The following is a 113,397-nucleotide window of genomic DNA, read 5'->3' as shown; positions in this document are numbered from 1 at the left end:
ACCCCGGATCGCCTGCACCCGGCGTTCCACGGGTCCTATGACTGGCACTCCAGCGCGCACATGCAATGGTCGCTGGTCCGACTGCTGGCACTGGCACCGGAAGACGTGGGTAGCCGGCCGATCGAGCTGCTGGATCGACGGCTGACCACCGAGGCGATCGCGACCGAAGCGGCGTACTTGCGGGAGCGTCCGTCGTACGAGCGTCCTTATGGCTGGGCCTGGGCGGCGATGCTGGTTGCGGCCACCCGCAAGTCGCAGTGGGCGGAGGCGACAGCGCCGCTCGGCGACACGATCGCCCAGCTCGTGCTCGACTGGTTGCCACGCCAGGCGTACCCGGTCCGGCACGGCGCCCACCTGAACTCGGCCTTCGCCTTGGCGCTGTTGCTGGAGGCGTACGACGACCTCGGCCGTCGCGATGTGGTCGACGCGATCCGGGCTCGCGCAGTCGATTGGTTCCACAACGACACGGCGTACGACACTCGCTTCGAACCGTCGGGGACGGACTTCCTGTCGCCCGCACTGTCCGAGGCAGAGCTGATGCGCCGGGTGCTGCCCGCTGCAGAGTTCACCGACTGGCTGAAGGCCTTCCTGCCAGGGCTAGGCGTGGACGCGCATCAGCATCTGCTGGAGGTGCCCGTCACCGATGACTCCGGCGACGGGCAACTCGCGCATCTGTCAGGTCTGGCGCTGTCTCGGGCGTGGCAGCTCCGCAAGATCGCCGCCACTCTCCCGGAGGTCGCAGGTGTCCTCCGGGCGGGTGCCGACCGTCAGATCGAAGCAGTGCTGCCCACTGTCACCGACGGGGACTTCATGTCGACGCACTGGCTGGTCTCGTTCGCCCTGCTTGCGAACCAGGCTGACTAGTTGCGGTAGCGGTAGAGGATCCGCCCGCGGGTCAGGTCGTACGGACTGAGCTCCACGAGGACCCGGTCCTCGGGGATGATCTTGATGTAGTTCTTGCGGATCTTCCCGCTGATGTGCGCGAGCACCACGTGCCCGTTCGGCAGCTCCACCTTGAAGGTGGCGTCGCGGAGGGCCTCCACGACGATGCCCTCGAACTCGATCGCGCCTGCTTTGCGTGCCATCTGTCTCACCTCTCGGGAGTGCGTCGGTGGCGCTCCCGGCGAGACCTGTGTCAGTCGCCAGACCGTGAAGGCAGGGGAGGGAGCACCCTTGATACTGCGTTCATGGGGTCTCACCTCCAAGCGGGATGGCACGGTCGGCACCCAAGGTACCAACTGCCTATGGTGGTGCGCATGGACTTTTCTCTGTGGCCCAGTGCCGCCCGGACCTGGCAAGAAATTCTCGACGGCGCGGAGTACGCCGAGCGGACCGGCTGGTACGGCGTCTGGATGGCCGACCACTTCATGGTGAACAACGGCGACCTGTCGCTGCCGATGAACGAGTGTCTCGCCCTGCTCGGCGGACTCGCCGTCCGGACCGAGCGGGTGCGGCTCGGCTCGATGGTGCTCGGCAACACGTACCGGCATCCCGCGGTGGTCGCGAACGCGGCGGCCACTCTCGACCAGATGTCCGGCGGCCGGTTCGTGCTCGGCATCGGCGCCGGCTGGCAGGTGAACGAGCACGAGGTCTACGGGATCGACCTGCCGCCGGTGAAGGAGCTGCTGGCCAGATTCGAGGAGGCCTGTCAGGTCTTCACCGGCCTGCTCACCCAGGAGCGGACTACCTTCGACGGCAAGTACTACCAGCTGACCGGTGCTCCGCTGGAGCCGAAGCCGGCCAAGCTTCCGCTGCTGATCGGAGCCTCCGGTGAAAAGGTTGCCTTGGGCATCGTTGCGAAGTACGCGGACGAGTGGAACCACTGGGGCCTGCCGGATGTCGCTGAGCACAAGGGCAAAGTGTTCCGCGAGCACTGTGAGAAGATCGGCCGCGACCCGTCGACGGTCCGCCGCTCGACCCAGGCAATGATCGAGATCGTCGCCGCCGGGGACACCGAGGCCGAAGAGCGGCGCGACCGGCTGACCGCCGCCGGCCGACCGACGATCATGGGCTCGGCCGACTACGTGCTGGACATCGTCTCCCGCTACCCAGCCGCCGGTATCGACGAGTTCCTGGTCCCCGATGGCCTGCTGGGCCAGGGATCCCGCCGCTTCGACGCGCTGGAGCAATTACGCGAAGAGGTCTTCAACAAGCTCTAACGTCGCGACTACCGGCCAGTGGTCGCTGGGAAGGCGACCGGCTGGCCGGTAGTGCGAGACGCGTGCGTCGACAACTCGCCAGGAGCTGTCGGTGAGGATGTGGTCGATCCGGTCGCCATCGGTAGCGCCGGTGAAGTCGCCATGCTCGCTTCCGCCTTCAGCCGCTGGTACGGCGTCCAGCAACCCGGCTGCTGTGAGTGCCTTCAACGGTGCCGAGTCCGGCGTCGCATTCAGGTCGCCCATCAGGATCCAGTGCACCGACGGCTCGGCCGCGATCCATTGGGCCAGCAGGCGCGACGACTCGACCCGGGCGATCTCCCCTGCGTGGTCGTAGTGGGTGTTCGCCACCCCGACCCTGGTGCCGTCGGTATGCCGCAGCCGCACGAGCGTGGCGATCCGGGTCAGGTGTGCGTCCCAGCCGACCGAGCCAGGAGTCGACGGCTCGGCGGACAACCACCGGGTCTCGTCCGACTCCACCAGCCAGTCGCCCGGCCGGATCAGGACGACGGAGTGCTCACCTGCGCGCACACCGTCGTCCCGGCCTGCGCCGACGACGCCCCACTCGGCGAACCGGTCGCGCAGGTAATCCAGCTGGTCCGGGAGCACCTCCTGGAGCCCGACCACGTCGGCATCCAGGGCCTCGATGGCCGCGATGGTGGCCTCCCGGCGTACGGGCCAGGCGTTGTCACCGTCGGGCGCGGAGGAGTTGCGGATGTTGAAGGTCGCCACGCGTAGCTGCTTCACCCCATAGATCCTGCCAAACCCATCGCGCGGACCGCCGCCTGGAGTCGGGGCCGGCTCGCCTCGATGGCCCGATCGCGTCCCTCGGCGAGCATCTCGTCGACCGCTCCGGGGTCGGTCGCGAGCCGCGCGTACTCCTTCTGCAGCGGCTCGATCACGGCCAGGACGGCGTCCGCCGTGTCGGTCTTCAGGGCCCCGTACGTCGGGTAGGCCTTCGCAAGCTCGACCGGGTCCCCCTCGGTGCAAGCGGCCAGGATCTCCAGCAGGTTGGTGATTCCGGGCTTGGCCGCCTCGTCGTGACGGACCTCCGACTCGGAATCGGTGACAGCCCGCATCACCTGGCGACGGATCACGTCCGGCGGGTCGAGCAGCCGGATCGTGCCGAGCGCGTTGTCCTCGTCGGACTTGCTCATCTTGGCGGTCGGGTTCTGCAGATCCTTGATCCGCATCGCCAGCGCGGCCTTCTGCAGTTGCGGTACGACGAACGTCTCGCCGTACTCGCGGTTGAACCGGATCGCCACGTCGCGGGCCAGCTCGACGTGTTGGTCCTGGTCGCCACCGACCGGGACGCGATCGGTGCCGTAGAGGAGGATGTCGGCCGCCATCAGGCATGGATAGGTGAACAGGGAGGCCCGGGTCATCGGTCTCCCGTTGCCCTTCTCCTTGTACTGGATCATCCGCGACAGCTCGCCGACGTACGAAGTGCATTCGAGCAGGTACGCGAGTTGCGCGTGGGCGGGGACGTCCGACTGGACGAACACCGTGCCCGGTGGAAGACCGGCGGCGAGCATCAGCGTCGCCATCTCGCGGGTCAGCGCGACGAGCCGGCGCGGATCGTGTTTCGTGGTCATCGCGTGCAGGTTCGCGACGAAGTAGAAGCCGTCCGGGTCGGTGAACCGGCGCAGCGCGCCGAGGTGGTTGCCGAGTGTGAGCCGGCCGGACGGGGTGATGCCGGAGAGCGAGGTCATGATGCCTTCTTTCGTGGTTGGCCTCGCTCGAGGGCATCAAAAAAGGCCGCCTCGGCGAGGCGGCCTCTGGATGCGCGTGAACGCTGGGGGTCCGCCAGTCAGGCGGCCCACCACAGCTGCACGGTCGTGTTCACGGCACCAAGAATAGCCCCGGAACGCCAACCCCGCGCAAGTCTTGGACAGGACCGGGTGGGGTTGGTGGCCTAAGGTCGGGGCATGAGTGGTGAGGCGATGCTGGTCTTCGACGAGGGGCTGACGGCGTACGACTTCGGGCACGGGCATCCGATGAGCCCGATCCGGGTCGACCTGACCGTGCGGCTGGCCCGGGCGCTCGGCGTACTGGATCTGCTGAAGGTGGTGCCCGCGCCGGTCGCGGACGACGCACTCTTGCGGACCGTCCACACGGCCGACTACATCGCCGCGGTGAAGCGGGCCGGTGAGCATCCCGACGAGCCGGATCTGAAGCACGGTCTGGGCACCGACGACACGTATTGCTTCCCGCAGATGCACGAGGCGTCCGCCCATGTGGTCGGTGCGTCGGTCGAGGCTGCCCGGGCTGTCTGGGAAGGCGATGTGCTGCATGCCGCGAACATCTCCGGCGGGCTGCACCACGCGATGCCGGCGATGGCCAGCGGGTTCTGCGTCTACAACGACCCGGCCGTGGCGATCCAGTGGCTGCTCGATCACGGCGCCGAGCGGGTCGCGTACGTTGATGTCGACGTGCACCACGGCGACGGAGTGCAGGCCGTGTTCTACGACGATCCTCGGGTGCTGACCATCAGCCTGCACGAGTCGCCGACGACGCTGTTTCCGGGCACCGGTACGTCGGGGGAGACCGGCGGGCCGGGTGCGGAAGGCAGCGCCGTGAACGTGCCGCTCCCGCCGGGGACCGGGGATGCCGGGTGGCTTCGGGCGTTCCATGCGGTCGTGCCGGATGTGGTGAAGGCGTTCCGGCCGTCGGTGCTCGTCACGCAGCACGGGTGCGACTCGCACGTGGAGGATCCGCTCGCGCATCTGACCCTGACGATCGACGGGCAGCGAGCGGCGTACCAGGCGTTGCATGACCTGGCCCATGAGGTCTGCGACGGCAAATGGATCGCGACGGGAGGTGGCGGTTACGCGATCATCGATGTGGTCCCGCGGGCCTGGACCCACCTGCTGGCGATCGTGGCCGGCCGGCCGATCGAGCCGTCTGCGGCGGTGCCGGAGGCCTGGCGCGAGGACGTCCGGATCCGGTACGGGCGGATCGCGCCGTCGCGGATGACCGACGGCCGCGACGCGGCGTACGCCGACTGGTCCACCGGCTACAACCCGGACACCTGGCTGGACCGCTCCATCAAAGCCACCCGCGACATCTCCTTCCCACTGTTAGGCCTGGATCCGTCCTACTAACGGTCGCCTTTCCAGTCACAGGAGTCCCCCTCTTTCCCATTCGCACCAACAGCCACTACGCTCGGTCCATGCACGGGCGGAAGTGCCGGAGGGGAAGCCGGCGCACGACCCGTGCTGGAAGTGCGGTGCGCAATGGCATCAAAGAAGTCCGGTGGTGAGTCGCCGCTCGCCGAGGTGAAGTTCCTGACCGTGGCAGAGGTTGCTACGGCCATGCGCGTCTCGAAGATGACTGTGTACCGCTTGGTGCACTCCGGAGAGCTGCCCGCGGTGCGGGTGGGTCGGTCGTTCCGGGTGTCTGAGGACGCCGTGCACGACTACCTCAAGGGCGCCTTCTTCCAGGCCGGATAACTACGAGAAGCGCAAGCGGCCGGACTCCTTCGGGAACCGGCCGCTTCGCCTTGCGCGACTAGGTCCGGATGCTGCTGCGGGTCGACGGGCGGCTGTGCACGAACAGCGCGCGCAACGCGACCGTGGCCGCCTCCAGTTGTTCGGCCGGCAGCCCGGACCACATCTGATCGTGCGCGCGGGCTGCCGCCGTCACGGCGTCCTCAGCCTTCTCGATGCCCTGCTCGGTCAGCCTGATCTGGGTGCCGCGGCCGTCCTCGGGATCGGCTTCGCGGACGACCAGGCCCCGGCCGGCTAGCTGATTCGTCACGTTGCTGGTGCCGCCGGACGACAGCAGCAGGCTGCGGCTCAGATCGGTCGGCTTCATCCGGTACGGCGCGCCGGCGCGGCGCAGCGAGGCCAGTACGTCGAACTCGGCGGTGGTCAGCCCTTGATCGCGGAGCACCCGCCGCGTCACCTGGCCGAGCTCGTCGGCGAGCACCATCACCCGCTTGGTCAGCTCCGTCGTAGCGAACAGCGACTCCGGCAGTTCGCGCTCCCAGGCCGAGACCAACTGCTCCACCTTGTCGTCGCTCATGGTTGACATTCTAAGTGCCTTTAGTGATAGCTTTCTATAAAGCTTTCTAGTGAGGAGATTTCAGAGATGAGCCAGCGTCTGCTGTTGCGTGCGGGCCTTGTGATCGACACCGAGCCCGCGCCGGTCGTGCACCGCGAGACCGATGTGCTGATCGAGGACGGCCGGATCGTCGCGGTCGGTCGCGACCTTCGGGTGACCGATGCCGAGGTGATCGACGCGTCCGACCGGATCGTGCTGCCCGGCTTCGTCGACACCCACCGGCACCTGTGGGAGGTGGCGCTGCGGGGGAGTGCCGTCGATGTGGACCTGATGGTCTACCTGCAGAAGGTCCTCGGTGAGCACGGGTCGCGCTACCGCCCCGAAGATGTTGCTTCGAGCAACCTTGTCGGCGCGTTGGAGTGCCTGGACGGCGGCGTCACCACGGTGCAGGACTACTCGCATGCCCAGCAGGGGATCGAGTACGTCGATGCCGCGCTGGATGCGTTGGAGGCCAGCGGTATCCGGGCTGTCTACGGATACGGTCCTTCGCCGCTGCTAGGCGCGCCAGTCGACCCGGCTGGCCTGCGGCATGCGGTGGAGCGCGCCTCCGGTCGGATCACCCCCGCGCTGGCCGCCATCGGACCGGCGTACGCACCGTTCGACGTCGTCCGGGCGGACTGGGAGTTGGCGGCTTCGCTCGGTCTCCGGATCGTCGTGCACATCGGCAGCGGGCCGGTCGCCGACGAACCGTTGGCGCTGTTGCGGGACGAAGGGCTGCTGCGCTCCGAGGTGCTCTACGTACACGGCAACACGCTGCCCGACTCCGAGCTGAAGCTGATCGCCGAATCCGGCGCCGGCATGTCGATCACGCCCGTGATCGAGGATCGGATGGAGATGGGTGGCCCGATGGCCGGCCGGTTGCGGGCTGCCGGGGTGACGACCGGGCTCGGGATCGACGCGGTGACCACCGGGGCCGGCGACATGTTCACCACGATGAGGTCGGTCCTTGCCCTCGGCTACAAATCGTTCACTGCCGCCGACGTCCTCCGGATGGCAACCCTGGAAGGCGCCCGGGCCCTCGGCATGGATGATCAGATCGGCTCCCTGCGCCCGGGCAAACAGGCCGACCTGATGCTGCTCCGCGCCTCCGACCTCAACTTGATCGGCGGTTCGCAGGACCCGATCGGCACGGTCGTCAGCAACGCGCATCCGGGCAACATCGACACGGTCCTGGTCGCCGGTCAGGTGGTGAAGCGCGACGGCCGGTTGCTGACTCCCAGCCTTGGTGCCGCGCTGGAAGGCGTACGTCGTACCGTCGAATACTTGGCCAACTAGGGCCGTTGCGGGCGGGGGCAGGTCAGGGCCAGGCGGAGCCAGCGGGAGACCGGGCCGTCGGTGGGGAGGTCGTCGGTGCGGACCCAGCGGGCGTCGGAGAGTTCGGAGGAGAGCTCGAAGTGTTCCGAGGTCGGCATCGCCTCGACGATCGTGAGGTTGTCGACCTTGCCCTCCCGCCTCGTCGTCAGCACCTGCAGCACGACCGGCTGCTGCGTGATGGGCAACGAGAGCTCCTCGGAGACCTCGCGCACAGCCGCCTCTTCAGCGGTCTCCCGCTTGGGGTTGTAGCCGCCGCCCGGCAACGCCCACCATTCCTGATCAACGTAGGAATGCCGTACGACGAGGCAGCGGGCCGGATCGTCCGGATGGATCAGTAGCGCCTTGACCCCGAAGGTCGTCGGCTTCCGCACCTTCCACCAGGCCCGCCGCGCCCGATGACCCAGCTGCATGACAACGGACGGAACCGGCACAGGGCTCTCCACCTACGAAGACAACACGGGCCCCCGGATCGTATGCCTCCCGGGGGCCCTGGTCCGTCAGCGACGTACTCGCCGGCGACCTCCAGCCCGGATGGGCTCCCCGGTCGCCAGCAGTCCGTTTCCCTCGTCGTCAACTGATTGCGGCGCTCATCAAGGGCTGGGAGAGTCGGTCGGGCAAGGCCTGTGAGCTTTGGGGCAGGGATGGACGGCACCGGGGGTGATCGGGGTGCGTCCATGCCTAGGCTCGGACCAATAACTGTGGAGGGGAAGCACCATGCGTAGTGAACTGTTCGCCGCGACGAACCAGGAGCAAGAGTCTGCTCAGGCGGGGTTGCGGTTGCAGAACTCGAAGTTGCTGAAGATCGAGCTGCGCGGCGAGGTGTTCGCCCGCCAGGGGGCGATGGTCGCCTATCAGGGCAATATCCAGTTCGAGGCGCAGGGCTCGGGCGGGATCGGCAAGTTCATCAAGCAGAAGCTCACCGGCGAGGGCATCCCGCTGATGAAGATGCACGGCCAGGGCGACGTCTTCCTCGCCGACCGGGCCGCGGACATCTACCTGATAGACCTCGAGGGTCCGCACGACGGGCTGAGCATCAACGGCGCCAACGTGCTCGCCTTCGAGCCGACGCTGAGCTGGGACATCAAGATGGTCCAGGGCGCCGGGATGTTGTCGAACTCCGGTCTGTTCAACTGCAACTTCACCGGCCAGGGCCGGATCGCGATCACCACCAAGGGCACACCGGTCGTCCTGAACGTGGACCAGCCGACGTACGCGGACCCGCAGGCGGCGGTCTGCTGGTCGACCAGCCTGCAGACGGGCTACACCCGGGCCGACTCGATCGGTCTCGGCACGCTGCTCGGCCGGAGCACCGGCGAGGCGTTCACGATGAGCTTCAACGGCCAGGGCTTCGTCGTCGTCCAGCCGTCCGAGGAGCCGTCCGGCGGCTTCGTCGGCGGTGCCGGCGGCGGCCAGCAGGCGGGCCAGGGCGGTGGCGCCGCTGGAATGCTGGGCGGCCTCCTCGGCGGCCGCTGACTCTCTGACGCGGCGTACGGATTCTGTCCGTACGCCGCGCTAGTGTCTTTACCGACGATCTACTTCCGGAATGTCAGGGGAGTCTCGGTGAAGGACGACCTGAGCCCTACCTCGCGGGCGTTGCTGCTGCTCGAGCTGATCCAGAACAGCCCGGGGATCGGCGCCGCCCGGCTGTCCGAGCGGCTCGGGGTCTCCGAGCGCGCGATCGGCCGGTACGTCGGGATCGTGCGCGAGGCCGGCGTGCCGATCGAGTCCACCCGTGGCCCGTACGGCGGGTACCGGGTCGGCCGCGGCGCCCGGGTGCCGCCGCTGATGTTCACCACCACCGAGGCGCTCGCGCTGGTGATGGCGGCGCTCGACGGTCACCACAACGCCGCCGATCCGGCCGACCCGGTCGGCAGCGCGCTGGGCAAGATCATGCGGGTGCTGCCCGAGTCGGTCGCCAGCCCGGTCGACGCCGTACGACGTATTCCGGCCGGCCGCGGTCAGGATCCGCCCACCCCGGAGCCCGAGACCACCGCGATCCTGGTGCAGGCCTGCAGCTCCCGCAACCCGGTGCGGCTGGCGTATCGGCTGCAGCCCGACGTCGAGCGCGAGATGGACGTCGACCCCTGGGCGGTCGTCGTACGGCACGGCCGTTGGTATCTGCTGTGCTGGTCGCACGCCAAAGAAGCGCGGCGGGCGTTGCGGATCGACCGGATCCGGAAGGCTGAGGTCCTCGACGGCACCTTCACCCCGCCGGAGGACCTCAACCCGAAGGAGGCGCTCGTCGAGCAACTCTCGGAGGGCTGGAAGTATCCGGTCGAGGTGATCTTCGAAGGATCCTTCGACGAGGTCGCGCCGTGTCTTCCGCGCACACTCGGCAAGCTGGAAGCGATCTCGCCGACCACATCCCGCCTGGTCGGCAGCACGGAGAACGCCGGCTGGTACGTCGCGCAGATGGCCGAGATCCATGTCCCGTTCCGGATCGTGAAGTCGCCGGAGCTGCAAGCCGCCGCCGAAGCGCTCGGCCGGCGCATGCTGCAAGCGGCTCAGCCGGTCACCGACTGACCAGACTCCGAAGGATCGCTGCGATCTCGGCCGGGGCTTCTTCGGCCATGAAGTGGCCGTAGTCGACCGTCAGGTGCTCCAGCTTCGGCGCCCACGCCTGCCACAGCGCGACAGCGTTGAAGCCCAGCTGGGCGCCCCAGTCCTGTTGCAGCACGGTCACCGGCATCTGCAACTGGTTGCCTGCTGCAAGATCTTCCTGGTCGTGCTCGATGTCGATCCCCGCGGACGCGCGGTAGTCCGCGACGATCGACGGCACCGCCTTCCGGCAGGCCTCGAGATACGCCGCGCGGATGTCGGAAGGGAACGGGCTCTTCGCCCAGAGATCCAGGAAGTAGCCGAAGAATGCATCAGGGTTGCCCGCGATCAGCTCTTCGGGCAGGCCCGGCGGCAACGCCATCAGATAGAGGTGAAACGCCACTGCAGCGTTCACGCCGTGGAGCGAGTTCCACATGTCCAGGGTCGGCAGGACGTCCAGGCTGGCGAGGTGTGTCACCGTCCCGGGATGATCAAGTCCGCCGCGGAACGCCACCAGCGCACCACGATCGTGGCCGGCCAGTGCGAACTGCTCGTGGCCCAGAGCCTTGGCGACCGCGACGACGTCAGCTGCCATCAACCGCTTCGAGTAGCCCTCGGTCGGCTTGTCGCTGTCGCCGTACCCGCGCAGATCCGGGCAGATCACCGTGTGGTCGGCAGCAAGGTCCCGGGCCACGTCACGCCACATCAGGTGCGTCTGCGGGAAGCCGTGCAGCAGCACGATCGGACTACCCGAGCCCCCAACTGCCACGTTGAGCATGGTTCCCTCAGCACCCTCCAGACACTGGTAGTCGAACCCACTGATCTTCATGCGACCCTGCTCTCTGCTCTGTGAAGGAATCGGTACGCCGAACTCTCCCCGGTGCGGATGAGCATCCGATGAGCACGCGTTACCGTGGGCCGGTGCAGTTCGGAGTACTGGGGCCGGTAGTGGCATGGGACGAGACTGGCGAGCCGGTCGCTCTCAAAGGCCCGCGGCATCGCGCAGTACTCGCCCGGTTGATCGTTGCTCGCGGCCGCGTCGTCCCTGTCGAGCTACTGGTCGATGACCTCTGGCCGGAGCCACCAGCGGGAGCAGTGAGTGCCGTACGCACCTTCGTAGCAGCACTGCGTCGAGCAGTGGAGCCTGACAGAACACCTCGTACGCCGCCGCGTCTACTGGTCACCGTCGGCCCTGGCTACGCCTTCCGTGCTGATCCAGAGGCTGTCGATGCGTGGCGCTTCGAGCAGGTCGTCTCCCAGCCAGGGCAGACACTGGAGAAGTTGGACGAAGCGCTGGGCTGGTGGCGCGGACCGGCGTACGCGGACTTTGCTGATGCGCACTGGGCCACAGCAGAGCGATCAAGGTTGGCAGAGCTGAGACTGCAGGCAGTGGAGCAACAGGCGGAAGCACGGCTCGCACTGGGTCTTGCAGGGAAGGCGATCGCAGACCTGGATGCCCACGTGACCGAGCACCCGTGGCGCGAAGACGCCTGGCGCCTGCTCGCTCTCGCGCTCTACCAAGCCGACCGCCAGGGCGATGCTTTAGCCGTACTACGGCGCGCCCGGGCCCTCCTGGTCGAGCAACTCGCTGTCGACCCCGGCCCTGCATTGCGTCGCCTGGAGACGGACATCCTCAACCAGGCCGAGCATCTGCACCAGCCCAGTGCCGGCGCCAGGAAGGTCTGGGAGGAGGCGGCCGCTGCCTACGAGTCGGTGGGAGCTCGTGCGCGACTGGAGTCGACGGTGGGACTGCTGCGGAACCTTGCGGTCACCGGCGGAGGCGGGCTGGAGGCAGCGCGGCGCCATCGGCTCGCTGCGATCGCCGCTGCCGAGGAGATGGGCGACGTGGAGCTGACAGCGAGGGTGATCGGCGCGTACGACGTACCGGCGATCTGGACGCGGTCGGACGACGAGGAGCACGCGCGGCAAGTCGTCGCCGCAGCGGAGCGAGCGTTGGCTGCCCTCCCCGATGATCGTGCGGCCGCCAGAGCTCGGTTGCTGGCCACGATTGCTCTGGAGTCACGCGGTACAAGGGAGTCGCGCGGACCCGAAGCGGCTGCCGAAGCGGAGGAGATCGCCCGCAGGCTTGACGATCCAGCGCTGCTGGCCTTTGCGCTGAACGGTGTCTTCATGCAGAGCTTCCAGCGCGCGGGGCTGGCGCCGAGACGGGATGACCTCGGCGCCGAACTCATCAGCCTCGGTGCAGCCCACGACCTGGTCACCTATGAGGTCCTCGGGCATCTCATCCGGATCCAGTCCCTCAGCGCGCTCGGCGACTTCGCCCAGGCCGACCAGCACGCCACGGCGGTCGACCTACTCGCCGTACGCCGGGAGCTGCCCCTGGTCGGCGTCTTCACCCAGTGGTATCGCGTACTGCGCTTCGCGGCTCAAGGCCGGACGTCTGCCGCCGACCTTGAAGCGGCCTACCGCGAGGCCGCCAAGTCGCTGGACGGCGCAGGCATGCCCGGCCTGCAGAACGGACTTCTTTCCCTCGCCCTTCTCTCAGTGCACGGGCAGCCTCGCCGTGACGAGGACTGGGGACCGTACGAACCCTGGGTTCGCCCGCTCGTCCTGCTAGCCGAAGACCGTCGCGAGGAAGCTGTAACCGCCTTGGTTGCCGTGCCCGATCCGCCCCGCGACCTGATGTACGAGGCCATGTGGGTGCTGGTACTGCGCGCCGCAGTTGCCCTCGGCAACCAATCTGTGATCGCCCGAGCCAGGGACGAACTCGCGCCCGCAGCAGGCGAACTGGCCGGCGCGGGCTCCGGACTGATCACCTTCGGGCCGGTGCCGGACCTGCTTGGCTGATCCGATAACTCTTGGCAAGCCTGCTGGCCCATGTTGGAGACTGGGTGCATGACGTACAAATCTGGGCTTCGGCTGGTGGGGGACGGGCTGGTACTGCGGGAGTGGGAGCGGGGTGACCTGGCGGCCATGGTGAAGCTGTTCGACGATCCTGAGGTCGCCCACTGGACGCCGCTCGTGACGCCGTTCGACCTGGACGCGGCGAAGGCCTATCTGGACAAGGCGCACAGCGACAACGGCGTGTACCAGCTCGCCATCACTGTCGACGGCGGGGAGCCGATGGGCGAGGTGCTGCTGATGACGAAGACCTCGATGCTCGGCTACTCGGTCGGCTCTGCTTTTCGCGGCCAGCGGCTCGCAGTACGGGCTCTCAAGTTGCTCACGGCGTACGCGCATGAGCAGGCTGGGCTGGCTCGGGTGATGCTGGAGATCGAGCCGGACAATGCCGCGAGCTCAGGAGTGGCTCGCAGCGCCGGCTACCGGCTGACCGACCGCCCGCCGACCGTCGTCACCGACAAGGGGCGGGAGGTCAGCCTGCTGACCTGGGAGCACGTCGGCTAGATCTTGCGGGCTCTGACCGCGAGTGCGTGCGGGATCGGGATGCCCTCGGGCTCTTCGAAGTGTTCCAGCGCCAAGCCCGTCCGAAGGAAGGCATTGAGGTAGTCGGCGAGGGGGATGTGGCGCATGCCGATCCGGCGACGGATGCCCTCGTCGGCCCACCAGGGGGCCGGCTCGTGCCAGCCCGCCTGCCGGTAGGTGGGGTGGACCAGCCTGGTGTTGTCGTCCTCGTTGTAGACGACATGTGGGCCGTTGAAGCAGGGGTGGACGCCGTAACTGACGAGGATGCCGCCAGGTTTCAGAATTCTGGCGGCCTCCAGCAGCGCTGTTGCGAAGTCGTCCAGATCGGTGGAGGTCCACATCGCGATCGCGGTGTCGAAAGAGGCGTCCGCGAACGGGAGGTTGGCGGCGTCGGCCTCGATCAGGGGCCCGTCGGTTCTGGTCCGGGCCAGCCGGAGCTGGTCGGAGGAGAAGTCCACCCCGACGACCTCGCGGCCGCTCTCGCGGATGGTGTAGAAGTTCCGGCCGGTACCGCAGCCGATGTCCAGACAGGGTCCGCTGCCGGAGCCGAGCAGCTCCAGGAGACCTGGTTGATGGGAGTTGGGATCCTGGACGAAGCGTTCGTCGTACCAGTCGGCGAGTCCGTTGTAACGAGCGGTCGATGCAGCCAAAACAGCCTCCAGATGCGCCTGAAAGACCATCCTAGGTGGGGCCTCCGGCCAACCCCAGGTTGCTGCAGGAAGCCCTCACTTAGGTTCGGCAGGCGACTTACGGGTAGTCTTTGCCGACGCTCTCTTTAAGTTTGGAAGGTCCACTGTGGGTTCTGTAATCAAGAAGCGCCGTAAGCGGATGGCGAAGAAGAAGCACCGCAAGCTGTTGAAGAAGACGCGGGTGCAGCGCCGCAAGCTCGGCAAGTAGCAGTTCCCGCCGCTCTGGGTTGAACCAGGGCGGCGTCGACGGAGTTGCTGTCTGGCTGGGGGTTCTCGTGGCACAGGTAGTGATGGTTACCGGCGTCTCCCGGGACGCCGGTGCTCGTTGTGCCCGCCGGCTGGCAGCGGATCCCGCGATCGGGACCGTGATCGGTATCGACGTGGTTCCGCCGCGCGCGGAACTGGGCCGGGTCCGGTTCGTCCGCGCGGACATCCGCAACCCCGTCATCGCGAAGGTGATCGCCGGTGAGGACGTCGACACGGTCGTCCACACGGGCGTCGTGGCGACCCCTGGCAGCGCCGGCGGCCGGTCGTCGATGAAAGAGATCAACGTGATCGGCACAATGCAGCTGCTCGCCGCGTGCCAGAAGGCGCCCGGCGTCCGCAAGCTGGTGGTGAAGTCCTCCACCACCGTGTACGGCGCGGGTCCCCGCGACCCCGCGATGTTCACCGAGGAGATGGCGCCCCGCGCGATCCATCAGACCGGTTTGAGCAAGGACGCCGTCGAGGTCGAGGGCTACGTCCGCGGGTTCGCCCGGCGCCGCCCCGATGTCGCCGTCACCACGCTGCGGATGGCCAACTGGATCGGCCCGCAGACCGACTCACCGATCACCCGGTACTTCGCGATGCCGGTGGTACCCACCGTCCTCGGGTACGACGCCCGGCTGCAGTTCCTGCACGAGAGCGACGGCGTCGAGGCGATCCACCGCGCGACCGTGCACGACCTGCCCGGCACCTTCAACCTGGCCGGCGACGGCGTGATCGTGCTGTCCCAGGCGATCCGGCGACTCGGCCGGCCCGCGCTCCGGTTGCCCTCGTTCACCGCGGCCGGCACCGCTGCCGTCGTACGCCGGGCGCGGCTCGCCGACTTCTCGCCGGACCAGATCACCTTCCTGACCTACGGCCGGGCGGTCGACACCACGCGGATGCGGGCCGAGTTCGGCTTCGAACCGGAGTACACGACCGCTGCTGCCTTCGACGACTTCCGTCGGTCGCTCCGGCCGGGCGCGGTGACCTCGGCCTCGCAGTTGCTGAGCGCCGGACTGGGAGCCCTCCGTGGCTGACGCCGAGGTGATCCCGATCGGCTCCGGCGGACGCCCGGGCCGCGGCAGCAACCGCCGTACGACGCCATCCTCCGCCGCCCGAGCCCTCGCCGGCCCCGGAGCTGCCGGAAAGAAGCCCTCGCCGCCGAAGAACCCGCCGGCATCGGCAGCCGAGCCCGCCGCGCGGAAGCGGCCGGATGCGTCGCGGAAGAACGGCGACTCGTCGCGGAAACGGCTGGAAGCGGAGCTCGCCGCCGAGGAAGCGGAGCTTGCTGCTGAGGAAGCTCGTAGTGAGGGTGTTGGGCCGGATCTGTCTCTTGCTCCTGAGGTTGAGGGTGAGAGCTTGGCGGCGGGTGCGGGGCAGTTTGCTCAGTTCGAGAAGCTGATTCGCGACACGCTCGGCCGCGACGGGGAGCGGAAGGTGGCCGAGTTCCTGGCCTTTCTGCGCCGTCGGCTGACCGGGGACTACGAGGTCGACGAGTTCGGCTACGACGAGGACCTGACCGACCAGGTGCTGCTGCCGTTCCTGCGCCCGCTCGCGGAGAAGTGGTTCCGGGTCGAAGTACGCGGGATCGAGAACATCCCCGAGACCGGCAGCGCGCTGATCGTCGCGAACCACTCCGGCACGATGCCGCTGGACGGGCTGATCACCCAGCTGGTGGTGGCGGACAACGCGAACCGCCCGCTCCGGACGCTGGCCGCGGATCTCGTGTTCAAGACGCCGTTCGTCGGTGAGCTGTCCCGCAAGGGCGGTGCGACGCTGGCCAACAACGACGACGCCGAGCGGCTGCTCCGGCAGGGCAATCTGGTCGGGGTCTGGCCGGAGGGCTTCAAGGGCCTCGGCAAACCATTCAGCGAGCGGTACAAGTTGCAGCGGTTCGGCCGGGGCGGCTTCGTGAGCGCGGCCATGCGGACCGGCGTACCGATCGTTCCCTGCTCGATCGTCGGTGCCGAGGAGATCTATCCGCTGGTCGGCAACATGGCGTCGCTCGCGCGGCTGGTCGGTGTTCCTTATATCCCGGTCACCCCGTTCTTCCCGCTGCTCGGGCCGCTCGGGATGGTCCCGCTGCCGTCGAAGTGGCTGATCGAGTTCGGCGAGCCGATCCGCACCGACGAGTTCCCCGACGGCGCCGCGGACGACCCGATGCTGGTCTTCAACGTCACCGACCAGGTCCGCGAAACCATCCAGCAGACCCTCTACGCCCTCCTCATGCAACGCCGCAGCGTCTTCTTCTAAGCTGCCCCGCTTCGGGGAACGGGTACACCGGGCAGGCAGGTGCCGCGACTCCCATCGAGATCCGGGGTGTGCCGACGGACATGAGGTGTCGGCCCCCTAGGCCCGACCGCCACGCTCGACTGAGTCCGCCCGGCGCCGCTTCCGCTGACACCTCATGTCCGTCGGCACACCCGGCCCACTCGAGCACTCCGGCCCACCAAAGCACTCCCGGGCACGCCGGCACCCGCGTGCACCCCGGCACCCGAGCGGCTGGGGACGCCAAAGGGCCCCCGGGCCGAGGTGGTCGGGCGGGGGCCGTTCGGTGCTTGGTGCTTACTTCCAGGGTGGCAGCAAGGAGTTGATGACGCCTGGGAGGTTGATCGTCGGCAGCGGGAGGCTCAGGCTGGGAAACGGCCAGGGCCAGCTCGGGGTCGGCGTGTTGGGAAGGGTCGGCAGACTCGGACCCGACGGGGTCGTGGTCGGCTTCCCCGATCCCGGTGGGGTCTTCAGGTCGGTCGGTCGCTTCGTCGGGTCCTCGACGATGGTCGTGTTCGGCACCTGGGGCGGTGACGTCGACGGCTTCGCGGAGGTCTTGCCCGGTGCGCTCGGTCCCGCGGTGGGAGCCACGTTCGGATCGCCGGGGTTGTTCACCGTCGGCCGGCCGTTCTGGGCCGGCTTGGGCTTCTCGCACTTGGGGCAGGCGACGTTCGTGTGCTGGGCGAGTTGCTCGATGGTCGCGAGCGCCTCGACAGCGGACTTCAGGGATTCGGGCGGCAGCTTCGGGGCGAGCTCACCGATGGCCTGGCGGGCGCCGGTGATGAAGGTCGTGATCGCCGTGATCGAAGTGGTGTCGCCGTCCTGCTGGTACGAAGCGACCAGCCGGGACACGCCCTTGCGGGCCTGCGCCGAGAACTGGTCCAGCGTCTTGTCGATGGTGGCCGGATCGGCTCCGTGGTTGACAAGACCCTTGACCTCGGACAGCCGGGTCATCGCGTGCTCGAGATCACGCCGGCCCCGGGAGTCGTCCCCGACGCTGACGTTGGTCGAGACGTTCTCGATGCTGCGCTTCATCCCGTACAGCGCGTCGCCGGGCATCGCCTGCTGGGCGGCGGCGGCAGAACCGATGCCACCACCGAGCAGCACGAGCGCGGCAGTACTGGCCACTAGCCGGATACGCCGGCCGTGACGATGGCGGATATCTGTCACGGACGCGTCGTCGTCCTCGCGGGGCAGCGGGTCGTCAGGGCTGTCCGGAGTGCTGCGCACCACGGTCGGAGTCGTCGCGGCTCGTGCCGCGGCCTGCTCGAGGAGGCGGTGCCTCAGCTCGGCAGTGAACTCCGGTCGCGGTGCCACTGCGCCGGCGGTCCTCAGCCGTCCGACCAGCTCCACAGCGTCCATCAGCTCAGGGTCATCGCTCAGTCGCGAAGAGTGACGGGGCCCGTGATCGACGGCGTGCGCGAATGACTCCGCGCGCGCTCGAGCCCTGTGTAGGTCACTCATGATTGCTCGTTCTCCTCAATGGCCAGTCGGGGTCACCGACAGGTCCTCACCAGGCAAACGAGGAAACTCCCTGACGGGTTACGAAAGACATGCGTGGTCATTCGCCTTACCTCAAGTCCTTGGGGATAACCTTCGCCAAGTGCCGGACGGCCCTCAGTTGCAGTTGCTTGACGGCGCCCTCTGACTTCTCGAGCGCCTTGGCCGTTTCCGCGATCGACAAGCCGGCGAAGAACCGCATCGTCAGGCAGTCGCGCTGCTCGTCGGGCAGGGCCGCGACCGCCTCCCGGAGCACCTCGGCGGTGGCCGCGGCCAGTACGTCGACCTCCGGCCCCTCGGTCTGCCGGTCGTGGGTCTCGATCTCGTCGGTGACCACCTCGAGCCGGACCCGGCCGGACTTGTAGTGGTCGGTGATCAGGTTCCTGGCGATGGTGACCAGCCAGGCCCCGAAATCGCGGCCCTGCCAGCGGAACGAGTCGAGCGCCCGCAGCGCCCGGACGAACGTCTCGCTGGTCAGGTCCTCGGCGAGTGCCGATGACGACACCCGGGCGTAGATGTAGCGATACACGGTCAGCGAGTACTCGTCGTACAGCTCGCCGAACGCACCGACGTCCCCTGCCTGGGCGCGATCGACGAGCTCTGCGCGTCTCATCCCGTCCGGGCTTGGCTCCGGCGTCGTCAAGTTCTCTCCCCGTTCAACTGACACGTCTACGACTGGTCCATCCGCGAATGGCCACAGCGGCTGAGACAGCACCGAGCGTTACGCCTGAAACACCCGCTGTCAACAGTGGGCGGCGTGCCGCCGGCTCGGATTGGTGGAAATCACCCCTGTGAAGATCGCCCCCGGGTTCACCTGTATAGCCCTCCTCGGGCGCGTGTGCAATCGTTCCCACCTCACCTGCGGCATGGACGGGCCACAGTGGATGATCGGGCGTGAGGGCTCGAGTCATGAGGAGCACCCTAATGGGCTCGTGACAGACTCGCATGGTGAACTTCAACTTTGCGGACATTCTTCGTGACACAGCGCAACGTCACGGCGAACGTCCGGCCCTGGTCGACGGCGACCGGCGGCTGACCTGGAACGAGCTCGAAACCGCGGTCGACGCGGCCGCCCGGTCGTTCGCCGCGGCCGGCCTCGTGCCGGGGTACCGGGTGGTCGTGCTGATGGCGAACAGTGTCGAGTTCGTCGTGTCCTACCTGGGGATTCTCCGCGCCGGGCTGGTCGCGGTGCCGCTGAACACGGGCCTGACGAAGAGTGAGATCAGTACCGTGATCGCGCATTCCGGAGCCCGCCTCGCGGTCGCCGACGGAGACCTCGCGGACAAGATCGAGGGCCTCCGGACGGTCCGGGCCGGCGAGCTCACCGGTCACGCTCCGCTTACGCCACAGACCGACCCGGAGACACTCGCGGTCCTCCTCTACACGTCCGGGACCAGCGGTGATCCGCGGGCCGCGATGCTCACCCACCGGGCGCTCGCGGCGAACGTGAAGAACCTCGTGGACCTCGGCGAGGACCGGATGGGCCCCGAGGACGTGGTGCTCGGCGTGCTGCCGATGTTCCATGCCTTCGGCCTGAACGCCGTGCTCGGCTGGGTCGTCGCGACCGGAGCGCAGCTGATCGTCGACCGGCGGTTCGACTCGACCCACACGATCGAGCAGATCCGCTCGTACGGCGTGACGCGGCTGCCCCTGGCGCCGCCCGCGCTCAATGCCCTGCTGGCCCGGGACGACCTGAAGGACGCGCTCCGGACGGTCAAGGTCGTCCTCACCGGCGCCTCCACCCTGGACCGCGGGCTGGCCGACCGGTTCGAGCGCGCCACCGGGTTGTTCGTGCACCAGGGCTACGGGCTGACCGAGGCCTCGCCGGGCGTCACCACCACGCTGGGCGAGGAGGAGCCGAAGCCGGGCTCGGTGGGCCGCCCATTGCCGAACGTCGAGCTGCGGATCGCCGACGAGCAGGGTGAGGACGTCGAGGGCGACGACCCGGGCGAGATCCTGATCCGCGGCGCCAACCTGTTCTCCGGCTACTGGCCGGACGGCGTGGACGGCCCGGACGACGAGGGCTGGTACCGCACCGGCGACGTCGGTTTCCTCGACCAGGACGGCGAACTGTTCCTGGTCGACCGATTACGAGAACTAATCATCGTGTCCGGATTCAACGTCTTCCCGAGCGAGGTCGAAGAAGTTCTGGTACAAGCTCCGGGCGTCCGGGAGGCGGCCGTGATCGGCGTACCGTCCGATGACACCGGCGAGGCGGTGAAGGCGTTCGTCGTACGGGAGGCCGGTGCGGTGGTCGATCCGGCCGAGATCAGGCAGTACGCCGAGACCCGGCTGGCCCGGTTCAAGTGCCCGGTCGAGATCGAGGTCGTCGACCACCTGCCGCACTCGGTCACCGGCAAGGTGGCCAAGGGCCGGTTGCGGGCGGACCGATGAGGGTCACGCTGTACGGGAAACCGGGCTGTCATCTCTGCGACGACGCCCGGGTGATCGTCGAGCAGGTCTGCGCCGAGCTGGGCGTCGGCTGGTCGGAGGTGGACATCACCACCGATCCGAAGCTGTTCGAGGAGTACGGCGAGCAGATCCCGGTCACCTTCGTCGACGGCAAGCAGCACGACTTCTGGCGGGTCGACCCGGTCAGGCTCAAGAAGGCCCTGGCGAGTTAGTCAGTTAACCCTTGACAAGAGAGTGCTGTCTGTCACGGACGGCGTTCCCGATTTTGTTCTCACGTTCACAAGCTCCTAGAGTGGGGTAGTCGCCAGCCGTGAGGCGGTGACTCGAGAACCACCATTTCCAGGAGAATTGTGACGCCTGCCCGCAGCCGTCGCCCCGGCGCGCCGACGAGAACCGAACGCGGCATTCCCGAGGCCACTGTCGCGCGCTTGCCGGTGTACCTGCGGGCCCTGACCGCGCTGTCGGACAGTGGCATCGCCACCGCGTCGAGCGAGGATCTGGCGACCGCCGCGGGCGTCAACTCGGCCAAGCTCCGCAAGGACCTCTCCTACCTGGGCTCCTACGGCACCCGCGGCGTCGGGTACGACGTGGAGTACCTGCGCTACCAGATCGCCCGCGAGATCGGCGTCACCCAGGACTGGGCCGTGGTCATCGTCGGGATCGGAAACCTCGGTCACGCGCTGGCGAACTACTCCGGCTTCGGCACCCGCGGCTTCCGGATCGTGGCCCTGCTGGACGCCGCGCCGGAGCTGGTCGGCGAGCGGATCGGCGACATGGTCGTCCGCGACTTCGCCGAGCTGGAGGAGATCGTCGCCGCCGACCGGGTCTCGATCGGGGTCATCACCACCCCCGCCGGTCCGGCCCAGGAGGTCTGCGACCGGCTGGTCGCGGCCGGGGTGACCAGCATCCTGAACTTCGCGCCGGTGGTGCTGTCCGTGCCCGCCGGCGTCGACATCCGCAAGGTGGACCTCTCGATCGAGTTGCAGATCCTGGCGTACCACGAACAACGCAAGTCCGGAGAGGCGGCGCTCCCCGAGGTGCCCGAACTACCAGCGATGAACGGTGTCGTCACTGATCTGCCCAGCGTCGGTGGGGGTGTCGGCGCATGAGTTACCTGGTCGTCGGTATTTCGCATCGTTCCGCTGACATCAACGTGCTGGAGCGGGTCGCCCTCGATCCGGACGCGGCGACCAAGCTGGCCCTCGCGGTCCAGCAGACGCCGGCCGTCTCCGAGTCGGCCGTCCTCGCGACCTGCAACCGCACCGAGGTCTACGCGAACGTCGACCGCTTCCACGCGGGCATGGACGAGGTCACCGCGATCCTCGCCGACATCACCGGCGTACCGCTGCTGGATCTGGCCGAGCACCTCTACGTGCACTTCGAGGAAGGTGCCGTCGCGCACCTCTTCCAGGTCGCGGTAGGCCTCGACTCGATGATCGTCGGCGAGAGCCAGATCCTCGGCCAGGTGAAGGAGACGCTGCGCGTCGGCCAGGACCTGGAGACCGTCTCCACCGACCTGAATGCCCTGCTGCAGCACGCTTTGCGGGTCGGCAAGCGGGCCCGCGCCGAGACCGGCATCGACTCGGCCGGCCGCTCGGTGGTCTCCGCCGGACTCGACGCCGTCGGTGGCTACCAGGGCCGTCGCGCGCTGGTCGTCGGGGCCGGCTCGATGGCCTCGCTGGCGGCCCAGACCCTGCTCGCCGGTGGCGCGACGAGCGTCACGATCGCGAACCGGAACTTCGATCGCGCGGTGGCCCTGGCCGACCGCATCGGGGGTACGGCGATCCCGTTGGCCGACGTGCCGCAGGCGATGACCGAGGCCGACCTGGTGGTGTCCTGCACCGGCGCACGCGGGGTCGTGCTGACCGAGGAAATGGTGCGCAACGCCGCGGACGGCCGGCCTTTCGGCGTACTGGATGTGGCTCTTCCGCGCGATGTGGATCCGGCGGCGGCGCGGCTGCCCGGCGTCACGCTGGTCACCCTGGCCGACCTCGCCGGTACGGCGGGCGGTAGCGCTCACGACATCGACGAGGTACGCCGGATCGTCGGCGAGGAGACCGGTGCCTTCGAGGCGACCCGGCGGGCCGCGTCGGTCACGCCGACCGTGGTGGCGCTGCGCGCGATGGCCGCCGAACTGGTCGATGCCGAGCTGAGCCGGCTCGACCGGCGGCTGCCCGGGCTGGACGCGACGCAACGCGCCGAGGTGGCCAGGACCGTCCGCCGGGTGGTCGACAAGGTGCTGCACCAGCCGACCGTCCGGGTGAAGGAATTGGCCGCGGACCCCGGCGGCCCGACGTACGCCGACGCGCTGCGCGAGCTGTTCGCGCTCGACCCCGCGACCGTCGACGCGGTCACCGCACCCAAGACCACGACCACGACCACCGGAGGTGAATCGGCATGATCAGGCTCGGCACCCGCCGGTCGGCACTCGCGACCGCCCAGGCCAATCTCGTCGCCGACTCACTGCGCGCCCATGGGCACGAGGTCGAGCTGGTGCTGATCACCACCACCGGTGACGTCAACCGCGCACCGCTGGCCCAGATCGGCGGCACCGGCATCTTCGTCAGCGCTCTGCGCGACGCCTTGCTGGCGAACCAGATCGACATCGCCGTGCACTCGCTGAAGGATCTCCCGACCGCACCGATGCCGGGCCTGACCATCGGCGCGATCCCGGTCCGGGAGGACCCGCGCGACGTCCTGATCGCCCGCGACGGCCTGACGCTGGGCGAGCTGCCGGTCGGCTCGCTGGTCGGCACCGGCGCGGCCCGCCGCCAGGCACAGCTCGAGCAACTCGGTCTCGGCCTGGAACTGACCGACATCCGGGGCAACGTGGACACCAGGATCGCGATGGTCGCCGATGGCAAATTGGACGCGGTGGTACTTGCGAGGGCAGGGTTGTCCAGGTTGGGCCGACTGGCCGAGGTGACCGAGACCCTGGATCCGATCCAGGTCCTGCCGTCGCCCGGACAAGGTGCCCTGGGCATCGAATGCCGCGCCGACGACGTCGCGGTGCTGGAGGCTCTGGCGCCGCTGGAGGACCCGGCTACCCGGGCCGCGGTGACGGCGGAACGGCAGCTGCTGGCGACTCTCGAGGCGGGATGTACGGCTCCGGTCGGCGCCCTGGCCGAGGTGGTCGAAGGTGAGGACGGCCCCGAGCTGTGGCTGCGGGGAGCGTTCGGGCAGGACGGCGGCGTCCGGCGGTTGTCGGCCAACGGTCCGGTGGACGACCCGGTATCGCTGGGCCGGGCGCTGGCGAAGGAGTTGCTGGAGGAATGACAGCCGCACGGGGAACGACGAGTACGAAGACGAGCAGCAAGACAAGGGCAAAGGCGACAGCAGACGTGAGCAGCGCGAAGACAGCAGCGGCCACCAAGGCGCCCCAGAACGTGCCCGCCAAGGCCGCGGCCAGCACGGGCACGGCCGTGGCACGGCAACCCAAACCGCTCGGCCACGTCACATTCGTCGGCGTCGGCCCGGGAGACCCCTCTTTGCTGACCCTGGCGGGTCGCGACGTGCTGGCCAACGCCGACGCCGTCGTGGTCGAGGGTCCTGAGCACGACGCCTTCCTGGCGTACTGCAAGCAGGGCGTCGAGGTGATCGACGGCTCCGGTGCCGAGGGCAGCCGGGCGCTGCGGATCGCGGCCCGGGCCCGGCTGGTGGTGAAGACGGCGAAGACCTCGGCGAACGTGGTCCGCCTGCTCACCGGCGACCCGTTCACCTTCTCCAGTGGGGCCGAGGAGGCCGCCGCCTGCCGCAAGGCCGGCATCGGCTTCAACGTGATCCCCGGTGTCAGCGAGGTCAGCGCCGTCCCGACGTACGCGGGCATCCCCCTGACCGTCAAGGGCGAGCGCGAGGTGACCGTGCTCGACCTGGCCGAGGCCAAGCTCGACTTCGGCAAGGTCAACCCGAAGCAGACCCTGGTGCTGCTGAACGCGAGCGAGGTCCTCAAGGACGCCGTCGCCGCGCTGCTGGAGGCCGGCTTCGACGCCGGTACGCCGGTCGCCGCGACCGTCGGCGGTACGACGACCGCCCAGGCCAGCGTGGTCGGCACCGTCGGCACGATCGTGGCCGACCTGCGGGCCGCCAAGCTGACCGGCGAGGCCGTGATCGTGATCGGCGCCGTGGTCGAGCAGCGTGAGGCACTCAGCTGGTTCGAGACCAAGCCGCTGTTCGGCTGGCGGATCCTGGTGCCGCGCACCAAGGACCAGGCCGGCCCGCTGATGGATCGGCTCCGCCGGTACGGCGCGATGCCGGAAGAGGTCCCGACGATCTCGGTCGAGCCGCCGCGCAACCCGCAGCAGATGGACAAGGCCATTCGCGGCCTGGTCGAAGGCCGCTACGAATGGGTCGCCTTCACCTCGGTGAACGCGGTCAAGGCGGTCCGGGAGAAGTTCGACGAGTACGGCCTGGACGCGCGGGCCTTCTCCGGGCTGAAGATCGCCGCCGTCGGTGAGAAGACCGCCGAGGCGATCGCCGCCTGGGGCATCCGGCCGGACCTGCTGCCCTCGGGTGAGCAGTCGGCCGCCGGGCTGGTCGAGGACTGGCCGCCGTTCGACGAGCTGCTCGACCCGATCAACCGGGTCTTCCTGCCGCGCGCGGACATCGCCACCGAGACGCTGGTCGCCGGTCTGACCGATCTGGGCTGGGAGGTCGACGACGTCACGGCGTACCGGACCGTGCGGGCCGCGCCGCCGCCGGCACCGACCCGCGAGGCGATCAAGTCGGGCAAGTTCGACGCGGTCGTCTTCACCTCGTCCTCGACCGTGCGCAACCTGGTCGGCATCGCCGGCAAGCCGCACGCGTCGACGGTGATCGCGGTGATCGGGCCGGCCACGCTGAAGACCGCCGAGGAGCACGGCCTGCGGGTCGACGCGATGGCCGAGTCGCCGTCCGCCGAGGAGCTGGCCGAGGCGCTCGCCCGGTTCGGTGCCAACCGGCGTGACACCATGGTGGAGGCCGGCGAAGTCGTCACCCGGCCGTCAGAGCGTCGTTCGGGTTCACGCAGGAAGAGCTGAGATGACTGGATTCCCGGGTGTGAGGCCCCGCCGGCTGCGATCGTCGGCGGCGATCCGCAAGCTGGTCTCCGAGACCACGCTTGAACCGCGGCAGCTGATCCTGCCGATGTTCGTCCGGGAAGACGCCACCGAGCCGATCCCGATCAGCTCGATGCCGGGCGTCTATCAGCACACGCGGGACACGGCGCGCAAGGCAGTCGCCGAGGCCGCACAGCTCGGGCTCGGCGGCGTCATGCTGTTCGGCGTACCGACGACGAAGGACGAGACCGGCTCCGGCGGCATCGACCCGGACGGCATCCTCAACGTCGCGATCCGGGACGCGATCAGCGAGGTCGGCGACGACCTGCTGGTGATGAGCGACCTGTGCCTGGACGAGTTCACCTCGCACGGGCACTGCGGCGTACTGGACTCCAAGGGCCGGGTCGACAACGACGCCACCCTGAAGCTCTACGCGGAGATGGGCGTCGCCCAGGCTTCCGCGGGAGCACACGTGGTCGGGCCGTCCGGGATGATGGACGGCCAGGTCGGAGTCGTTCGTACTGCGCTGGACGCGGCCGGGTTCCTCGACACGGTGATCCTCGCCTATTCGGTGAAGTACGCGTCGGCCTTCTTCGGGCCGTTCCGCGAAGCTGTGGGCTCTTCCCTGCAAGGCGATCGGAAGACGTACCAGCAGGACCCGGGGAACGCGCGCGAGGCCTTTCGCGAGGTTGATCTCGACCTCGCCGAAGGCGCCGACATCGTGATGGTGAAGCCGGCGCTGGCGTATCTCGACATCATCCGGCAGGCGCGCGACCACGTCGACGTACCCGTTGCCGCATACAACATCTCGGGTGAGTACGCGATGGTCGAGGCGGCTGCCGCGAACGGCTGGATCGACCGGGAGAAGGCGATCCTGGAGACGTTGACGTCGATCCGCCGTGCGGGCGCGGATCAGATTCTGACGTACTGGGCCGCTGAGGCCGTCGAGTTGCTCGTCCGGCGGTAGGACCCGATGATCCGGCGGGTGACGTCGGAGAATCTCGGCGGCTGGATCCTCAAGTGCAACCCCTCGCTGACCGACGTCGCGGACCTGGTTGCCAACGGCGTCGAAACCTGGTGCGTCCAGGACAACTACCGATCGGCACTCTTCGCTGCCCATCAGCCGGTCTTCCTCTGGATCACCGGTCCCACCGGCGCGACGCCTCCGCCGGGCATCCACGCCGTCGGCGAGATCCGCGGCCCGGCGTACTGGGCGGCACCTCCGACCACCCGGTCCGGCGGCACCGCCAAGTACGTCGTACCGCTGCGGCTGGACTTCCTCGACGTGCCCCTGTCGCGCACCGGGATCGCCACGGACGCAAGGCTGGCCACCCTCGAGGTGCTCCGCCAACCCCACATGAGCAATCCTTCGTACGTCACTGCTTCCCAGGCCGACGCCCTTCGCCGGCTCCTCTGGCTGACTACTTGAAGTCTCGCTGGATCATCTCGACCAGGGCGTCGAGGTCGGCGTCGACCATCGGGCGGCCGGTCATGCCCATCCGGTGGAGCAGGGTGCCGATGACGACGTCGATGAAGAAGAGCACGCGCTGCTCGGATTCGCCGAGGGCCTCTTGGAGCAGGATCCGGTAAGGGTCCTGGAGCTGGGTGGAGAGGATGTCCCGGAGTACGGGATCGCCGATGGCGTCGGTGAAGACGCCTGCGAAAGCCGCGGCGACGCCGGGTTCGCCGATCTTCGCTGCGCCGTACCGGATGGCTGACGCGATGTGGTCGGCGCGATCGGTGCCGGTCAGCGGGAGTGGGCCGAAGGTGTCCACCAGGCATGCGGTGATCAGCGCACCCTTGGTCGGCCAGCGCCGGTAGACCGTCGTCTTCGCGACGCCTGCTTCGGCCGCGATCCGGTCGACGGTCGCGTGCGTATAGCCGACCTCATGGACCGTCTTCAGTGTCGCCGCGAAGACTGCCGCGTCGACGCTTGCCCTGGGGCGTCCCGTTTGAGCCATGGTCCCAGCCTAGCGAGTTATGATACTTTTAGTATCGATACTAATAGTAGCGAAAGTGAGGTGCGGAGATGAGAACCGTTGAGCAGCCTTCGCTGGGGGTCCGAGTGCTGTACTCGTTGCGCGGGGAGCCGGAGTGGTCGAAGCTGTCGCGCGAGCAACTGATCGCCTTCCGGGAGACGCAGCACCGCCGGCTGAACTCGCCGCTGATCCGGGTGGCGACAGGCTTTCCGGATCGTGGCGCGTCGATTGCCTGGGAGCAGGTGACGCTGCCTGATCGGGTGCTGCGCGTCCGGGTCCATCGGCCGACCGGTCCGGCGGCGATTCTGCCGCTCGTGCTCCACGTCCACGGCGGTGGTTTCGTCGGTACGGCGGTGCAGTGCGACTGGATCAACAGCCACCTCGCCGCACAGCTGCCCGCGGTGGTGGTGTCGGTCGAGCATCGCCTGATCGACCAGGAGACGCCGCTCTCGGCCGCGGTCGACGACGGATGGGACGTACTGCGTACCGTCGTACAGAACACTGCTCGGTGGGGGATCGACCCGGCGCGGGTTGCTGTCTTCGGTGAGAGTTGCGGCTCGATGATCGCGGCCTTGTCGGCGCTCCGGGCTCGGGAATCTGATCTGCCACTGCGCGCCCAGGTGCTCGTCAATCCCTGCGTCGATCTGACCGAGACCGTCTACGACTACGTGTCGATGGCCGAGTACGCCGACACTCCGACCCTCACTGTCGAGCAGATGGAGTTCTTCCGCTCGCTCGCCGTCCCGCCAGGTTCCGACGCGCGCGCGGTGTCACCCCTGTACGCCGACGACCTCAGCGGCCTGCCCCCGGCGCTCGTCGTGGTCCCGGTCCTCGACCCGGTCGCCGACCACGGCCGCACCTACTACGACCACCTCCGCAAAGCCGGCACCTCCGCCGAGCTGGTCGAAATCCCCAAGGCCGGCCACGCCTTCCTCAGCATGCCCGGCCTCGTTCCCCAGGCGAAGCTCGCCCGCTCAGCCATCGCCACCTTCCTCCGGCGGCACCTGGCCTGATGCAACGGCGATGAAACGGCGGTGAGATTGGTCGGCCCCAAGCTGGGCGTGCGGGACACGCCGCTGAGTGGGGAGGGTCAGATGACCACGAAATCAGATCCGACGGCCTTCGACGCCGTGGACGGGGAGGATCCGGACTACTTCATCCGGTTCCTCGATGCGCGACTGACGATCGAAGGGGAGCTGCAGGTCAAGCGGCTGATCGCCGGGCTGCTCGACGCGCAGCCCGGCCACCTGGTGCTGGACGTCGGCGCGGGGACCGGGGCAGACACCGAGGAGCTCGCTGGGCGGGTCGGGCCGAACGGCCGGGTGATCGGGCTGGACATCAGTGCCTCGATGCTGGCCGAGGCGAAGCGGCGGACGGCCGGGACCGAGCTGCCGCTGGAGTTCGTCGAGGGGGATGCGGGCGCCCTGGATTTTGCCGACGCGAGCTTCGACCGCTGTCGTGGCGAGCGGATCCTGATGGCGATGGAGGATCCGGCCCGCGCCGTCCAGGAGCTGGTCCGGGTGACCAAGCCGGAAGGGTTGGTGGTGCTGTCCGAGCTGGACGCGAGCACGATCTTCCTGAACAGCTCGAACCAGCCGCTGGTGGACCGGCTGCTCGGCAGCTTCTCCAGCCAGTTGAAGAGCCCGTACGTCGGGCGTCGGCTGCACCGGTTGATGCTCGAAGCCGGCCTGGACGACGTGCGCTGTGCGCCGACCGTGATCCAGAACTCGGTGCGATTCATGCGGCTGGTGTTCACCGCGCAGCTGAAGCAGCTCGTCGATGAGGGGTCGGCGACGCGGGCCGAGGTCGACGCGTTCTGGGCCGAGCTGGAAGACGGGGAGCGGGCCGGCTGGCTCTGTTCCGGCGTCGTCTGCTTCACAGTGGTCGGCCAGAAGTCCTGAAACACAAGCGGTTTGCCGGCTGTCGCCGTCGGAGGGAAGCGGCGACGGTCGGCACTAGAGGTCTTAGTGGCGGTGAACGGTGTAGTCGGACTGGATGAAGCCGCCGTTCAGGGTGCGGGTGGCGTTGTGGGTGAGTTCGACGTCGTGGTCCAGCTTGCCGAACAGCGGCAGGCCCTCGCCGAGCAGGACCGGCACAGTGGTGATGGTCAGCTCGTTCAGCAGGCCGGCCCGCAAGAAGGTCTGGATCAGGCCGCCGCCGTCGGTGTAGACCCGCTTGGCGCCGCGGTCGTTCAGCGTCTGGACCAGCCCGTCCAGGGTCCGGTGCACGATGATCCGCTCGTCCGCATCGGCCGGCAGGGTGCTGCTGAGCACCTCGACCTGCTTGCCCTCGTACGGCCAGAAGCCGAAGTCGAGCACGGTCTGATACGTCTTCCGGCCGAGTACGACGGTGTCGATGACGGCCATGAACTCCTGGTACCCGGTGTCACCGGGCTTCTCGTCCCGGTCGGTCAGCCAGTCGATCGACCCGTCCGGGCGCGCGATGAATCCGTCCAGGCTGGTCGCAATGAAAACCGCGGCATGAAATGTCACTCTCCCTTTTTACAGCCTGGCAGGTCATCCTTTCAGCCCGGAGCTGGTGCGCAGGGTCAACGTGTAGCGCAGTGGCGATCGGCCGGTGACATAGACGCGGAGGCCATCGGGGGTCAGGTTGCCGTTGAGCTGCGTGTAGAGCTCGCCCGGATCCATCGTCACCCGGGTGTCCCCGTTGCCCGGGCCGAACACGATCCAGTCGCTGCCGACCGTGTACCGCCCGGTGCCGGCGCTGAGCTGATAGTTGCCAGCAGCATCGATCGGGTCGACGCCGGTCAGCGCTCCGCCCGGCCGGAAGCAGAGTTCGATCGCCAACGGAGCCTCGGATCCGGAGAGGTCGAAGGTCAGGTCGAACCCGCCGGAGACTTCGGTGACCGCGACCGAAGTTCGCAGTACGCGGTAGTGCTTGGGGCGATGCGGGAAGTCCATCGAGGCATAGAACCGGCCGTCCGGTGTGAGGTCGTAGGCGCCGTCCGTACGCCGGTACTCCCGCGGCAGCGGCAGGTGGTACGGCACCTTCACCTCGTCGGACAAGGCGAAGGTGTGCTCCCCGGTCCGCTGCAGCCCGTCGCTGCGGAAGTGGCCGGTGCCGAAGAACCGGGGGGACAGGCGGACGGAGTCGAGAATCGCGGCGCCCTGGCGGAGTTTGAAGAAGGTCGGGTTCGTCGACAGGCCGGAAGCGATCATCGCGATGTCATGGAAGTCGGTGCCGCCGAAGATCGTGGCCGTCCGGGTCCCACGCCGGATCCGGGCCAGTCCCTGCGCCGGATACTCCTGGACGAACTCCGACGGCACCGGTACGCCGGCCGGCAGTCGCGCGGCGAGACGCGGGCGTTCGAGCACCTCGGCCAGGAAGTCGCCCAGCTCGTCAGCGCTACGGCGTTGGATGTCCTGGGCAATCGTTGCGAACCGTCCGTCGGCGTCGAGGAGCGCCAGCTCGCGGAACTGGGTCAGATACCGCGCGACGTCCTTGCTCATGGTCTGGTCCTGGCGACGGGAGGCGACCGCCTCCACCTCGCCGTTCGGCTCCAGGTGGAACATCGTCGCGGTCAGGTTGCGCCGGACGTAGTCGATCAGCTCCGGCCGGTTCCGGAGCCGGGCGATCGTCAGCAGGCTCGGATTGGTGACCTCGGCGGCGTAGTTGGGGCTCCGCTCGCTGTAGATCCCGTCCGGGGTCGCGTCGACACCTTCGCCGAGCCAGTCGTCGATGCGCCGCGGGTAGCGGTCGTCGGGGAACAACTGGTGGGTGCGGGCCAATGCGGCCGAGACCTCCCAGCGGTGGTTGGGGGTGTGCAGACCGCCAGTGGCCAGGGCCGGGCCCGCCTTGCGGATGATCTGCTCGAGGATCGCGCGCTGTGGTGCGGTGGCCTTCTCGTCGTCGGCATCGAGCAGCGCCCAGATCAGGCAGAGATCCTGGAGCGCGAAGGCGGTGTCCGGCGGCGAGTGCAGGTTGCCGATGTCGTAGAGGCCGTCGTCGTGCTGCAGTGCGGCCAGTCGGTCGACGAGAACTTCGAGCGGGCCGGCCAAAGCCGGGTCGTGGAAATAGGCGGACCGGCTCCAGACGTACCCCGCGACGAGCCGGCGAGCCTTCCGCGCGATGGTCCGGGCGCCATCGGCGGCATTGTCCAGCTCGCCCGCGTCCGGCCCGCCGCTGTCCAGCTCGCTCAGAACCAGCTTGATCTGTGCGTCGCCGGCGCGCGTGAGCACCTCGAGGAAGTCCTCGTCCAACTGCATCAGGACCTCCAGGAGTCCTCGGAAAACGATTGCGGGCTGCGCAGTCCTGTCGCTGCGCAGCGTTGTCCCGGCAAGACTCCGCAGTGTCCGGAACCGGTCACTGAAACAGCCGGCGAGGTCTTGCCAGAGGTTGATGGTAGCGCTAACTTATGGGACTTCGGCAAACGCTTTCCCGCGGGTCTGAGCTTTCTGGAGGAAAGAAAGTATGGGCGTCGCCAAGGCTCACCGGCGGGACAATCTCGCCGCCTATCTTTTTCTCTCGCCGTGGCTGGTGGGGCTGTTCGTAATCACGATCGGGCCGATGCTGGCCTCGCTCTACTTGGCGTTCACCGACTACAACCTGATCCAGGCGCCCGAGTGGATCGGGTTCGAGAACTTCAGCCGGATGCTGTCCGACCAGCGGCTGCACAATTCGCTGCAGGTCACCTTCACCTACGTGTTCGTCTCGGTGCCCCTGCAACTCGCGGTGGCTCTCCTTCTGGCCGTGGTACTGGATCGTGGCGTTCGCGGAATGGCCTTCTACCGGTCGATCTTCTACCTGCCGTCGCTGCTCGGGTCGAGTGTCGCGATCGCGATCCTGTGGAAGCAGATCTTCGGCACCGAGGGCCTGCTGAACCAGGTGCTCGCCCCGCTCGGGTTCGACGGCAAGGGCTGGATCTCCGACCCGAGTACGGCGCTCGGCACGCTGGTGGTGCTGAACGTCTGGACTTTCGGCGCCCCGATGGTGATCTTCCTGGCCGGCCTGCGGCAGATCCCCGCCATGTACTACGAGGCCGCGTCCGTCGACGGTGCCAGTGCGTTCCGCCGCTTCCGCAGCATCACACTGCCGCTGCTCACCCCGATCATCTTCTTCAACCTGGTCCTGCAGATCATCCACGCGTTCCAGTCGTTCACTCAGGCCTTCGTGGTCTCCGGCGGAACGGGCGGACCATCGGACTCGACGATGTTCTACACGCTCTATCTCTACGACCGTGGCTTCGGGAATTTCGACATGGGCTACGCGTCCGCGATGGCGTGGTTCCTGCTCGTGATCATCGGGGTCTTCACCGCGATCAACTTCCTCGCCTCGAAGTACTGGGTGTTCTATGACGACTGAAACGCTGCGAACGGCCGTCGTACGCCGACGCGCCGCCACCTTCGGCTGGGCCCGGATCCGGCCCGTCCTCACCCACCTGGCGCTGGCCGCGGCCGCGCTGGTGATGCTCTACCCGGTGATCTGGATGGTCGTCAGTTCGCTGCGGCCGGGCAACGAGATCTTCCGCGAGCCGGGACTGCTGATCAAGGACCTGGAGATCAGCAACTACCGGGTCGGCTGGAACGCCCTCACCGAACCGTTCACCCGGTACCTGCTGAATTCGGCCGTGGTCGTGTTCGGGGCCGTGCTGGGCAACCTGGTGTCGTGCTCGATGGCGGCGTACGCGTTCGCCCGGCTGGACTTCGTCGGCAAGAAGTTCTGGTTCTCGATCATGCTGGTGACGATCATGTTGCCGATCCACGTGGTGATCGTGCCGCAGTACATCCTGTTCTCGCAGGCGGGCTGGATCAACACGTTCCTGCCGCTGGTCGTACCGAAGTTCCTGGCCACCGACGCGTTCTTCGTGTTCTTGATGGTGCAGTTCATCCGCGGCATCCCACGCGAACTCGACGAGGCCGCGCGGATCGACGGCTGCGGCCGGGCCGGGATCTTCCTGCGGGTGATCCTGCCGCTGATGGTGCCGGCCCTGGCGACCACCACGATCTTCACGTTCATCTGGACCTGGAACGACTTCTTCAGCCAGCTGATCTACCTGACCGATCCGAAGAAGTACACCGTCCCGGTCGCGCTGCGCTCGTTCGTCGACGCGACCGCGAGTACGAACTGGGGCTCGATGTTCGCGATGTCGGTCGTCTCGCTCGTCCCCGTCTTCCTTGCCTTCCTGCTGGGCCAGCGCTTCCTGGTCAAGGGGATCGCCACGACCGGAATCAAGTGAAAGGTGCCTTCCATGAGGCTGTTCTCCCGTCGGTGGTCGCGAGCTCTCGCGGCCGCTGCGATTGCCACCACCCTGCTGGGTGCCAGTGCCTGCGGTGGTTCCTCCGGCGGCTCGTCCGCGAACGGCGAGGTCACGCTGCGGTTCAACTGGTGGGGTTCGGACACCCGGCACAAGCTCACCCAGCAGGTGATCGACTCGTTCCAGAAGGAACACCCGACGATCAAGATCAAGGGCGAGTTCGGCGAATGGTCCGGCTACTGGGACAAGCTCGCCACCACCGTCGCCGCCAACGACGCCCCCGACATCATCCAGATGGACGAGAAGTACCTGCGCGAGTACGCCGACCGCGGCGCCCTGCTCGACCTGAAGAAGGCCGACGGGCTGGACACCAGCAAGTTCCAGCCGGACACCCTCGGCGCCGGTGAGTTCGACAACGGTCTCTACGGGCTGAACGCGGGAATCAACGCCTTCACCATCGTGGCGAACCCGGCAGTCTTCAAGGCGGCGGGAGTCGCACTGCCCGACGACAAGACGTGGACCTGGGACAAGTACAGCCAGATCGCCCAGCAGATCAGCACGAAGCTGAACGGCAAGGGATGGGGCACAGCGGCGTACGGGACCAACGACGCCAGCCTGAACATGTGGGCCCGGCAGCACGGCGAGTCGCTGTTCACCAAGGACGGCAAGCTCGGCGTTACCAAGGACGATGTCACCGGGTTCTACACCAACCTGCTCAAGATGCAGGACGCGAAGGCGATCCCGTCCGCGGCCTTCACCGCGCAGGACATGAACGCGCCGCTCGACCAGTCCGGGATGGCGACCGGGAAGCTGGCGATGGGCTATGCCTGGAGCAACCAGCTCAACGCGCTGAGCAAGGCTTCCGGTCAGCAGCTCAAGTTGCTGCGGCTGCCGAGTGTGACCGGCAAGGCGACCGAGAACGGCGCGTACTACAAGGGATCCATGTTCTGGTCGATCTCCTCGCGCTCCAAGCATCCGAAGGAGGCGGCCGAGTTCGTCAACTACCTGGCGAACAGCCCGGCCGCGGGCAACATCCTGCTCGCCGAGCGGGGCGTCCCGCCGAACACCGAGATCCGGGCCGCGGTGGCGTCGAAGCTGAAGCCGGCCGATGCCGCCTCGCAGACGTTCATCCAGACGATCAGCTCCGAACTCGGCGAGCCGTCGCCGCCTCCGCCGGTCGGTGGTGGTCAGGTGGAGAAGATCATCCAGCGCTACACCACCGAGGTGTTGTTCGGCCGGATGAAGCCCGACCAGGCAGCGCAGAAGTTCATCGACGAGGTCAACGGAGAGCTCCAGAAGTGATGTTGCTATCAGCAACTGGTTCGTGGTGACCGGGGTGGCGCCCACGCCGGTCACCGTGGCGGTGGCCGGCGTCCACGGCCACGGGGCGGGCCACGTACGGCACGTGGCTCGCCTGGCGGCCGAGGGGCGGGTGCGGTTCGTGGCGGTCGCCGATCCGACGCCGCCGGGCGACGAACTGCCGCCGGACGTGGCGGTGTATCCCGGCCTCGGCGAGCTGCTCGCCGCTGTCGAGGTTGATGTGGTGATCATCAGTACGCCGATTCAGACGCATGTGCCGCTCGCTGAGCTGGCGCTGCGATCGGGGGCCGACGTTCTGCTGGAGAAGCCGCCTGCTGCTTCGCTGGCCGAGTTCGAGCACCTGTTGTCGGTGATCGAGGACACCGGGCGTAGTTGCCAGGTCGGGTTCCAGGTTGCCGGGTCGCTGGCGGCGCGGACGCTGGCTTCCGTAGTGGCTGACGGGAGTCTGGGTGACGTCCGCGGGATCGGAGCGGTCGGCACCTGGGTGCGCACCGCGCAGTACTGGCAACGGGCCCGGTGGGCCGGACGGCGGACTCTCGACGGCGTCGATGTGGTCGACGGTGCGGTGACGAATCCCTTCGCCCACGCGACGGCGGCGGCGTTGATGATCGACGGTTCGGGTCGGGCAGAACAGGTGACGTCCGTCGAGACCGACCTGTACCGGGCCAATCCGATCGAGGCTGACGACACCTCCGCCGTTCGGGTCGTGACAAGTCGCGGTACGACGGTCGTCGCGGCGCTGACGTTGTGTGCCGAGGTCAACGATCGCGAGCCGATGGTGATCGTGCACGGATCACGCGGACGGGCCGTGCTGCGGTACACGTCGGACCAACTCGAGTTGACGGTCGACGGGCAGACGACGAATACGCAGTACGAGCGGGACGATCTGCTGGAGAACCTGCTCGACCATCGAGCGGACCCCACCGTGCCGTTGCTGGCGCCATTCGTCGAGACCGGCGGCTTCACCCGCGTCGTCGAAGCAGTGCGGCTCGCGCCACCCCCGCGCGAGATTCCCGCCGCGCTGATCCGCTGGGACGGCGAAGGCCTGGACCGCCGGCCGATCGTCGCCGACGTAGAGAAATGGGTAGCCCGAGCCGCCGAAGACCTATCCCTCTTCCGCGAACTCTCGGCGCCCTGGACCACTTAGAGAAGATCGGCGGCGGCTTGGCGGAGAGTTTTGAGCTCGTACTCCGCCCAGCCTTCGCCGACCGACTCGCTGCCGCGGATCAGAACCTTGTCGACGAGGTGGAAGCGAAGGTTGGCGATGCTGCCGACAACGGCGAGCCAGGGGATGGCCTCGAGGTCGGCGGCCGGGATCGGGCGCTTGGCGGTGTAGCCGGCCTGGAACGACTCCCAGTTCGGGGTCGAGGCGGCGCCGGTGAAGTCGGCCGCGCGATACCCCTCGGCCGACAGATCGAAGTCGTGAATCGTCAGGCCGTCCGGGCCGATCAGGATGTTGTCGAGGCTCACGTCGCCATGACACACCCCTCGACTCAGGTCGTCCGAGAGCTGGGTGATCTTCTTGCGTACGGCGTCCGCCAGGTCCCCGATCAGCTTCGCGTCGCCCGGCTCGAGAAGCGGAAGATTGCGCGAGCGGCTCGTCCAACTGATGCGGGAGATCCGCCGGCCGGCGTGCTGCCGAGGACGTGAAGCCGTCGGCGGCGTCGTGGAAGGCGGCCACCAATTCGCCGTACGAGCGAAAGAGTTCGCCGTCGAACGGTGGCTGTGGTTTCCGCCCGCCGACGGAGGTGAGCAGCATGAACTCCCGCTTGCCTTCGGCGGTCTCGAGCACGCCGACCCCGGAGCCGTCCTTCGTCGGCACCACCCGCGGAACCTCGAGTCCCACGTCGCTCAGATGCTCAGCGAACTCTGCTTCCCACCGGACCTCGGATCCGCGTTTGTAGAGCTTGAAGACTTTCGAACCGAACCCCGTAGACCTCGGACAAGTACTCCCGCAAACCCAACGGATCAACCAACGACCTCAGGGTCTTGAACAACGCGTCGCTTCGCTCTTGAGGAGTGAGCCGACCCAGGCGTCGACGCGGGTTTCGCGGTGGACGAGTCGTTGGCGGAGGGTGCCTTCCATCAGGAAGCCGACCTTCTCGGCGACTCGGCGGGAGGCGTCGTTGCCGACCTCCGCGCGCCACTCGATCAGGTCGAGGTCGAGTCGACGGAAGGCCCACGCGCACAAAGCCCGAGCAGCATCGGTGGCGACGCCGCGACCACGGGCCCGCGGATCCACCCAGTAGCCGATCTCGGCGGCACCGCGAGGCCCGATCCCCAAGCCGACCCGGCCGAGTCGCTCCCCGGTCGAGGCATCCTCGGCCAGCAACTCGTACCGCGTCCCGGCGTCCCACCCCGCGATCGCCAGCTGCTCGACGAAGAAGGCCGCGTGGTCCAACCGATAAGGAGAAGGGATGTCGATGAACCGATCCATCTCGGTGTCCACCGACACCCCGTAGACCCACGGAACATCGGCGGCAACAAAGGGCCGGAGCACCAACCACCCGGCATCAATCGTCTCGCGCTCCACACCTGAGATCGTTGCCTCCACCCCTCCACCCCGCAACCCATTTGCCACCGCTGGGTCCGCGTGGAGTACGGGAGGGGGTGGTTCCGTACTGCGGGGGGTTTTGGGATGCGGGGGTTTTCCTCCGTGATGGGGAGGGGTGGGGGAGCGTTGGAAGTGTGAAGCAGACGTTCGTTGGGGAGGTTCGGGGAGCAGTAGCAGATCGATTCCGGGATCGACTCCCCGGGACGGGCCCGGAACCGGTAATCTCGTCCAGCCACCTGGGGAGGCAATCGCATCACCATCGCCGACGAACTGCCGGAGAGCCCAAACCGGTCAGGAGACCACGTCTTGCAGGAGAACACCACCAGCACCAGTACTGGCGAGCTCGCCAACGTACCCCTCACGGGTGCTGACAAAGTTGCCTACGCTTTCTACGCCACCGCCGCCACCGCCGCTCTTGTCGGTCAGGTCTGGGCCGGCGTCACCCACATCCCGTGGCCGAAGGAAGGGTTCTCACCCCTTCTGAAGATCGCTCTCGTCACCCCGGCCGTCGCCGTCATCGAACTCGGCGGTGTGGCGACCGCGGCGCTCGCCGACCTGCGCCGCCGCAAGGGTGAGCAGGCCTACGCCTACCGCGCGATGTCGCTGTTCGCGGCGATCGTCGCGCTCGTCTTCAACGTGGTCGGCCACTGGCGCCCGGAGGAGCGGTTCCTCGCCTTCGGCTTCGGCGGCCTGTCCGCGTTCGCCTACGTACTCTGGCTGATCCACAGCTCGGCCCGCCGCCGCGACGCGTTGCGCAAGGCCGGCCAGATGGCCACCACCGGGCCCGTGTACGGCGTGGTCCAGTGGGCCCGCGAGCCGAAGGTCACCTGGCTGGCGCGCTCGATCGCGCTCGAACACGGCTACGGCCTGTACGAGAGCCTCCGTGCCGCCCGGCACCAGATCCGCAACAACGCGCGCCGCGACGCGATCGCCGGCACCGTCGCGGAGTACATCCGCTCCGAGCACCAGGACGAGCGGCTGGCGAAGATCGCCGAGACCACGTACGACGCGGACCGGCTGGCCGGGATGCTCGAAGAGCGGATCAACTACGAGGTCGTCACGAACAAGCTGACGCTGGCGATCTCCCCGCCGCCGGACCCGGAGCCCGAGCCGCCGAAGGACGAGCGGACCGACCTCCGCGCGGCCGTCTGGGTGGTCGAAGGAACGACGCCGCCGGTGCAGCAGTTGCCGGCCCAGCAGGTCCCCGCGCAGCAGCTCCGCCCTGGTGGCGTCCCGCTGCGCGACGACGACCAGTGGGGCGAGGCGATGACCGGCGAGCTGATGGCGGTGGAGTACCTGCCGTACGACCGGACCACGGAGGACGCGGACGAGGCCGAGGTCGTCGAGGAGTCGGCGAGCGCGCCGTACGTGAAGCCGATCCAGCAGCCGTCGCCGTTCGCGCCGGTCGTTCCGGACCCGATCGCACCGGCCGTCCCGCAAGCCGATCTGCCGGCAACCCACCAGCCGGCAACCCAGCAACCGGCCGCCCAGCAGTCGGCAACCCAGCAGCCGGGTGCCGAGCAGCCGGGCGCCCAGCAGTCGGGTGCCGAGCAGGAGCACGTCGTTCAGGCGACGCCGAAGCCGGCCGTGGTGAAGCCGCCGCTGCCGAAGCCCGCTGCGGCGCGCAAGCCGAAGACGGTGCGCAACAGCGTTCCGCAGACGGCAGCGCCGGTCCCGGCAGTCGAAGAACCGCAGCCCGTCGCACCGGCCGCGGTGGAAGAGCCGACTGTCATCGCTCGCGAGGTGACCGCCCGGACAACCCCGAGCCGTCCGGCCGCGCCGAAGCCGAAGAGCACCAGTGGTGGCGATCTCGACAAGAAGCGTCAGCGGGCCTGGGCGCTGCTCAGCGACTGGCCGTCGGACCGTCCGCGCACCCCGGAGGTGCTCGCCTCGGCGATTGCCTCCAGCAACGACGACGCGGCCGCGTTCATCGTCCAGTACGACGCCGAGAACAACCTCGCAACCGCCAACCAGAACTGAGCACGCTAACGTCCGAAGAAGCGGATGAGACGTCCCTCCGCTTCTTCGGACGTTAGCTTTGGTGGGCCTGGGTGAGGAGTTCGGTGAGGCGGGGGAAGCCGATACCCGTGGCTGCCGAGGCGATGTCGCCGGAGGCCAGCGACTTCGCCGCCTTCTCCAGCGACGCGATCGCGTGGCCGTAGAGGGACATGCCGAGGCTGATGCGTTTGACGCCGGCTGCCTGGAGCTCGGCGACGGTCAGGATCTTGTCCGCGGGCGAGACGACGACGTTGACCGGCTTCGGGGCGACTGCGGCGACGATGGCGCGGACCGAGGCGAGGTCGGGCGGGAAGGGCGCGTAGAGCACGTCCGCGCCGGCTTCGGCGAAGGCGGTCAGCCGGCGGATCGTGTCGTCGAGATCGGGGTTGCCGAGGAAGAAGTTGTCCGTCCGCCCGGTGATGACGATGCGCCGGTTGCCTGCGGCGACCGCGTGCCTGATCCGGAGTACGGCGTCGTCGAAGGCGCGAATGGGCTGCTCGGGATTGCCCGTCGTGTCCTCGATCCCGATCCCCGCCAGGCCTGCTGCGACAGCCGCCTCGACCGTCTCGGCAACGGCCGACGGAGTTTCGCCGTACCCGTCCTCGAAGTCGCCGTTGACCGGCAGCCCGGTGAGCCGGACGAGCAAGGAGGCGTGGTCGAGATGCTCCGGCAGGCTGACGGCGTGCCGCCCGTCGGGGCGGCCGAGGGTGGCGGCGAACGCAGCCGACGAGGTCGCGATCGCCTCGAAGCCCGCGTCGGCGAGCACCAGAGCGGACAGGCCGTCCCACGCGTTCGGCATCACCAGGCCGCCCTCGCGGGTGTGCAACGCCATGAACTTCTCGTAGAGCTCGGACATACCGGGCCCCTTCCCGTACTACGTGCGCTCGGCTGCGCCTCGTCGTACAGGCACTCTAAGCGCCATGCCCGGCCCTGACCCGTTCGTCGTCTCTGAGGGCTCCCGGTGGCGTGCCGTCGCCGAACGGCCGGCCACCCAGCGCCTCGCGGCCGTGCGGCGTGAGCCAGGTCGACAGGTCCGGGCCCTTCGGGATGATCTGCGTCGGGTTGATGCCGGTGTGCACGACGTAGTAGTGCTGCTTGATCTGCACGAAGTCGATCGTGTCGCCGAAGCCCGGCGTCTGGAACAGGTCGCGCGCGTACGCCCACAGCACCGGCATCTCGGCGAGCTTGTTGCGGTTGCACTTGAAGTGCCCGTGATAGACGGCGTCGAAGCGGGCGAGCGTGGTGAAGAGCCGCACATCGGCCTCGGTGATCGTGTCGCCCACCAGATACCGCTGCTCGCTGAGCCGCTCGGACAACCAGTCGAGGGCGGCGAACAGCCGGTCGTACGCCGCTTCGTAGGCCTCCTGCGAACTCGCGAAACCAGCCCGGTACACCCCGTTGTTGACCTCGGTATAGATGCGCTTGGCAACTTCATCGATCTCGGCGCGCAACGGCTCGGGGTACAGCTCCGGAGCGCCGGCCCGGTGGTACTTCGTCCACTCGGTCGACAGGTCGAGCGTCAACTGCGCGAAGTCGTTGGTGACAACGGCGCCGGTCGGTACGTCGACGATCGCCGGCACCGTGATGCCCTTCGGGTAGTTCGGGTCACGCTTGAAGTAGGCGTCCTGCAACCGCGGAATCTTCAGCACCGGGTCGACGCCATCGGGATCGAGATCGAACGTCCAGCTGCGCTCGTCATGGGTCGGACCGCAGAACCCGATCGAGAGCACATCCTCCAGCCCGAGCAACCGCCGTACGATGATCGCCCGGTTCGCCCAGGGACAGGCTCGCGCGACCACCAGCCGATAGCGGCACGGCTCTACCGGGAACCCGTCGCGCCCATCGGCGGTGATCCGGGTGCTGATGTAGTCGCTGTCGCGCTTGTACTCACCTTTGGTTTCGCCCACTCTTCCAGGGTGCCCATCGAAGCCAACTTCCGAACGTATCTGGCGCGCCTGTCGGACCCCAGATGAAACATGACGAGCCGAGGGATCCGCCCTCGGCCGGCATTTCCGGCTACGTTGGGTCGTAGCTGACAGCTGGGGGTTCTGGGATGGCAAAAGCTCAGGCATTTCACCGGGCGAACGTGATGCTCACGTCCGAGGCCGCGCTGGCGAGGCTGGCCGAGCTCGAGCAGCGCGACGACGGTCACGGCGTCGCAGTACTGAACGATCTGCTGGAATCCGATGGGCGCGGCCGCCCCCTGTACGCCGGTGAACCGCTGCCCTCAGGCCGCGTGATGCTGCCGGTCACCGGCTATGTGCCGGCCGTGGTGGACGCTGTTCGCGAGCGGTTCGGCGCCGACCTCGGCGACCTCCTGTCGGATTTCCAGGTCGATCCAGGATTCAGGGTCGCTACCTGGGACGACTACGCCTATTGGCGCCCCGCGCACACCAACGGCTGCCGTACCGGCCATGCCTGGGGCACCTGGGAGTACGTGGACTACACACCGCCGGCTCCGGTGTGGCGAAGCGACATCGACCCCGCTGACCGGCCGGTCGTCGCCTTGCTCGACAACGGTGTGCTCTCGCATCCCTGGCTGGACACGGATCCGGCCGATCCCTTCCTCCTGCAGGGATCGTGCTGGGAGCCGCCACCTGCCTGGGGACAGGGTGAGCCGGCCCGCTTCGGCACGCACCACGGGCACGGGACCTTCACCGCGGGGCTGATCCGGCAGTACGCGCCGGACGCGACGTTGCTCTCGATCAAGGTGATCGACGACAACGGCGAGGGCTACGAGGCTGACGTGATCCAGGCGCTGGAGTGGCTGGCGGGCAGGATCAGCGCCGGCCAGCGGATCGACGTGGTCTGCATGCCGTTCGGCCGGCTGCCGATGGACGACCTGGATGAAGCACCGCTGCTGGCCAAGGCGCTCAAGGCACTCCCGCCGCAGATCCAGCTGGTTGCCTCGGCCGGCAACGAGCCGGGCCGGGTGAGGTTCTTCCCGGCGGCGCTCCCCAGCGTGATCGCGGTCAAGGCCCTGGACGACGACGGCAATCTCGCGAGCTACAGCTCCGACGGGCCGTGGGTGACAGCGCAGGAGAAGGGAACCCAGGTCAGCACGATGCCGCTCGACGAGCAACCCGTCGTCCGGTCCCGCCGCTTCGCGCGCTGGTCCGGTACGTCGTTCGCCGCGGCCGTGCACGCCGCGACCCTCGCACAGGCTCGCCTCGGTCCGCAGGTGCCTTGACGCAGGAGGCTGAGCGACTTTATCAGGCCGGCCGGGCGGCGAGTGACGACGGCCGGCCGGGGGAGGCCGTACGCCGGTACCGCGCGGCTCTGCGGCTCGCTGCCGAGCCCGAGTTGCGCGGCCGGATCCTGATCAGCCTGGCCTGGGCGGAATCCGAACGCGGTCATCTGCGGCGCGGATTCCGGCTGCTCGACGAGGCCGAACCGCTGCTGCCCGCGCACCTGCGCGGCATCCTCTACGGTCAACGCGCCCTGCTCTGCCGTCGATCCGGCCGGTACGACGACGCGTTCGCGCAGTACGACGCCGCGGTGACCGAGTTGACCAACCTGGGCAGCCCGTTGGACCTCGTCAAGGTGCTGAGCAACCGCAGCCTGCTATATCTCGACGTCGGCCGGGTCGGGCCGGCCAGAGCTGATCTGACCCGCGCCGCCCGGATCGCCGAACGCAACGGCATCGTCCTGCAGTCGGCGATCATCACCTTGAACCTGGGTTGTCTCGACGTCCTGGCCGGTGACCTGCCGTCCGCCCTGCGCGCGTTCACGGTCGCGCGCCGCGCCTATGAGGTGGTCGCACCGGGCCGCCTGGCCAACCTGGCTTTCGAACGGGCCAAGGCCTTGCTCGCCGCAGGTCTCATCGACGAGGCCGATGCCGAACTGGCTACGGCCATCGACCGCGCGTCGGAGCAGCAACTGAGCAACACCGTAGTCGAGGCCCTCCTCAGCCGAGCCGAAGCGGCGCTGCTCCGAGACCGTCCGGAAGTCGCAGCGACCTGGGCTCGGCAAGCCAGATCTCTCTTGCTGGGCAGGGGAAACGCCCGTCGCGCCGCGTACGCGGCCCTCCTCCAACTCCGCGCAGAACAAGCAGCGGGTACTACGACCGTTACCGCCGCGTCGGCCAACGCACTCACCGAACGGCTGCAGCGACTAGGGCTTCCCGAAGATGCACGGGTCGCCTCGTTGCTCGCGACTCGGATCCTGATCAGCCGGAAGCAGCTCCAACGCGCCTCAGCGATCGTCGAGAAGGTCGGCCCTTCCAGGCAAGGCGATCGGCTGGACACCAGGCTGCTGCGCCGCATCACCCAGGCCGAGCTCGCGCTGGCCTCGGGACGCTCGGCCGAACGCTATCTGACGGCCGGGATGACAACTCTGCATCGTCATCGCAGCCAGTTCGGCAGCCTCGACCTGCAGACCGGCGCCAGTGCCCTTGGCGGCGAGCTGGTTCGAACCGGTCTGCGGCAAGCTCTGGCCGGCGGATCGGTCAGTGCGATCTATCGATGGTCCGAACGAGCCCGTGCGCAAGCACTTCTGTTGCCATCGGTGCGCCCGCCGGCCGATGCGCATGCTGCTGCCGCGCTGGAGGAGCTGCGGCAGCTCCGCTACAACCTGCGCCAGGCAGAGCTCGCAGGCAAGCCAGTAGTTGCCCTACGCAAGCACACGGTTGCGTTGGAACGCATCACTCGCGAGCACTCCTGGTCAGCGGCCGGTACTACGGTCAGCTCGGCGACACCGGTCGCGCTCGGTCGGGTGCGGTCCGAGCTACGCGACTCGGTGCTGCTGAGCTACTTGCGCGACGAAGATGCCCTGGTGGCGTTGGTGATCAGCGGCAGCTCGGCGGCCGTAGTACCGGTTGGTTCTTATCGTGCTGCGAGTGAGGCTGTCTTGCGGTTGCGGGCTGATCTGGATGCGAGCGCGGGGCGCATGTTGCCTTCACGGTTGGCGGCGAGTGTTGCTGCTTCGACTGGGCGGGATGCTGACGAGGTTGCGCGGTTGATCCTGGAACCGGTTCTGCGGTTGGTCGGTGATCGCGAGATCGTGGTGGTGCCTACCGGCGTACTGGTGACTGTTCCGTGGGCCGTGCTGGCTGAGTGCAAGCAGCGGGCGGTCACGGTGGCGCCTTCTGCGACGGCGTGGATCGCTGCCAGGGAACGGGTTCAGAAGGAGTCCGGTGTCTTGTTGGTGGCCGGGCCGGGTAATGATCGTGGTGAGCCGGAGGTGCGGTCGATCGCGGCCATGCTCGATCAGCCGATCGTGCTGACCGGCGAGGATGCCACTCCGGCTGCCACGCTTGCGGCGTTCGATCGGGTGACGACGGCGCACCTTGCCGTGCATGGGCGGCATCGGTCGGACAACGCGTTGTTCTCCTCGCTGGAACTCAGTGGTGGGCCGTTGCTGGGATACGACCTGCAGCAGGTCGAGCGGCCGCCGGCGACCGTGGTCCTGTCGGCCTGTGATCTCGGGCTGGCCGACGTCCGGCCGGGTGACGAGACGATCGGGATGGCCACCGCGTTGCTGAGTGCGGGGTCGGCGACCGTGATCGCGAGTGTGAGCCGGATCGCCGACGACGTGGCGATGGCGACGATGACCCGTTACCACCAGGCGATCGCGGCTGGTGCCGGACCAGCCGCGGCGCTGGCGTCCGCAGTACCGGCAGGTGAGGCCGTTGGCTTCGTCTGCCTCGGCAGCGGCTAGCCGAGGTTGACGGGCTGGCCGGGGGTGATGGATTAGCTGAGGTTGACGGGTTGGCCGAGGTTGACGGGGAGTTCGGCGAGGCCGCTGACCAGCACGCGGCGCCATGCGAGGGCTTCGGCGGGCTTGGCGAGGGAGAGGTTCGGGAAGCGGCGGAGCAGGGCGAGCAAGGATTCCTGGAGTTCGATCCGGGCCAGTTGGGCGCCCAGGCAGAAGTGCGGGCCGAAGCCGAACGAAAGGTGCTTGTTGTCCTTGCGATCAAGCTTCAGTTCATCCGGATCCTCGTACTGGCGCGGATCCCGGTTCGCCGAGTTCAGCGCGGCCATCACGCCTTCACCGGCCTTGATCTGTACGCCGTGCAGTTCGACGTCCTCGAGCGCGACGCGCAGCTGACCGACCTCGCTGAAGCGGTTGAAGCGCAGCAGTTCTTCGATCGCGGAATCGACCAAGGTGTGATCGGCGACCAGCTTCGCCCAGTTCTCCGGCCAGCGGAGCAGCGTGGCGACGACGCTGGAGATCTGGTTCGCGGAGGTCTCGTGACCGGCGACGAGCAGGTTGACGCCGAATGAAATCAGCTCCTCCTGGCTGAGCCGGTCACCCTCCTCGCGGGCCCGAACCAGTTCGTCGAGAAGGTCCTGGGCAGGCTTGTCACTGTTCGCCAGCTTCCGCTCGACCAGCTCTTCGATGTACGCCGTGAGGTCGGTCATCGCCTGCTCGACCAGGTCCTTCTCGGCCATCCGCATGCTGTAACCCAACTCGGTCCACTCACGGAACTGCTCGCGATCGGCGTACGGGACACCGAGGAGCTGGCAGATCACCTGGATCGGGAGCGGCAGGGCAACCAGTTCGCGGATGTCCGCGCCGTCGCCGGCTTCCGCTACATCATCGGCGAGCTTGGCGGAGAGCTCGGCGACCCAGGGCCGGGTCCGCTCGATCCGGCGATGCGCGAACGTCGACGAGACCAGCTTGCGCAGGCGCGTGTGCTCGGGCGGATCCGTCGTCGTCAGGCTGTTCGGCATCGGCTTCGCGAGCGCGACCCGAGGAGCTCCCTGCTTGACCACCGCCGCCCGCGAGAACCTCGGATCCGCGAGCACCATCCGCACGTCGTCGTACCGCGTCACCAGCCAGACCTCAGCCCCCGCCAACGTCCGCACCCGAGCCACCGGCCGGTTCTCCCGCAACTCGGCAAACGTAGGCGACGGATCAAACCGAAACGCATCCCCAAACGGAATCTCCAACACCGGCTCCGACATACCCCCGACCCTAAGCGCCTCCCCCAACCCTCCGCTCCCCACCTCAGCCTGTCGCGTGCCGACGGACATGAGGTGTCCGCCCGGCTTCTCCTACCTCCCGCTCACCAATTGACCAGGAAACCCTTCCCGGCGCATACCTCATGTCGGTCGGCACACCCGGACCGGTCTCGGCCGTGCCCGGCCAGCCAACTCGACGCGCAGCCCGCCGCTTGCTCGCGACCCAACAACCGGCCTGGGTTGGTGTGCCGATCGACAGGATCAACGCGCCGAACTGCCGCCCACCCCAGGCCAACTGAGCCTGAACCCCCGCGCCCGGCGCCAATTGATCCTGTCGATCGGGACACGCTGGCGCGCGCTGGAAAGGTTGCCGGTACGCCGGGACCGGTCTCAGGTGCGTTGGGTGATGAGGACGTTGAGGCCGTCGAGGATTCGGGCTATGCCGAAGTGGAGGGCGTTGTCGGCGCCGCCTTCGCGTTCTTCGGTGAAGGCGGTGACGGTGGCGGGGTAGGCGTCGCCTGCTGCGGTCAGGGTTTCGGCGAGTTGGGCGGTGTAGGCGGCGGTCGACTCGGTGGTGACGAGTTGCTGGGCGAGGCTGCGGACGTGTCCGTTGACCAGGACGATGGTGTCGAGGCGTTCGGACCCGGTCAGGCCGGTGTCGGTCAGGCTGACCAGGGCGGCTTCGATCCAGCCCAGTTCGTTCGGGCCGATCGGGCGTTGGCCGGTGGTGAGTTCGATCGCCCAGGGATGCGCGCTGTAGCGCTCGAAGATGGTCTCGGCCCAGTTCTTGAGCCCGGTACGCCAGTCCTTCGGTGAGTGGGCCGGCGGCGTACCCAAGGCTGTGTCCAGCATCAGGGCGGTGAGTTCGGCCCGGCCGGGGACGTACCGGTAGAGGGACATCTTGGTGAAGCCGAGGCGTTCGGCGAGCCGCTGCATGGAGAGGTTCGCCAGTCCTTCGGCGTCGGCCAGCGCGATCGCCTCGGCGACGATGCGTTCCAGCGACAGGGCGGGTTTCGGCCCGCGGCGGCCGCGCTGCTGGGTGCCCCAGAGCAGTTCGACGGCGGTGGGTGCCGGCATCTCAGATCCTCTCCGGAAGTGGCTTGACGTGAAACTGTGTCTACCATACTCTAATTCGTGTCCGGTAGACACAGTTTCTCAAGGAGTCATCATGCGCAACAGATCAGTCCTCATCTCCGGCGCCAGCATCGCGGGTCCCGCCCTCGCGTACTGGCTCGATCGCTACGGCTTCGACGTCACCGTCATCGAGAAGGCGCCGGCTCTCCGCCCCGGTGGTCAGGCGATCGACTTCAAGGGGCGCACCCACTTCGCCGTACTGGAACAGATGGGGATCCTCGACGAGATCAAGCAGCGGCAGACCGGCACCACCGACACTGTGCTGTTCGACCACGACGGCAAGCAAGTGGGTGTCATCTCCGGCGACTTCACCGGCGGCGACGTCGAGATCCTGCGCGGCGATCTGGCCGACATCCTTTACCAGCGGACCTCGGCACGCTGCTCGTACCTCTTCGGCGACTCCATCAGCCGGCTCACCGAAACGGCGGACGGGATCGAGGTCGAGTTCGAGCACGCCGACCCGCGGACCTTCGATCTGGTCTTCGGTGCCGACGGCATCCATTCCCGGGTGCGGAAGCTCGCGTTCGGTCCGGAGCGGGACTTCGTGAAGCACCTCGGCCATTACTACTGCGTCGCCGGCGCCAGCCCGTGGACCGGCAACGCGTCCAAGGAGCGCATCGTTGCCCACGGCCACAATGCGCCCGGCCGGTACGCCGTGTGTGGTGGGCCGAAAGCGCAGCAGTTCTACGTCTTCGCGTCACCCGCGCTCGACTACTCGCGCGACGACGATGCTGCCCAGCGTCGGATCGTCGAGGAGGCGTACGCCGAGGTGCGCTGGGAGGTGCCGCGGATGCTCGCGGAGCTGCCCGAGTTCGACGACTTCTACCTCGACTCGATCAGCCAGGTGCGGATGAACGGCCGCTACACCAAGGGACGAGTGGCGCTCATCGGCGACGCGGCGTACGGAAACACCCTGGGTGGGTTCGGCACCGGGCTGGCCGTGGTCGGAGCTTACGTCCTGGCCGGCGAGCTTGCCCTTGCCGATGGCGACTACACCGTTGCCTTCGCGCGCTACGACGAGACCATGAAGCGCTACACCAAGCTGGCCGGCAACAGCAACGCAGGCCGCTTCATGGCCCCGAAAACCGCCCGCGGCATCAAACTCCGCAACTGGTTCCTGGGATCCCGCCTCTTCACCCTGATGATGAAGTACGCCGACAAGGCCGCCAACAACATCGACCTCCGCGACTACCCGACCCTGGTCGCCTCCGCAGCAACAAGGTGAGCCGGAAGACCTTCTCGCGCTGTACAGTCGCCGCGACCACCGCCGTACGACCTCAAGGATCTGCCATGGGTGCCTCCGTCTGGGACTACCGCACGCCTTACACGCCGGATCTCGCCGAGGCGCTGGGAACCCTTCGCCAGCAGGTCTTCGCGGCGAACGACTACTACTGGTCAGGGGACGACGAGGAACGTCCGGGCAGCATCGACGAGCTGTGGGAGGACGAGGATGTGCAGGAGGAAGGCACCCACTCGATCCTCGACATCAACGCCGTGATCGGCGAGAACGATCGGGACGACTACGGCACCTTGCGGTTGCTGACGCCGACCGAGACGGCTGCGGTCTTCGGTACGCCGGAGCCGACCGCGGCCGACGTCGCAGGTCTGGAGAGCCCGTACGACGACAGGCCGCGCTGGAGCGGTCACGCCGCCATCCTGTACGCCGACGGGAAGCCGGCCGAGTACCTGATCTGGGGCCACTCGGGGGACTGAGGGTCAGGTCTCCCAGACGGGGACTGACGGGAGGCCGCGGGCTGCCCGTGCCTCGTCGGTGAGTTGCTGGACGAGGTCGGTCTTGGCGATGGTGTAGTCGAAGCCGGTGAGGCCGGCGTTGGACAGGCGGCGCTTGAGGTCGGCATACCGGCGTACGGCGTCGGGGGTTTCGCGCAGGTAGTCGCGGAGGATTCGCTGGTTGAGCCCGTCCCAGGCCTCGGCGGGGAAGACGTGCAGGTTGTGGGTGAGGATGCCGTCGGCGTGACGGGTGTACGTACGCCGACCAGGAGGACCCGCCGGCTCGTGGGCGAACCTGATCGCCGCGAGCTCAGAATCCTTGCCTGCAACGGCTTCCAAGGACTCGGCCCGCGCCCCGATGTCGATCACCGGCTTGGCCAGCAATCCCACCACCGCAGTGCTCCCGATGTGCTCGATCTCGGTCACCGCGTCGCCGAACACTTCCCGCAACTCCGCAGCCGCTTCGGCGTACTTGGCCGCCCATCCCTCGTCGTACTCCGCGAGCACAGTCACGACGCCATCCTCTCCCACCGACCGGCCAACGTTCCAGGGGCGATCCCACCTACCGGCCCGACTCGCCGCGCATGCTCGACTCCCCTCTCCGACTCGCTGTGCGCGCTCCACCTACCTTCTCGACTCGCCGAACTGCCGCCGGAAAACCAGCGAGTCGAGAAGGGGAGTTGAGTGAATTCGGCTAGTCGAGAAGGTAGGTGGTGGGCGCGCCGGCGAGCGTGCCGGTGGGGGAGATTCGGCGTACTGCGGTCTCCGGGGAGGGGGGAGACCGCAGTACCGGGGGCGGCTACTTGGTGCCGAAGGTGTACGTGGTGGTGGACTTGTAGGTCTCGCCGGGACGGAGGACCGTCGACGGGAAGTTCGGGTGGTTGGGGGAGTCGGGGAAGTGCTGGGTCTCGAAGGCGAAGGCGTCACCCTGGCGGTAGGACTTGTTGCCGATGCCCTGGAAAGTGCCGTCGAGGAAGTTGCCGCTGTAGAACTGTGCGCCCGGCTCGGTCGTGTGTACCGTCACCGTCCGGCCGTGGTCCGGTTCCCAGAAGCGCGCCGCGAAACGCACGCCGTCGGAGTCCGCCGCGCCGAGGACGAAGTTGTGGTCGTAGCCACGCCCGATCACCAGTTGGGGGTGGTCGTCCCGGATCCGCGCGCCGATCGCGGTCGGCTTGTTGAAGTCGAACGGTGTCCCGGCGACCGGTGCGATCTCGCCGGTCGGGATCAGGCCGGCATCGACCGGCGTGTACTTCGCGGCGTTCAACTGCAGCACGTGGTTGTCGATCGAGCGGGAGCCTTCGCCGGCCAGGTTGAAGTACACGTGGTTGGTCAGGTTGACGATCGTCGGCTTGCCGGCCACGGTCGCGTGGTAGTCGATCCGCAGGTTGTCCTGCTTGTCGAGCGTGTAGGTCACCCGGCTGGTCAGCTCACCCGGGAAGCCCATCTCGCCGTCCGGGCTGACATAGGTGAACGCGACGCCGACGGCCGAGGAGGTGTGCACGACCTTGGCCTTCCAGACCTTCTTGTCGAAGCCGATCGTGCCGCCGTGCAGGGCGTTCTCGCCGTTGTTGACCGGGATCTGGTAGCTGTTCCCGTCGATGCTGAACTTGCCCTTGGCGATCCGGTTGCCGTAGCGGCCGATCGTCGCTCCGAAGTACGGGCTGAGTGCCGCGTAGTCGGGCAGGTTGTCGAAACCGAGGCTGATGTTCTTGGTGTGACCGTGCCGGTCCGGCGTCTCGACGCGCTGGATGGTGGCCCCCCAGGTCAGCATGGAGATCGTCACTCGTCCGTTGGTGAACGTGTAGACATCGACCGCCTGGCCGTCCGGCGTAGTGCCGAACGGATCCTTGCGGATGTCGAGTCGTCCGTGACCGCGCTGCGCATCCATGGCGGCGACCCTATCCGGCGAGCCGGCGGCGGTGGCAGCGGCTTCGGCCCCGGTCTGCAGGGCGCCGGCGGCGGCCGCGCCCAGGCCGAGCGCGCCGGCGGTCCGCAGGACCTGGCGGCGGGGCAGATTGTCAGGCATTGGTTCCCCTCACTTCCTGAGTCACTGAGTGTGTCGGCGGAGAGAGCGTGCTCACAGTGCCGACCCGGGCACTGTAAGCAGGCATCCATGGTGTTTGGAATAGTTTGGAACGGTGCGAATACGTCAAATTCCAACGATGGAGAAGTCAGGACAAAAGCCGGGCGCTGACCAGATCCGTCCGGTCCCGGCCCGGTTGATGCCTACCGCGACCGACCGCCCGGACCGCAGGATCGAGGCATGACCCAGACAGCATTGATCGTCATCGACGTCCAGGAATCGTTCCGGATCCGGCCCAACTGGAGCGCGGTCGACCACCCCGACATCGCCGACCGGGTGAACCGGCTGGTCGCCGCGTCCCGCGAGCGCGGCCACCTCGTGGTCTGGATCCTGCACACCGAACCGGGGACCGGCGGTGCCTTCGATCCGGCCGAAGGGCACGTCCGGTTGATCGAAGGTCTCGAGCCCCGCGACGGTGAGCCGATCATCCCCAAGACCTCGCACAACGCGTTCACCACAACGAATCTGCAGCAGCTCCTGACCCAGCATGGCATCCGGGAACTGATCATCAGCGGCATCCGCACCGAGCAGTGCTGCGAGACCACCACCCGGGTCGCGTCGGACCTCGGGTACGACGTCGTCTTCGTCACCGAGGCGACCGCGACCACCCCGCTGCCGCACTGGACGATGTCGCCCGACGCCACACTCGAGGAGATCCTGGCCGACCCGCGCACCCTCAGCCCTGCGGTGATCGCCGAGCGCACGGAGTACGCCCTGGCCGGTCGCTTCGCCACCATCCGGACACTGGACGAGGTTGCCCCGATGCTCGTGGCATCCTGACCGGATCATGTCCACCAAGGTCGTGTTCTTCCTGCTGCCGAAACTGCACCTGCTGGACCTCGCCGGTCCGGCCCAGGTGTTCTCGACCGCGCAGGGCCTCGGCCACGGTTACAGCCTGTACTACGTAGCCGAGGTGCCCGAGATCGTGACGACGCAGGGTCTCCCGGTCCGGGCACAACTCGACTGGCCCGACCTCTGCCCGGACGACCTCGTCGTCGTACCGGGCTGGCGGTCGCCGGCGTACTCGCCGCAGGTGCCGATCGCGGCGGCGACGAAGCAACGGCTGCGGACCCACCACGCGGGCGGCGGCCGGGTCGCGAGCGTCTGTTCCGGGGCGGACGCTCTCGGCGCGGCCGGGCTGCTCGACGGCCGCAACTTCACCACCCACCACGACCTGACCGAGACGCTGGCGGCGCGCTACCCGAAAGGGCATTTGATCCGGGACGTCCTGTACGTCGAGGACGACCGCGTCATCACGTCGGCGGGGATCGCGAGTGGGATCGACCTGGCGCTGCACCTGATCGCAGTCGAGTGTGGTGCCGAGGCAGCCGCCCGGGTGGCGCGCGAAATGGTCGTCTACGCGCGGCGGAACGGGGACGAGCTACAGGAGAGCGCGATGCTGCGGCACCGCGGGCACATGAGCGATCTCGCCCACCGGGTGCAGGACGTCATCGACAGCCGGTACGCCGAGCAGCTCCGGCTGGCCGACCTGGCCCGCGGAGTCGGCGTGAGCGAGCGAACCCTCACCCGCGTCTTCACCAACGCCACGGGTCTCACGCCACTGCGCTACCAGCAGATCCTCCGCCTAGAACGCGCCGAACACCTCATCGGCCACGGCACCACCATCGAAGCAGCCGCCCGAGCAGTCGGCTTCGAAGACGCCCGCATGCTCCGCCGCCTCCGCTCCCGCCCAGCCGCCGGCTAAAAACCTCCAAGAGAATTACCCAGAAGCCCTCCGAAGAACAAGAGCAAAAGACAGGAGCAAAGACAAGAGCCGACCACCAATCAGCGCGCTGCGCCAACCGGCGCCGACTTGTAGCCACCGGTCTGCGGGTCGCAGGCTCGACCATGGCCGAAATCGAAGTCGTGTGGGAGCGCATCAGGCGCCATGCTGGTGAGGAATTCTCGACCATCACTGATCTTTCGTTCACGTATGAGGTGCCCGGCAACTATCTGCGCCCCAGCCGGACCGTGCGCCATCTATCCAGAGCCAACTTTGCGAATGCACTCGAAAGGATGCCTGCAACTGGACCAGGGGCGATCTCGGCACTTCAAGGCCCGTCTTACACGTGGGCGATCCTGATGGACGACCGGATCCGATCGGAGACTGGTAGGCGATACCAGAAGGTTAGTGGGCAACTTGCTACGCCGTCGTGGGATCGAAACCCCAGAGCCCGGAGCTTGCGAGAGTCTGTGGTGGAGTGGTTGAGACGTCCCTCTGTGGACCCACTGCCTAAATAAATTCGGCCTCTCTCAATGAGGCAAGGATTGTCGCCTCCTTCGCGCTGGACAGACCAACCTCGGCCGCCCGCTCATTCAGATCAGTCGAGGATGACGTCTTAAGCCAAGCCCAAGTGTCGAGAACGGTCTCCGACGGATCGCGGCATCGGAACCCGGCGGAGAAAGCACGGGTGGAGTCGACCATCCAAACGCCGTCGTAGGTTCGCCACAGTGGCATCTCGGACCATTGGTGGACTCCGCCCCTGAGCAGTATTTCATCTGGTGCCCAGCAAAGATCGGCGTTGGGACGTGGCCAGTTTGCAGCTCTCCAGAAGACTCCCGAAGGTGTCTCGGTCCATCGGTGCTGCCAAATTGAATGCGCCAGATATTCCTTGGTTTGCGGCCAATAGAGCAAACTCCGCCAAGTCGCGAACATCTATGGGTTGAATGTTCCGGCGCGGATCGCCGGGAGCGAGGACAGTTCCGCCGGCCGATATCCGACGTAGCCACCACGGCAGGCGCCCGACGTACTCTCGCGGACCAAGGACGACACCTGGACGCAAGATCGTAGAGTCCTGCTCTCCGAACGCCTGGAGTACCGCAGCCTCAGCACCGGCTTTCTGGTAGCCGTACTGTGTCGGACCATCCTCGGTGTCGCTGCCGTAGTCAGGGCCGGCATCAGCAGAGCTGGGCAGCAGTGGCGACCGCTCGCTCAATGGCTTCTTGGGCCAGTCGGCGTACACGCTGACGGTCGACAGGAAGATGTACCGACCAGCGACAGCCCGCAGCGCCTGGCACACCTCAAGCGTGTTTCGCGGGACGTATCCAGAGGTGTCTAGAACTACATCCCACGGTCCATGCTGTGCGAGGCGTGCGAGGTCAGCTGAGTTGTATCGGTCGCCCTGCACGAACCCTGTTCCACGCGGCGGCGGGCTGGTCCGGCCCCGGTTGAAGGCTGTCACGGACCAGTCGGCGGATTGGGCGGCGGAGACCAACGCGTGGCCGACGAACCGACCGCCACCCAGGATCAGCAGCCTTCTCGCCCTGTCCCTCCCAAGTCCGTGTACTCGGCCGTACTCTGGCAGCTCCTACCTACGGTAGGGTCGCACAGACGCTGGAGTCAGGCGCCTCGATCAGCCTGCGGCTGGAGAGCCTCTGCGGAAGACCTGCCCCAGACAGGCTCGCGCCCAGGGTTAGCGCGGGGCATCACCCCTAGTACTCCAGCCGTAGTTCGTGATGAAGGTGCTACCGCTCCTGCTGCCCCGGGCTCAGCTCGCCCTCCGGGCCTGCGAAGGGCAGAATTCTCAACGTTGATCCTTGATGGGAGTGGTTCGATGCGTGCTACGTCCTCGACGCCAGGAGCGCTCCGGCGCATGTTCAAGGCGCTCACGGCGTTGATGGTGGCCGCTGCGTGGGGTGCGCTGGGATACGGGCTAGTTTTCTCACTGCCCGACGTCAATGCCTGGGGTGAGCTCGAGGCCGGCGGCCGGTTCGGGATCAACGTATTCGTCTACCTGCCGTACTACGCACTCAGTCTGCCGCTCGGTGCTGTGGCGATCGTCAGCCTCTTTCCCCGACCTGACCGGATGTTCCCGCTGGCGGGCGCGATGGGACTCACTGGGCTGTTCGTCTTCTGGATCTTCGCGAACGATTTCCTTCTGGTAGCCCAGCCCGAACTCGCCAGGTACGCGATCGTCGGGCTGGGGCTCGCGGCGGCCGCCACCGTCCCTCTCCTGACCGCCCACCACCTCAAAGCGCACCCACCCCTGGTCTCCAGCCGAAACTCGTGACCTGGCGGTGTGGCGGTCCCGGACGTAGTGCATCCACCGGTTGATGATCTCGGGTTGTGTGGACTCAAGACGGTCGCCTGATCACGACTACGGCTGGAGTACTAGCAGGCCGCGCATTCGGGCCACGCCAGCCAGGCACCCAGCCCACTCCATCTCTTCTTCCTCGGTCTTTATTTGTTTTTGTTTCTTCGAAGTCTTCAATGCTCGTGAATGATTCTCTCTTCTTTCTTGTGGAGGGGTAGGGCTAGGTCTACCCAGGTAGGGGGCTTGGGGCTCCTGAGAACCGTTCCGGATCGGGCGAGGCTCGTCCTAGTGCGGGCAGGGTGTCCGGGCGGGGTTGGCGAGAGGTAGAGCATGAGCAGGGGATCTGCAACTGTGCGGTTGGCGCGGTGGAGTGCTACTCATCCTTGGCGGGCGATCGGTCTGTGGCTGTTGCTCGTCGTTGTCGCGGTCGGGATGTCGGCCGTGATTCCGAAGCAGGCGAGCAAGGAGAAGGACACCTGGACCGGGCAGTCGGGTGTCGCGTCTCAACTGATCGAGCAGGCGAATCTCGGCGATCGGCCGAGTGAGACCGTGTTGGTGACATCAGAGAAGGTGTTGGACAGGCCGGCTGCGACGGCCGCGCTGAATCAGGTCAGTCGGAAGATGCGCACGATCGGCGCCGTCGACACAGTCGGTCAGCCGGTCTGGTCGGAGAACGGCAAGGCGGTCCTGCTGCCGATCAACCTGAAAGGCACCGCCGACGACGCCTCGGACAATGTCGAGAAGCTGGTCGCCGCAACGGCCGAGGTTCAGCGTGATCACCCAGATCTCAAGATCGCCGAGACGGGCAACGCATCGCTGAACAAGGGGATCTTCAAGCGCGTCGGCGAGGACCTGGCCAGTGCGGAGAAGCTCAGCCTGCCGATCACCTTCGCTCTGATGTTGCTTGCCTTCGGCGCCTTGATCGCGGCCGGAATCCCTGTCCTGCTGGCGTTCTCGGCAGTTGGTGCGGCCCTCGGCTTCTACGCGCCGCTGTCCTACCTCTTTCCCGACGGCGGATCGGTGGCGAACGTCGTACTGCTGATCGGCATGGCCGTCGGCGTCGACTACTCGCTCTTCTATCTCAAACGAGAAAGGGAGGAACGCCAACGCGGTCGTACTACGCTCGACGCCGTCGAGATCGCCGCGGCGACGTCGGGACACTCGGTGGTCGTCTCCGGCATGGCCGTGATCGTCTCGATGGCCGGTCTGTACGTCGCGCAGGACGCCACCTTCTCTTCGATGGCCACCGCAACGATCGTCGTCGTCGCGGTCGCCGTACTCGGGTCCCTGACCGTCCTTCCGGCGTTGCTGGCGAAGCTGGGTCACCGGGTCGACCGGCCGCGCGTTCCGTTGCTCTGGCGGCTCAACCGGCGGATCGGTCCCGGCGGGATCAGTCGCCGGATCCTCGCTCCCGTACTACGGTTCCCGAAGGTCGCCCTGGTGATCGCGGCGATCGGGATCGTTGCGCTCGCAGTACCGGCGCTGGATCTGAAGACCGCGCCGGGTGGCTTGAATACGCTGCCGCAGAGCATTCCCGAAGTCGCCACGATGCAGGCGCTGCAGGAGAACTTCCCATCCCGCGGTACGTCGTACACGGTGGTTGCCAAGGCTTCGAGTGGACCGTCCGCTGTCGCCGGGTTGACCAAGCTGGAGAACGCTGCCGTGAAGACCGGCCAGCTGGTCGCAGTGCCGGGGGAGAAGATTCGTCAGTCGGGAAACACCGCCGTACTGACTCTGGTTTCGCCGCATGACGATTCGAGTCCTGAGGCAGAGAACGCGTTGACTCTGCTGCGGACCGAGCTCGCGCCGAAGTCATTGCCTGGAGCAACTTGGGCAGTGGGTGGAGAGACCGCGTCGGGAGTCGACTACGGGCAGCACCAGCGGGACAAGTTGCCGTATGTGATCGCGTTCGTGCTCGGGCTGACGCTGGTGATGATGGCGTTCACGTTCCGGAGCCTGGCGATCGCTGTGGTGACGACCCTGCTGAATCTCGCCTCGGTGGCGGCCTGCTTCGGCGTACTGTCGCTGGTCTTCCAGCACACCTGGGCCGAAGGGCTACTCGACTTCACGTCGCCCGGGTACGTGGTGTCGTGGATCCCGCTGTTCCTGTTCGTGATCCTGGTCGGGTTGTCGATGGACTACCACGTGTTCGTGCTCGGCCGGATCCGCGAAGGCGTCGTCGATGGGCTGTCGGCCAAGGAGGCGGTCCGGAAGGGGATCACCGAATCGGCCGGCGTGGTGACGAGTGCGGCGGCGGTGATGGTGTCGGTGTTCGCGGTCTTCGCGACGCTGGGGATGATCGAGATGAAGCAGATGGGGGTCGGGCTCGCGGTCGCCGTACTGATCGACGCGACCCTGGTCCGGATCGTGATGCTGCCGTCGATCATGGTGTTGCTCGGCCGGAAGGCCTGGTGGCCCAACAAGCTGCACGCAGTACAGGCGAAGCATTCAGCCGATCGCGAGCTGATCTCAGTCTGAAGAGGTGAGGGGGCTTGGTCCACCAAGCCCCCTCATCCCATTAGTGCAGCTTGTACGCCGCGGTCAGCTTGGCGATCGCGGTGCTCAGGTCACCGGTGAGCGTCAGGTGGGCCGCGTCGGAGGTCAACTTCGAGGTGGCCTCGTCGAGGTTCTGCCCGATCTGGTCCTGGGCGATCCAGCGAGCCGCGCCGACCACTGCATCGTCGTCGGCGAACGAGTCCACCTTGGACTTCTGCAGGAACTTCCCGGCCTGGCCGAGAGCCGCCAATGCACCCGGTGCCTGCGGACCCGACCAGTCCTTCACCCGCAGAGCCAGCTCGATGTAGACCACCGCTGCGAGCGCTTGAGCATCCCGGGAACCCTTGCGCAGCAGGTCCTTCTGAGCCGTCGCCAGTTGCTGGCGAGCTGCCGCCTGGGTGGTCAGACCCCAGCCATACGGGTACTGCGGGTCGTACGCCGCGTCGCCGACATTCAGCGGCTCCTGATCAACCGACCGCGGCCAGGTGACCGGAAGCCGGCCGCTGAACGGGCGCTTGCCGAACAGCACATCCGCGACGCCCGTGCCTTCGGTGCCCGGAAGCCAGGACGCCACCAACGCGTCGATGTCGCCGAGCTGGTCCGCGATCACCTGCGGCCGGCCGGAGACGACCAGGACGACACACTTCATCGCCGCGCACACCTTGCTCACCGTCGCCTTGTCGGCATCGGTGAGACCGAGGGTGTGACCGTTGTTGCCGACGTCGCCGATGCCTTCGGCGTACGGCTTCTCGCCGACCACGACGACCCCGACGTCGTACCCATCGAGAGGTGCCGAGGCGTCCTGGCTGAAGGTCGCCGTTGGCGCGACCTGCTTGATCCCGTCCAGGATCGTCGTCCCGGTGGTGGTGTTACCGGAGGCGCCTTGCCAGGTGATGCTCCAGCCGCCCATCTGGTTGCCGAGATCGTTGGCGTTGCTGCCGGCAACGTAGACCTTCTTGTCAGTTGCAATGGGCAACAGGTTGCCATCGTTCTTCAATAGCACCTGGGACTTGGCCGCGGCCTCGCGGGCAACGGTCCGGTGCGCGGCCGAACCGACCTGGTCCAGCTTGCTGGTGTCGGCGTACGGGTGCTCGAACAGGCCGAGCTTGAACTTCTGGGTGAGGATCCGGCTGACGGCGTCGTCCACCCGGGCCTGGGTCACCCGGCCGGCGGTGACCTCGGCGGTCAGGCCGGTGATGAAGTCCGGGTAGTTGGTCGGCACCATGATCATGTCGAGGCCGGCGTTGATCGACGTACGGATGTCGCTCGGGTAGTCCCCGGGCAACTGGTCGATCGCCTGCCAGTCACTGATCACGAACCCGTCGAAGCCCATCCGCTGCTTCAGGACTCCGTTGATCAGCGCGGCGTTGCCGTGCATCTTCACCGGACCCTGGTCGTCACCGATGATGTCGACACTCGAGTACGACGGCATCACGGAGCCGACACCCAGATCGACGGCCGTCTTGAACGGATCGAGGTGGATTGCCTCCAGTTGCTGCGGAGTCACCTCGGTCACGCCCTGGTCGATCTTGTAGTTGCCGGTGGTCGACGATCCGTACGTCGTACCGCCGTCGCCCACGTAGTGCTTCGCGGTCGCCAGCACATGGTTGCTCTGGGCAAGCTGACTGCCGTCGGCCTTGCCCTGCATCCCGGTGATGACGGTCGCCATCGCCTTGACCAGGGCCGGGTCCTCGCTGATGCCTTCGTACGAGCGTCCCCAGCGGTCGTCGCGGACCACGCAGACGCACGGCGCGAAGTCCCACGGGATACCGGTCGCCCGTACTTCGGTTGCGGTCACCTCACCGGTGCGCTTGGCCAGATCCGGGTCGTGGGTGGCGCCCAGGCCGATGTTGTGCGGCAGGATCGTCGCGCCGATCACGTTGTTGTGACCGTGCACCGCGTCGACACCGTAGATGAGCGGAACCTGGAGACGGGTGGCCTGCGCGTTCAGCTGGAAAGTGTCGATCATCGCGGCCCAGCCGGCCGGGGTGTTCGGCGTCGGCACCGAGCCGCCACCGGAGAGCAGCGAACCGAGCGCGAAGGTGGCGATGTCGCTCTTGGACTTGAGCGCGTTCCGCTCGGCCTGGGTCATCTGGCCGACCTTCTCGGCCAGGGTCATCCGGCTGAGCAGGTCCTTGACGCGGAGCTTTACGGGAAGCTTGGGGTTCAGGTACGGGAGATCGTGGGCGTTGATGACGACCTGGGGGTTCGCCGGCGCCTTGGCTCCGGTGACGGTGAGCTCGAGCGGGATCGTCTCGGCGACCTCGGGGGTGTGGTCCTTCCTGGTGGTGACCTGGACCGACTGGGAAGTGCCGGACGGCGTACCGGCTGGAAAGGTGATCGTGCCCGAGACCGGGTCGTAGTCGCTTGCGCCCGCAGTACCGGTGCCCGTGCGGTAGCCGACGGTGACGGGCTCCTCCAGCGGCGAGCTTCCGGTCGTACCGATAGTCACCTTGATTTGGGCGGTGCCGCCTTCTTTGACCGGGTAAACCCCGGCGTCGGTGGTGACGCTGGCCTTGAGGGCCGGGTCGGCCTTGCCGTAGACCTCGACCTGGTCGATCGCGAACTCACCAGGATTTCCGACCGGCATGGTGATGGCGTAGCCCCACATCTGGGTCAGGTTGAGCACCTGGTCGATGCCGCCGACCGGCTGGTAGTCACCGCGGTAGTTGAGTTCCGCGAACGGGATCTCGACCAGATGCCAGCCTTCCCAGTCGTCGGTGAAACTTGTGTTCCACAATTCGGAAGCCTCGGCGTTGGCGCCGCCGTCCTTGATCTCGAAGAAGATCCGCTTGCCGGAACCGGGCGGCAGCGGCGCGGTGTTCTGGCCGAACCACCAGAACCTGATGCCCTTGTGCGCCGACCAGTCACCAGGGTTCTGGTCGAACGTCACGTCGTGGCTGAACCCGCCGTACCCGCTGATGTTGTACGTCCCATGCAGCACCTTCCCGCCCTGCGGCGCGTCGGCCCGGGCCTGGAACTCCATCGTCGGCGGGTCATCGGCGTCGCTGCCCCAGCCGAAGATGCCGGCGTTCGGCGGCGAGGCGAACGGCTCGGCCCCCTCGAACGAAGCCAGCACGATCGGATCCGGATCGTCGGCGGCGGCCTGGGAAGCGATCCCGAACGGCAACAGACCGGCCAGCAGGGCGGCCGTGGTGACGAGGGCCGTACGGCGTCTCGGCGGGCGGATGGCAGTCCACCTGGGCATGGGCGACTCCTCAGATACAGCGCGAGCCTCACGCACGCGTCGCCTGATGCTCAAGCCTCAATCCGCGCCGGTCAATAGCCCGCCGGTTCCGGAACTAGAGCGCTCTCACACCGCAAGATCGCCCCCGAACACCCCGGAAACCTGGTACGGCCGCGGTCTGGTCCAGGGATCAGTTGGTGTGGACGGTGATGGTGGTCGAGCCGGGGCCACTCGGGCGGACGTGGGTGGCGGCGCCGGGGCCGTGGAGGGTGGGCGTGCCGTCGGGGGTGAAGGTGAGGGCAGTGTTCTCGTCAATGGCCCAGCCTTCGAGGCCGGTGGCGAGGACGGCGTGGACCAGGCGGTAGAGGGTGCCCCATTGAGCGGCGTGGACGTCGACCATGAAGGGGACCAGGCCGAGGCCGGGGAGCACGGTCAGGTTCTGGAGGTCTTCGCCGAGTTCCTCGTCGCAGACGTCGAGGGTGCGGCCGCCGTAGGCCGTCTGCCAGCCGCCGACGAGGGCGCGCTCGGGGGCGATCGCGGAGCCGGCCGAGAACCCGCAGTACACGAGGCCTGCCGTGCGCGCCGCGTCGAGCCATTCGGTACCCGCGTCGACCAGCGTCTCCCGGTACGCCGGGGTCAGCCCGCCGGCGACGTACACGCCGGCCGTGCCGCTCAGATCGGCGGCGAGCGGTGGACGGGCCGGCGACACCGGTACGACGGTTACCTCGGTCGCCCCCGCGTCCTTCAGCGTCCCCTCCCACCGGGCGACGTCGAGATCGGGGTCGTCGAGCGCGAAGACCACGATCGACCCGCCCCCGCACGCCCGGACGAACCCCTCGTGCGCGACCTGGGCTTCCCGCCCACCACCGATCAGAAAGATCTCCACCCCCGCACCGTAGCCGCTCTGCACCCACCGACGGCGTCCCTTTTCTGAACGGGCGAGATGCAGGGATACCCGTGTTGTGGGGATGTGGTCTGGACAGGGCGCGTGGGGTACGTGACTGTGGGGCTGGGGTGGGGGCGTTGGGTCGGGGGGTCCGCTCATCGTGCTGTCTCTCACCCGTCGGCCGATGCCCGTCGGTGTTGGTCCTCCGTAGGCCCTGGGAGGAAACTGTGCGAAAGCTGTCCTATCTAGTGAGCAGCGTGCTGCTCATCGTCCCCGCGGTGGTTGTCACTGCTGGTCAATCCGCCTCGGCAGCGCCCGAGGCCGCGAAGCCGTCCAAGGTTCCGACGCTGCTGCGGGACACCGCCAAGCTCGCCGCCGTCTCGGCGAAGTCGCGGTCGGTGACACCGCTGTCGAAGTCGCTCGGCATCGACAGCGTCGGGCGGATCGGCGTTCAGCTGTACGCCGCTGCGCCGATCACCGCTGCCCAAGAAGCATCACTGACCTCGCTGGGCGTGTCGGTCGTGACGAACACCGCCGACGCGAAGCCGGTCGCCGGAGCCGATCTGCCCAGCACCGGCCTGGTCGCGACGACGATCCCGTACGACAAGCTCGACGCGGTCGCCGGCCTCGGCTGGGTGACGGCGATGCGACCGTCGCTGCGGCCTGCCGTCGATGTCGGCCCGGTGACGACCGAAGGGGTTCAGCTGCACAAGGCCGACCTGGCTCAGGCCAGGGGCCTCACCGGACGCGGCCAGAAGATCGGTGCGATCTCCGGCGACGTCGACCACCTGGCTGAATCTGTCGCGCAGGGCGAGTTGCCGCCCGACGTACAGGTGCTGCAGCAGGGCACGTACGACGATGACGAAGGCACCGCGATGCTGGAGATCATCCACGACCTCGCACCGCAGGCGAAACTGGCGTACGCGAGCACCCAGGACACCACGGCCCAATACGTCGAGGCGTTCCATACCCTGGCCAACGCCGGCGTCACGATGATCGCCGAGGACATCGCGCTGGACGACGAGCCCGCGTTCCAGCAGGGCATCGGCGCCGCCACCGCGGAAGGCCTCGCCAAGCACGGCATCTTCATCAGCTCGTCCGCCGGAAACCTCGGTGGCCGGCATGCTCCTCGAGTCACGGCGACCGGGACCGGGGCCGGCCCGGACGGTGTCGTCGGACCGTTCACGGGGTGCCCGAACGCGCCCGACAACGTGGTGAAGCTGCGCGGCGACGACACGACGTACAACCTCAACCTGCTGCCAGGTGCGACGGTCATGCCGACGCTGCAGTGGAGTGAGCCGCGAGCGGTCTACCCGACCGCCGGGCAGGGTGGATTCACCGACCTCAACCTGTACCTGATGGACGCGACCGGGACGCAGTGCCTCGCCGCCAGCAACGCAGTACAGGCTGACGGGGTCGGCGACACCATCGAGCAGTTCATCTACGAGAACACGACCGGCGTGGCGCAGCCCGCCAAGCTGGTGGTCGATGTCCAGAGCACCTCGTCGGCGAAGAAGGCGCCGGTGCTCGACCTGCGCTGGCGCGCGCTGTCGGCCGGCGTCCAGACGATCGACCCGCCGGAGCGGGCCGGTTCGATGAACCCGGACTCCAACTACCTCGGCTTCGCGACCAGCGCGGGTGCGGTGAACGCGAGCCTCTCGGTGGACCCGAAGACGATCGCCCTCGAGTCGTACTCCGCGGCCGGGCCGACCCAGATCATCACCAGCACGCGCTGCCCGGGTGGTAAGCCCGGCCCGTGCAAGGGCGTTGCCGGACCGCTCTCGGCGAGCTTCCCGGCGCCGTACTGGACTGCCTCGGACGGCGTCTCGGTGAGTGGCGTCGGACCGTTCGGTTCGGGGACGTGCCCGACTGCGGTGCAAGGACAATGCCGCTTCTTCGGTACGTCGGCGTCGGCGCCCTCCGCCGTCGGCATCGCGGCGCTGACCAGGCAGGAGTTCGGCGGCAAGCTGCCTCCGATCCTGCTGAACGGGATCCTCGCGGCCCGCGCCGAGCATCGTGACGGAGCCGCCTTCGGAGCAGGCGTGCTGAGCGCCCGCTGAGTTGGACGATCCGTTCCGGCCGGGGTTTTGGGCCCCCGGCCGGAACGGATCACTGCTCTTCTGTTTCGTAGTACGTCGAGGTGGGTTGCGGCGGATCGAGGCGTTCGGGCCGGCCCGTGAGTGGGACCTCGGCGAGGACCTCGGGGCGCATGTAGGGACGCTCGGGGTGCGCGTCGTGGTGGAAACGGACCAGCTCCACGGTGGGGATCGTGTCGGTGCCGGCCGAGTGGTGCCGATGGGTGGTGACCCAGTCGATCAGCGGTTGGGGGTTCGGGATGTCGGTGGTGAAGTGGAGCAGGTTGACGTACCAGATGTCTCGGCGGCCGTAGGGTTCTTCGAGCCAGGCATCGGATCCGAGTTCCTCCGCCAAGCGATCGAGCAGGCGGTCGGCCTGGTCGTCCAGGGAGGCGACCGCTGCCATCACGGTGCCGGCGGTGAGCGTCAGGCCGACGACCTCGACGCGCGCCGGAGCGCATTCCGCGGCTGCGCGTTCTATCGCCGCTCGGTAGCGCTGGATGGCCGGTTCCGCTGGATCGACGGCTGCGCGATACCACTCGAGGGCGCGGACCGTCAGGTGGGCCGACCCGATCTGACCGGTCTGCCAATGCCCGGGGCCGGCCAGTTCCGCGGCCTGCTGAGTGAGCTCATCCAGCCGCTTGGCCAGGAGGCCGTCGACCGCTGGTCGCAGCACGACGCTGACGGGCCAGCGGCCACCTTCCTCCGGCACGGTGTCGCGGCGATGCTGCCCGCCCGCGATCAGCGGTACGGCGTCGTCGTACAACTCGTCGAACTTCCCTACCCGAACCTGCTGTGACTCGATGATCGTTCCTCCTCGCTAACAACACTCGACCGAGTACGACGCGATCGCGGACCAACTGGTTCGAACGGCTACACCTGTTGCTTTTCTTGACCGGTTGCCGGCTGCCTGACAAACCGAGTCGCGGGTTTCTCCGCCAGGAGGCCAAGGACCTGCTGGCCGCCCTCCGTGAAGCGAGTCCGGGCGCGTCGCTCGCCGATGCCCAGCAAGCACTTGCCACGGAGTACGGACTGCGTGATTGGAACGCACTCAAGTCCGAGGCCGAGCGACGAGCGGCTTCGTTGCCTGCGGCCCCTGGTCTGGCGGCCGAACTGGCCGACGTCTTCGGTCTCGGGCTCATCACCGCTGCGGCGACGCCCGTTGCGTTCACGCCGATGGGACGGTCCTGGTCGCTGACCACAGATCGCGGTCGTTGGCTCGCGGTGACCGTCTACCCGTGGATCGACGAAGCCCAGGCCGGGCTCGGAGCTCGGCTCCGCGACGCGGCAGTTGCCGCAGGCCTCGTTGCGCCGACACCGGTGCGCAGCCCGGCTGGCCGCCTGCTCGAGCGAGCGCGTGCTGCCGGGAAGCCCTGGACCGGGCAGTTGGCCCGAACGCTGCCGGTGTTGTACGACCTGCGCACGATCGAGACATCCTTCGCTGTCGCCATCACCGGATACCTCAACTGGGCCTACAACACCATCTGCGAAGCAATCAGTCCGGCAGATCCCGAGCACGCCACCTTTGCCGACTTGGAAACCGTCGATCTCCTGAAGCAGCCGATGAGCCGCGAAGTGTTGGAGAAGTTGCTGACGGCAATCGACGCGTAGTCAGGTCAGGAGCGCTGCCAGCGGCGGCCGACGACGACCTCCTCCAGGCTGTTCAGCCGGCGTGCGAGGAGGTCGGCGCGGACGTCGGTCCTCGTCAGCGCCAGCAGGATGTCGGACGCGAGGTAGCTGGCGGACCGGGTTTCACAGGCAGCTCTGAGAACGTCTGGCGGCGTGCCTGTTTCCTGGGCGACGGCGTTCAGGACGGTCAGGTCGTGCTCGCCGCTGAGGGCGATCAGGAAGAAGTAGTCGTCGAGTGGATCGCCGAATCGCGCCCATTCGAAGTCCAGCAGGGCGGTGAGTTTCCCGTTGTCGGCCAGCCAGTTGTCCCAGAAGCAATCCGCGTGCACGGGCACATCGGCTTGGGCGTACGCCGGTGTGTCTGCGGCGATCCGGTGCAGCCCGGCGAGCAGCGTACGGCGTACGACGGCCTCGTGGTCGGCGACAGCGAGCCGTTCGACGAGGTCGATCAGGTCTACGCGGCTGACGAAGCCGCCGTGGTCGAGCGGCTGCCGGAGAATCTCCTCCGCATCCTTCGACGGCGTCCAGCTATGGAGGAGGTCGAGTCGCCGGACAGCCTGCTCGGCAAGGGATCGCGCTGTCGCCGCGTCAGCTCCGGGGAGACCTGCTCCAGGAGCTGCACCTGGTGCCCGCTCGTAACACGCGTAGCGGAACTCCCCGTAGAAGCCTTCGCCGAGCAGCGCCGGGCTGAGACCGGCGGGCAACTCTGCGGCCAGCGCGATCTCCCGATCCAACCGAGGGTGCTCCGCCAGCTTGACCACGATCTCCGCCCCGAGAAACACCTGATTGGACAGGCTCTCCACAGCAACCAGCTCACCAGGATCCCGGCCCAGAACGTTGCCACCGACTTCACGTGCCGCCTGCGCCAGGATCACGCCATCAGCTTAAGACTTTCTGTCCCTGGCAAAGGTCCGGCGGTAGGCGGTCGGGGTGGTGGCGAGCGTCTTGGTGAAGTGCTGGCGGAGGAGAACCGGACTGCCGAATCCGCTGGCGGTCGCGATCTGGCCGATGGTGAGATCGGTGGTTTCGAGGAGCTCCTGGGCTCGGTGAACGCGGAGGCGGATGAGCCACTGCAACGGCGTACCGCCTGTCTGGGCACGGAACTGCCGGTTGAGAGTGCGAGTACTCATCGCGGCCCGCGTCGCGATGCCGGTGAGGGTGAGCGGCTCGGTCAGGTGCTCGTGCATCCAGCGCATCACCGGCTCCAGCGAGCCTTCGGTGTCGACGACGGGTGCGGTCAGGTACTGCGCTTGGCCGCCGTCGCGATGAGGCGCCATCACGAGCCGGCGCGCGACGTTGGTGGCAACCGCAGACCCGTGATCCTTCCGCACCAGATGGAGGCAAAGATCCAAGCCTGCGGTCACTCCGGCCGACGTGAGCAGGTCGCCGTCGTCGACGTACAAAAGCTCGGTCCGTACGTCGACAGCCGGGAATCGTCTGGCCAGCTCGGCGGCGTGGGCCCAATGGGTCGCAGCAGGCCGCCCATCGAGCAGCCCGGCTTCGGCGAGCACGAACGCACCGGTGCAGATCGAGGCGATCCTGATTCCCCGGCGGTGCGCCTCACGGACAGTCGCCAAGACTTCGGGTGAGACGACGTGCGCGGCGGGCACGATCACGGTGTCGGCTTCCAGTGCATCCTCGAAGCGATAAGGCGCTTGAGCTCGAAAGACGTCGACCCCGTGCGCCCGCACCGTAGTACCAGCTGCACTCCCACACACGCGTACGTCGTACAGCGACTCACCACTCACCGGATCGAAGGCGGCTGCAAACACCTGACAAGCCCCCGCCAACTCCACCCCTACGACCCCATCACCTGCCAACACCCCGACAATCCGCATACCTCGAACCTCACTGTCGTCGCTGGCTTGAATCTAGCCAACAGCGTCTTGTGAGCCACTCTTCTTTCCCGCGTACGCCCGGCAACCTTGTCCCATGCGAATCGACGTGCTGGTGTTCGACGGGTTTGCCGAAGTGGACGTGATCGCGACGTACGCGGTGTTCGCGAACGCGCGAGGGCGGGGGATGCCGGTGGAGCCGAGGCTGGTGACCGCCGACGGTGCCCGCGAAGTGATCGGTTGCTACGGCACGAAGTACGGCGATCTGTCGTTGTGGGATCCGGCTTCGGCGCGTGTGCTCGCCGTCTCCGGCGGGTGGATCAAGGAGGAGATCGAGCGTGGTGTGATTCCCCGGCAACTGGCTGAGGCGAAGGCGCTGGGCGGCGACCACCTGGTTCTCGCTGGGATCGACTCCGGCTCGCTCCTGCTCGGTGCGGCCGGCTTGATCAACGGTCGCCCGGCGACGACTCACCGGATGGACTACGGATGGCTCGCCGAATGGGCCGAGGTGATCGATGCCCGCATCGTCGACGACGGCGACCTGGTCACCTGCGGCAGCGGCTGGCTGGCCGGCATCGACCTTGCCTACTGGCTACTGGAACCCGAACTAGGGATGACCGAACAGATCGTCGCCCTAGAACAATGGACCGGCCGAGACCGCCAAGGCACAGTCTGGACCCGCCGTTCGGACGGCTGAGCACGAAAGCGTCCCCTCGACGGGTGCGGATTAAGAAGTAATGGTTGGGGAATTGAGAAGGGATTCAGTGGGTGGAGTGCTGGACCGGTTCAGGGGTGGGCGGGTTGGATTGGGGGCATGACTACACGGTTTGGCATGTTCGTGCCGCAGGGCTGGAAGATGGATCTCGCCGGGTTCAGTGACCCGGTGGAGCAGTGGGAGGCGATGACGGATGTCGCCAAGAAGGCGGACGAGGGGTCGTGGGACTCGATCTGGTTGTTCGATCACTTCCACACGGTGCCGGAGCCGAGTACCGAGAGCACCTTCGAGTGCTGGACCACGACGGCGGCGCTCGCTCGGGACACCAAGCGGGTGAACATCGGCCAGATGGTCGGCTGCAACGGGTACCGCAACCCGGCGCTGTACGCCAAGATCGCTTCCACCGTTGACGTTGCGAGCCACGGCCGCCTGTACGCCGGACTCGGCGCGGGCTGGTACGAGCACGAGTGGAAGGCCTACGGCTACGAGTGGACCGAGACCAAGGAGCGGATGGCCGCGTTCCGCGAGGCCACCGAGATCATCCACAAGATGTGGACCGAGGACGAGCCGGTCTTCAACGGCAAGCACTACTCGATCGACAAGCCGATCAACGAGCCGAAGGGTGTGCGCAAGCCGCACCCGAGTTTCTGGATCGGCGGCGGCGGCCCGCAGGTGACCCTGAAGCTGGTCGCCAAGTACGCCGACGCGGCGAACATCGGTGGTGGAAATCCCGAGGTGATCAAGGAGAAGGCGGCCATCCTCAAGAGCCACTGCGACGCGATCGGGCGCGACTACAACGAGATCATCAAGTCGACCGGGATCAACGCGTTCCCGATCGACAAGGGTGACGACCCGAAGCGGGCGACCGAGAAGGCGCTCGGCCCGATGGACTGGGAGCGGTTCTCCAAGGACAACCTGATCGGCACCGAGGACGAGATCGCGAACAAGGTCGAAGCAGCCCTCGAAGCCGGCGCCGACTACATCATCTTCTACGTCCCCGGCGTCGCCTACGACCTCGATCTGGTCACCCGGATGGAACAAATCACCAAGCGCTTCGCCTGACCGAATCGCAAGGGTCAGCACACCAAACTGCGGGTCTGGACATGTCATGCCATGTCCAGACCCGCCACTCCCCGTCCAAACCTCCGGCAGAAACAGGGCGACGCCACGAAGCCGGGGGGAGGGGCTCCGTGGCGTCGCCGGTGGCGCGCCGAGGGGGAGGGGTGGGGGCAGGCGCGCCAGTCTGTGGGTGGTCAGTTCCCGAGAATGCCTCCGCCGAGCACTCCGAGCAGACCCAGCAGCGACAGGATGTTGCGGATCGCCTGGTCGACCGCGGCGGTACCGCCGGTCTGGAAGGCGGTCACGCACTTCTGCAACTGCTCCTGGGTCGGGTGGGTGATGGTGACCTTCGACAGCTCCGACTGGCAGTAGGTCGCGGCCTGGGAGAGCTGGCTCACCGTGCTGCCGACCGTGCCCACGATCAGGCCGGCCGCGGTCTGCAGCGTGGTCGTGCCCGGCGGCTTGGACGGCGTCGTCGGAGGCGGCGTGGTCTTCGGCGGCGTGGTGGGCTTGCTCGTCGGCGGCTTGCTCGTCCCGGTGCCCGGCTTGTTCGGCGTCTGGGTCGGCCGGCTGCCCGGCTTCTGGGTCGGGGTGCTGCCCGGCTTCCCGTCGCCACCCTGGGTGGTGGTCTGGGTCGGCCGGCTGCCGGTCGGGTAGACCGGCAGGTCGATCGCCTGCGGCAGGTTGTTGTCCGCCGGTGCGTCGATGGTCGGGTCGTTGATCTGGTCGCCGGCCCGGTCGATGCCCTGGCCATCGGTCTCGGTGCCGTTGCCGACCGCGATCCAGCTGCCACCGGCGTACGCCTTGGCGATGCTGATCACCAGGTCGGCGTACGACTGGGAGTGGTTGTAGCGCAGGATCGCCTTGTTCAGGTCGCCGGCGTCGGACAGGTTCGTGTCGCCGGAGCACAGGTAGACGGCGGTCGACATCGCCGCGTCGTCGATGTCCTGCGGGTTCTTGACCCCGTCGCCGTCACCGTCGACGCCGACCGACTGCCAGGTGCCCGGGATGAACTGCATCGGCCCGACCGCGCGGTCGAAGGCGGAGTCGCCGTCGAGCTTGCCGGCATCGGTGTCGTTGATCTTCGCGGTCGACGAGCCGTCCAGCCGGGGCCCGTAGATGCCCGGTACGGCGACGCCGTTCGGGGTCAGCGCGTTGCCGCCGAAGCGGCCGTGGTTCGACTCGACCCGGCCGATCGCGGCGACCAGCGTCCAGGGCAGTTTGCAGCCCGGATCGACCTGGGTCATCACCTGCTGGGCCCGCGAGTACGCCCGCAGGGCCGCGGTCGGGATGCCGTTGCGGGACAGTCCACCGATCACCTGGGTCGGCTGCTCACCGGGGTCGACGCCGTTGCCGACCTTGCCGGGCACCGGGATGTTCGCCGGGTCCGAGATGGTCTGCTGCGGCACCACCACCGGAGTGTTCTTGCCCAGCCCCTGACCCAGTGCCGCGGTCGCGACCGCCGGGTCGTCCGTGGCGCTGACGGTGAACGCGCACGCGAACAACGCCAGCGGCACCAGCGGCGCCACCTGACGCCACCCGCCGTTCATGGCGTGACGCTTGCCCTTCGCCATCGATGATCCCCTCCGTGACTCATCGACCTGCCCCGCCCCCACGCTGCGGACACGTCTACTTCCTCGGTCCCGGCCACCGTCCGTACTTCGTCTAACGCCGCTCCCGTGCATGGGGTTACGAGCGGGCGCTGACAGTCATCGGCCGGTCACCGGGTACCCATACTGGCGCGTAACAACGCACAAGTGAAGCCCCTGATCGCTACTGACAGCGAATCGTGGCCGTCCCCGCCCACCGGACGCACTGGTCTGTCGGGGAGAATGGCGGCGTGTCCGACACCGAACGTTCCGCCAAGCTGTTCGATCGCGCCTCCGCCGTCACGCCGGGGGGAGTGAACTCGCCGGTCCGGGCCTTCCGCGCCGTCGGCGGGGTGCCGCGCTTCATGGCCTCCGGTGACGGATGTCACATCACCGATGTGGACGGCAATACCTACGTGGACCTGGTTTGCTCCTGGGGCCCGATGCTGCTCGGCCACGCGCACCCCGAGGTGACGGCCGCCGTCCAAGCAGCGGTCAGCCGAGGCACGTCGTACGGAACGCCGACCGAGGCAGAGGTCGAGCTCGGCGAAGAGATCGTGGCCCGTACGCCGGTCGAGAAGGTGCGCCTGGTTTCGTCGGGCACCGAGGCGACCATGTCCGCGCTCAGGCTCGCCAGGGGCGCGACCGGCCGGGCCAAGATCGTGAAGTTCGCCGGCTGCTACCACGGCCACGTCGACGCGCTGCTGGCCCAGGCGGGCTCAGGCGTCATCACCCTCGGCATCCCCGGTACGCCGGGGGTCACCGAGGCCACCACCGCAGACACGATCGTCCTGCCCTACAACGACCAGGAAGCGGTCACCGCGGCGTTCGCGCAGTACGGCGATCAGATCGCGGCCGTGATCACCGAGGCCGCCCCGGGCAACATGGGCGTCGTACCGCCGTCGAACCACTTCAACGACTTCCTCGCCAAGACCTGCAAGGCCAACGGCGCGCTGTTCATCTCCGACGAGGTGATGACCGGCTTCCGGATCACCCGCTCGGGGTTCTTCGGCCTGGGCTACGACACGATCGCGCCCGACCTGATGACGTTCGGCAAGGTGATGGGTGGCGGCTTCCCGGCCGCGGCGTTCGGCGGTCGCGCCGACCTGATGAGCCACCTCGCGCCCGAAGGTTCCGTCTACCAGGCAGGCACCCTGTCCGGGAACCCGATCGCCACCACGGCCGGCCTGACCACCCTGCGGCTGGCGACCGAGGATGTCTACAAGAAGCTCGACCAGACGGCCGAGACCGTCGTACGGATCGTCACCTCGGCGTTGGGCCGCAACGGTGTGCCGCACCGCACACAGAGCGCCGGGAACCTCTTCAGCATCTTCTTCGTGGACTCTGCGGACGGTGTGACACGGCCGATCCGGGACTTCACCGGCGCCAGTGCGCAGGTACTGCCCCGGTACGCCGCGTTCTTCCATGCCATGCTGGACAACGGTGTCTACCTGCCGCCGAGCGCCTTCGAGGCCTGGTTCGTGAGTGCCGCGATCGACGACGACGCTCTAGCCACCATCGAGAAGGCAGCGTTGGTGGCCGCGAAGGCCGCCGCGGCTGTAGAGAACTGAAGGGATCCACAGCGGTGACCGAAACCACGGTCGTGCACCTGATGCGTCACGGCGAGGTGCACAACCCGACCGGCGTGCTCTACGGCCGGATCCCCGACTTCCACCTGTCCGAGCTGGGCCGGAAGATGGCCGAGCGGGTCGCCGAGCACGTGGCCGGCCGCGACATCGTGCACCTGGTCAGCTCCCCGCTGGAGCGGGCCCAGGAGACGATGGAGCCGATCGCCAAGGTGTTCGGGCTGACCCCGGACATCGACGAGCGGGTGATCGAGGCGGCGAACCAGTTCGAGGGCAAGAAGTTCGGCGTCGGCGACGGCGCGCTGCGCCAGCCGAGCGCCTGGTGGCTGCTGCGGAACCCGTGGAAGCCGTCCTGGGGTGAGCCGTACGCCCAGCTGGTCCGCCGGATGCGCGACGCGATCGAGACCGCCCGGCAGAAGGCCGCCGGGCACGAGGCGCTGATCGTGTCGCACCAGCTGCCGATCTGGATCGTCCGGTCCGCGATCGAGCACCGCCATATGCTGCACGACCCGCGCAAGCGCCAGTGCAGTCTGGCGAGCCTGACCTCGTTCACCTTCCACGGCGACGAGATCGTCTCCGTCGGCTACGCGGAACCCGCCAAGGACCTGCTGCCGGTCAAGAACTCGAAGAAGTTCGCGGGCGGCGCGTGATGAGAGCCCGTACGCCGCTCCTCGCCCTCGCGGTGCTTCTGGTCGCGACGGCCTGCAGCTCCGGCAAGGACGCGAGCCAGAACCGCGACGGCCAGACCGGCTTCGTCAGCGGTTCCGGCCGGGTCTCCACCTTCGCTCCGGACAAGCGGGAGAAGGCCCCGGACTTCAAGGGCACCACGCTGGACGGCAAGCAGTGGGACTTCGCGGACCAGACCGGCAAGATCGTCGTGCTGAACGTCTGGGGCTCATGGTGCCCGCCGTGCCGGAAGGAAGCGCCGGACCTGACCGCTGCCGCCAAGGAGCTCGGCTCGGATGTGCAGTTCATCGGGCTGAACACCCGGGATCTCGACAAGGCGCCGCCGCTCAAGTTCGTGCAGGAGTTCGGCGTACCGTTCCCGAGCATCTACGACCCGAACGGCAAGCAGTTGCTCCGGTTCCGCGGCCAGAAGATCTCCGCGACCTCGATCCCGTCGACGCTGGTGATCGACAAGCAGGGCCGGGTCGCCGCCCGAGTGCTCGGCGCGGTCACCAAGGACACCCTCATCGGCATGGTGAAGGACGCAGGGTGAAGAGGGAAAACGCGGGCTGCTGGGTGACTCGCATGGTGAAGGACGCTGAGTGAGTCTGCAATGAGGCTTTCAGTGAGGAACAGCCGTGGGTGAGTGGTTCGCCCAGTCGATGACGGGCTCGATGCTGGTCGCGTTGCCGATCGCCGTCCTGGCCGGCGCGATCTCGTTCTTCTCACCCTGCGTCGTACCGCTGCTACCCGGCTATCTGTCCTATGTCACCGGGTTGTCCGCCGCCGAGCTGGACACCGCCAAGCGCGGCCGGATGCTCGCCGGGACCGGATTGTTCGTGCTCGGCTTCTCGGCCGTCTTCATCCTGACCGGTGTGCTGTTCGGTGCCGTCGGCAACGCTTTGATCGACCACCAGACCGTGATCACCCGGGTGCTGGGCGCGGGCACCGTCGTACTGGGCCTCGTCTTCCTTGGTGGCTTCGGGTTCCTGCAGAAAGATCTGCGGGTGCACCGGGTGCCGGCCGTCGGGATCGCGGCCGCGCCGCTGCTCGGCGTACTGTTCGGCTTCGGCTGGACGCCGTGTATCGGCCCGACGCTCGGCACGGTGATGGGCCTGGCGACGACCGAGGGCAGCACCGCGCGGGGCGCTACGCTGGCGTTCGTGTTCAGCCTCGGGCTGGGCCTGCCGTTCATCATCGCCGCCCTGGCGTTCCGGAAGATGCTCGGCGCCGTCGCCTGGGTGCGCAAGCACCAGCTGCTGGTGATCCGCATCGGCGGCGTACTGATGATCGCCGTCGGACTACTGCTGCTGACAGGGGTTTGGGATTCGATGACCGCCGACTTGAGGCAATGGGTCGCCCAGTTCGGGACGGCGGTCTGATGACGGAGATCAAGGATCGCGTCGTCGCTCCCTCCGAAGAGCCGCCCGGCGAACCGCCCGCGCTCGGCCTGATCGGCTGGCTGCGCTGGACCTGGCGGCAGCTGACCTCGATGAAGACGGCCCTGGTGCTGCTCTTCCTGCTCGCCCTCGGCGCCGTCCCCGGATCGCTGATCCCGCAGACCGCGATCGACCCGGTCAAGGTCTCCGACTTCTTCGAGGCCCATCCCAAGCTGGGCCCGTTCTACGACAAGCTCGGCCTGTTCGCCGTCTACAAGTCGCCCTGGTTCTCCGCGATCTACCTGCTGCTGTTCATCTCGCTGATCGGCTGCGTGGTGCCGCGGCTGCAGGTCTACCTCAAGGCGCTCCGGGCCCGGCCGCCGAAGCCGCCGCGCAACCTGAACCGGCTGCAGGGCTACCAGACCTTCGAGGTCGACGGCGCCGACGAGGTCCTCGAGGCTGCCGCCACCGAACTGCGCCGCCGCCGGTTCCGGGTCGAGTCGTACGACGGTGCGCTCGGCGCCGAACGTGGTTACCTCCGCGAGGCCGGCAACCTGCTCTTCCACTTCTCCTTGATCCTCGCGCTGATCGGCGTCGCCTGGGGTGCCCTGTTCGGCTACCGCGGCACCGTATTGGTTGTCGTCGGCAAGGGATTCTCGAACTCCGTGGCTCAGTACGACGACTTCACCCCGGGCCGCGTCTTCACGCCCGACGACCTGCCGCCGTTCTCGCTGACGGTGATGGACTTCGAGGCGAAGTTCCAGACCGACGGCCCGCAACGCGGTGCGGCGCGCGAGTTCAACGCGAACATCACCTACTCCGAGACGCCGGACTCACCGGACAAGTCCTACGACCTGCGCGTGAACCACCCGCTCAAGGTCGACGGCACCAGCGTCCACCTGCTCGGCCACGGCTACGCACCGAAGGTCACCGTGACGGACGGCAAGGGGCAGGTCGCATTCTCCGGTCCGGCGCCGTTCCTCCCGCAGGACAGCAACTTCTCGTCGTTCGGCGTGGTCAAGGCCCCGGACGCGCGACCGGTCCAGCTCGGCTTCGAAGGGTTCTTCCTGCCGACCGCGGTGATCGACCAGCGCGGCCCGACCTCGATCTTCCCCGACGACCTGAACCCCGCCCTGGTGATGACCGCGTACTACGGCCGTCCGGCGACCGAGGACGGTAAGCCGGAATCCGTGTACCAGCTGGACAAGTCGAAGCTGACCCAGTTCGGCGACGGCAAGGGCGACAAGCTGCGGTTCCAGCTCGCACCCGGCCAGAGCATCACGCTGCCGAATGGCGCCGGCACGTTGAAGTTCGACGGCTACAGCCGCTGGGTGAAGCTGCAGATCAGCCACACACCCGGGCTGGACCTGGCCCTGGCCGGGATCTGCCTGGCCATCCTCGGCCTGATGGGTTCGCTGTTCATCCACCCGCGGCGTACCTGGGTGCGGGTCCGCACCAAGGACGGGCGTACCGTGGTCGAGGTCGCCGGGCTGGACCGGGGGCCCGAACGCGGCCTGGGTGACGAGATTCAAGCCATCGCAGAAGTCTTGAAGAAGAAGCAGGAGCAGCCATGAGCGAGGAGACCTTCGCGCACGTCTCCAACCTGGTCATCCCGACTGCCACGGTGATCTACGTGCTGGCGATGGTGGCCCACGCGATGGAGTGGGCGACCGGCCGGGCGGCCAAGGGTTCAAAGGTTTCAGTGGAGCAGTCTGCTGAGGTTCTCGTCGGCTCTGGTGGTGCGGCGACTGTCGTACCTGCCATTGAGCAGGACAACTCCGAGACAGACAAGGCTGCTGCTGCGAGCCGGATCGGCCTGCTGCTCACCTGGTTCGCGTTCGTACTGCACGCGGCTGGCGTGCTCACTCGTGGTCTCGCGGCGGGTCGCGTGCCGTGGGGCAACATGTACGAGTTCTCCATCACGTCGTCGCTGGCGGTCGCGGTGGTCTACCTGGCCTTCGTGCACCGCTACAAGATGCAGTGGCTCGGTCTCGGCGTCACGCTGGTGATCGCGGCAGTGCTCGGCCTGGCAACGCTGCTCCTCTACACCCCGGCCGGCCCGCTCGTCCCTGCGCTGCACTCGTACTGGCTCGTCATCCACGTGTCCGCCGCTGCCATCTCGGGTGGCGCGTTCACGGTCGGTGCACTGATCTCGATCCTCTACCTGGTGAAGTCCCGCGCCGAGCGACGGGTGCTGGCCGGCGGCACGATGTCCCCGTCGCTGAAGCGGCTGCCGAGCGCCGAGGCGATGGACGGTACGGCGTACAAGGTGCTCGCGTTCGCGTTCCCGCTGTGGACCTTCGGTGTCCTGGTGGCCGGGCCGATCTGGGCCGAGTACGCATGGGGCCGGTACTGGGGCTGGGACCCCAAGGAGGTCTGGGCGCTGGTCACCTGGGTCGTCTACGCGGCCTACCTGCACGCGCGGGCGACCGCCGGCTGGCGTGGACGGCCGGCGGCGACGATCGCGATCGTCGGCTGGCTGGTCTTCCTGTTCGACTTCGTCGGCGTGAACCTGCTGGTCTCCGGACTGCACTCGTACGCCGGGGTGTGAGATGAAGGAATTCGCGATCTACACCGGGCTGCGGCTGGTCCTGTTCGCCGCGGCCTTCGGGATCCTCTGGGTCGCCCTGCACACCCTGCTGGGCATCTTCCCGCTGCTCCTGCTGGCCCTGATCATCTCCTCGATCCTGGCCATCTTCGTCCTCCGGGCCGCCCGCGACCGGCTGACGGCCAACATCGAACAACGCGCGGGACGGATTGCTTCCCGCATCCAGGCGGCCCGTTCCGCCGAGGACGAGGACTGATTTCGGTACTCCCGCTCAGCTGAGCCGGAATTCGTAGTACCAGTGGGTCATTGGTACTGAGCGTGACATAGGCCACTCTGCCCTTTGGCGCAAAATCATTTGTGCATCTCTTCACATGAGTCTTATCGTGGTTGATGAAACGAAACCGTTTCGTTCTATCAGTACCCAATCAACCACACAGGGTGATCATCAACTCATGTCAGACAGCGTCGAAGCCGGTCCGCGCCAGCGGCCCAGGGTCGAAGGTGGCCGCGAAGAGGAGATCCTCGACGCGACCGTCGAGGTCGTCGCCGAACTGGGCTACGACCGGCTGACCATGGATGCGGTGGCCACGGCCGCCAAAGCCAGCAAGGCGACGCTGTACCGGCGCTGGTCGACGAAGGCCGAGCTCGTGGTCGACGCGATCAGCCGGGCGAAGGGCTGCCCGATGCCCGAGGACGTCGACACCGGGAGCCTGCGGGGCGACCTGATCTCGATGTCCTGTAACGAGGGTGGGTTCACCTCCGAGCTGCCGATGTCGGTGATGGCCGGTCTGCTGACCGCGCTGCACCGGGACGCGGACCTGCAGAAGGCCTTCAAGGAGCGCTTCCTGGCGCCCCGGCTGGCCCTCACCAACGGCGTCTTCGAGCGCGCCGTCCAGCGGGGGGAGATCGGTGCCGAGGTCGACATCGAACTGCTGTCGCAGACGCTGCCCGCGGTGATCATCCACCACGCCTTCGTGCTCGGCATCGAGCCGACCGAAGACCTGATCCTGCGCGTGATCGACCACGTGATCCTGCCTGCGGCGCGGGGGTCGCAGGTGAGCTGACCGGTGTGGGGCCGGACTCAGCGACCAACAGCCAGTAACACCCAAGAGGGGAACATCCAGAAATGTCTGAAGACGTCATCAAGACCGACTCGTCGGAGTCGGTAGAAGGGGCGCCTGCGCACGGTCACCGCAATCTCGGGATCGCGCTGGCGCTGATCAGCATGGCGCAGCTGATGGTCGTGCTGGACGGCACCATCGTCAACATCGCCCTGCCACACATCCAGATCGACCTGGGCTTCAGCAACGCCTCGCTGCCGTGGGTGGTCAACGCCTACGCGCTGGCCTTCGGTGGTCTGCTGCTGCTCGGCGGCCGGATCGGGGACATCCTCGGCCGCCGCAAGGTGTTCATGTTCGGTGTCGTGCTGTTCGGCATCGCTTCCTTCCTGGGTGGTATCTCCCAGAACGAGACCCTGCTGCTCGCCAGCCGGATCCTGCAGGGCGTCGGCGCCGCCGCCGCCTCGCCGAACGCGCTCGCGCTGATCACCACCACCTTCCCGGCCGGCAAGGAGCGCAACCGCGCGATGGCCGTGTACGCCGCGATGTCAGGTGCGGGTGCCGCGGTCGGCCTGATCCTCGGTGGCCTGCTGACCGAAGCCTCCTGGCGCTGGACGTTCTTCATCAACACCCCGATCGGCCTGATCGTGGCCTTCCTGGCCATCCGCTACCTGGGTGAGTCGGCCCGTCAGCGCGGCAAGTTCGACATGCCGGGCGCGATCACCGGAACCGTCGGTCTGACGGCGCTGGTCTACGGCCTGACGCACGCCGGTCAGGACGGCTGGGGCAACGGGGTGACGCTGGGCTTCATCATCGGTGGTCTGGCGCTGATCGCCGTCTTCCTCGGCATCGAGGCCCGGTCCCGGCACGCGCTGATGCCGTTCCGGATCCTGGCCAACCGGACCCGCGGGGTCAGCTTCTTCGTGATGCTGGTCGTCGGTGCCGCGATGTTCTCGATGTTCTACTTCCTCGGCATCTACATCCAGAACGTGCTCGGCTACAGCGCACTGAAGACCGGTTTCGCCTTCCTGCCGTTCAGCTTCGGCATCGTGGTCGCGGCGCAGCTCGCCTCGGTCCTGATCGCCCGGATCGATCCGCGCTGGATCGCCGGCGCCGGTTCGGCGGTCGCGGCCGGCGGTCTGTTCGGCTTCCACCAGCTCACGGTGGACTCGCACTACCTGGGCGGTCTGCTGCCGTTCATCCTGCTGCTGTCGTTCGGCATGGGCCTGATCTTCGTGCCGCTCACGCTGACCGCGGTCAGCGGTGTCGCGGACACCGACTCGGGTGTCGGCTCCGCAGTACTGAACACCGTTCAGCAGATCGGTGGTGCGGTCGGCCTGGCGCTGCTCGGCACGGTCTCCACCAACGCGATCAAGGACAAGTTCACCGAGCTCGCTCCTGGGCTGGCGCAGGCTTCACAGGCGTCGCCCGACCAGGCCAAGCAGCTCCAGGCGCAAGCCACCGCGGTCGCCACCACCCACGGCTTCACCACCGCGTTCCTGGTCTCCGCCTTCATGTTCGTCGGCGCGGCCCTGATCACCCTCATCGGCCTCTCCGTCAAGCACAAGGACCTGGCCAACGACGGCAAACCAGTCCACATCGGCTAACCCGTCTCCACAAGCAGGGCCGCATCCCGGGGGCGGGGTGCGGCCCTCCTTTGTTTTGTACTACGGGAAGAACCCTGCCCAACGCAGGCTCCTACGTCGCCTGCTCCCCATCCCCCAGCTATGGACGCTCCTACGTCGCGTCCTCGTGCCTCTCAAGCAGCAGTTGCAACCGCGACCCCATGCTCGCCAGCTGATCATCGTCGGCCTGAGACCCGCGCTCAGTGACAACTCCGTGTGAATTGACCGAGGTCAGATGCTGGCATCGACACCGATCATGACCTCGCTTCGCTGACCTGCTGCCCGCGGATCGGCGATGAGTCGCGTGCCGAGGGACATGAGATGTTGCCCTGGGGGTGGCTGCGTCAGGCTCCTCGCTGGAGGGGCAATCCATTTCCTGGTGCATACGTCATGTCCGTCGGTACGCCTATGGTCGGCGTACGTTCCGGCATGTGAGCCCTGTGGCTCAGTTCTTCAGGGGTTTGCGCATGATGCGTTCTCGGGCTTTTCCGTCGGGCATGAGGTCGCCTGGTTCGTCGGTGTCCTGGTAGCCGCTGCGGGTGTAGAGGGCGTGCGCCTTTTCGTTGCCTTCGACAACTGAAAGTATGAGGGTGTGGGAGCCGGCGGCTCGGGCCGCGGACTCGATGCGGGCCAGCAGGGCGTCGCCGACGCCTTGGCCTCGGCCGGATGGGGCGATCCACATCGAGATGAGGGCGGTGACGCCGGGTTCGGTGTCGTCGGGGACGCCGGTGGCCATGCCGATCGGGGTGCCGTCGAGGACGGCGATCAGGTTGAGTGAGCCGGGGAGTTCGAGGCGGGCGCGCCAGCGGCTTTCCTCGGCGTCCACCCAGTCGGCGAGTTGGGAGCCGAAGGCGAACGGGGCGTCGGCGAGTGCTGCCAAGCGCAGTTCGCGCCAGAGCTTCCAGTCGTCCGGAGTGAGTTCAAGAAGTTCGATCACGCCGACAGCCTCGTCGCCCCCGGGGTCGGCAAGCAACCGGTTTGACCGGCCGGCGGGGGAGGGGGTTGCCCGCCGGCGGGTCAGCTGAAGATACGGCCGCCGGCGGCCAGTTGTCACTAGCTGGAGTTACTCAACTACAGAACTCGGTTTGCGGATCCAGGTCATCGCCGGCGGCAGCCAGTAGAACGGGATCAGGACGGCGAAGACGGCGAGGCCGAGGACCGGTACGACGGCGCCGAGCAGCGTGCCCACGCCGTACAGGATGGGGCCGAGATAGAAGCGATGGGCGATCGCCTTCGCCTCGGCCGGGGTGATGCTGGGGCCGAGCAGCCGGTGGTTGCGCCGGGCGTACTCCCAGATCGCGTTGAACGGGAAACCGCCGGCCACCAGCACCACGCCGTACAGGACGACGGCTGTCCGTTCGGACTCGCCGTCGCGGAAGGCGGCGGCTAGCACGCCCGCACTGAACGGGATGAAGACGACCAGCATCAGCAGCAGCGTGTTGAGGAACAGCAACATCCGGTCGGCGGTCTGGATGTGGTCGAACATCGCATGGTGGTTCGCCCAGATCAGCCCGATCACCAGGAAGCTGATCACGAATCCCAGGTACGACGGCCAGAGGTGGCCCAGCGAGGACAGCAGATGACTGGTGTCCTCCGGCACCTTGATCTCGATGATCAACAAGGTGATCGCAATCGCGAACACCCCGTCGCTGAAGGCTTCCAGGCGCGCCGTTTTCACGGCCAGACCCTAACTCAGGGCCCGGTCGGTGCTCAGCGAATTTTGGAGGAGACCCAGTCGCGGACCCCGCCGAGGCCCTCGCTCATGTCGCGGAGGAGTTTGGCGAGCGGGTCCTGCGAGCGGGCGAAGGCTTCGGAGTACGACTTGGCCGCGTTCTTCGCCTCCTGCGACATCGACGCGTCGCCGTCCTCCTGGCGCTTCGGGTAGCTGCCGGAGACGATCGCCGTGTACTCACCCTCGTCGACCCAGCGGCGCAGCTCGTGCGCCCGTACGACGGCCAGCGGGTGCGTCGCCGCCTCGAGCAGCAGTAGCTTGAGCACGCTGTCGCGCAGGTCGCCGGCGCTCTCGTACTCCGTGCCCTGCGCCAGGAACGCGGTGGTGTCCAGCTCCTCAAGCTGCCCACCGCTGGCCAGCTTCATCTGGACGCGCAGCGCAGCAGCGGGATCCTGTACTGCGAGCAGGCCGGCCCGGTCGCCGGACAGCTCCGCCTTGCGCGCCCACTCGTGCAGCGCGGCGATGATCGCACGCAGGCCGAGTGCGCCGATCGGCATCCAGTTCAGCGCTCCGGTCAGCCGCATCAGCCAGAACAGCAGCGACTGGTAGAGCGCGTGCCCGCTCTGGGCGTGGCCGAGCTCGTGGCCGAGGACGAACCGCAGTTCCTCGTCGTCGAGGCCCTTCACCAGCGCGCTGTTCAGCACGATGAACGGCTTGTCCATGCCGATCGTGACGGCGTTCCACATCGGGAAGTTGGTGATGTACAGCTCGGGCAGGTCCCGGACGTCGAGCGTGGTCGCCGCCTCGGTGAAGAGCCGGTGCACCTTCGGGAACTGCCGCTCGTCGACCCGGATCGCCGACCCGAGGAACTGAAGCCGGAAGGCCCGCTCGTTGATCAGCCCGGACATCTTGCGGAGGACGAAGTCGAACCCCTTGAGCTGTCGCAGGGCCACCAGTGCGCCGCGGTCCGCCGGGTGCTCCCAGGCGCGCGAGCTGATGTCGGTGAGCGTAACCCTGGTCCTGGTCGGCCGCTCGTCGTTCTCGGTCATCATTCCCCCACAAGTCGACGTGTGCCCCCCAAGGTAGCTCGGATCGGGGTCTGGTCGAGTTTGGTCGAGCTGCTCGCTGTGGATAACCGCAGGGCACACGCTGGATGGGTCAAGTCTCCTACCGCCCTATGGAGGACCCGATGTTCAGACCAGCCCTTGGTGTGGCCGTTGCTCTGGCCGCGCTGACTATCGCGCCGGCGTTGAGCGCTAGCGCAGTACAAGATCCAGCTCCGGCTCCGTCGAGTTATGAGGCGCAGCGGGCCGCAGTACCGGCTGCTAAGGCTGCTGCTGTGCGAGCGCAGGTTGCTGCGGCTGAACGGCCGTTGCTGCGGGTGCCGTTCCGGTGTGGGGAGACCTGGTCCGGTGCCAGCCGGGTCGGGCACAGTCCTTCGTACTACGCCGTCGACCTCAACTGGGGTTCCGGCAGCGACGATCTCGGGAAGCCGGTCAAGACGAGCGCGGCCGGGACCGTGGTGCGCTCGGCGTATGACGCCGGCGGCTACGGCAACTACATCGAGATCGCCCACGGAGACGGGTGGCACACGCTCTACGCGCACCTGCAGGATCGTGGGGTGGCAGTGAACGACCACGTCACCGACAGTTCGCAGATCGGCCATGTGGGTGGCACCGGCAACGTCACGGCGCCGCACCTGCACTACGAGCAGATCAAGGACGGCGTAGTGGTGGCTGCCAAGTTCGGCACCAGCACCTGGGTCGCCTACCCAGGCCCCGCGGGCTACACCAGGACGCGCGACTGCTGACGCCAACCCGGCACGGTAGCGCTAGCCTGACCGAATGAGTGAGGTTCACGGGGTCAGCAAGCCGCTACCGTGCCGGGAGGTCGACCGGCGCGACGACAAGGAACGGGCCTGGGTGTCGGAGGCGATCCGGATCGTCGACGCGGACGCCAACCGCAGTGCGGACACCCATCTGCACGTGTTCCCGATGCCGGAGCTGGTCGGCGTCGACCTGTACTTGAAGGACGAGTCGGTGCACCCGACCGGCTCGCTGAAGCACCGGCTGGCCCGGTCCCTGTTCCTCTACGCGCTCTGCAACGGCTGGATCCGCGAGGGCACCACGGTGATCGAGGCCTCCAGCGGCTCCACCGCGGTCAGCGAGGCGTACTTCGCGCGGCTGCTCGGGCTCCCGTTCGTCGCGGTGATGCCCCGGTCGACCAGCCAGGAGAAGGTCGATCTGATCGAGTTCTACGGCGGCACCTGCCACATGGTCGAGCGCTCCGGGCAGATCTACGGCGAGGCCAAGCGGCTGGCCGAGGAGACCGGCGGCCACTACATGGACCAGTTCACGTACGCCGAACGCGCCACCGACTGGCGCGGGAACAACAACATCGCCGAGTCGATCTTCGGCCAGCTCGCGCTGGAGCAGCACCCGATCCCGTCCTGGATCGTGGTCGGCGCGGGAACCGGCGGTACCTCGGCCACCATCGGCCGATATGTGCGCTACCAGCGGCACGACACCTCCGTTGCGGTCGTCGACCCGGAGAACTCGGCCTTCTTCCCGGCCTTCGAGTCCGGCGACGGCGACTTCGCGACCGGGCGGCCGTCCCGGATCGAGGGGATCGGCCGGCCGCGGGTGGAGCCCTCGTTCGTGCTCGGGGTGGTGGACCGGATGATCGCCGTACCGGATGCCGCCTCGATCGCGGCGATGCGGTTCTGTTCGAAGGTGCTCGGCCGTCTGGTCGGTGGATCGACCGGGACGAACCTGTGGGGCTCGCTGCGGCTGGCGGCCGAGATGCGGCGTACCGGCGTTCGCGGGAGCATCGTGACGCTGCTCTGCGACGGCGGGGAGCGCTACAGCGAGACGTACTACGACGACGAGTGGCTCAAGCGGAACGGGATCGACCTGGCGCCGTACGCCGAGACGCTGGAAGGCTTCGCCAGCACTGGTCGCTGGCGGGAGCCGGTGCGCTAGCCGCCGATGGCGAGACCCACAGCGAGGCCGACGGCGTAGAGCAGTTCGGTCAGGCCGGTGCCCTGCAGGACCGGGATCAGTGCGGGGCCGACAGCATCGCTGAGGACCACCTTGATCGACCTGAAGGCCAGTGGTGCCGCTATGAAGGCCAGGAGTGCCCAGGGAGTCGCTGCGACGGACCAGACTGCCATGGCGAACGCCAGGAGAACGAGGATCCCGTAGAGCTTCCGGGAGTTTGACGCGCCCAGTACTACGGCTAGCGTGCGCTTGCCGGTGACGGAGTCGGTGGGGATGTCGCGCAGGTTGTTGGCGACCAGTAGCGCACAGGCGATCGACCCGATGGCTACAGCTCCCGCGAAGGCGGTCCAGCTGAGCTTCTCGGCTTGCACGTACGTAGTACCGAGCACTGCGACCAGGCCGAAGAAGAGGAAGACGCTGACTTCACCTAGCGCGCGGTAGCCGTACGGCTTCTTGCCGCCGGTGTAGAACCAGGCTGCAGTGACTGAGGCGGCTCCGGCGATCAGTAGCCACCAGCTGGAGGTGGCACAGAGGATGACTCCGAGCACCGCGCCGATGCCGAAGCAGATGAATGCTGCTGCTTTCACCTGGGAAGGGCTGGCGACTTTGGAGCCGACTAGGCGGAGCGGGCCGACGCGGTTCTCGTCGGTGCCGCGGATGCCGTCGGAGTAGTCGTTGGCGTAGTTGACGCCGATCTGGAGGGCGAGGCCGACTCCGAGCGCCAGCAGAGCCTTCCACCACACGAAGGCGTCGAGGTAGGCGGCGGCGCCGGTACCGACGAGCACCGGGGCGACGGCAGCGGGCAGCGTGCGCGGGCGAGCGCCTTCGATCCACTGGGCAGGGGTGGCCATGAGCAACAAGTCTGTCAGCTCACTAGTAGACGCCTGCAGGCGGTACAGGCTGCGGGCAGGTGCGGGTCGCGCCGTACGCTCGGAGGAGATGACTACGGCGGCGGAAGGAAGGCAAAGGGTGTTACGGCTGGTTCCTGGCACCCCGGATGCCGTGTTGCCCGCGTTGGCGGCCGTGCTGGACGGAACCGGTACGCCGTTCGCCCCGGTTCCGGCCGACCCGGCCTCGGCTGAGCGGGTCAAGCTGGCAGTAGCCCCGGACGAGCCGGTTGACGACGACTGCGCGGTGATCCTGACGACCTCCGGTACCTCAGGCGAGCCGAAGGGCGTGATGCTGTCGCGTGAAGCCCTGGTCGCCTCAGCCACCGCCACGCACGAGCGACTCGGCGGACCCGGGCAGTGGCTGCTGCCGATGCAGCCGTACTTCGTGGGTGGGCTGCAGGTACTCACGCGCTCCCTACTCGCTGGCTACGCGCCGGTGATCGCCTGGGAGTACCCGTCGCTGGCGGCCGGTGCTGCCGCGATGACTGGTTCACGGCGCTACACGGCGATGGTGCCGACCCAGCTCGCGCGGTATCTCGACAACGAGTTGGATGCGCTGCGGAGCTTCGACGCGATTGTGATCGGCGGGGCGCCGATGTCGGTGTCGCTGAAGGAGCGGGTTCGCGCAGCCGGAGTCGCCGCGATACCGGCGTACGGGATGACGGAGACCGGCAGCGGCTGCTTCTATGCGGGCGAGCCGTTGGCGGGGACGGCTGCGCGGCTGGAGGGGGAGCGGATTCTGATCAGCGGGCCGACCTTGTTCTCCGGGTATCGGCTGCGGCCGGAGCTGACTGCCGAGGTGCTGCGGGACGGGTGGTTCTGGACGCAGGATCGCGGGCGGTTGGTGGATGACCGGCTGCAGGTGATCGGGCGGTTGGACGACGTGGTGATCTCTGGCGGCGTGAACGTGACGCTGACCGCCGTACAGGCTCGGCTGCTGGAGCATTCTTCGGTTCAGGACGCCGTTGTGCTTGGGGTGCCTGATGCCGAGTGGGGTAGCCGGGTGGTGGCGTTCGTGGTCGGTGACGTTGGGCTGGAGGAGTTGCGGGACTTCGTGGCGGAGGTGTTGCCGCGGACCTGGGCGCCGCGGGACGTGGTTCCGCTCGGCGCGTTGCCGATGCTTGCCTCGGGCAAGGTTGATCGGCAGGCGTTGCTGGAGGGTGTGCGGTGATCACCTTTGCGATCGAGCTGAAGAACCGCTTCCGCGGGATCACTGTCCGTGAGGGGATGTTGTTCGAGGGACCGGCCGGGTGGGCCGAGTGGAGTCCGTTCCTCGACTACGACGACGCTACTTGTGTTGCCTGGCTCAGGGCCGCCCGCGAAGCGGCTGTGGACGGGTGGCCGGAGCCGGTGCGTTCCGTAGTGCCGGTGAACTGCACTGTGCCCGCTATCGGTCCGGAGAAGGCTGCGGAGATCGTCAGGGCCTCTGGGTGTCGCACTGCCAAGGTGAAGGTTGCCGAGCCTGGGCAGACGTTGGCCGACGACATGGAGCGGGTTGAGGCTGTCAGCGACGCCATTGGTGCGTCGGGCCGGGTTCGGATCGACGCGAACGGGGCTTGGTCGGTCGACGAGGCGCTGCGCTGCTTGAAGGAGTTGGCGCGGTTCGACTTGGAGTATGTGGAGCAGCCGTGTGCTGCTGTGGAAGACCTGGCTGCCGTACGCCGGCGTACGGACGTGCTGGTGGCGGCAGACGAGTCCATCCGCCGGGCCGAGGATCCCTTGCTGGTAAGGAAGTTGGAGGCGGCCGACATCGCAGTACTGAAGGTGCAGCCTATCGGTGGAGTCCGGGCGTGCCTGGAGATCGCTGAGCAGATAGGGCTGCCTGTGGTGGTGTCGTCGGCGCTGGAGACGTCTGTGGGAATCGCTGCTGGAGTGGCGTTGGCAGCGGCGTTGCCGGAGCTTCCGTATGCGTGCGGGCTGGGCACTGTTTCTATGTTCACCTCTGAGGTCGTTGACTCACCGCTGCTGCCGGTGGATGGCTACTTGCCCGTCGGACGGGTGCATCCTTCGTTGGAGTTGCCTACTGCTTCGCCAGAGATCACTGCTGCTTGGGAAGCCCGGTATGCCCGGGTGGAGAACCTCCTGAAGGGGAGTGTGCGATGAACCCGTCCACGGCGTTCGCGACTGTGGTGGTCGACGAGTTGATCAAGCTGGGTGTGCGCGAGGCCGTGCTGGCACCAGGTTCGCGCAGTGCGCCGCTGGCGTTGGCCCTGGCCGCTGCGGACCGCGAGGGGCGGCTGCGGTTGCACGTGCGGATCGATGAACGTACTGCGGGGTTCCTGGCGATCGGGTTGATTCGCGGGACCGGGCTGCCGGTGCCGGTGGTCACAACGTCCGGTACTGCGGTCGTCAACCTGCACCCTGCTGTTCTCGAGGCATCGCACAGTGGACTGCCGTTGATCGTGCTGAGTGCGGACCGGCCGCCGGAGTTGCGGGGGAGCGGGGCGAACCAGACGACAGACCAGATCAAGGTGTTCGGGTCTGCCGTGCGGTTGTTCCACGAGGTCGGTACGCCTCGTCGTGAGGTTGGGCAGGTGGCCTACTGGCGTTCTACTGTCGACCGGGCGGTGTCTGCTGCTGTTGGAGCTCGTACTGCGGACCCCGGGCCGGTGCAGCTGAACTGTGCGCTGGCTGAACCGCTGGTGCCTGGGGACGAACCTGAGTGGCCGGAGTCGCTTGACGGACGTAGCGGTCCGTGGACGAGTGTTCACGCGGGTGCTGCGGAGCCGACTGCTGTTGCTGCTGGGCCGAAGACGGTTGTGGTCGCCGGGGATGGTGCTTCGCAGGCTGCGCGGCTTGCGGCCGAGGCGGGGAGGTGGCCGCTGTTCGCGGAGCCGTCCAGTCGGGCGCGAACCGGGCCGGCCGTGATCTCGGCGTACCGATTGTTGCTGTCGGCATCGTCTTTGGCGGATGAGATCGAGCGGGTGCTGGTGTTCGGGCATCCGACGCTGTCGCGGCCGGTGTCGAAGCTGCTGGCACGTGCTGACGTCGAGGTGGTCGTGGTCGCGCCGACTGGGTTGTGGCCGGACGCTGGGCGTCGCGCTGCTGCTGTGGTCACTGGGCTCGAGGTGACCAAGGCCGACTCCTCGGATTGGCTTGCTCGCTGGCAGCACGCGGACCAGCTGGCCCGCCCGGCTCTCGACAAGGTGCTGGCCGATGGGCTGACCGGACCTGCCATCGCGGCGATCGTGGCCGAGGCGGTCGGCGCCGACGGCATGCTGGTGGTCGCGTCGTCGAATTCCGTGCGCGACCTGGACCTGGCGCCCGTCGTACCGATCCGCACGGTCGCGAACCGCGGCCTCGCCGGCATCGACGGCACGCTGTCGACCGCGGTCGGAGCTGCCCTCGCCAACGCGGGCGCAACGCACGCCCTGGTTGGCGATCTGGCCTTCCTGCATGACTTCAACGGCCTGATCATCGGCCCTGCCGAGCCGCGCCCCGACCTGCGCATCGTCGTCATCAACGACAACGGCGGCGGCATCTTCTCCACCTTGGAACAAGGCTCGGACGCCCACACCACCCACTTCGACCGAGTCTTCGGCACCCCCCACAACGCCAACCTCGCCGCCCTCTGCGCCGGCGCCAACATCCCCCACCAACTAGTAGAAACCCAAGACGCCCTCCGCGCCGCCCTGACCCCCACCGTCGCCGGCATCACCGTCATAGAAGCCCCCCTCAACCGCACCACCCACCGCGACCTGGCTGCTGCCCTCGCCGCCGCCACTCAGCAGGCGCTCACCCAGCCCTGAGCGGGTTATCCACAGGTGCGCTCCCGCCGACCGGCAGCGTCGCGGTCAGCTGGCTAGGCTCGACGTGCGCGAAGCGAAACCCTTTGAGGCAAAGAAAAGGCCCCGGGGGGTTTCCCTGGCCGAAGCCGGTACGCCGTGATTCCCGGGGCACTCACTGATCTCCAAAGTAACCCATCGCCGCCGCGCTGCCAAACCCCACCTACTGGACACCTGGACGGCGTCGTGACACGACAGAGCTGGACCATGGAAGACCTGCTCTCGCGAGCACGCCTGCGCCCGTATCTCGCCGCGGCCGGTGGTGACACCCACAACGGGCTGCGCCTCTACACCTGGAACTCCGAGATCAGCGGAGCCTTCTACGAGTCCCTGCACTACGTAGAGATCGGTCTGCGGAACGCGATGGATCGCCAACTGACCCGCTGGGCGATCGTGCAGGGTGCACGGCGACCCTGGTACCTCGAGCCGGCGATCAACTTGACACCCTCGACCCGGCGCAGGATCACGGTTGCCCGGGCGAACGCCACCCAGGGGCGAACGGTGGAGATCCACGGCAAGGTGGTCGCCGAGTTGACCTTCGGATTCTGGTGGTCGCTGCTGGCGGACGAGTACAACCGCCGGCTCTGGCAGCCCTGTCTGCGGGGTGCGTTCGACGGTTCGGTCCGGCGGGCACATCTGCATTCCGAGTTGAACGAGTTGCGTCTGCTGCGGAATCGGATCGCTCATCATGAGCCGATCCACCGGCTTGATCTCGGGAAGGTCTATGAGCGGATGGTCGATGTCGCTGAGCGGATTTCTCCGCTGTTAGGGGCACGAATCGAGTCGACCAGCAGGGTGCCTTCTCTGATCGGCGACCGGCCCCTGGCGGGGGTCTGAGGTTGCATGGTGTGGATTCGGCCTAGGAGGGTGGCTAGGACTACTAGGACTAGGGAGGTGGTGACGAGGATGGGGATTGCGGCGCCGCGGAGCGAGGAGTTGAGGGGGGCGGCGATGGTGAGGATGGTGCTGACGCCGATGAGGGCGGTGGTGAGGCGGCGGCCGGGGCGGGCTACGGCTAAGAACGGTAGGCACCAGACGAAGTACCAGTCGTGAGCTGTGGGGCCCAGGAGAACGACTGCTAGTAAGGCGATTCCTACTGCTCTGGCTGCGTTGTGGATCGAGGAGCGTAGGCCTAGGACTGCGATCAAGCCTAGAGCGGTGAGCATGCCTACTAGGCGGACCAGCTGGAGCGCCTGTTTGGCGGCGGTGTCTTCGCCTAGCCAGCTGAGGACGCCTGCGGCGCCTAGCCCGATGAGGTTGGCGATCGATAGTGGAGAGCGGACCAGGCCTGGTACGTCCAGGGCGCTCAGCCACCCCGAGCCGACGCCTACTAGTTCACCGATTGTTGCGAGGGTTACTACGGCTACTACGCCGGCTATGGCGAGACTGGCCAGTCGTAGGCGAGGGCGCGCCAGTGGGCTCATCACTGCAGCGATAGCGATCACCACTAGACCACCAGGGAGCTTCACGGCTGCGGCAGTTCCAGCAAGGACTGCAGCGGTTCCCCAGTGACCAGTGAGAGCGACAGCGAAGGCAGCACAGACGACACCGAGCATCAGTACGTCGTTGTGGGCGGCACCGAGGCCGTGTGTGATCAGCACCGGGTTGGCGACCACCAGCCAAGTTGCAACGCGCGGGTCAACCCGGCAGGCCGTAGCGAGTCGCGGTACTGCCCAGGCGATGAGCACGATGCCCAGCAACGCCAGTGCCCGGTGCGCGAGCATCAGGAGATACGGGTCCATCGTCAGGCGCGCCATCAACCCGCCGTACGCGAGAGGGATCGGCCCGTACGGCGCAGGAGTCGCCATCCACATCGGATCGACTGCCTCGACGATGTGGCCGGTCAGGGCACCCGGCCCCACGGCGTACGGATCGAAACCCTTCGCGACGAGTGCACCCTGCGCCGCATAGCTCCAGGCGTCCCTGCTGAACAGTGGCGGAGCCAGGAGCAGTGGTGCACTCCAGGCGATCACTAGCGGAGTCATGCGATGCCGTACGCCGGCCAGGACCTCCCGGCCTACCGCTAGCCACGCCCACACCATCAGCCCGAGCCCGGCGACCATGAACGTCAGCCCGGTCATCCGTCCGGCCAGTGTGGAGCGCAGCGCACTAGCGATCGGCAGCGAAGCCACCCACGACGACTCCGGTACTACGGACGTGACCAGCGAGGCCAGCGCCACGATGCACGCGCCCACCGCACCACGGATCAAGGGCGACGGTAGACGCATGCATCTGACGCTAGGACTCCCCGGCGACGCCTCGATGAACAGGCGCTTATGCAGGAGCGTCAGTGGCTAGGCGGATTCCTTGCGGAAGGTTCGAGCTCCAACCGTCAGGCCGATGATTGTCAGCAGGACTACCCAGAACAGGCCCCACAGGGACGAGCTGCTGTTGATGTCCCCGCGGAAGAGCGCCCGTACGCCGGTGACCACGTGCTTCAGCGGACTGATGTCGGAGAGGCGCTGCAACCACGTCGGGCCGATCTGCATCGGCAGCAGGATGCCGGACAGCAGGAGCAGTGGCATCGCGATCCCGTTCAGCAGCGGCGCCAGGGCGTCCTCGCTCTTGGTGATGAGCGCGACGGAGTACGACAGGGACGCGAAGGTCGCGCCGAGCAGGGCCACGATCACCAGCGACAGCAGCACTCCGCCCAAGGGGGCACGCAGACCCATCGGGATGGAGACGACCAGCAGCAGGATCGACTGGACGACCAGGACCACGACATCCCGTAGTACGCGGCCTGCCATCAATGCCATCCGGGACGCCGGGGTCACGCGGTCGGCCTCGATCACGCCGGCCCGGTACTCCGCGATCAGGCCGAAGCCGACGAACATCGCGCCGAACATGCCGAGCTGGACGATCAGGCCGGGAATGAACACCTGGTAGGCGTTCGTGGTCTCGCCCTGGCTGATCTGTGCGGTGATCGGCTTCAGCAGCGGGCCGAACAGGAACAGGTACATCAACGGCTGGCTGAGCATCAGGATCGACCACATCGGGTTGCGCAGCGACAGCCGCATCGCGCGGTTGAAGACGATCCAGGTCTCCTGCAGGGTTCTCATGCCGCGGTCTCCTTCTCAGCCGGTACGGCGGTGTCCTCGTCGCGCAGGGAGCGGCCGGTCATTGTCAGGAAGACGTCGTCCAGCGTCGGCCGGTGCACCTCGACCCCGTGCAACTCGATGCCCTGGGCATCGATCGCTCGCAGCAGACCCGGTAGCACCGAACCGCCGTTCGGGATCCGGAACGCGACCACGTCACCGTCGGTCTCGACGGCGACCGCGCCGGGGAGTTCCTCGACGATCTTGGTGACGGCGGGCGCCTGGGTGGTGTCCGCGAGGCCGAGCCGTACGCCGTCGCCGGAGACCTGCTGCTTCAGCTCCTCGGGCTTGCCGGCGGCAACGATCTTGCCGTGGTCGATGACCAGGATCCGGTCGCAGAGCGCGTCGGCCTCGTCCAGGTAGTGGGTGGTGAGGAAGATCGTGGCGCCGCGTTCGCGGAGGTGGCGGATGTGCTGCCAGAGATTGGCTCTCGCCTGCGGGTCGAGGCCGGTGGTCGGCTCGTCGAGGAAGATCAGCTTGGGGTCGTGGATCAGGCCCATCACGATGTCGAGGCGGCGGCGCTGACCGCCCGACAAGGTCTTGCATTGGCGGCGCCAGAGGCCGGGCAGGTCAAGCTCCTCGAACAGTCGTTGGCCGTCGGCAACGGCCTGCTTCTTGCTCACGCCGTACAAGCGGGCGTGGTCGACGACCTCGTCGCCCGCGATCGCCTCGGGCAGGGTGGAACCGCTCTGGGAGACGTAGCCGATGCGGCGGCGGACGCCGACCGGGTCCTGGGCGAGGTCGCAACCGGCGACGGTCGCGGAGCCGCTGGTCGGCTTGATCAGGGTCGCGAGCATCCGCATCGTGGTGGTCTTGCCGGCGCCGTTCGGGCCGAGGAAGCCGACGATCTCTCCGTCGGCGACGTTCAGGTCTACCCCCTGCACGGCGTTCACCGGGCCGCGCTTGGTCTTGAAGGTGCGGACGAGCCCGCGAGCTTCGATCATCATGCGCCCAGTCTGGCCCGTCAACATTGACTAGTCAATGTTGATTAAAGATCAAACAGCTGGGCCAGCTCCGGTGGTGGGCCTCAGGGAAAGCGGTGCGGAGAGGGGGTGAGCCGGACGGGTGGTGGGTGTTGGGGAAGGCGGTGCGGGCTGAGTCCGGTGTAAGCGAGGGAAGGCGCGGTGCGGGGAGGAGTTGAGTCGGTTTGGGTTATCCCCTCAAACTGTGGGTTGTCCGCTGGTATCCACGCAGGCAACCCACAGTTTCAGGGGACAACCGCCGAAGGTGTGGGTTGGCTGGTCCCGGGTTCAGTTGGGGGGTTCGGGGATTGTTTGCCAGTGGTCGACCATGGCGGGGGTGGGGTCCCAGTCGGGGGGTTCGCCGGCGAAGGAGTAGGCGCCGGTGATGATCCGGGAGTGGAAGGCACGGGTCCATTCGAGCTCGCCGCGGTCGCGGGCGGCCGCGATCCGGAACATCTCGACGACATGGTTCGGGGTGGCGGGGTCTTCCTCGATCTGGCGTTCGGAGAACGGCTCCGCCTTGGCGAGTTGTTCGAGCTGGACGATCCGCGACTCGAGCGCCGCGATCACCTCGTCCCGCCGCAGCGACCACATGAAGCTGAGCGCGGCCTGCATCTGATCCGGCCGGAACCCGTCGACGCTCCACAGCGCCTTCCGCAGCAGCGTGAAGTACTCGCTCTCGCCGTCATGCGTCAGCTTGTACGACGTACGCCCGGGCTTGTTGCCGGGACCTTCCTCGATCTCCGCCAGCAACCCGTGCTTGGCCAGCGTGCGCAGCCCGGTGTAGATCGAGCCGGGGTTGATGTTCGCCCACTCCTGCACGTTCCAGGTCAGCAACTCGCGACGCAACTGATAGCCGTACGCCGGCTGGAAGATCCGGACGACCCCGAGAAGCAGCAACCGCGTGGTGGACATGGTCGCAGTGTAAATCGGCTGACCGGCCGACCGGTGCTGGCGTAACCTCGCTGCGCATGGACCTTCGTGTGACCACCGATCCGGCCGAATTCCAGGCGATCGCCTTTCCCTTCCTGGAACGCGATCCGGTGCTGCACACGATCATCATGAGCAACGTCGCCGAGCGCGCCGCCGGAACCTACCGCGAGGAAGACGAACTCGGGTACTACGTGTCGGTCCACGACTCTGCTGGCGCCGTGATCGGTGCCGCGATGCGCACCCAGAACCGCCCGGTCTACCTGGGCACTCTCCCGGCCGAGCTCGCCGAGCCGATCGCGGACGCCTACCTCGAAGTACTCCCGCATCTCAATGGCGTCGCAGGTGACCGCCCCGCGGCAGCCGCCTTCGCCAAGCGGTGGTCCGATGCGCGCGGCGCCACCGCGATCGAGACCAAAGGCACCCGCCTGCACAAGCTCGGCGAACTGACCAAGCTCGAAGCGCCAGGTGCTCCGCGCCTGATGGCAGCCGACGAGGTGGAGATGGTCGCCGCGTGGAGCCACGACGGTTTCGGGGACGAGTTCGGCGAGCCCGACCTGGAGTGGGCGCGGAACCAGTTGGGCAGCGGCCGGATGTGGATCTGGGAGGTCGACGGTACGCCGGTCAGCATGGTCGGCTACCACCAGGCACTCTTCGGCGTCTGCCGCGTCGGCCCCGTCTACACCCCGCCCGAGCACCGCCGCAACGGCTATGCGGGTGCCCTCACCGCCTTCGTCTCCGCCGAGATCCTTGCCGCCGGCAACCAGGCGTGCCTCTACACCGACCTCGCCAACCCGACCTCGAACAAGATCTACTTCCAGCTCGGCTACCGCCCGGTCGCCGACTTCGTCGACTTCACCTTCACCTCATGAAGATCCGCACGACCGCCGATCCAGTGGGATTCAAGGCTGCCGTCTTTCCCTTCCTGGCCAAGGATCCGGTGCTCAACACCACGGTTCTGAGCACTGTTCAGGGGCGGATCGAGGGGATCATGGAGGATCCCGAGCCGCCGATATACGTCTCGCTCCATGACGGTGGTGCGGTGATCGGGGCCGTTGTCTGGACCGCGTTGCGCGGCATCGTGATGGGCGTGCTCGACGACGACCTGGTCCCGCCGCTCGTCGACGCACTGGCTGACCTGATCCCCACTGCCGATTCGGTGGAAGGTACGGCAACCGCAGCGCCGCTTTTCGCCGAGCTGTTCGCCGCTCGGGCCGGAAAGTCCTTCCGCAAGCTCCGGGGCACCCGGTTGCACCAACTCGACGTCTTCATCGACCAGAAGGCCTCCGGTACTGCGCGGTTGGCGACCCGGACCGATCTCGAGGTCACGGCCAAGCTGTCCCACGGCTACAGCCTCGCGCTCGGGTACGAGTCGTCGCCGGCCATCGCGGAGAACTGGGCGCGGGGCCGGATCGATCTCGGGCGACTCTGGCTCTGGGAATACAACGGGCAGACGGTCAGCCTCGTCGGCCGGCAGAACGAGGCGTTCGGGGCGACCCGGATCGGCCCGGTCTACACGCCGCCCGAGTTTCGCGGTCACGGCTACGCGAGCGCGCTGACGGCCCGCGTCACTCAGGAGATCCTCTCCACCGGCTCGAAGGCGTGCCTCTTCACCGATCTCGCGAATCCCACCTCGAACAAGATCTACGCCGCCATCGGCTACCGCCCGGTCGCCGACTTCCTCGGCTTCGGCTTCAGCTGATGACGACCGTTGTTACCGACGACGTGAGCGAGTTCCGCCGGACTGTACTCCCTTATCTGCAAAGGGATCCGATCCGAAATGCAGTGCTGCTCGAAGAGCTTGCTGAAGGCAACAAGCAGGGGACTTTCGTTGCCGTGATCGATGCTGACGAGGTCGTCGGCGCCGTCCTCAGCACGCCCCGGCGAGGGATCCGCCTCGGCGACCTGGCGCCCAAGTACGTGGAAGAGGTTGTCGGGACGGTCGTCGGGCAGTCGGTCGAAGGACTCCCTGACACTGCCGCCGACTTTGCGGATCGTTGGCCGGGTGAGTCCGCCCCCGCCGGCGGCGTTCGCCTTTACCGCTTGAGGAATCTCCGGCCACGAAGTGCGGTTGGATCGGCAAGAGTTGCCAAACGCAACGATCTCGACACGATTGCCAGCTGGATCGAGCAGATGGTGCTGGAAGCGGGCGATCCGCCGGTCGATGGTCGTGCCTGGGCAGCACGGCAGGCTGAACGCCTCTGGTTGTGGGAGATCGATGGCGAACCGGTGAGCCTGGCTGGCCGGCGTACGACGATCGAGGGCGTCACCCGGATCGGACCGATCTACACCTCACCCGAGTTCCGGCGTCACGGCTACGGTGCCGCGCTCACTTCGCATCTTTGTTCCGTACTCCGTGACGCGGGCTCCGAAGTCTGTCTGCGCACCGACTTGGCCAACCCGGCTTCGCACAGCATCTACCAGGCCATCGGCTTCGAGCCTGTCGTGGACTACCACCGCTACACGTTGAGCCAATAGTGGAGAGTTGAGTCATGCCGCTTCCGGAGCAACACCTGCAGACAGCTCTCGACTCGATGATTGCCGCCGGTGCGGCCGGAGTGCTCGCGCAGTACCGCGACGGTGATCAGGTCTGGAACGGCGCCAGTGGCGTCGCTCAACTCGACAGTCCGGCGCCCGTCGATCCCACGGGGTCGTTCCGCGCAGGCAGCATCACCAAGACGTTTACCGCGACCGTCGTGTTGCAGTTGGCCAAGGAGGGCGTCCTCGATCTCGCCGACAGCGTTGAGCGCTGGTTGCCGGGCACGGTGCCGGATGGCGACAAGATCACGCTGCTCCAGTTGCTCAACCACACGAGCGGGCTCTACAACTACACGAACGACCTGCCGGATTACGCCGGCCTCGTCCGTGAGCGCTTCCTGCATCGGGAGCCGATGGAGGCGATCTCGACAGCAAACTCGCACGAGCCGCTGTTCGCACCCGGCGACGGGTGGTCGTACTCCAACACCAACTACATCCTGTTGGGTCTGGTGATCGAAGCCGCCACCGGCAACAGCTACGCAGGAGAGGTCGACAAGGGCATCCTGAGCCGACTTGGACTGCGCCAGACGTACGTCTCCGGCGACGACACGACGATGCCGGAACCACATGCTCACGGCTACCTGCCGGTGGACGGCGAGCTGGTGGACATGGCAGAACTCAACGCCACCCAGGCCTGGGCGGCAGGGGCCTTGGTCTCGACAGCTGCCGACCTCAACCGCTTCTACGCGGCCCTGCTGACCGGAGAGCTAGTCGATCCGCGTGAACTCCGGACGACCGTGCCCACGGATGCAGACAACCATCAGTACGGACTGGGCATCAGTCGGTTGAGCCTGCCCGGATTGGAAGTCTGGGGTCACAGCGGTGGCATCCACGGCTACGCCACCTGGAGCTACCACTCGGCCGACGCCGCCCGGCAGCTCACCGTCTCCCTGACCACCGCCGAAGTGGATCGGCCGGAGACCTACGACGTACTGGTCAGCCTGCTCGGTCTTTAGATCCAGCCGTGGGTGCGGGCGATGCGGGCGGCCTCGTGGCGGTTCGACGTACCGAGTTTGGCACCGGCTGAGGAGAGGTAGTTGCGGACGGTGCCGGGGGAGAGGGCGGCGCGCTGGGCGATCTCGTCGATGGGGGCGCCGTCGGCGGCGAGTTCCAGAACGTCGGCTTCGCGGGCGGTCAGCGGGTTGTCGCCGGCGCTGATGGCTTCGGCGGCGAGTTCGGGGTCGACGTACCGGCCGCCGCTGTGGATCGTCCGGATGACGTCGGCGAGGACCTCGGCCGACACCGTCTTGGGCAGGAAGCCGCGGACGCCGGCGGCCAACGCCTGCTTGAGGTGACCGGGTCGCCCGTGACCGGTGACGATCAAGCTGGCGCAGTCGGGGAGTTCGGTCCGCAGTACCTCGGCCACGCCGATCCCGCCGAGCGCACCGGTCGGCAGGCTGGGCATCTGCAGGTCGAGGACGGCGACGTCGGGCCGGTGGTGGCGGGCCATCGCGAGTGCCTCGCCGGCTGATGCGGCCTGGGCGACGACGGTCAGGTCGTCCTCCAAGGAGAGCAGGGTGGCGAGCGCAGTACGGATGAGGTTCTCGTCGTCGGCGAGCAGGAGCCGGATCATGTCGTCGGCAACTCGGCCTGGAGGAGGAACCGGCCGCCCGGCCGCGGCTCGGCGGTGAGGGTGCCGCCGACCTCGGCGAGCCGTTCGCGCAACCCGGTCAAACCATTGCCCGGGTTAAGCTTTCGCTCCGATCGCGCGCCGTCGTTCTCCATCCGCAGCAGCACGCTCTGCGCTCCGTCCGCGGTCAGCTCGATCTTGCAGCTGGTCGCGTCGCTGTGATGGATGACGTTGGTGGTCGCTTCCCGGACCACCCAGGCCAAGGCGACCTGGGTCGCGTCCGGCAGACCCGAGCCGTCGCCGATCACCCGGCAGTTGATGCCGGCAGATCGCAGTACGGACTGTGCTCCCGCCAGCTCAGAGCTCAGATCAGTACTCCGGTACGCGTCCACCACTGCGCGCATCTCCCGCAGCGACTCGTGTGCGATCCGCTGGACGGCCAGCATCTGCTCGGCCGCGCTCTCGTCACCTCGCTCCGCCAGGCGGGCTGCTAGTTCGCTCTGGACCGCGACCAGGGACAGGTTGCGGCCAAGTGTGTCGTGCAGATCGCGAGAGAACCGCAACCGCTCCTCGGCGACAGCGAGCTGGGTGGAGATCGCGCGAGAGCGATCGAGCTCCCAGCCCGTCCCGAGCATCCAGGCAGAGACCCGGCCGCTGACAATCGCAATGCCGACGCCATAGACGTAGAAGAAGGCCCCCTGTGGACCGCCGACGAGACCAGCTACGACTGCGCCCAGAACGACGAGCCCGAGCAGCGCAACCATCGGCGGAAGGGGTGACAGCGCCAGCGTCAGCATCCCGCCGAGGAGCAGAAGCGCGACACCGTGGTCAGGCAGGAGCGCCACACCGGCAACGGTCAGTGCGATCGCTGTGCCCAGCAGACGCGCGCTAGGCCCAGCGCGGTGCAGGTAGGCGTTGAGAGTGGCTCGCATCAGCATCACGCCCACCACGCCGTGAGCAGCCGACACCAGAAGGAAGAGGACAGCCCGGATCGTCGAGGTAGGCCGGCTGTCGCTGAGGACGAGCATCACTGCGATCAGAGGCGCACACGCGACTACGAAGTAGAGCGGCCAGCGCAGGCTGATGTCGAAGCGCTCGGCTCGGCTGCGCTTACTCCACCATCCCAGGACAGACGCCATGAGGTCAGCCTGTCATGTCGTCATCGCCGCGGCTCCCAGCGGAACCAGCGACGCGTCGCCAGTGCACCTAGGACGATCCATGCAAGCAGTGTCAACACACTCGGTACTGCGGGCGCCAGGCTGCCCGCGAAGTCCACAGTCCGGCCGTCTGTAGTGGTGCCGGACAGACCTAGTCGCAGCAGGTCCACTACTGGAGTGAGCGGGAGTAGCCGGCCTAGTAGCTCCACTGGGTGAGGCAGTTCGGTCAGTGGGACGTAGAGGCCGCTCAGAGTCAGCGGGATGACCAGCATCGGGGTGGTGGTCAGCTGAGCGAGCTCTACGGTTGGGGTCATGGCTGTGCTTGCCGCTGCCAGGAGTACGAAGACCGCAGTACCGAGGATGATCGCGGTAAGCACCAGGAGGATGTTGACCGGTAGTGGGACGCCGAACCAGATTGCCGCGGCGATCGCGGCCACGGCGATCTGAGTCCAGGCGACCGTCACTGCTGGAGCAGCGGCGCCGGCCAGGATCTCCAGGTCGGTGGGCTCGCCGGTGCGGAGGCGTTTGAGGACAAGCTCCTCTCGCCTTGCGACAAGCGCCGTCACCAAGTGGTAGTAGACAAAGAGATTCAGCGAGAGAGCAGCAACTGCAGTCACCACTGCAGCACCGATGTCGGCCCCGATCACACCGGTCAACTCCGGCGACGACCGGAGGCCGAGGACTGTCGCGATCGGCAAGGTCAGCGCGATAGCAACCGCTAGTCCGTTTCGCCGCAGCAGGAGACCTTCGGACCTCCCCAGGGCAAGAGTTCGCCGCAGCCCGGCCGTCCTTCGTCCCGCAGCGGGGGCTGCCAGGCCCCGCCGAGCGGTCACCGGCGTCATGCCGCCACCCCTGTCCTGCCGCGCGGTCGTCGGCGTCATGCCGCCACCCCTTCGTCACCGGACTCGGCGATCGCGAGGAACGCCTCCTCGAGCGAGGCGGGCCGGGCGGTCAGATCGTGCAGCTTGACGCCTTGGTCGCCGGCCCAGCGCAGTACGGATTCGAGGGTCTGCTGGAGATCCTCGGTGGTGAGGACGGCCCGGCTGCCGTCGACGGTGATGGTCGCGTCGGTGAGCTGGGGGAGCGGCGTACCGGTCGGCAGGCTGAAGGTGATCCGGGCCGGACTGGTGGCCGCGATCTCGGCCGGCGTACCGAGGGCGACGACGCGGCCGTGATGCAGGATCGCCAGCCGGTCGGCGAGTTCGGCGGCCTCGGCCAGGTAGTGAGTGGTCAGCAGGATGGTGGTGCCGGCGGCGAGCAGCTGGTCGATCAGCTGCCAGACGTGCTGCCTGCTCTGCGGGTCGAGGCCGGCCGTGGGTTCGTCCAGGAACAGCACCTGCGGCTGACCCATGATCGCGAGCGCCAGGCCGAGCTTCTTCCGCTCGCCGCCGGACAGCTGCCGGACCCGGACCCGCTCCCGGCCGCCGAGGCGGACGAGCTCGAGGACCTCGCCGACCGGTCGCGGTCTCGACACCGTGCCGGCCCAGGTGGTCGCCGTCTCGCCGACGGTCAGGTCCATCGGAAAGCCCGCGTCCTGGAGCAGGATGCCGACCCGCGACCGGACGAATCGCCTGTCCTGCAAGGGATCCCGGCCCAGCACCCGGACCGTTCCGGAGGTCGGCGTGGCGAGCCCCTCGAGCACCTCCAGGGTCGAGGTCTTACCGGCCCCGTTGGTGCCGAGCAACGCAAACAGCTCACCCCGGCGAATCGCAAGGTCGACCCCGCGCACCGCCTCGAACCCGCGCCTACCGCCGTACCGACGGGTCAGCCGCTCCGCCCTGATCACCGCAGATTCGTCCATACGGCTCAGCTTGCGTGCACGTCGCCCGCTCGCCCCATGAACCCATCACCACTACTGGTGACAAATGTCAGTTTGCGAGGCTTGATCAGCTGATTTCGATGGAGTCACCGGGGGTGAGGGCTAGGTAGGGTTTGCCGCCTTGGCCGCCGACCCAGCGTTCGCCCATGGTGAGGCCGATCTCGCTCAGTAGGGCGTCGTGGATGCCGATGGTTTGCTGGGCCGCTACCTCGCGGACGTAGGAGACGGCGCCGGGGAGGGTGAACCAGGGGCCGGAGATCGGGACCAGGTTGGTGTGCACCTCGCGGTCGGGCTTGGTGAAGGAGTCGCCGGGGTGGTAGACGGCGTCCTCGATCAGGTAGCCGACGTTCTGGCACGGAACGCCCAGCTCCGGCAGGATGATCGCGTGGTCGTTGCCATAGGCACTGATCTGGAAACCGGCCGCCTCGAACGACTCGCCGCCCTTGACGACGGTGATCCGGTCGGCCAGTTCGGGACCCAGTTCGGCGGCGACACCGGCGTTCGTCCAGATCGGCAGTCCGGAAGCCTTCACCCGATCGGCGTCCAGGTGGTCGAAGTGCTCGTGCGTCACCAGGATGGCGTCCACGCCGTCGAACACTTCGTCCTCGGCCCAGATCCCCGGGTCGACCAGCAACTCCTTGCCGTCCTTGGACAGCCGGACACAAGCGTGCTTGTACTTCGTGAGCTTCACAGTTCTTCTCTCATCAGAAGCGCTTTCATTCTCCTAGTGCATCTCGCATCGGAACCAGCTTGGCGATCGTTTCGGCCAGTTCGGCCTCGGGGTCGGAGCCGGCCACGATGCCGGCGCCGGCGAAGATCCGCATCCGGGTCGGGTCGTCCGGGTCCGCCTGGCCGCAGCGCAGCGCGATACACCATTCGCCGTCGCCGCCGGCATCCATCCAGCCGACCGGTCCGGAGAACCGGCCGCGCGACATCCCCTCGATCTCGCCGATCAGCTCGCGCGCCGTACCGGTCGGCGTACCGCAGATCGCGGCCGACGGATGCAGTGCCGCGGCCAGCCCGAGTGCGGAGGCTCCGTTCGCGGCCACACCGGCGACGTCCGACGCGAGATGCATCACATTCGGCAGGTGCAGAACGAACGGGGTCTCGGGCACGTTCATCGACTTGCAGTGCGGCTTCAGGGCATCGGCCACCGACCGTACGGCGTACTCGTGCTCCTCGAGATCCTTGCTCGACCGAGCCAATGACGCGGCCAACGCCAGGTCGTGGGCGTCGTCCCCGGTACGCCGGATGGTGCCGGCCAGGACGCGCGAGGTGATCAGCCCCTTCTCGCGGCGGACCAGGAGCTCCGGGGTCGCGCCGATCAGCCCGTCGACGGAGAACGTCCAGCAGTTCGGGTACGCCGAGGCGAGCCGACGCAACGGCCAGCGCAGGTCGATCGGCTTCTCGGCGATCGCGATCAGGTCGCGCGCCAGCACCACCTTGTCGAGTGCGCCGCCGGTGATCCGGGTCACCGCGTCGGCCACGATCCCGGACCACTCGGTGCCGGAGCGTGACCCGTCGGCGAAGGCGACCTGGCCGACCGGGTCGGGTTCGTAGGTGGTCAGTGCAGGTGGTGCGGCCAAGGAGCTGGCCGGTGAGATGGTCGTCACCCAGGTGGTGCCGCCGCGCCGCCCGACGATCACCTCGGGGACGACGAGCTCGCTGGGATCTTCATCGGTGAAGCCGAAAGAACCGAAGCAGAGCAGGCCCGAACCCGGTACGCCGACCTCGTCGCGGATCACCGCATGGCCGACCAGCTCCTGCCACCAGGACTGCGCCTGGCCGAACCGGTTGCCACCGGCAACGTCCAGTTGGGCCGCCACCCCCCAGCCGACGTGACCGTCGCCGCGGCGTACCCAGGCCAGGCCACCGTCGTCGGGCAGGTGGTCCAGCAAGCGCTCGGCGACGCCGACGGCGGGCTGGCTACGGACCACCAGGTGCGGTGCCGGTTGATGGCCGGGTGGAACCGGGTCAGACAGACTCACCGCAACACTCCTCGCTCGCGCTCCGGCCCCGGGTCGCAGTAGCCGGCCGACTCATCAGTGATGCACTCACGAGATGCAAGCGTATGCCTCCCGTATGTCCAGCGAATTTCACCGCCTGTCGCGGCCGTGATCAACTAGACAAGTGAACCGCGCAGACCTCACGAAACAACCGGAAGCCGTTGCCGCGATGTTCGACAACGTGGCCGAGGGCTACGACCGGACGAACGCAGTGGCCACGATGGGGCTGGAGAAGGCCTACTGGCGGCCGCAGACGCTGGCCGAGATCGCGCCGCGCAAGGGGATGAAGATCCTCGACCTGGCCGCCGGCACGGGTGCGTCGAGTGTGAAGCTGCGTGAAGCCGGCGCCGAGGTGGTGTCCTGCGACTTCTCGGTCGGGATGCTCCGGGTCGGCAAGCGCCGGTATCCCGAACTCGACCTGATCGCCGGTGACGCGCTGCGGCTGCCGTTCGCGGACGAGACGTTCGACGTGGTGACGATCTCGTGGGCGCTGCGGAACGTGAACGACGTCACGGTGGCGCTGAAGGAGATGCTCCGGGTGACCAAGCCGGGCGGCCGGCTGGTGGTGCTGGAGAACTCGCACCCGACCTGGAAGCCGTTCCGGGTGGCCTACCTGGAGTACATGATGCGCGCGGTTCCGGTGGTCGCGAAGGCGGTCTCCACGAACCCGGACGCCTACGTCTACCTGGCCGAATCCGTCCGCGCCTGGCCTGCCCAGGCCCCGCTCGCCGACACGATCGCCGCCTCCGGCTGGACCCACGTCCAATGGCGCAACCTGACCGGCGGCCTGGTAGCCATCCACCGCGCCACGAAGCCGGTCGAACAGACCACCTGAGTCACTGGTCCGCACTACCGGGAAGGTCGAATTACGCAAGGAGAAAGGCACGTAAATCGACTGTGGGTAAGGCGTTCAGGGCCGGTTTCGTGTCCGAGTCAGGCAGTCCTAGACTGTCGGATGATCAGGCCTCGTGAATCCCTTCACGAGTAAGCAGCCCCCAACTTCAGGCCGGGATGAGATGAGTCAGAGCGCCACGCCACGGCAGGCCGAGACCGCGGATGTGATCGTCGTCGGTGCCGGGCCGGCCGGCTCGTCGGCCGCCTACCATCTGGCCAACGCGGGACTCGACGTCCTGCTGCTGGAGAAGACCGCGTTCCCGCGCGAGAAGGTCTGCGGCGACGGGCTCACCCCGCGCGGCACCAAGCAGCTGATCAACATGGGCATCGACATCTCGCCCGAGGCCGGCTGGATCCAGAACTACGGCCTGCGGATCCGCGGCGCCGGGCACACCCTGCAGCTGGACTGGCCGGACCTGGCGAGCCACCCGAACTACGGGCTGACCCGCAACCGGATGGACTTCGACGACCTGCTCGCCCGGCAGGCGGTCAAGGCCGGCGCCCGGTTGCGCGAGCGCACCAACGTGGTCGGCCCGGTGCTGGACGACAAGGGCTTCATCGTCGGCGTCACCGCCAAGCCGGTCGACGACAACGGCCGCCGCGACGGCGACGACATCGAGTTCCGCGCCCCGCTGGTGATGGCCGCCGACGGCAACTCGTCGCGGCTCAGCGTCTCGATGGGGCTGCACAAGCGCGACGACCGGCCGATGGGCGTCGCCGTACGGACGTACTTCACCAGCCCGCGGCACGACGACGACTACCTCGAGTCGTGGCTGGAGCTGTGGGCGGACGACCCGCAGCACCCGGGCCAGCGCCAGTTGCTGCCCGGCTACGGCTGGATCTTCGGGATGGGCGACGGCACCGTCAACGTCGGCCTCGGCATCCTGAACACCTCGGACGCCTTCGGCAAGGTGGACTACTCGGACCTGCTCAAGCAGTGGCTGAAGAACACGCCGGAGGAATGGCAGTTCCGCGACGAGTTCCAGACCATCCCGATCCGCGGGGCGGCGCTGCCGATGGGCTTCAACCGGCAGCCGCACTACACCCGCGGCCTGATGCTGCTCGGTGACGCGGGCGGCATGGTCAACCCGTTCAACGGCGAGGGCATCCCGTACGCGATGGAGTCCGGGTCGTTCGCCGCGGAGGTCGCCGCCCAGGCGCTGCACCGGCAGCCGAGCCAGCGGGAGCGCGCGCTGTCGGCGTACCCGAAGGCGCTCAAGCAGGAGTACGGCGGCTACTACACACTCGGCCGGGTCTTCGTGAAGCTGATCGGAAATCCGGAGGTGATGCGGCTCTGCACGAAGTACGGTCTGCCGCGCACCACCTTGATGAAGTTCACCCTGAAACTCCTGGCCAACCTCACCGATCCGCGCGACGGCGACGTGATGGACAAGATCATCAACGGGCTCACCAAGGTTGCCCCCGCCGCCTGAAACCGGCGGGGCGAGTGACGTGAGCCACAGCGTTACTGATAACACAGTGCAGGCGAACCAAACATCCAGCAGCAGGTCCATAGCCGGCAGTACGGACGCAAGTAAGGAGGGAGCAGCAGCCGATGCACCCTTACGTACCGATCCTGATTCTCGGGATTCTCGCGACGATCTTCGTGGCGGGAACCCTGGTGACGAGCTTCCTGGTCGGCCCGAAGCGGTACAACCGGGCCAAGCTCGACAGCTACGAGTGCGGGATCGAGCCGACCCCGCAGCCGGTGGGTGGCGGGCGGTTCCCGGTGAAGTACTACATCACCGCGATGCTCTTCATCGTGTTCGACATCGAGATCATCTTCCTCTACCCGTGGGCGGTCGCCTTCGACCAGATGGCGCTGTTCGGGTTGGTCGAGATGGTCATCTTCATCGCAACCGTCTTCGTCGCGTACGCCTACGTGTGGCGCCGCGGCGGACTGGAGTGGGACTGACCTATGGGTGTTGAGGAACAACTTCCGGCCGGCGTACTGCTGACGACCATCGAGGGTCTGTCGGGATACATGCGCAAGGCATCGTTGTGGCCGGCAACCTTCGGGCTGGCCTGCTGCGCGATCGAGATGATGACCACGGGCGCGCCCCGGTACGACGCGGCGCGGTTCGGCATGGAGGTCTTCCGGGCCTCGCCGCGACAGGCCGACCTGATGATCGTGGCCGGCCGGGTGAGCCAGAAGATGGCCCCGGTGCTGCGCCAGATCTACGACCAGATGCCGAACCCGAAGTGGGTGCTGGCGATGGGTGTCTGCGCCTCGTCGGGCGGCATGTTCAACAACTACGCCATCGTGCAGGGCGTGGACCACGTCGTCCCGGTCGACATGTACCTGCCCGGCTGCCCGCCGCGGCCGGAGATGCTGCTGGACGCGTTCCTGAAGCTGCACGAGGACATCCAGAACGGCAAGCTCGGCGCGAACAAGCGGGCGCTGCAGGCCGACGAAGAGGCCACAGCCCTGACGGCCGCCCCGACCCTTGAGATGAAGGGGCTCCTTCGGTGAGTGAGCACCAACCAGAGAACCTGCCGGCGACGACGGCAGCCGGCGACGCTCAGACGCCGGCGGCCGAGGTGGTCGACCAGCGCGAGGGCATGTTCGGTGTCCGCGGCACCGGTGACACCTCCGGCTTCGGCCGGCTGCAGCGCCAGGTCGCGCTGCCGGGCGGATCGGCCAAGCCGTACGGCGGCTGGTTCGACGGCGCCACCGAGCGGCTCGAGGGACTCGTCGGCGACGGCGCGATCGAGAAGGTCGTGGTCGACCGCAACGAGCTGACCCTGCATATCGATCGCGAGCGGTTGGTGGAGGTCTGCCAGCACCTGCGCGACGACGAGGCGCTGCGATTCGAGTTCTGCTCGGGCGTCAGCGGCGTGCACTACCCGAACGAGACCGGGCGCGAGCTGCACGCGGTCTACCACCTGCTCTCGATCACCCACAACCGGCGGATCCGGCTGGAGGTGTCGGTGTCCGAGGCGGACCCGCACATCCCGTCGGTGGTCTCGGTCTACCCGGCCAACGACTGGCACGAGCGGGAGACCTGGGACTTCTTCGGCATCATCTTCGACGGGCACCCGGCACTGACCCGGATCCAGATGCCCGACGACTGGCCGGGGCACCCGCAGCGCAAGGACTACCCGCTCGGCGGCATCGACGTCGAGTACAAGGGCGCCGTCATCCCGCCGCCCGACACGCGGAGGTCTTACAACTGATGACCACGACAGATCCGTACGCCGACGCAAGAGACACCACCGAGGGCAAGGTCTTCACCGTCACCGGTCAGGACTGGGACTCGGTCGTCGCCGGCCTGGGCGACGAGCCCGAAGAGCGCATCGTCGTCAACATGGGCCCGCAGCACCCGTCCACGCACGGCGTGCTGCGGCTGATTCTCGAGATCGAGGGTGAGACGGTCACCGAGGCCCGCTGCGGCATCGGCTACCTGCACACCGGGATCGAGAAGAACATGGAGTTCCGCTCCTGGACCCAGGGCGTCACCTTCGTCACCCGGATGGACTACCTGTCGCCGTTCTACAACGAGACGGCGTACTGCCTCGCGGTCGAGCGGCTGCTCGGCATCGAGGACCAGATCCCGGAGAAGGCGAACGTGATGCGGGTGCTCCTGATGGAGCTGAACCGCATCTCCAGCCACCTGGTCTGCATCGCCACCGGCGGGATGGAGATCGGCGCGCTGACCGTGATGACGATCGGGTTCCGCGAGCGTGAGATGACGCTGGACCTGTTCGAGCTGATCACCGGCCTGCGGATGAACCACGCGTTCATCCGGCCCGGCGGTGTCGCCCAGGACCTGCCGGCCGGTGCGCTGGACAAGATCCGGGAGTACATCACCTGGATGAACAAGCACCTGCCGGAGTACGCCGAACTCTGCAACGCGAACCCGATCTTCAAGGCCCGCCTGCAGGACGTCGGCTACCTCGACCTGACCGGGTGCATGGCGCTGGGCATCTCCGGCCCGCCGCTGCGGGCGACCGGGTACGGCCTGGACCTGCGCAAGACCCAGCCGTACTGCGGGTACGAGACCTACGACTTCGACGTACCGACCTGGGACACCGCCGACTCGTACGGCCGCTTCCGGGTCCGGCTGCAGGAGATGCACGAGTCGCTGAAGATCGTCGAGCAGTGCGCCGACCGCCTCGCCAAGATGGAGGGCGAGCCGGTGATGGTGGCCGACAAGAAGATCGGCTGGCCGAGCCAGCTGGCCGTCGGCAACGACGGGATGGGCAACTCCCTCGACCACATCAAGCACATCATGGGCGAGTCGATGGAAGCGCTGATCCATCACTTCAAGCTGGTCACCGAGGGCTTCCGGGTGCCGGCCGGCCAGGCCTACGTGGCGATCGAGTCGCCGCGCGGCGAGCTCGGCTGCCACCTGGTCTCCGACGGCGGCACCAAGCCGTACCGGGCGCACTTCCGTGACCCGTCCTTCTGCAACCTGCAGGCGATGCCGATCCTGTGTGAGGGTTCACAGGTCGCCGACGTGATCGTCGCCGTCGCCAGCCTTGACCCGGTGATGGGTGGAGTGGACCGCTAAATGGCCGAGAACCACACGACTGCGACGAACAAGACCGTGCCGTACAGCACGGGCGACTCGAAGATCACCGAGACGACGATCGCCGAGATGCGCGAGCTGGCCGGCCGCTACCCGGTCGGCCGCTCGGCCCTGCTGCCGATGCTGCACCTGGTGCAGTCGGTCGAGGGCCGGGTCACCCCAGAGGGCATCGAGGCCTGCGCCGACGTGCTCGGGCTGACCGGTGCCGAGGTGTCGGCGGTGGCGACCTTCTACACGATGTACAAGCGCCGCCCGGTCGGCGACTACCACGTCGGGGTCTGCACCAACACGCTCTGCGCGGTGATGGGCGGCGACCTGATCTTCGAGCGGCTGAAGAGCCACCTCGACGTCGGGAACGACGAGACCACCGAGGACGGCAAGATCACCCTCGAGCACCTCGAGTGCAACGCCGCCTGCGACTACGCGCCGGTGATGATGGTGAACTGGGAGTTCTTCGACGACATGACGCCGGAGTCGGCGACCCAGCTGGTCGACGACCTGCGCGACGGCACCGAGGTGAAGTCCCCGCGCGGCGCCACCATCTGCACCTGGCGCGAAGCCGAGCGGGTGCTGGCCGGCTTCCCCGACGGCCGTGCCGACGAGGGCCCGACCGGCGGCAAGGCCTCTCTGGCCGGCCTCCGGCTGGCCCGCGAACGCAACTGGACCGCACCGGCCTCGAACCACAGTGGCGGTACACCGTCGCTCGGCGACGTTCCGGGTCCGCGGCCCAGCGACCAGCCGGGCACCGAATCCGGCACCGGTTCGCCGGCCATCCCCGACTCGCGGAAAGAGGACTGATCACCGTGCTGACTCCGGTGCTCTCCGACAACTGGGACCAGATCCGTGCGTGGACGCTGGCGTCGTACCAGCGGTCCGGTGGCTACGAGGCGCTGAAGACCGCGCTGCGGATGCAGCCGGCCGACGTCGTCACCGCGGTGAAGGACTCCGGTCTGCGCGGCCGTGGCGGCGCGGGCTTCCCGACCGGGATGAAGTGGTCCTTCATCCCGCAGGACAACCCGAAGCCGAAGTACCTCGTGGTGAACGCCGACGAGTCCGAGCCGGGCACCTGCAAGGACATCCCGCTCATGCTGGCCTCGCCGCACACCCTGGTCGAAGGCGTCATCATCGCGTCCTACGCGATCCGGGCGTCGACGGCCTTCATCTACGTCCGCGGTGAGGTGCTGCACGTCGTACGCCGGTTGCAGCAGGCGGTCCAGGAAGCCAAGGACGCCGGCTTCATCGGCACCGACATCCTCGGCACCGGCTACGACCTCGACGTGGTCGTGCACGCCGGCGCCGGCGCGTATATCTGTGGCGAGGAGACGGCACTGCTCGACTCGCTCGAAGGTCGTCGCGGTCAACCCCGGCTGCGTCCTCCGTTCCCGGCGGTGGCGGGCCTCTACGGCTGCCCCACTGTGATCAACAACGTCGAGTCGATCGCCTCTGTTCCCGCGATCATCAAGAACGGCGCGGACTGGTTCGGCTCGATGGGCACCGAGAAGTCCAAGGGCATGACGCTGTACTCGCTGTCCGGCCACGTCACCCGGCCGGGCCAGTACGAGGCGCCGCTCGGCATCACGCTGCGCCAGCTGCTCGACCTGGCCGGCGGGGTCCGCGAGGGCCACACGCTGAAGTTCTGGACCCCGGGTGGTTCGTCGACGCCGCTGCTGACGGCCGAGCACCTCGACGTACCGCTGGACTACGAGGGCGTCGGCGCGGCCGGCTCGATGCTCGGCACCAAGGCGCTGCAGATCTTCGACGAGACCACCTGCGTTGTCCGGTCGGTGCTGCGCTGGACCGAGTTCTACAAGCACGAGTCCTGCGGCAAGTGCACGCCGTGCCGCGAGGGCACCTGGTGGCTGGTCCAGATCCTGGAGCGGCTGGAGGCCGGCAAGGGCAGCGAGGAAGACCTCGACACCCTGCTCGACCTGAGCGACAACATCACCGGCCGGTCGTTCTGCGCCCTGGCCGACGGTGCGACCGCGCCGATCACCAGCTCGATCCAGCACTTCAAGGACGAGTACCTGGCCCACTTCGAGAACGGCGCCTGCCCCTTCGATCCGATGGCGTCGACTCTCTTCGCGACCGCTGGAGCAAGCGCATGACGATCCAAGCGAACCCTCCGGCCGGCGAGGTCGAGAAGGTCGACCTGATCACGGTCACCATCGACGACATCGAGGTGAAGGTTCCGAAGAACACCCTGCTGATCCGGGCGGCGGAGCAGATCGGGATCCAGATCCCGCGGTTCTGCGACCACCCGCTGCTCGACCCGGTCGGTGCCTGCCGGCAGTGTCTGGTGGAGATCACCGACGCCGGGAACGGCCGGGGAATGCCGAAGCCGCAGGCCTCCTGCACGATCACCGTCGCCGACGGCATGGTGGTCCGGACCCAGGTGACCTCGCCGGTCGCGGACAAGGCTCAGCACGGGATCATGGAATTCCTGCTGATCAACCACCCCCTGGACTGCCCGGTCTGCGACAAGGGTGGCGAGTGCCCGCTGCAGAACCAGGCGATGACCAACGGCGCCGGTGAGAGCCGCTTCGATGCGGTCAAGCGGACCTTCCCGAAGCCGATCAACATCTCCGCCGAGGTGCTGCTGGACCGCGAGCGCTGCGTGCTCTGCGCCCGCTGCACCCGGTTCTCCGAGCAGATCGCCGGTGACCCGTTCATCGCGCTGATCGAGCGCGGTGCGCTGCAGCAGGTCGGCATCTACGAGAAGGAGCCGTTCGAGAGCTACTTCTCCGGCAACGCGATCCAGATCTGCCCGGTCGGCGCGCTGACCAGCGCGGCGTACCGGTTCCGCTCGCGGCCGTTCGACCTGGTCTCGGTGCCGTCGATCGCCGAGCACGACGCCTCCGGCTCGGCGATCCGGGTGGACTACCGGCGCGGCAAGGTGATGCGCCGGCTGGCCGGCGACGACGCCGAGGTGAACGAGGAGTGGATCTCCGACCGGGACCGGTTCGCGTTCAACTACGCGACCACCGGCGACCGGCTGACCCACCCGCTGATCCGTGAGGACGGCGAGCTCCGGCCGGCGTCCTGGCCCGAGGCGCTGACCTTCGCGGCCGGCAAGCTGACGGCCGCCCGCGGCAACGCCGCCGTACTGACCGGTGGCCGGCTGACGCTCGAGGACTCCTACGCGTACTCGAAGTTCGCCCGGGTCGCCCTCGGCACCAACGACATCGACTTCCGGGCCCGGCCGCACTCCGACGAGGAGGCCGACTTCCTGGCCGCCGCCGTCGCGGGCACCGGCCTCGGGACGACGTTCGCCGATCTCGAGCGGGCCGGTTCGGTGCTGCTGGTCGGCTTCGAGCCGGAAGAGGAGTCGCCGGCGGTCTTCCTGCGTCTGCGCAAGGGCGTCCGGAACACCGGCACCAAGGTCTTCGCGCTCGCGTCCTTCGCGTCGCGCGGTGTCGAGAAGCTCGACGGCGTGGTCGTGCAGGCCGCACCGGGCACCGAGGCCGCCGTCCTGACGGACCTCGGGAACGCGGGCGAGGCCGGAGCCGCGGCGCGCGGCGCCCTCGGAGCCGACTCGATCATCATCGTGGGCGAGCGCCTGGCCACCGTGCCGGGCGCGTACTCCGCGGCGCTGCGACTCGCGCTGGACTCGGGCGCCCAGCTGGTCTGGATCCCGCGGCGCGCGGGCGACCGGGGTGCACTCGAGGCCGGTTGCCTTCCGGGTCTGCTGCCGGGCGGTCGCCTGTCGGCCGACGCGGCGGCGCGGGTCGACCTGCAAGCTGCCTGGGGCGTCGAGAATCTGCCGACCGGTGTCGGCCGGGACACGAGCGAGATCCTCGCCGCGGCCGGTTCGCTGCAGGCGTTGGTGATCGCGGGTGTCGAGATCGACGACCTGCCGGACCCGGCGGCGGCACTGGCCGCCCTCGAAGCAGCGCCGTTCGTGGTCAGCTTCGAGGTCCGTAGCTCGCAGGTCACCGAGCACGCCGACGTCGTCTTCCCGGTCGTACCGCCGGCGGAGAAGGACGGCACGTTCGTCAACTGGGAGGGCCGCGAGCGGCACTTCCCCGTTGTGCTCAAGGTGCCGGTCGCGATGCCCGACGTCCGGGCGCTGGCCGCGCTGGCGCAGGAGATGGACGCGCCGCTGGGGTTCAGCACTCCGGCCGGGGCGAAGAAGGAGTTCGACGAGCTCGGCCGCTGGGACGGCGACCGGGCCAGCGAACCGACGTACACCGCGGGCCCGGCGCTCGGCGCGTTCGACTCGACCCGGCTCGCCACCTGGCGGATGCTGATCGACGACAGCCGCAGCAACGACGGCGAACCGCACCTGGTCGCCACCGCGCGCAAGCCGGTGGCCCGGATCTCGCTGACCACCGCCCACCGGGTCGGGGTCAGCGATGGTGACGAACTGGTGGTCTCCACCGATGCCGGCTCGATCCGGCTGCCGGTGCTGATCACCGCGATGGCCGACAACGTGGTCTGGCTGCCGACGAACTCGGCCGACAGTCACGTCCGCCGGTCGTTGCACGCCGACCATGGCTCGATCGTGACGATCGCCGGAGGGAACGCATGAGTCTCATCCCCCTTGCAGCGCCGGCCGACGCCGGCGTCGGGCCCGAGCCCCGGGGGGGGGGGGGGCTGGAGGGGCTGGTGGTGGTGGTCTTCTTGGTGGTGGGGTGGCGTGTGTTGGTCTGTTGGGTGTC

The 113,397-nt window shown here is 67.6% G+C and carries 108 protein-coding genes (1 of these 108 running past the window's edge); 67 read left to right on the top strand and 41 right to left on the bottom strand.

Features of this window, described 5'->3' with window-relative positions; genetic code table 11:
- Positions 1-864 carry the 3' portion of a DUF2891 family protein gene (locus ABZ004_RS04120; RefSeq protein ID WP_355678269.1) on the top strand. It extends 105 nt beyond the left edge of the window, so the window shows 864 of its 969 coding nt (coding positions 106-969); its start codon lies off the left edge, out of view; its stop codon occupies positions 862-864.
- Here the strand turns inward: ABZ004_RS04120 and infA are convergent.
- Entirely contained in the window at positions 861-1,085 is a 225-nt protein-coding gene (gene infA, locus ABZ004_RS04115; RefSeq protein ID WP_355678268.1) for a translation initiation factor IF-1, read from the bottom strand. The two genes, ABZ004_RS04120 and infA, sit on opposite strands and share 4 nt — an antisense overlap.
- A gap of 171 nt (positions 1,086-1,256) precedes the next feature.
- Between infA and ABZ004_RS04110 the strand changes: the two genes are divergently transcribed.
- Positions 1,257-2,159 (top strand): TIGR03560 family F420-dependent LLM class oxidoreductase, encoded by a 903-nt coding sequence (locus tag ABZ004_RS04110; RefSeq protein WP_355678267.1) that lies wholly within the window; start codon positions 1,257-1,259, stop codon positions 2,157-2,159.
- On the opposite strand, the gene ABZ004_RS04105 is transcribed toward ABZ004_RS04110, so the two are convergent.
- Both ABZ004_RS04105 and trpS read right to left on the bottom strand, forming a co-directional pair.
- The gene (locus tag ABZ004_RS04105) at positions 2,130-2,903 is read right to left on the bottom strand and encodes an endonuclease/exonuclease/phosphatase family protein (RefSeq protein WP_355678266.1); all 774 of its coding nucleotides are present in this window, start codon (positions 2,901-2,903) and stop codon (positions 2,130-2,132) included. The two genes, ABZ004_RS04110 and ABZ004_RS04105, sit on opposite strands and share 30 nt — an antisense overlap.
- Positions 2,900-3,868 carry a tryptophan--tRNA ligase gene (trpS, locus tag ABZ004_RS04100; protein ID WP_355678265.1) on the bottom strand — a complete coding sequence of 323 codons (969 nt, stop codon included), beginning with the start codon at positions 3,866-3,868 and terminating at the stop codon, positions 2,900-2,902. Before trpS ends, ABZ004_RS04105 begins: the two co-directional genes overlap by 4 nt.
- Before the next feature lie 216 nt (positions 3,869-4,084).
- Between trpS and ABZ004_RS04095 the strand changes: the two genes are divergently transcribed.
- Together ABZ004_RS04095 and ABZ004_RS04090 are read left to right on the top strand one after the other, a co-directional pair.
- Positions 4,085-5,260: an acetoin utilization protein AcuC gene (locus tag ABZ004_RS04095; protein ID WP_355678264.1), complete on the top strand. Its 1,176-nt coding sequence runs from the start codon at positions 4,085-4,087 to the stop codon at positions 5,258-5,260.
- A 132-nt stretch (positions 5,261-5,392) separates the two neighbouring features.
- Positions 5,393-5,608: a helix-turn-helix domain-containing protein gene (locus ABZ004_RS04090; RefSeq protein ID WP_112248247.1), complete on the top strand. Its 216-nt coding sequence runs from the start codon at positions 5,393-5,395 to the stop codon at positions 5,606-5,608.
- A 58-nt stretch (positions 5,609-5,666) separates the two neighbouring features.
- On the opposite strand, the gene ABZ004_RS04085 is transcribed toward ABZ004_RS04090, so the two are convergent.
- A complete protein-coding gene (locus ABZ004_RS04085; RefSeq protein ID WP_355678263.1) occupies positions 5,667-6,182 on the bottom strand; it encodes a MarR family transcriptional regulator in 516 nt (171 codons plus the stop codon).
- A 66-nt stretch (positions 6,183-6,248) separates the two neighbouring features.
- Here ABZ004_RS04085 and ABZ004_RS04080 point away from each other — a divergent pair, with 66 nt between their 5' ends.
- A complete protein-coding gene (locus tag ABZ004_RS04080) occupies positions 6,249-7,496 on the top strand; it encodes an amidohydrolase family protein (protein ID WP_355678262.1) in 1,248 nt (415 codons plus the stop codon).
- On the opposite strand, the gene ABZ004_RS04075 is transcribed toward ABZ004_RS04080, so the two are convergent.
- Positions 7,493-7,966, bottom strand: coding sequence for an NUDIX domain-containing protein (locus ABZ004_RS04075; RefSeq protein ID WP_355678261.1), 474 nt, complete (start codon positions 7,964-7,966; stop codon positions 7,493-7,495). The genes ABZ004_RS04080 and ABZ004_RS04075 overlap by 4 nt on opposite strands.
- A gap of 283 nt (positions 7,967-8,249) precedes the next feature.
- Between ABZ004_RS04075 and ABZ004_RS04070 the strand changes: the two genes are divergently transcribed.
- Positions 8,250-9,008: an AIM24 family protein gene (locus ABZ004_RS04070; protein WP_355678260.1), complete on the top strand. Its 759-nt coding sequence runs from the start codon at positions 8,250-8,252 to the stop codon at positions 9,006-9,008.
- 87 nt (positions 9,009-9,095) lie between these two features.
- A complete protein-coding gene (locus ABZ004_RS04065; protein WP_355678259.1) occupies positions 9,096-10,058 on the top strand; it encodes a WYL domain-containing protein in 963 nt (320 codons plus the stop codon).
- Here ABZ004_RS04065 and ABZ004_RS04060 read toward each other — a convergent pair.
- The gene (locus ABZ004_RS04060) at positions 10,048-10,902 is read right to left on the bottom strand and encodes an alpha/beta hydrolase (protein ID WP_355678258.1); all 855 of its coding nucleotides are present in this window, start codon (positions 10,900-10,902) and stop codon (positions 10,048-10,050) included. The two genes, ABZ004_RS04065 and ABZ004_RS04060, sit on opposite strands and share 11 nt — an antisense overlap.
- 68 nt (positions 10,903-10,970) lie before the next feature.
- On the opposite strand from ABZ004_RS04060, the gene ABZ004_RS04055 reads away from it, so the two are divergent.
- Positions 10,971-12,881, top strand: coding sequence for a BTAD domain-containing putative transcriptional regulator (locus tag ABZ004_RS04055; RefSeq protein WP_355678257.1), 1,911 nt, complete (start codon positions 10,971-10,973; stop codon positions 12,879-12,881).
- A gap of 48 nt (positions 12,882-12,929) precedes the next feature.
- Positions 12,930-13,439, top strand: coding sequence for a GNAT family N-acetyltransferase (locus tag ABZ004_RS04050; protein ID WP_355678256.1), 510 nt, complete (start codon positions 12,930-12,932; stop codon positions 13,437-13,439).
- Here ABZ004_RS04050 and ABZ004_RS04045 read toward each other — a convergent pair.
- Positions 13,436-14,107 carry a class I SAM-dependent methyltransferase gene (locus tag ABZ004_RS04045; RefSeq protein WP_355678255.1) on the bottom strand — a complete coding sequence of 224 codons (672 nt, stop codon included), beginning with the start codon at positions 14,105-14,107 and terminating at the stop codon, positions 13,436-13,438. The genes ABZ004_RS04050 and ABZ004_RS04045 overlap by 4 nt on opposite strands.
- 145 nt (positions 14,108-14,252) lie before the next feature.
- Between ABZ004_RS04045 and ABZ004_RS04040 the strand changes: the two genes are divergently transcribed.
- From ABZ004_RS04040 to ABZ004_RS04030, 3 genes are all read left to right on the top strand, one after another.
- The gene (locus tag ABZ004_RS04040) at positions 14,253-14,354 is read left to right on the top strand and encodes an AURKAIP1/COX24 domain-containing protein (RefSeq protein WP_008356322.1); all 102 of its coding nucleotides are present in this window, start codon (positions 14,253-14,255) and stop codon (positions 14,352-14,354) included.
- Between the two features lie 67 nt (positions 14,355-14,421).
- The gene (locus tag ABZ004_RS04035; protein ID WP_355678254.1) at positions 14,422-15,429 is read left to right on the top strand and encodes an NAD-dependent epimerase/dehydratase family protein; all 1,008 of its coding nucleotides are present in this window, start codon (positions 14,422-14,424) and stop codon (positions 15,427-15,429) included.
- The gene (locus ABZ004_RS04030; protein ID WP_355678253.1) at positions 15,422-16,645 is read left to right on the top strand and encodes a lysophospholipid acyltransferase family protein; all 1,224 of its coding nucleotides are present in this window, start codon (positions 15,422-15,424) and stop codon (positions 16,643-16,645) included. The genes ABZ004_RS04035 and ABZ004_RS04030 overlap by 8 nt, the downstream gene beginning before the upstream one ends.
- A 312-nt stretch (positions 16,646-16,957) precedes the next feature.
- Here ABZ004_RS04030 and ABZ004_RS04025 read toward each other — a convergent pair whose 3' ends face one another.
- Positions 16,958-18,022 (bottom strand): DUF5667 domain-containing protein, encoded by a 1,065-nt coding sequence (locus tag ABZ004_RS04025; RefSeq protein ID WP_355678252.1) that lies wholly within the window; start codon positions 18,020-18,022, stop codon positions 16,958-16,960.
- A gap of 208 nt (positions 18,023-18,230) precedes the next feature.
- Positions 18,231-18,773, bottom strand: a complete 543-nt coding sequence (locus ABZ004_RS04020) for a sigma-70 family RNA polymerase sigma factor (protein ID WP_133980527.1) — start codon at positions 18,771-18,773, stop codon at positions 18,231-18,233.
- Between the two features lie 335 nt (positions 18,774-19,108).
- Between ABZ004_RS04020 and ABZ004_RS04015 the strand changes: the two genes are divergently transcribed.
- From ABZ004_RS04015 to ABZ004_RS03980, 8 genes are all read left to right on the top strand, one after another.
- On the top strand, positions 19,109-20,554 hold the full coding sequence (locus tag ABZ004_RS04015) for an AMP-binding protein (RefSeq protein ID WP_355678251.1): 1,446 nt from the start codon (positions 19,109-19,111) through the stop codon (positions 20,552-20,554).
- Positions 20,551-20,784 (top strand): glutaredoxin family protein, encoded by a 234-nt coding sequence (locus ABZ004_RS04010; RefSeq protein ID WP_355678250.1) that lies wholly within the window; start codon positions 20,551-20,553, stop codon positions 20,782-20,784. The genes ABZ004_RS04015 and ABZ004_RS04010 overlap by 4 nt, the downstream gene beginning before the upstream one ends.
- 138 nt (positions 20,785-20,922) lie before the next feature.
- Positions 20,923-21,681 carry a redox-sensing transcriptional repressor Rex gene (locus tag ABZ004_RS04005; RefSeq protein WP_355678249.1) on the top strand — a complete coding sequence of 253 codons (759 nt, stop codon included), beginning with the start codon at positions 20,923-20,925 and terminating at the stop codon, positions 21,679-21,681.
- Positions 21,678-22,973 carry a glutamyl-tRNA reductase gene (locus ABZ004_RS04000; protein WP_355678248.1) on the top strand — a complete coding sequence of 432 codons (1,296 nt, stop codon included), beginning with the start codon at positions 21,678-21,680 and terminating at the stop codon, positions 22,971-22,973. The genes ABZ004_RS04005 and ABZ004_RS04000 overlap by 4 nt, the downstream gene beginning before the upstream one ends.
- Positions 22,970-23,848 carry a hydroxymethylbilane synthase gene (hemC, locus tag ABZ004_RS03995; RefSeq protein ID WP_355678247.1) on the top strand — a complete coding sequence of 293 codons (879 nt, stop codon included), beginning with the start codon at positions 22,970-22,972 and terminating at the stop codon, positions 23,846-23,848. The genes ABZ004_RS04000 and hemC overlap by 4 nt, the downstream gene beginning before the upstream one ends.
- The gene (locus tag ABZ004_RS03990; protein WP_355678246.1) at positions 23,845-25,587 is read left to right on the top strand and encodes a uroporphyrinogen-III synthase; all 1,743 of its coding nucleotides are present in this window, start codon (positions 23,845-23,847) and stop codon (positions 25,585-25,587) included. The genes hemC and ABZ004_RS03990 overlap by 4 nt, the downstream gene beginning before the upstream one ends.
- Before the next feature lies 1 nt (position 25,588).
- Positions 25,589-26,572, top strand: a complete 984-nt coding sequence (gene hemB / locus ABZ004_RS03985) for a porphobilinogen synthase (RefSeq protein ID WP_355678245.1) — start codon at positions 25,589-25,591, stop codon at positions 26,570-26,572.
- Between the two features lie 18 nt (positions 26,573-26,590).
- A complete protein-coding gene (locus ABZ004_RS03980; RefSeq protein ID WP_355678244.1) occupies positions 26,591-27,034 on the top strand; it encodes an EVE domain-containing protein in 444 nt (147 codons plus the stop codon).
- On the opposite strand, the gene ABZ004_RS03975 is transcribed toward ABZ004_RS03980, so the two are convergent.
- Positions 27,027-27,566, bottom strand: coding sequence for a TetR/AcrR family transcriptional regulator (locus ABZ004_RS03975; RefSeq protein ID WP_355678243.1), 540 nt, complete (start codon positions 27,564-27,566; stop codon positions 27,027-27,029). The genes ABZ004_RS03980 and ABZ004_RS03975 overlap by 8 nt on opposite strands.
- A gap of 68 nt (positions 27,567-27,634) precedes the next feature.
- On the opposite strand from ABZ004_RS03975, the gene ABZ004_RS03970 reads away from it, so the two are divergent.
- Together ABZ004_RS03970 and ABZ004_RS03965 are read left to right on the top strand one after the other, a co-directional pair.
- Entirely contained in the window at positions 27,635-28,597 is a 963-nt protein-coding gene (locus ABZ004_RS03970; RefSeq protein ID WP_355678242.1) for an alpha/beta hydrolase, read from the top strand.
- An 81-nt stretch (positions 28,598-28,678) separates the two neighbouring features.
- The gene (locus ABZ004_RS03965) at positions 28,679-29,485 is read left to right on the top strand and encodes a methyltransferase domain-containing protein (RefSeq protein ID WP_355678241.1); all 807 of its coding nucleotides are present in this window, start codon (positions 28,679-28,681) and stop codon (positions 29,483-29,485) included.
- A 63-nt stretch (positions 29,486-29,548) separates the two neighbouring features.
- Here ABZ004_RS03965 and ABZ004_RS03960 read toward each other — a convergent pair whose 3' ends face one another.
- Positions 29,549-30,076 carry a dihydrofolate reductase family protein gene (locus tag ABZ004_RS03960; protein ID WP_355678240.1) on the bottom strand — a complete coding sequence of 176 codons (528 nt, stop codon included), beginning with the start codon at positions 30,074-30,076 and terminating at the stop codon, positions 29,549-29,551.
- 24 nt (positions 30,077-30,100) lie between these two features.
- Entirely contained in the window at positions 30,101-31,810 is a 1,710-nt protein-coding gene (locus ABZ004_RS03955) for a hypothetical protein (protein ID WP_355678239.1), read from the bottom strand.
- Between the two features lie 205 nt (positions 31,811-32,015).
- Between ABZ004_RS03955 and ABZ004_RS03950 the strand changes: the two genes are divergently transcribed.
- Genes ABZ004_RS03950 through ABZ004_RS03935 form a run of 4 tightly spaced genes read left to right on the top strand, consistent with a single transcriptional unit; the run spans position 32,016 to position 36,265 of the window.
- Positions 32,016-32,906, top strand: coding sequence for a sugar ABC transporter permease (locus ABZ004_RS03950; protein WP_355678238.1), 891 nt, complete (start codon positions 32,016-32,018; stop codon positions 32,904-32,906).
- Positions 32,896-33,780: a carbohydrate ABC transporter permease gene (locus ABZ004_RS03945; RefSeq protein WP_355678237.1), complete on the top strand. Its 885-nt coding sequence runs from the start codon at positions 32,896-32,898 to the stop codon at positions 33,778-33,780. The genes ABZ004_RS03950 and ABZ004_RS03945 overlap by 11 nt, the downstream gene beginning before the upstream one ends.
- 12 nt (positions 33,781-33,792) lie before the next feature.
- On the top strand, positions 33,793-35,100 hold the full coding sequence (locus ABZ004_RS03940) for an extracellular solute-binding protein (RefSeq protein WP_355678236.1): 1,308 nt from the start codon (positions 33,793-33,795) through the stop codon (positions 35,098-35,100).
- Between the two features lie 34 nt (positions 35,101-35,134).
- Positions 35,135-36,265 (top strand): Gfo/Idh/MocA family oxidoreductase, encoded by a 1,131-nt coding sequence (locus ABZ004_RS03935; RefSeq protein ID WP_355678235.1) that lies wholly within the window; start codon positions 35,135-35,137, stop codon positions 36,263-36,265.
- On the opposite strand, the gene ABZ004_RS03930 is transcribed toward ABZ004_RS03935, so the two are convergent.
- Positions 36,262-36,729 (bottom strand): phosphotransferase, encoded by a 468-nt coding sequence (locus ABZ004_RS03930; protein ID WP_355678314.1) that lies wholly within the window; start codon positions 36,727-36,729, stop codon positions 36,262-36,264. The genes ABZ004_RS03935 and ABZ004_RS03930 overlap by 4 nt on opposite strands.
- 370 nt (positions 36,730-37,099) lie before the next feature.
- On the bottom strand, positions 37,100-37,672 hold the full coding sequence (locus ABZ004_RS03925) for a GNAT family N-acetyltransferase (protein ID WP_355678234.1): 573 nt from the start codon (positions 37,670-37,672) through the stop codon (positions 37,100-37,102).
- Between the two features lie 306 nt (positions 37,673-37,978).
- Between ABZ004_RS03925 and ABZ004_RS03920 the strand changes: the two genes are divergently transcribed.
- Complete coding sequence (locus ABZ004_RS03920; RefSeq protein ID WP_355678233.1) at positions 37,979-39,652, top strand: hypothetical protein; 1,674 nt, start codon at positions 37,979-37,981, stop codon at positions 39,650-39,652.
- 52 nt (positions 39,653-39,704) lie between these two features.
- Here ABZ004_RS03920 and ABZ004_RS03915 read toward each other — a convergent pair whose 3' ends face one another.
- Positions 39,705-40,526: an isocitrate lyase/phosphoenolpyruvate mutase family protein gene (locus tag ABZ004_RS03915; RefSeq protein WP_355678232.1), complete on the bottom strand. Its 822-nt coding sequence runs from the start codon at positions 40,524-40,526 to the stop codon at positions 39,705-39,707.
- Positions 40,527-40,581: 55 nt separating this feature from the next.
- Entirely contained in the window at positions 40,582-41,577 is a 996-nt protein-coding gene (locus ABZ004_RS03910) for a glutathione S-transferase C-terminal domain-containing protein (protein WP_355678231.1), read from the bottom strand.
- A gap of 146 nt (positions 41,578-41,723) precedes the next feature.
- Between ABZ004_RS03910 and ABZ004_RS03905 the strand changes: the two genes are divergently transcribed.
- Together ABZ004_RS03905 and ABZ004_RS03900 are read left to right on the top strand one after the other, a co-directional pair.
- Positions 41,724-42,860 carry a S8 family serine peptidase gene (locus tag ABZ004_RS03905; RefSeq protein ID WP_355678230.1) on the top strand — a complete coding sequence of 379 codons (1,137 nt, stop codon included), beginning with the start codon at positions 41,724-41,726 and terminating at the stop codon, positions 42,858-42,860.
- On the top strand, positions 42,857-45,328 hold the full coding sequence (locus ABZ004_RS03900; RefSeq protein WP_355678229.1) for a CHAT domain-containing protein: 2,472 nt from the start codon (positions 42,857-42,859) through the stop codon (positions 45,326-45,328). Before ABZ004_RS03905 ends, ABZ004_RS03900 begins: the two co-directional genes overlap by 4 nt.
- Positions 45,329-45,360: 32 nt before the next feature.
- Here ABZ004_RS03900 and ABZ004_RS03895 read toward each other — a convergent pair whose 3' ends face one another.
- Together ABZ004_RS03895 and ABZ004_RS03890 are read right to left on the bottom strand one after the other, a co-directional pair.
- The gene (locus ABZ004_RS03895) at positions 45,361-46,578 is read right to left on the bottom strand and encodes a cytochrome P450 (RefSeq protein ID WP_355678228.1); all 1,218 of its coding nucleotides are present in this window, start codon (positions 46,576-46,578) and stop codon (positions 45,361-45,363) included.
- Positions 46,579-46,965: 387 nt separating this feature from the next.
- On the bottom strand, positions 46,966-47,652 hold the full coding sequence (locus ABZ004_RS03890; protein ID WP_355678227.1) for a TetR/AcrR family transcriptional regulator: 687 nt from the start codon (positions 47,650-47,652) through the stop codon (positions 46,966-46,968).
- A gap of 91 nt (positions 47,653-47,743) precedes the next feature.
- Between ABZ004_RS03890 and ABZ004_RS03885 the strand changes: the two genes are divergently transcribed.
- Both ABZ004_RS03885 and ABZ004_RS03880 read left to right on the top strand, forming a co-directional pair.
- Entirely contained in the window at positions 47,744-48,934 is a 1,191-nt protein-coding gene (locus ABZ004_RS03885; protein WP_355678226.1) for an FAD-dependent monooxygenase, read from the top strand.
- A 65-nt stretch (positions 48,935-48,999) separates the two neighbouring features.
- The gene (locus ABZ004_RS03880) at positions 49,000-49,422 is read left to right on the top strand and encodes a hypothetical protein (RefSeq protein ID WP_355678225.1); all 423 of its coding nucleotides are present in this window, start codon (positions 49,000-49,002) and stop codon (positions 49,420-49,422) included.
- 3 nt (positions 49,423-49,425) lie between these two features.
- On the opposite strand, the gene ABZ004_RS03875 is transcribed toward ABZ004_RS03880, so the two are convergent.
- Both ABZ004_RS03875 and ABZ004_RS03870 read right to left on the bottom strand, forming a co-directional pair.
- Positions 49,426-49,953 (bottom strand): GrpB family protein, encoded by a 528-nt coding sequence (locus ABZ004_RS03875; protein ID WP_355678224.1) that lies wholly within the window; start codon positions 49,951-49,953, stop codon positions 49,426-49,428.
- A 286-nt stretch (positions 49,954-50,239) separates the two neighbouring features.
- The gene (locus ABZ004_RS03870) at positions 50,240-51,466 is read right to left on the bottom strand and encodes an aldose epimerase family protein (RefSeq protein ID WP_355678223.1); all 1,227 of its coding nucleotides are present in this window, start codon (positions 51,464-51,466) and stop codon (positions 50,240-50,242) included.
- 237 nt (positions 51,467-51,703) lie between these two features.
- Between ABZ004_RS03870 and ABZ004_RS03865 the strand changes: the two genes are divergently transcribed.
- The gene (locus tag ABZ004_RS03865; RefSeq protein ID WP_355678222.1) at positions 51,704-52,303 is read left to right on the top strand and encodes an isochorismatase family protein; all 600 of its coding nucleotides are present in this window, start codon (positions 51,704-51,706) and stop codon (positions 52,301-52,303) included.
- A 7-nt stretch (positions 52,304-52,310) separates the two neighbouring features.
- Complete coding sequence (locus ABZ004_RS03860) at positions 52,311-53,228, top strand: DJ-1/PfpI family protein (protein ID WP_355678221.1); 918 nt, start codon at positions 52,311-52,313, stop codon at positions 53,226-53,228.
- Positions 53,229-54,018: 790 nt separating this feature from the next.
- Here the strand turns inward: ABZ004_RS03860 and ABZ004_RS03855 are convergent.
- Positions 54,019-54,768 carry an NAD-dependent epimerase/dehydratase family protein gene (locus ABZ004_RS03855; RefSeq protein ID WP_355678313.1) on the bottom strand — a complete coding sequence of 250 codons (750 nt, stop codon included), beginning with the start codon at positions 54,766-54,768 and terminating at the stop codon, positions 54,019-54,021.
- Positions 54,769-55,077: 309 nt separating this feature from the next.
- On the opposite strand from ABZ004_RS03855, the gene ABZ004_RS03850 reads away from it, so the two are divergent.
- Together ABZ004_RS03850 and ABZ004_RS03845 are read left to right on the top strand one after the other, a co-directional pair.
- Entirely contained in the window at positions 55,078-55,533 is a 456-nt protein-coding gene (locus ABZ004_RS03850) for a hypothetical protein (RefSeq protein WP_355678220.1), read from the top strand.
- 354 nt (positions 55,534-55,887) lie between these two features.
- A complete protein-coding gene (locus tag ABZ004_RS03845; RefSeq protein WP_355678219.1) occupies positions 55,888-58,035 on the top strand; it encodes an MMPL family transporter in 2,148 nt (715 codons plus the stop codon).
- 40 nt (positions 58,036-58,075) lie between these two features.
- Here the strand turns inward: ABZ004_RS03845 and ABZ004_RS03840 are convergent, their stop codons facing one another.
- Together ABZ004_RS03840 and ABZ004_RS03835 are read right to left on the bottom strand one after the other, a co-directional pair.
- Positions 58,076-61,261, bottom strand: a complete 3,186-nt coding sequence (locus ABZ004_RS03840) for a glycoside hydrolase family 3 N-terminal domain-containing protein (RefSeq protein ID WP_355678218.1) — start codon at positions 61,259-61,261, stop codon at positions 58,076-58,078.
- A gap of 169 nt (positions 61,262-61,430) precedes the next feature.
- Positions 61,431-62,126, bottom strand: a complete 696-nt coding sequence (locus ABZ004_RS03835) for a hypothetical protein (RefSeq protein ID WP_355678217.1) — start codon at positions 62,124-62,126, stop codon at positions 61,431-61,433.
- A 227-nt stretch (positions 62,127-62,353) separates the two neighbouring features.
- Between ABZ004_RS03835 and ABZ004_RS03830 the strand changes: the two genes are divergently transcribed.
- Positions 62,354-64,186 carry a hypothetical protein gene (locus ABZ004_RS03830; RefSeq protein ID WP_355678216.1) on the top strand — a complete coding sequence of 611 codons (1,833 nt, stop codon included), beginning with the start codon at positions 62,354-62,356 and terminating at the stop codon, positions 64,184-64,186.
- A gap of 49 nt (positions 64,187-64,235) precedes the next feature.
- Here the strand turns inward: ABZ004_RS03830 and ABZ004_RS03825 are convergent, their stop codons facing one another.
- Entirely contained in the window at positions 64,236-64,967 is a 732-nt protein-coding gene (locus ABZ004_RS03825; RefSeq protein ID WP_355678215.1) for a hypothetical protein, read from the bottom strand.
- A gap of 116 nt (positions 64,968-65,083) precedes the next feature.
- Between ABZ004_RS03825 and ABZ004_RS03820 the strand changes: the two genes are divergently transcribed.
- Positions 65,084-65,812 carry a hypothetical protein gene (locus ABZ004_RS03820; protein ID WP_355678214.1) on the top strand — a complete coding sequence of 243 codons (729 nt, stop codon included), beginning with the start codon at positions 65,084-65,086 and terminating at the stop codon, positions 65,810-65,812.
- A gap of 5 nt (positions 65,813-65,817) precedes the next feature.
- On the opposite strand, the gene ABZ004_RS03815 is transcribed toward ABZ004_RS03820, so the two are convergent.
- Positions 65,818-66,705, bottom strand: a complete 888-nt coding sequence (locus ABZ004_RS03815; RefSeq protein ID WP_355678213.1) for a phosphotransferase — start codon at positions 66,703-66,705, stop codon at positions 65,818-65,820.
- A 9-nt stretch (positions 66,706-66,714) separates the two neighbouring features.
- Positions 66,715-67,668: a helix-turn-helix domain-containing protein gene (locus tag ABZ004_RS03810; protein WP_355678212.1), complete on the bottom strand. Its 954-nt coding sequence runs from the start codon at positions 67,666-67,668 to the stop codon at positions 66,715-66,717.
- Positions 67,669-67,762: 94 nt separating this feature from the next.
- On the opposite strand from ABZ004_RS03810, the gene ABZ004_RS03805 reads away from it, so the two are divergent.
- On the top strand, positions 67,763-68,362 hold the full coding sequence (locus ABZ004_RS03805; protein WP_355678211.1) for a DJ-1/PfpI family protein: 600 nt from the start codon (positions 67,763-67,765) through the stop codon (positions 68,360-68,362).
- Between the two features lie 117 nt (positions 68,363-68,479).
- Positions 68,480-69,442 carry a TIGR03560 family F420-dependent LLM class oxidoreductase gene (locus ABZ004_RS03800; protein WP_355678210.1) on the top strand — a complete coding sequence of 321 codons (963 nt, stop codon included), beginning with the start codon at positions 68,480-68,482 and terminating at the stop codon, positions 69,440-69,442.
- A 191-nt stretch (positions 69,443-69,633) separates the two neighbouring features.
- Here the strand turns inward: ABZ004_RS03800 and ABZ004_RS03795 are convergent, their stop codons facing one another.
- Entirely contained in the window at positions 69,634-71,013 is a 1,380-nt protein-coding gene (locus ABZ004_RS03795; protein ID WP_355678209.1) for a lytic murein transglycosylase, read from the bottom strand.
- A gap of 266 nt (positions 71,014-71,279) precedes the next feature.
- Between ABZ004_RS03795 and hemL the strand changes: the two genes are divergently transcribed.
- From hemL to ABZ004_RS03750, 9 genes are all read left to right on the top strand, one after another.
- Positions 71,280-72,599: a glutamate-1-semialdehyde 2,1-aminomutase gene (hemL, locus tag ABZ004_RS03790; RefSeq protein WP_355678208.1), complete on the top strand. Its 1,320-nt coding sequence runs from the start codon at positions 71,280-71,282 to the stop codon at positions 72,597-72,599.
- 41 nt (positions 72,600-72,640) lie between these two features.
- On the top strand, positions 72,641-73,264 hold the full coding sequence (locus ABZ004_RS03785; protein ID WP_355678312.1) for a histidine phosphatase family protein: 624 nt from the start codon (positions 72,641-72,643) through the stop codon (positions 73,262-73,264).
- Positions 73,264-73,833 carry a TlpA disulfide reductase family protein gene (locus ABZ004_RS03780; protein WP_355678207.1) on the top strand — a complete coding sequence of 190 codons (570 nt, stop codon included), beginning with the start codon at positions 73,264-73,266 and terminating at the stop codon, positions 73,831-73,833. Before ABZ004_RS03785 ends, ABZ004_RS03780 begins: the two co-directional genes overlap by 1 nt.
- Before the next feature lie 85 nt (positions 73,834-73,918).
- Positions 73,919-74,662 (top strand): cytochrome c biogenesis protein CcdA, encoded by a 744-nt coding sequence (locus ABZ004_RS03775; RefSeq protein WP_355678206.1) that lies wholly within the window; start codon positions 73,919-73,921, stop codon positions 74,660-74,662.
- Entirely contained in the window at positions 74,662-76,233 is a 1,572-nt protein-coding gene (locus tag ABZ004_RS03770; RefSeq protein WP_355678205.1) for a cytochrome c biogenesis protein ResB, read from the top strand. Before ABZ004_RS03775 ends, ABZ004_RS03770 begins: the two co-directional genes overlap by 1 nt.
- The gene (gene ccsB, locus ABZ004_RS03765) at positions 76,230-77,210 is read left to right on the top strand and encodes a c-type cytochrome biogenesis protein CcsB (protein WP_355678204.1); all 981 of its coding nucleotides are present in this window, start codon (positions 76,230-76,232) and stop codon (positions 77,208-77,210) included. Before ABZ004_RS03770 ends, ccsB begins: the two co-directional genes overlap by 4 nt.
- Before the next feature lies 1 nt (position 77,211).
- Positions 77,212-77,463, top strand: coding sequence for a DUF4229 domain-containing protein (locus ABZ004_RS03760; RefSeq protein WP_355678203.1), 252 nt, complete (start codon positions 77,212-77,214; stop codon positions 77,461-77,463).
- A gap of 196 nt (positions 77,464-77,659) precedes the next feature.
- Positions 77,660-78,271 carry a TetR/AcrR family transcriptional regulator C-terminal ligand-binding domain-containing protein gene (locus ABZ004_RS03755; RefSeq protein ID WP_355678202.1) on the top strand — a complete coding sequence of 204 codons (612 nt, stop codon included), beginning with the start codon at positions 77,660-77,662 and terminating at the stop codon, positions 78,269-78,271.
- A 62-nt stretch (positions 78,272-78,333) separates the two neighbouring features.
- A complete protein-coding gene (locus tag ABZ004_RS03750) occupies positions 78,334-79,872 on the top strand; it encodes an MFS transporter (protein WP_355678201.1) in 1,539 nt (512 codons plus the stop codon).
- Between the two features lie 463 nt (positions 79,873-80,335).
- Here the strand turns inward: ABZ004_RS03750 and ABZ004_RS03745 are convergent, their stop codons facing one another.
- The 3 genes from ABZ004_RS03745 to ABZ004_RS03735 all read right to left on the bottom strand — a co-directional run bounded on the left by ABZ004_RS03745 (position 80,336) and on the right by ABZ004_RS03735 (position 82,611).
- Positions 80,336-80,827 (bottom strand): GNAT family N-acetyltransferase, encoded by a 492-nt coding sequence (locus tag ABZ004_RS03745; RefSeq protein ID WP_355678200.1) that lies wholly within the window; start codon positions 80,825-80,827, stop codon positions 80,336-80,338.
- A gap of 126 nt (positions 80,828-80,953) precedes the next feature.
- Positions 80,954-81,568: a TMEM175 family protein gene (locus tag ABZ004_RS03740; protein ID WP_355678199.1), complete on the bottom strand. Its 615-nt coding sequence runs from the start codon at positions 81,566-81,568 to the stop codon at positions 80,954-80,956.
- Between the two features lie 32 nt (positions 81,569-81,600).
- Entirely contained in the window at positions 81,601-82,611 is a 1,011-nt protein-coding gene (locus tag ABZ004_RS03735; RefSeq protein ID WP_355678198.1) for a M48 family metallopeptidase, read from the bottom strand.
- 140 nt (positions 82,612-82,751) lie between these two features.
- Here ABZ004_RS03735 and ABZ004_RS03730 point away from each other — a divergent pair, with 140 nt between their 5' ends.
- Complete coding sequence (locus ABZ004_RS03730) at positions 82,752-83,372, top strand: M23 family metallopeptidase (protein WP_355678197.1); 621 nt, start codon at positions 82,752-82,754, stop codon at positions 83,370-83,372.
- Between the two features lie 34 nt (positions 83,373-83,406).
- Positions 83,407-84,543 carry a PLP-dependent cysteine synthase family protein gene (locus ABZ004_RS03725; RefSeq protein ID WP_355678196.1) on the top strand — a complete coding sequence of 379 codons (1,137 nt, stop codon included), beginning with the start codon at positions 83,407-83,409 and terminating at the stop codon, positions 84,541-84,543.
- Here ABZ004_RS03725 and ABZ004_RS03720 read toward each other — a convergent pair.
- Positions 84,540-85,412, bottom strand: coding sequence for a 1,4-dihydroxy-2-naphthoate polyprenyltransferase (locus ABZ004_RS03720; protein WP_355678195.1), 873 nt, complete (start codon positions 85,410-85,412; stop codon positions 84,540-84,542). The two genes, ABZ004_RS03725 and ABZ004_RS03720, sit on opposite strands and share 4 nt — an antisense overlap.
- Before the next feature lie 118 nt (positions 85,413-85,530).
- Between ABZ004_RS03720 and menE the strand changes: the two genes are divergently transcribed.
- The 4 genes from menE (at position 85,531) to ABZ004_RS03700 (ending at position 90,073) form a co-directional block, all read left to right on the top strand.
- Positions 85,531-86,622 (top strand): o-succinylbenzoate--CoA ligase, encoded by a 1,092-nt coding sequence (gene menE, locus ABZ004_RS03715; RefSeq protein ID WP_355678194.1) that lies wholly within the window; start codon positions 85,531-85,533, stop codon positions 86,620-86,622.
- The gene (locus tag ABZ004_RS03710; protein WP_355678193.1) at positions 86,619-87,554 is read left to right on the top strand and encodes an o-succinylbenzoate synthase; all 936 of its coding nucleotides are present in this window, start codon (positions 86,619-86,621) and stop codon (positions 87,552-87,554) included. The genes menE and ABZ004_RS03710 overlap by 4 nt, the downstream gene beginning before the upstream one ends.
- Positions 87,551-89,200 carry a 2-succinyl-5-enolpyruvyl-6-hydroxy-3-cyclohexene-1-carboxylic-acid synthase gene (gene menD / locus ABZ004_RS03705; protein ID WP_355678192.1) on the top strand — a complete coding sequence of 550 codons (1,650 nt, stop codon included), beginning with the start codon at positions 87,551-87,553 and terminating at the stop codon, positions 89,198-89,200. The genes ABZ004_RS03710 and menD overlap by 4 nt, the downstream gene beginning before the upstream one ends.
- 222 nt (positions 89,201-89,422) lie before the next feature.
- Positions 89,423-90,073 (top strand): hypothetical protein, encoded by a 651-nt coding sequence (locus tag ABZ004_RS03700; RefSeq protein ID WP_355678191.1) that lies wholly within the window; start codon positions 89,423-89,425, stop codon positions 90,071-90,073.
- Here ABZ004_RS03700 and mptB read toward each other — a convergent pair.
- The 4 genes from mptB to ABZ004_RS03680 form a co-directional block, all read right to left on the bottom strand.
- Positions 89,959-91,464, bottom strand: coding sequence for a polyprenol phosphomannose-dependent alpha 1,6 mannosyltransferase MptB (gene mptB, locus ABZ004_RS03695; RefSeq protein WP_355678190.1), 1,506 nt, complete (start codon positions 91,462-91,464; stop codon positions 89,959-89,961). The genes ABZ004_RS03700 and mptB overlap by 115 nt on opposite strands.
- 66 nt (positions 91,465-91,530) lie before the next feature.
- Complete coding sequence (locus tag ABZ004_RS03690) at positions 91,531-92,295, bottom strand: ABC transporter permease (protein WP_355678189.1); 765 nt, start codon at positions 92,293-92,295, stop codon at positions 91,531-91,533.
- On the bottom strand, positions 92,292-93,278 hold the full coding sequence (locus ABZ004_RS03685) for an ATP-binding cassette domain-containing protein (RefSeq protein WP_355678188.1): 987 nt from the start codon (positions 93,276-93,278) through the stop codon (positions 92,292-92,294). The genes ABZ004_RS03690 and ABZ004_RS03685 overlap by 4 nt, the downstream gene beginning before the upstream one ends.
- Before the next feature lie 303 nt (positions 93,279-93,581).
- Complete coding sequence (locus ABZ004_RS03680; RefSeq protein ID WP_355678187.1) at positions 93,582-94,208, bottom strand: PadR family transcriptional regulator; 627 nt, start codon at positions 94,206-94,208, stop codon at positions 93,582-93,584.
- A 56-nt stretch (positions 94,209-94,264) separates the two neighbouring features.
- On the opposite strand from ABZ004_RS03680, the gene ABZ004_RS03675 reads away from it, so the two are divergent.
- The 4 genes from ABZ004_RS03675 to ABZ004_RS03660 are packed head-to-tail and all read left to right on the top strand — an operon-like array spanning position 94,265 to position 97,717.
- Entirely contained in the window at positions 94,265-95,095 is an 831-nt protein-coding gene (locus ABZ004_RS03675) for a GNAT family N-acetyltransferase (RefSeq protein WP_355678186.1), read from the top strand.
- Positions 95,092-95,925 (top strand): GNAT family N-acetyltransferase, encoded by an 834-nt coding sequence (locus tag ABZ004_RS03670; RefSeq protein ID WP_355678185.1) that lies wholly within the window; start codon positions 95,092-95,094, stop codon positions 95,923-95,925. Before ABZ004_RS03675 ends, ABZ004_RS03670 begins: the two co-directional genes overlap by 4 nt.
- Positions 95,925-96,701, top strand: coding sequence for a GNAT family N-acetyltransferase (locus tag ABZ004_RS03665; protein WP_355678184.1), 777 nt, complete (start codon positions 95,925-95,927; stop codon positions 96,699-96,701). The genes ABZ004_RS03670 and ABZ004_RS03665 overlap by 1 nt, the downstream gene beginning before the upstream one ends.
- A 14-nt stretch (positions 96,702-96,715) precedes the next feature.
- Positions 96,716-97,717, top strand: a complete 1,002-nt coding sequence (locus ABZ004_RS03660; RefSeq protein ID WP_355678183.1) for a serine hydrolase domain-containing protein — start codon at positions 96,716-96,718, stop codon at positions 97,715-97,717.
- Here ABZ004_RS03660 and ABZ004_RS03655 read toward each other — a convergent pair.
- The 6 genes from ABZ004_RS03655 to ABZ004_RS03630 all read right to left on the bottom strand — a co-directional run bounded on the left by ABZ004_RS03655 (position 97,714) and on the right by ABZ004_RS03630 (position 103,295).
- Positions 97,714-98,334 carry a response regulator transcription factor gene (locus tag ABZ004_RS03655; protein ID WP_355678182.1) on the bottom strand — a complete coding sequence of 207 codons (621 nt, stop codon included), beginning with the start codon at positions 98,332-98,334 and terminating at the stop codon, positions 97,714-97,716. The two genes, ABZ004_RS03660 and ABZ004_RS03655, sit on opposite strands and share 4 nt — an antisense overlap.
- A complete protein-coding gene (locus ABZ004_RS03650) occupies positions 98,331-99,470 on the bottom strand; it encodes a histidine kinase (RefSeq protein WP_355678181.1) in 1,140 nt (379 codons plus the stop codon). The genes ABZ004_RS03655 and ABZ004_RS03650 overlap by 4 nt, the downstream gene beginning before the upstream one ends.
- 20 nt (positions 99,471-99,490) lie before the next feature.
- Positions 99,491-100,369 carry an ABC transporter permease gene (locus tag ABZ004_RS03645; protein WP_355678180.1) on the bottom strand — a complete coding sequence of 293 codons (879 nt, stop codon included), beginning with the start codon at positions 100,367-100,369 and terminating at the stop codon, positions 99,491-99,493.
- Positions 100,366-101,289: an ABC transporter ATP-binding protein gene (locus tag ABZ004_RS03640; protein ID WP_355678179.1), complete on the bottom strand. Its 924-nt coding sequence runs from the start codon at positions 101,287-101,289 to the stop codon at positions 100,366-100,368. The genes ABZ004_RS03645 and ABZ004_RS03640 overlap by 4 nt, the downstream gene beginning before the upstream one ends.
- 85 nt (positions 101,290-101,374) lie before the next feature.
- Positions 101,375-101,998, bottom strand: a complete 624-nt coding sequence (locus ABZ004_RS03635; protein ID WP_355678178.1) for an MBL fold metallo-hydrolase — start codon at positions 101,996-101,998, stop codon at positions 101,375-101,377.
- Between the two features lie 25 nt (positions 101,999-102,023).
- Positions 102,024-103,295: an isochorismate synthase gene (locus ABZ004_RS03630; RefSeq protein WP_355678177.1), complete on the bottom strand. Its 1,272-nt coding sequence runs from the start codon at positions 103,293-103,295 to the stop codon at positions 102,024-102,026.
- Between the two features lie 142 nt (positions 103,296-103,437).
- Between ABZ004_RS03630 and ABZ004_RS03625 the strand changes: the two genes are divergently transcribed.
- From ABZ004_RS03625 to ABZ004_RS03585, 9 genes are all read left to right on the top strand, one after another.
- Complete coding sequence (locus tag ABZ004_RS03625; RefSeq protein ID WP_355678176.1) at positions 103,438-104,148, top strand: demethylmenaquinone methyltransferase; 711 nt, start codon at positions 103,438-103,440, stop codon at positions 104,146-104,148.
- 181 nt (positions 104,149-104,329) lie between these two features.
- Positions 104,330-105,640 (top strand): geranylgeranyl reductase family protein, encoded by a 1,311-nt coding sequence (locus tag ABZ004_RS03620; RefSeq protein WP_355678175.1) that lies wholly within the window; start codon positions 104,330-104,332, stop codon positions 105,638-105,640.
- A gap of 122 nt (positions 105,641-105,762) precedes the next feature.
- Positions 105,763-106,122 (top strand): NADH-quinone oxidoreductase subunit A, encoded by a 360-nt coding sequence (locus ABZ004_RS03615; protein WP_112248987.1) that lies wholly within the window; start codon positions 105,763-105,765, stop codon positions 106,120-106,122.
- Positions 106,123-106,125: 3 nt separating this feature from the next.
- The gene (locus ABZ004_RS03610; protein WP_355678174.1) at positions 106,126-106,680 is read left to right on the top strand and encodes an NADH-quinone oxidoreductase subunit B family protein; all 555 of its coding nucleotides are present in this window, start codon (positions 106,126-106,128) and stop codon (positions 106,678-106,680) included.
- On the top strand, positions 106,677-107,384 hold the full coding sequence (locus ABZ004_RS03605) for an NADH-quinone oxidoreductase subunit C (protein WP_355678173.1): 708 nt from the start codon (positions 106,677-106,679) through the stop codon (positions 107,382-107,384). The genes ABZ004_RS03610 and ABZ004_RS03605 overlap by 4 nt, the downstream gene beginning before the upstream one ends.
- Positions 107,384-108,721, top strand: coding sequence for an NADH-quinone oxidoreductase subunit D (locus tag ABZ004_RS03600; RefSeq protein WP_355678172.1), 1,338 nt, complete (start codon positions 107,384-107,386; stop codon positions 108,719-108,721). The genes ABZ004_RS03605 and ABZ004_RS03600 overlap by 1 nt, the downstream gene beginning before the upstream one ends.
- Positions 108,722-109,537 (top strand): NADH-quinone oxidoreductase subunit NuoE, encoded by an 816-nt coding sequence (nuoE, locus tag ABZ004_RS03595; protein ID WP_355678171.1) that lies wholly within the window; start codon positions 108,722-108,724, stop codon positions 109,535-109,537.
- On the top strand, positions 109,534-110,844 hold the full coding sequence (nuoF, locus tag ABZ004_RS03590) for an NADH-quinone oxidoreductase subunit NuoF (RefSeq protein WP_355678311.1): 1,311 nt from the start codon (positions 109,534-109,536) through the stop codon (positions 110,842-110,844). The genes nuoE and nuoF overlap by 4 nt, the downstream gene beginning before the upstream one ends.
- Complete coding sequence (locus ABZ004_RS03585) at positions 110,841-113,267, top strand: NADH-quinone oxidoreductase subunit G (protein WP_355678170.1); 2,427 nt, start codon at positions 110,841-110,843, stop codon at positions 113,265-113,267. The genes nuoF and ABZ004_RS03585 overlap by 4 nt, the downstream gene beginning before the upstream one ends.
- Positions 113,268-113,397: the final 130 nt, after the last annotated feature.

It is taken from the genome of Kribbella sp. NPDC006257 (assembly GCF_040613535.1).
Taxonomy (GTDB): domain Bacteria; phylum Actinomycetota; class Actinomycetes; order Propionibacteriales; family Kribbellaceae; genus Kribbella.
Note: the sequence above shows the minus strand (reverse complement) of the source record. Positions and strands in the feature narration are given on the sequence as shown.

Coding starts and splice junctions, on each gene's coding strand:
- infA (WP_355678268.1), bottom strand. CDS start 1,085: ATGGCACGCAAAGCAGGCGCGATCGAGTTCGAGGGCATCGTCGTGGAG.
- ABZ004_RS04110 (WP_355678267.1), top strand. CDS start 1,257: ATGGACTTTTCTCTGTGGCCCAGTGCCGCCCGGACCTGGCAAGAAATT.
- trpS (WP_355678265.1), bottom strand. CDS start 3,868: ATGACCTCGCTCTCCGGCATCACCCCGTCCGGCCGGCTCACACTCGGC.
- ABZ004_RS04095 (WP_355678264.1), top strand. CDS start 4,085: ATGAGTGGTGAGGCGATGCTGGTCTTCGACGAGGGGCTGACGGCGTAC.
- ABZ004_RS04090 (WP_112248247.1), top strand. CDS start 5,393: ATGGCATCAAAGAAGTCCGGTGGTGAGTCGCCGCTCGCCGAGGTGAAG.
- ABZ004_RS04085 (WP_355678263.1), bottom strand. CDS start 6,182: ATGAGCGACGACAAGGTGGAGCAGTTGGTCTCGGCCTGGGAGCGCGAA.
- ABZ004_RS04080 (WP_355678262.1), top strand. CDS start 6,249: ATGAGCCAGCGTCTGCTGTTGCGTGCGGGCCTTGTGATCGACACCGAG.
- ABZ004_RS04070 (WP_355678260.1), top strand. CDS start 8,250: ATGCGTAGTGAACTGTTCGCCGCGACGAACCAGGAGCAAGAGTCTGCT.
- ABZ004_RS04060 (WP_355678258.1), bottom strand. CDS start 10,902: ATGAAGATCAGTGGGTTCGACTACCAGTGTCTGGAGGGTGCTGAGGGA.
- ABZ004_RS04055 (WP_355678257.1), top strand. CDS start 10,971: ATGAGCACGCGTTACCGTGGGCCGGTGCAGTTCGGAGTACTGGGGCCG.
- ABZ004_RS04050 (WP_355678256.1), top strand. CDS start 12,930: ATGACGTACAAATCTGGGCTTCGGCTGGTGGGGGACGGGCTGGTACTG.
- ABZ004_RS04025 (WP_355678252.1), bottom strand. CDS start 18,022: ATGGACGCTGTGGAGCTGGTCGGACGGCTGAGGACCGCCGGCGCAGTG.
- ABZ004_RS04020 (WP_133980527.1), bottom strand. CDS start 18,773: ATGAGACGCGCAGAGCTCGTCGATCGCGCCCAGGCAGGGGACGTCGGT.
- ABZ004_RS04010 (WP_355678250.1), top strand. CDS start 20,551: ATGAGGGTCACGCTGTACGGGAAACCGGGCTGTCATCTCTGCGACGAC.
- ABZ004_RS04000 (WP_355678248.1), top strand. CDS start 21,678: ATGAGTTACCTGGTCGTCGGTATTTCGCATCGTTCCGCTGACATCAAC.
- hemC (WP_355678247.1), top strand. CDS start 22,970: ATGATCAGGCTCGGCACCCGCCGGTCGGCACTCGCGACCGCCCAGGCC.
- ABZ004_RS03990 (WP_355678246.1), top strand. CDS start 23,845: ATGACAGCCGCACGGGGAACGACGAGTACGAAGACGAGCAGCAAGACA.
- hemB (WP_355678245.1), top strand. CDS start 25,589: ATGACTGGATTCCCGGGTGTGAGGCCCCGCCGGCTGCGATCGTCGGCG.
- ABZ004_RS03975 (WP_355678243.1), bottom strand. CDS start 27,566: ATGGCTCAAACGGGACGCCCCAGGGCAAGCGTCGACGCGGCAGTCTTC.
- ABZ004_RS03970 (WP_355678242.1), top strand. CDS start 27,635: ATGAGAACCGTTGAGCAGCCTTCGCTGGGGGTCCGAGTGCTGTACTCG.
- ABZ004_RS03965 (WP_355678241.1), top strand. CDS start 28,679: ATGACCACGAAATCAGATCCGACGGCCTTCGACGCCGTGGACGGGGAG.
- ABZ004_RS03955 (WP_355678239.1), bottom strand. CDS start 31,810: ATGCAGTTGGACGAGGACTTCCTCGAGGTGCTCACGCGCGCCGGCGAC.
- ABZ004_RS03950 (WP_355678238.1), top strand. CDS start 32,016: ATGGGCGTCGCCAAGGCTCACCGGCGGGACAATCTCGCCGCCTATCTT.
- ABZ004_RS03945 (WP_355678237.1), top strand. CDS start 32,896: ATGACGACTGAAACGCTGCGAACGGCCGTCGTACGCCGACGCGCCGCC.
- ABZ004_RS03940 (WP_355678236.1), top strand. CDS start 33,793: ATGAGGCTGTTCTCCCGTCGGTGGTCGCGAGCTCTCGCGGCCGCTGCG.
- ABZ004_RS03915 (WP_355678232.1), bottom strand. CDS start 40,526: ATGTCCGAGCTCTACGAGAAGTTCATGGCGTTGCACACCCGCGAGGGC.
- ABZ004_RS03905 (WP_355678230.1), top strand. CDS start 41,724: ATGGCAAAAGCTCAGGCATTTCACCGGGCGAACGTGATGCTCACGTCC.
- ABZ004_RS03895 (WP_355678228.1), bottom strand. CDS start 46,578: ATGTCGGAGCCGGTGTTGGAGATTCCGTTTGGGGATGCGTTTCGGTTT.
- ABZ004_RS03890 (WP_355678227.1), bottom strand. CDS start 47,652: ATGCCGGCACCCACCGCCGTCGAACTGCTCTGGGGCACCCAGCAGCGC.
- ABZ004_RS03885 (WP_355678226.1), top strand. CDS start 47,744: ATGCGCAACAGATCAGTCCTCATCTCCGGCGCCAGCATCGCGGGTCCC.
- ABZ004_RS03880 (WP_355678225.1), top strand. CDS start 49,000: ATGGGTGCCTCCGTCTGGGACTACCGCACGCCTTACACGCCGGATCTC.
- ABZ004_RS03870 (WP_355678223.1), bottom strand. CDS start 51,466: ATGCCTGACAATCTGCCCCGCCGCCAGGTCCTGCGGACCGCCGGCGCG.
- ABZ004_RS03865 (WP_355678222.1), top strand. CDS start 51,704: ATGACCCAGACAGCATTGATCGTCATCGACGTCCAGGAATCGTTCCGG.
- ABZ004_RS03860 (WP_355678221.1), top strand. CDS start 52,311: ATGTCCACCAAGGTCGTGTTCTTCCTGCTGCCGAAACTGCACCTGCTG.
- ABZ004_RS03850 (WP_355678220.1), top strand. CDS start 55,078: ATGCGTGCTACGTCCTCGACGCCAGGAGCGCTCCGGCGCATGTTCAAG.
- ABZ004_RS03845 (WP_355678219.1), top strand. CDS start 55,888: ATGAGCAGGGGATCTGCAACTGTGCGGTTGGCGCGGTGGAGTGCTACT.
- ABZ004_RS03840 (WP_355678218.1), bottom strand. CDS start 61,261: ATGCCCAGGTGGACTGCCATCCGCCCGCCGAGACGCCGTACGGCCCTC.
- ABZ004_RS03810 (WP_355678212.1), bottom strand. CDS start 67,668: ATGCGGATTGTCGGGGTGTTGGCAGGTGATGGGGTCGTAGGGGTGGAG.
- ABZ004_RS03805 (WP_355678211.1), top strand. CDS start 67,763: ATGCGAATCGACGTGCTGGTGTTCGACGGGTTTGCCGAAGTGGACGTG.
- ABZ004_RS03800 (WP_355678210.1), top strand. CDS start 68,480: ATGACTACACGGTTTGGCATGTTCGTGCCGCAGGGCTGGAAGATGGAT.
- ABZ004_RS03795 (WP_355678209.1), bottom strand. CDS start 71,013: ATGGCGAAGGGCAAGCGTCACGCCATGAACGGCGGGTGGCGTCAGGTG.
- ABZ004_RS03785 (WP_355678312.1), top strand. CDS start 72,641: ATGCGTCACGGCGAGGTGCACAACCCGACCGGCGTGCTCTACGGCCGG.
- ABZ004_RS03780 (WP_355678207.1), top strand. CDS start 73,264: ATGAGAGCCCGTACGCCGCTCCTCGCCCTCGCGGTGCTTCTGGTCGCG.
- ABZ004_RS03770 (WP_355678205.1), top strand. CDS start 74,662: ATGACGGAGATCAAGGATCGCGTCGTCGCTCCCTCCGAAGAGCCGCCC.
- ccsB (WP_355678204.1), top strand. CDS start 76,230: ATGAGCGAGGAGACCTTCGCGCACGTCTCCAACCTGGTCATCCCGACT.
- ABZ004_RS03760 (WP_355678203.1), top strand. CDS start 77,212: ATGAAGGAATTCGCGATCTACACCGGGCTGCGGCTGGTCCTGTTCGCC.
- ABZ004_RS03755 (WP_355678202.1), top strand. CDS start 77,660: ATGTCAGACAGCGTCGAAGCCGGTCCGCGCCAGCGGCCCAGGGTCGAA.
- ABZ004_RS03750 (WP_355678201.1), top strand. CDS start 78,334: ATGTCTGAAGACGTCATCAAGACCGACTCGTCGGAGTCGGTAGAAGGG.
- ABZ004_RS03735 (WP_355678198.1), bottom strand. CDS start 82,611: ATGACCGAGAACGACGAGCGGCCGACCAGGACCAGGGTTACGCTCACC.
- ABZ004_RS03730 (WP_355678197.1), top strand. CDS start 82,752: ATGTTCAGACCAGCCCTTGGTGTGGCCGTTGCTCTGGCCGCGCTGACT.
- ABZ004_RS03725 (WP_355678196.1), top strand. CDS start 83,407: ATGAGTGAGGTTCACGGGGTCAGCAAGCCGCTACCGTGCCGGGAGGTC.
- ABZ004_RS03720 (WP_355678195.1), bottom strand. CDS start 85,412: ATGGCCACCCCTGCCCAGTGGATCGAAGGCGCTCGCCCGCGCACGCTG.
- menD (WP_355678192.1), top strand. CDS start 87,551: ATGAACCCGTCCACGGCGTTCGCGACTGTGGTGGTCGACGAGTTGATC.
- mptB (WP_355678190.1), bottom strand. CDS start 91,464: ATGCGTCTACCGTCGCCCTTGATCCGTGGTGCGGTGGGCGCGTGCATC.
- ABZ004_RS03690 (WP_355678189.1), bottom strand. CDS start 92,295: ATGAGAACCCTGCAGGAGACCTGGATCGTCTTCAACCGCGCGATGCGG.
- ABZ004_RS03685 (WP_355678188.1), bottom strand. CDS start 93,278: ATGATGATCGAAGCTCGCGGGCTCGTCCGCACCTTCAAGACCAAGCGC.
- ABZ004_RS03680 (WP_355678187.1), bottom strand. CDS start 94,208: ATGTCCACCACGCGGTTGCTGCTTCTCGGGGTCGTCCGGATCTTCCAG.
- ABZ004_RS03675 (WP_355678186.1), top strand. CDS start 94,265: ATGGACCTTCGTGTGACCACCGATCCGGCCGAATTCCAGGCGATCGCC.
- ABZ004_RS03670 (WP_355678185.1), top strand. CDS start 95,092: ATGAAGATCCGCACGACCGCCGATCCAGTGGGATTCAAGGCTGCCGTC.
- ABZ004_RS03665 (WP_355678184.1), top strand. CDS start 95,925: ATGACGACCGTTGTTACCGACGACGTGAGCGAGTTCCGCCGGACTGTA.
- ABZ004_RS03660 (WP_355678183.1), top strand. CDS start 96,716: ATGCCGCTTCCGGAGCAACACCTGCAGACAGCTCTCGACTCGATGATT.
- ABZ004_RS03655 (WP_355678182.1), bottom strand. CDS start 98,334: ATGATCCGGCTCCTGCTCGCCGACGACGAGAACCTCATCCGTACTGCG.
- ABZ004_RS03650 (WP_355678181.1), bottom strand. CDS start 99,470: ATGGCGTCTGTCCTGGGATGGTGGAGTAAGCGCAGCCGAGCCGAGCGC.
- ABZ004_RS03645 (WP_355678180.1), bottom strand. CDS start 100,369: ATGACGCCGACGACCGCGCGGCAGGACAGGGGTGGCGGCATGACGCCG.
- ABZ004_RS03640 (WP_355678179.1), bottom strand. CDS start 101,289: ATGGACGAATCTGCGGTGATCAGGGCGGAGCGGCTGACCCGTCGGTAC.
- ABZ004_RS03620 (WP_355678175.1), top strand. CDS start 104,330: ATGAGTCAGAGCGCCACGCCACGGCAGGCCGAGACCGCGGATGTGATC.
- ABZ004_RS03615 (WP_112248987.1), top strand. CDS start 105,763: ATGCACCCTTACGTACCGATCCTGATTCTCGGGATTCTCGCGACGATC.
- ABZ004_RS03610 (WP_355678174.1), top strand. CDS start 106,126: ATGGGTGTTGAGGAACAACTTCCGGCCGGCGTACTGCTGACGACCATC.
- ABZ004_RS03600 (WP_355678172.1), top strand. CDS start 107,384: ATGACCACGACAGATCCGTACGCCGACGCAAGAGACACCACCGAGGGC.
- nuoE (WP_355678171.1), top strand. CDS start 108,722: ATGGCCGAGAACCACACGACTGCGACGAACAAGACCGTGCCGTACAGC.
- ABZ004_RS03585 (WP_355678170.1), top strand. CDS start 110,841: ATGACGATCCAAGCGAACCCTCCGGCCGGCGAGGTCGAGAAGGTCGAC.